Below are 113,411 nucleotides of genomic sequence, written 5' to 3' on the forward strand. Positions count from 1 at the left end.
CCCGAGAGCCGCCTCGCCGGACTCCATCTCCGCGCCTCCATGATCTGGATCAGGGACCTCGCCCGGACCATTCATTGATCACAACTCGATACAGGCCCTAGCGCGCATCCGCACGTAACGAGCCTCGCCACCCGTTCAGTTCGGGTCGGCGGGGCTTCTTCCTGCCCGGCAATGGCCGTACGAGCACCCATGACACCACCACGTCCCCAACAACTCGACCGCAAGGGATTGACGGTCCTGTTGACGAGTAGTCTCATAAGGGGTGACCACCGGTAACCCACAGGTGCAAGAGGTGCGCTCCGCCATGACGACAGGGTCCGACCGCGATCTGCGGCTGCTTCGCGACGCCCTTGGGCCGCTCCGGGACCGCGAGCAGGTCGCCGAGCGGCTGCTCGAGTCTTCCGCCAGGCATTCCTTCGACCCCGACAGGGAACTCGACTGGGACGCGCCCGCCGACGAGGACAAGTGGTACTGGCCGCCCGAGTTGGTGTCGCTGTACGACACCCCACTCTGGCGGAGGATGTCCGAGGAGCAGCGCATGGACCTCGCCCGGCACGAGGCCGCGTCCCTCGCGTCGCTCGGTATCTGGTTCGAGATCATCCTCATGCAGTTGCTGGTGCGGCACATCTACGACAAGCCCGTGACCAGCAGCCACGTCCGCTACGCGCTCACCGAGATAGCCGACGAGTGCCGGCACTCGATGATGTTCGCGCGGATGATCAAGAAGAGTGGCACGCCCGCTTACCCGGTGCCGCGCTACTACCACAACCTGGCGCGCATCCTGAAGACCGTTTCCACGACGCCCGGTTCATTCGCCGCCACGCTCCTCGGCGAGGAGATCCTTGACTGGATGCAGCGGCTGACGTTCCCCGATGAGCGGGTCCAGACGCTGGTCCGGGGTGTGACCCGGATCCATGTCATCGAGGAGGCGCGCCATGTCCGTTACGCGCGCGAGGAGTTGCGGCGGCAGATGGTGACAGCGCCGCGCTGGGAGCAGGAGTTCACCCGGCTCAGCGCCGGGCACGCGGCCCGGGTCTTCTCCGTCTGTTTCGTCAACCCGCAGGTGTACACGAACGTCGGGCTCGACCGCGCCGAGGCCGTCGCCCAGGTGCGGGCCAGTGGTCACCGGCGTGAGGTGATGCAGTCGGGCGCCGGACGGCTCACGGACTTCCTCGACGACATCGGGGTGTTGCGCGGCCCCGGGCGCAAACTCTGGAAGAACTCCGGGCTGTTGGCCTGAGCCGCCGCGTCCTGAGCCTTCTGTGCCGATCCGTCCTCTCCCCGCCCCGCACGCGGGTCGTACGGTTACGCTGCGAGCATGACCGCGTCCGCCACACCCTCGTACCGACGCCTCGGCGTCGAGGAGCGCCGTACCCAACTCCTCGGCGCGGCCCTCGTCCTGTTCGCCCACCGAGCGCCCGAAGACGTCTCGCTGGACGATGTCGCGGCGGCGGCCGGGGTATCGCGGCCGCTCGTCTACCGGTATTTCCCGGGCGGCAAGCAGCAGTTGTACGAGGCCGCCCTCCGCTCCGCTGCCGACGAGCTGGAGTTGTGCTTCACGGAACCGCACAGCGGTCCGACCACCGAGCGGTTGCAGCGGGTACTCGACCGCTACCTCACCTTCGTGGATCAGCACGACGCCGGATTCAGCGCGCTGTTGCAGGGCGGCAGTGTCTGCGAGACGTCCCGTACGAGCGCGATCGTCGACGAGGTACGGCGTGCGGCGGCCGAGCAGATCCTGCTCCATCTCGGCGCCGGCCGTCCCGGGCTGCGGCTGCGCATGCTGGTGCGTACGTGGATCGCGGCCGTCGAGTCCGCCTCGCTGATATGGCTGGACGAGGGCAAGCAGCCGGCCGCCGCCGAGCTGCGTGACTGGCTGGTGGAGCAGCTCATCGCGCAGCTGGCGGCCGCGGCCGCCACGGACGACGAGACCTCGGCGGCCGTCAGCGCGCTCGTGACGCACGAGGAGCCGGACGGCCCTGTGGGCACGCTCGTCCGCCGGATCGCGCCCGTCCTGAACGAGGCCGCCCTCGCTCTCCCGGCGTCCGCCACCGCTCTCCCGGCGCCTCAGCCCGCACGTGAGCCCGCCGCTGACCGGGACTGAGTCCCGTCTGAGCGAGACTGGGTGTCGTGAAGAGCGAAAACACACCCTTTGTCGGCGGACCGCTGGACGGCCGCGTCCTGCCCGTACTGACCGGACCCACCGGCCATCCGCCCAAGTGGTACGAGGTGCCGGTACCGGACGCCGACGGCGGGCCCGCGACCGTCTACGCGTACCGGCGCGCACCTGCCGGTTACACCAAGCGGCTCGGCCTGCAGCGCGGCTGGAAGTACGAGTACGTCGCCGAAGGCCGCGAGCCGCGCTCCCTGAAATGGCCCTGGTCGAAGCCCGGCCCGAAACCCGGCCCAAAGACCGGCCCGCAGGATGGCAGCGGCGGTGACCCCGGCACGGCATAGCGGCGGTGCATCCCTGATCGCCGCGCCGGAGGGTCTCGCATTCGCCCGTACAGGGTGATTCCGTTCCGCCGAACCGGTTACTCGTGAGCTAGTAAGACCATTTATCGTCGCATCATCACCTTGAGTTGAGCTGTCCACCAGTTGACTTGGAGGTGATGGTGTGTCAGGCAGCTTGCTGCGATCTCGTGTGACGGCCGCACTGGCAGCCGCGACCGTTCTCGCGGTGATGCCGTGCGCGTCGCCCGCCGCTGCCGCCCCCGGCGGTGATCCGGCGCCCGGTGTGTCCCGCACCGCCACAACAGACGCCGCGACCAGCGCCACCGCCGCGCCCGGGCCCCCCGTGGGCGGCCGCGCCGCTTCCACCCCCCGGTCCGTGGCCGATCTGCTCACCGATCTCCACCGGCTCTACCAGCAGGCCGAGGAAGCCACCAAGGCGTTCGACGCCACCGCAGAGCGGCTGGCCGAGCAGACCGCCGCGACGAAGAGGCTCGGTGTCGGTCTCACGGATGCGCGTAACGCGCTGATCCGCAGCCGGGAAGACGCGGGCCGGCTGGCGCGTGCGCAGTACCAGGGACAGTCCGGACTCTCCGGCTATCTCACGCTGTTGCTCGCGCGCGATCCGCAACAGGCCCTGGATCAAGGGCATCTGCTTCAGCGCGCGGCGCGCGGCCGGGCCGCCACCATCGCCCGGCTGACCAGCAGCGAGAAACGCACGGGCGCGCTGGCCAGGAAGTCGCGCCAGGCTCTCGACAAGCGACAGGTACTCGTGGCCAAGCAGAAGAAACAGCGCGACACGGTCAAGAAGCGGCTGGCCGAGGTCGAGAGAGCGCTCGCCTCCCTCAGCAGCGGGCAGATCGCCCGACTGGCCCGGCTGGAGAAGGCCGATACGGACAAGGCCCACCCGAGGCCGCTCACCTCGGGCGCGCTCGGCGGGGCCGCCGGGCCCGCGCCCTCGCCTTCGGCGCGTGGTGCGCGGGCGCTGCGGTAAGCCGTACGAGCGGGGCGCGCGGGGCCCCGCTCGTACGGCTGCTCCGGGCTGACCGCCCGGGCCTGGACGCGTGCCGGGCCGGCTGTGCCGCGCACCGGCCAGGAGCAGTGGAGCGCGCTGCCCCAGGTCCCGTTGCGTGAGCTGCGCCCCGGCGACCTGGTGGTCCACTTTCCGAAGGCGACGCATGTCGCCGTCCACCTGGGCTGTGGCAGGGTCGTCCGGGCTCCGAGGCCGGGCGCGCGTACAGGTCTCACCGATCGTGGCGGACCCGCCGCTCGGCGCCGTACGTCCGGACCCGGAGGCCGCGCCCCTCGCGTGGTACGAGCCGCCCACGCTGCCCCGGGAAGCCACGGACGGCTCGGACCTCTCGGGCGGACCGCGCTTCCAGGCTCAGGCGGGCCGAGCCTCCGGGCCCGGACGGGGCGTAACGCCGAGCAGCCGCTCAGCGTTCGACCGGGCCGTCGCGCGACCCGCTACGCCGCGCCCGACGCCTCCGCGAGGTACGCGTTCGTCTTCTCGGGGTCGTAGAAGAAGTTCTCGAAGTCGGCCGGGTTGTCGAAGCCGTTCGCGAACCGGTCCGCCACCTGCGGCAGTTGGCCCGCCGCGCCGATCAGGTTGAGAACGTGCTCGGGCGGGACGCCCAGCATGGCGTTGGTCCACTTGGTGACATGGCGCGCGGTGTGCCAGTAGCGGTCGAACGTGGACTGCATCCACGCCTCGTCGAAGGGCTTGTCACCATTCGACACGATCGAGTCGAGGTACGAAGCGGCGCACTTGGCGGCCGAGTTGGAGCCCTGTCCGGTGATCGGGTCGTTGGCGACGACGACATCCGCGACGCCCAGCACAAGGCCGCCGCCGGGCAGCCGGCCGAGGGGGTTGCGTACGGTCGGGGCGTACCGTCCGGCCAGGGTGCCGTGCGCGTCCGTCAGTTCGACCTTGGTGGCGCGCGCGTATTCCCAGGGCGTGAACTTCTCCATCAGCTCCAGGGTGAGCGAGAGATGTTCGGCGGGGTCCTTGACGCCCTTGAAGACATCGAGAGGACCGCCGGGTATCCCCTCCCAGAACAGGATGTCCGCGCGGCCGGACGTCGTGAGCGTGGGCATCACGAACAGTTCGCCGACGCCGGACACCAGGTTGCAGCGGACCGCTTCGTGGTCCGGGTGCTCGGGTCGCGGGCCGAGGCCGTGTACGTACGAGACGGCAAGGGCGCGCTGCGGGGCGTCGTACGGGGAGCGGGAGGCGTCCCGCGCGAACATCGAGACGAGTTCGCCCTTGCCCGCGGAGACCATGACCAGGTCGTACGTCCGGGAGAAGTAGTCCAGGTCAGAGACCGCCGCGCCGTGGATCACCAACTGGCCGCCGCGCTGGGCGAACGTCTCCATCCAGCCGGCCATCTTGACCCGCTGGTCGACGGACTGGGCGTAACCGTCGAGCTTGCCGAGCCAGTCGATGGGACGGCTGGAGTCGGGCGCGGCGACCGAGACGCCGAGTCCCTCGATCTTCGGCGCCTGCGACTCCCAGAAGTTGAGCTGGAGGTCGCGCTCGTGCTGGAGCGCGGTGGGGAACATGCACTGGGTGGACATGACACGGCCGGTCCTGACCTCGTCCGCCGTGCGGTTGGACATCAGGGTGACCTCGTAGCCCTGGGACTGGAGTCCGAGGGCGAGCTGGAGACCGGACTGGCCGGCTCCGACGATGAGTATCTTCCGCATGACGGGCTCTCCGTTGGCTGTTCTGGTCCGCGGGGGTGGTCGGGTGCGCCGGCTGATGGGGACTGCCTGCGGTTCTGGTGTGCCGGCTGATCGGGTGCGCCGGTCGAACCGGTGCACCCGTTGCGCGAGTTCACCGATCGCGCGACCGGTGGCGCGAGTTCACCGCGACGGCCGGGGCCGCCGGATGTCCGGGACCCCGGCTGTCGCGGTTCGCCGGCTATTCGGGGGTGGCGTCGAGTGCGTGGCGCACCAGTGCGAGCAGCGACTCGACAGCGGTGATCCGCTTGCGCGCGTCCATGAGCATAAGAGGGATGTGTGCCGGGATCGACAGCGCCTCCCGTACATCCACCGCGTCGAACGCCTCAGCGCCCTCGAACTGGTTGACGGCGACGACGTACGGCAGCCCGCAGCTCTCGAAGTAGTCGAGTGCGGGGAAGCAGTCGGAGAGCCGCCGGGTGTCGGCCAGGACGACCGCGCCGATCGCCCCGCGCACGATGTCGTCCCACATGAACCAGAAGCGCTTCTGGCCCGGCGTGCCGAAGAGGTACAGGACGAGGTCGTTGTCGAGTGTGATGCGGCCGTAGTCCATGGCCACGGTCGTGGTGACCTTGTCGGGGGTCGCGCTGAGGTCGTCGGTCTGCTCGCTGGCCCGCGTCATCAGCGCTTCGGTCTGGAGCGGCGGGATCTCGGAGACCGATCCGACGAAGGTCGTCTTGCCGACACCGAAGCCGCCCGCGATCACGATCTTGGTCGAGATCGGCGCCCGCGTACGGTCCAACTGCCAGGGCTGAAGCTCCTCTTCCTGTTCGGCCCGAGCCGACCACGCGGAGACCTCAGAGACGGCGGAGTCCACTCAACACCCTTTCCAGCAGCGCGCGGTCGGGCTGGCCGGTGCCGTGCCCGGTCCCGTACACGCGGATCTTTCCCTGGTCGGCCAGGTCGCTGAGCAGCACCCTGACCACGCCCAGCGGCATCTTGAGCAACGCCGCGACTTCCGCCACTGTACGCATCCGCCGGCACAGCTCGACAATGGCCCGTATCTCCGGCATGACGCCCACCGGAACATCGCCGTCCGTCAACTCCAGGCGTTCCTCGGGCGCTTCGATCGCCGCGACGAACGTCTCGACGAGCAGGACGTGTCCGAAGCGGGTGCGGCCACCGGTGAGGGAGTACGGGCGCACGCGCGCGGGTCTGCGGTCGCCACCGCGCATGGGCAGTCTGCCGGCGGGTCCGGCGGCGGGGGTCACTGAGCGTCCTCGACGGACTGCCGCAGTTCGGCGCGGAGTTCAGGGGTGAGTACGTGTCCGGCACGACCCACGAAGAGCGCCATGTGGTACGCGACGACGCCCATGTCGCAGTCCGGTGTGGCGTGCACACCGAGCAGCGAACCGTCACTGATCACCATGATGAAGACGCTGCCTTCCTCCATGGCGATCATGGTCTGCTTGACCTCGCCGCCGTCCATGAGTTTCGTCGCCCCGTGCGTGAGGCTGCCGATGCCCGAGACGATCGTCGCCAGGTCGGCGCTGGAGCCCTTGGGGCCCTTCTGCCGCTCGGCTGTCGCCGCCCCGGCGATCTGCTCGGGGTCGGAGGAGAGCAGCATCAGCCCGTCGGACGAGACGACGGTCACTGAGCGCACTCCTGGCACCTCCTCGACGAGGTTGCTCAGCAGCCACTGCAGGTTACGGGCTTCGCTGCTCAGTCCGAATGTGCCGGTCTCGGTCAACTGCGTGCCTCCTCGACTGTCTCCCCCGTCTGATCGGTCCGTTCCGTCTGTGCTGTGTGGTCGCCCTGTTCTGTGCGATCGCCCTGTGCCGCCGGGTCGGTGAGTTCGGCCTCGACGTCGCGGCGGCCGTCCTTCGCTCCCTGGTGGAAACCGCCGAGCCTGCGGCGCAGTTCCTCCGCGTCGACGCTGCCGGTGCGCTCGGACGGCGCGGCGGCGGGCTTGACGACCTTCGGGGTGCGCTTGGGGAGGCCCTTGTCGGTGAGGGGCTCGTTCTCGGGCGCGGCTTCATGCTCGGCCGCGCTGTCCTGCTCCGGAGCCGGGGCCGGGGCCGGGGCCGATTCAGCGAGATTTTCCGGGCGTTCGGGCCGTGCCGAGCGTTCGGGCAGCTCGGGCAACCGGAGCGTGAAGGTGTCCTGATCGGTGCCGGTGACCGGAGGCTCGGCGTCGGGGGTCCGCTCGTGTGCGTCGGGGCCGATGGCGTACGGGCCGGGCTGGGCGGCGTGCGGCGCGAAGGCGCGCTGTGCGCCGTCCGCTGCCTCGGCTGCCTGCGCGGCCTCGGCTGCCTCCGTCTCGCGGATCGTACGTTCCGCCGCCGCCACCAGCGGGTCCGGGTCGACGTCCCGGTCCTGGGCCTGCCTCGGGGCCGGGACCTCAGCCTGCGTCCGGCTCTGGTTCCGGTCGCGTCCGTGTTCCGTTTCCCCGGCCTCGTCCTGACCGTGACCGTGTTCCGTTTCCCGGGACGGGACTTGGCCCCGGACCCGCTCCGGGCTCCCGGCCCGGATCTGGCCCTTGACCGGGTCCTGGTCAGCCGAATCGCCGCGCCCCGGCAGGGTGTTGGAGTTCGCCTCGGCCACCGAGCCGGGCAGGGTGAGCGCCGGCGCGGCTCCCGCCCTGCGCGCCTGGTACGGCGCTCCGGCCGACGGGGACGTCGGCAGCAGGGTCTCCGGCAGTACGACGACCGCGGCCAGGCCGCCCTCCTCCTGCTCACGCAGTTCGACCCGTACGCCGTGGCGTGCGGCGAGCAGCGCGGTCACCCGCAGACCAAGGCCCTCGGCCTCGATCCCGTACGCGGTCTTCAACTGGCTCTGCGGCATCTGCCCGGTGTTCTCGCCGCTGTCGTCCGTGCCCGCGAGCCGCGCGTTGAGTTCCGTGAGCCGGTCCGGCGACAGGCCGATGCCCTGGTCCTGGACGGAGAGCACGATCTCGCCGGACTCCAGCAGCCATCCGGAGAGCTGGACTTGGGCGTCCGGCGGCGAGAACGACGTCGCGTTCTCCAGGAGTTCGGCGACGAGGTGGCTGAGGTCGTCGGCGGCGAAACCGGCCACCTGCGCGTGCGCGGGCAGGGACTGGATCGTGATCCGCTCGTACCGCTCGATCTCGCTGACGGCGGCGCGCAGCACGTCGACGAGCGGGACGGGGCCCGTGGGGCTGTGTCCGTGCTCGTGGTCCGCGAGCACCAGCAGGTTCTCGCTGTACCTGCGCATGACGGTCGCCAGGTGGTCGAGCTTGAACAGCGTGGCGAGCCGTTCCGGGTCCTGCTCGCGCTCCTCCATCGACTCGATGACACCGAGCTGGCGCTCGACCAGGCCGAGGGTGCGCAGCGAGAGGTTGACGAAGGTGTGGTGGACGGTGTGCCGCAGCTGCTGGAGCTGGAGGGTGATGTCGGCGGTGCGCTGCTGGAGTTCGGCGCGGTGGTCGACCATCTGCACGCGCGCGACGGCCGGTTCGACCGTGTCTGTACCGAGCGCCTTCGTGCGGCCGGAGAGGTCGAGGAGCTTGGCGTGCAGTCCGTTGAGGGACCGTACGACCTGGGCGAACTCGTCGTTGCGGCCGGTGAAGCGCACCGGTTCCTCGCCCGCAGGATCGGCGGCGATCCGGGCGGCGCCGATCCGGACGACGGCGAGCGGCCTGGTGAGCGTACGGGCGACGGCCGTGGACACACCCACGGCGATCAGCAGACAGCCGCCGAGCAGCGCGATCCGCAGCTCCAGATCGGTGACCGCGTCGTCGCGCAGCGCCTCAAGACGTCTGACCTGGGCGGACCCCAGGCCGGATTCGACGCCGCGCATCTGGTCGATACGGGCGGACAGCGCCGCCCCGACCTTGTCCGGATCGGCCTCCCGGTCGGAGTCGGAGAGTTCAGGCCGGTCGGTGAAGCGGCCGAGGAAACCCTCCGCCGTCTTGACGTCGGGACCTGTGACGGTCGCCTCGAACGAGTCGTGCGCCGCGGTGTCCGCCGTCTGGTCGAAGTCGGCGAGTGCGGCGAGTTCACGCACGCGCGACTGCTGGGCGGCGGCGCTGAGGGCGTCGCGGGTCTCGTCGTTCTTCGAGGGGTCGCCCTGGCCGACCGGGTCGACGGGGAGGCCCGTGATCGGGTCGAACTGCGGCGGGAGGTTCGTACCGCCGGGTACCGCGAGCGCGGCGAGCAGCAGGCCGCGGGTGGCGGAGGCCTGCTCGACGGCGCGGTCGAGGGCGGCGGGCCCGCGGGTGCCGTCGGCGGCCTCCGGGGGCGTCTTCTCGGCGAGTTCGTCGGCGAGGGCCGTCAGCTTGTCGATGACCTCGGAGTACGCGCGGTACGCCTCCATCGCGGAGCCCTTGCCCGTGAGGGCGGTGCGGCGGATGGTGGGGACGGCGGAGAGGTCGTGCAGCAGGTCGGGAGAGGCCGAGTCCAGGGCGCGGATCTCGTCGATCTGCCGGTCGACGCGCGCGCTGTGGTCGCCGGCGACCCCCTGGCCCGCGCCCTTGCCCTTCTTGCCACCGTCGGGGGACGTGCCTGTCGCACCGCCCGAAGTGACGTCGTCGGCGGCCTTGTCGCGGCCTGCGGCGACGAATACGACCACGTCGTCGCGCTCGTCTGCGAGGGATTGAGCGAGCGTCACGGCCTGCCGGTTGAGTTCGGCGAGGGTGACGAGGCCTTGCGCGTCGTTGAGCGCGGCGGAGGCGTCCAGTGCGCCGGGTACGCCGGCCCCGACGACGGTGATGCCGACCACGGCCACCCCCGCCACCAGGCGGTTGCGTACCCGCGACCGGCGACCGGCCGGCGCTTCCGTGGCGCCCGGCCCGGTCCCGGTTGCCGGGAACGGGGGTCCGGCTGCCATGGCTCCGGCAGCCTTGGCTCCGGAAGCCGTGGCTCCGGGGACTCCATTGGCTCCGTCGGCTCCCGGATTCCGGGAGGTGGCCGGAGATTCGCTACGACTGCCGCCGTTGCCCCGAGGCCGCTTCTTCTGCACCGGTGCTCGCATTCTCGATCTTGACTCGTCCGCCCATGAAGCAGGGGTGACGACCGGTCACAATGCGCGAACCCCCACCCCTGGTATGGCTTCCGACCATTCCAGCGCTAATTGGAGCGGAGCGCGTATAGGTTGCGCCGCCGCCTGAACGAGTGAACATCACGGAGGAGTTGACGAACAACTTTCCCCGACGCGGGCCAGTGGAATATGCACTCGTCCGGGTGGACCTTCCGCGCGCGCTTTGGCAGGATGCACGCCCGCAGCTTTCCGGGCCCGGCGACGGCCCCCTTGCGTCTTGGCTGACCTGGCAATATTGGCCAATCGGCGGCCTCACCGCCCGATCATGAAGCCACCCGGGCAGCGTTTACCGGCCACTCGGGACCGGCCACGCCATCAGGCAGACTGAGGCTCATGCGCATCGAACTCGCCACCGCACCCGGCGCCGCCGAACGACCCAATGAGGACTGGACAACCGTGGTGCTTCCCGCCGCAGGTGAGGGCGGGGCGCTGATCACCCTGGACGGAGTGACACCACCGGCCGGCGACGACGGCTGCGTGCACGACGTGCCCTGGTTCACCGCCCGGCTGGGCGGCGCGCTGGCCGAACTGTCCGGTTCTCGCCGCGATATGACGCTGGCCGAGATTCTCTGTGCCTCAATCCTCCGCACGGCAAACACTCACCGTGACACCTGTGACCTTTCTCACGTGCGCACTCCGCAGGCGACGGTCGTCATGGCGCGGTGGGGCTCGGAGTGGTTCGAGCATCTGGTGCTCTCCGACTCCACCCTGCTGCTGGAGTCGCCGGACGGCGGCGTACGGGCTGTGCTGGACGACCGCCTCGACCGCATTCCACAGGAGGTCCGCCGCGCGGTCGCCTCGACGGACGCGCTCCGCAACGCGGAGGGCGGCTTCTTCACGGCGGCGGCGGACCCCGAGGTCGCGTCGAAGGCGGTGACGGGCCGCACGCCGGCCGCGGAGGTACGGGCCGCCCTGGCGCTCACGGACGGCGCCGCGCGGTGGGTGGAGGTGTTCCGGGAGGGCGGCTGGGCTGACTGCCTCGCGCTCGTACGGAAGAACGGCCCGCAGGAGCTGATCGACCGCGTACGGGCGGCCGAGTCGGCGGATCCGGAGCGGCTGGCGTTCCGCCGGGGCAAGGTACGGGACGACGCGACGGCTACGTACGTGGAGCTGTGACGTCAGCTCTTCGCGCTCGAACCGGGGCGGCGGCCCCGCGGCTCCGCGCCCGAGCCGGGCGGTGACCGCACAGTTCCGCGCCTGAGCGGGGGACCTCACAAGATCGGCGCCCGAGTCCGGGCCGACCGTGCGGTCACCTCTCGACGCGGGCGTTCAGGTGGTGCAGCAGCCGGGCCAGCTCGGCGACCTCGTCGCGGTCCCAGTCGGCCAGTTTCTGTACGTACCGCTCGCGGCGCGCGTCCCGAACCCGCTGGAAGCGCTCATGGCCCTCACGGGTGAGGCGGACGAGCGAGGCGCGGCCGTCGGCCGGGTCCGGCTCGCGGGTGACGAGGCCCAGTTCCTCCAGCGCGCGCAGCTGACGGCTCATGGTGGCCTTGCCGACGCCGAAGTAGAAGGACAATTCGGTGGCCCGCTGGGGGCTGGTCTCCTCCAGCCGCACGAGGAGTCCGTACGCGGCGGGCTCCAGCTCGGGGTGGACCTCGCGCGCCATCTCGCCCGAATTGGCCCTGGCCCTGCGCAGAAAGACCGCCAGTTCTCGCTCCAGGGCGAGGAATTCGTGGTCGCCACCGGTCTCACGAGTGGTCCCACGACCACTCTCACCGCCAGGTACCGGTTCCTTCCCGGCACCGCTCCCGTGCACGTCAGCACCCATCGCGCGCTTTCCCGATCTGAAAGTTTCCCTCACCGCCGGCCATTACCGCAGCCGGCCCAGTATTTCGCAGGTTTGATCCAAGGGCGGCAGCGTGGCTTCCTTCCATGATGCGGGTCTACGTGCGTAGCGTCAGTTCCGTCTTGTCCATTGCACGACAAGTTGACATGTCATGAGAACCCCCCACCGAGGTCTTCGGAGGCACCCAATGCCTGTGCACAGATCCGGCACGACCCGCCGCTCCCCCCTCGCGGCGGTCGCCGCTCTCCTCGCGACTCTCGCGCTGCTCCTCGCCCTCCCGGGTGCGGCGAGCGCGGCCGACACCCCACCGGACCCGGCCACCGACACCACGACGGGCGCGGCGACCGGTACCGCGCCCGGCCAGTCCGCCGACAGGCCGGCCGACACGCCCGTCGATACGCCGGTGGATACCCCGGCGGGCACCACCCCGGTCGTCACGGCGCCCGGTGGTCTGCCCCCCGACACCTCTGCCGACACGCCCGGCGTCACTCCGCCGGCCGGCACCTCTGCCGACACCCCCGTCGGCACCCCACCGGCCGGCACCTCCGCCGACACCCCCGCGGGCACACCCATCGTGCCGCCCGCCGACACTCCCGTCGTCACCCCCGGCGTTCCCCCCGCAGGACTGCCCGCCGAACTGCCCGCGCGCGGCTCGGCCTACATGGGCATGGGCGTCGTGGCACATGACGGCCAGGGCGCCCGGCCCGCCGGCGAACGCGTCACCCAGACCGAGGGCGTGGACGTCTCCGGCCACCAGGGGAACGTGAACTGGGCCACTCTGTGGAGCAGCGGCGTGAAGTGGGCCTACACCAAGGCCACCGAGGGCAACTACTACAAGAACCCGTCCTTCGAGCAGCAGTACAACGGCTCGTACAACGTTGGCATGATCCGCGGGGCGTACCACTTCGGCACCCCCAACGACACGTCCGGCGCCGTCCAGGCGAACTACTTCGTGGACGGCGGCGGTGGCTGGTCGCGCGACGGCAAGACGCTGCCGGGTGTCCTGGACATCGAGTGGAATCCGTACGGCGCGGCCTGCTACGGCAAGACCCAGGGCCAGATGGTCGACTGGATCCGCGACTTCCTGAACACGTACAAGTCCCGCACGGGCCGCGACGCCGTGATCTACACGGCGACGAGCTGGTGGAACGAGTGCACGGGCAACTACGCGGGCTTCGGCAGGACGAACCCGCTCTGGATCGCCCGCTACGACACGACGGTCGGCCCTCTGCCGGCCGGCTGGGACACCCAGACGATCTGGCAGTACACGTCGACGGGCCCGACGGTCGGAGACCATGACCGGTTCAACGGCGCGCACGACAGGGTCGTGGCCCTGGCGAACGGCTGACGGCCGGGCCGGGCGCCGGGGCTCGTACGGGATCTCGGACCGGACCTGCCCCGACGCCTTGCGCGACGGCTGACGCATGCGAGGGCCGCGCCCGGAACATTCGTTCCGGGCGCGGCCTTCGTTCGGGCCGGCGCGGCGAGCCTTACGCGGCTGCCGCCGTGACCAGCGTCTGGGCCGGGGACAGGGCGATCTCCAGGACCTGGCGGACATCCGTCACCGGGTGGACCTCCAGCTTGTCCAGGATCTCCGCCGGGACGTCGTCGAGGTCCGCCTCGTTGCGCTTCGGGATCACGACCGTCGTGATGCCCGCGCGGTGTGCGGCCAGCAGCTTCTGCTTCAGGCCGCCGATGGGCAGGACCCGGCCCGTCAGCGAGACCTCGCCGGTCATGGCGACGTCCGTACGGACCTGGCGGCCGCTCAGCAGGGAGGCGAGAGCCGTGGTCATCGTGATGCCCGCACTCGGGCCGTCCTTCGGCACCGCGCCCGCCGGGAAGTGGATGTGCACGCCCCGGTCCTTCAGATCCGCCACCGGCAGTTCCACCTCGGCGCCGCGCGAGCGCAGGTAGGAGAGCGCGATCTGCGCCGACTCCTTCATGACGTCACCGAGCTGTCCGGTCAGCGTCAGTCCGGACCCGCCCGTCTCCGGGTCGGCGAGCGACGCCTCCACGAACAGGACGTCACCGCCCGCGCCCGTGACCGCGAGCCCGGTCGCCACGCCCGGCACCGCGGTACGGCGCTCCGCCGGGTCCTGGGCGGACTCGGGGACGTGGTGCGGCCGGCCGATCAGGTCGCGCAGGTGCTCGGCGCCCAGCGCGAACGGCAGTTCCCGCTCGCCCAGTTCGTGTTCGGCGGCGACCTTCCTGAGCAGCCGCGCGATCGCGCGCTCCAGGTTTCGCACACCCGCCTCACGGGTGTACTCGCCGGCCAGCTTGCGCAGCGCGTCGTCCTCCAGCGTGACCTCGCCGGGCTCCAGGCCCGCCCGCTCCAGCTGCCTGGTCAGCAGGTGGTCGCGTGCGATGACGACCTTCTCGTCCTCGGTGTAGCCGTCCAGACGCACCAGCTCCATACGGTCGAGCAGCGCCTCGGGGATGGCTTCCAGGACGTTCGCCGTGGCGAGGAACACCACGTCGGACAGGTCGAGTTCGACCTCCAGGTAGTGGTCGCGGAAGGTGTGGTTCTGCGCCGGGTCGAGGACTTCGAGCAGCGCCGCCGCCGGGTCGCCCCGGAAGTCGGAGCCGACCTTGTCGATCTCGTCCAGCAGGACGACCGGATTCATCGAACCGGCCTCCTTGATCGCCCGGACGATACGGCCGGGGAGCGCGCCGACGTACGTACGCCGGTGACCACGGATCTCCGCCTCGTCCCGCACACCGCCGAGCGCGACCCGGACGAACTTGCGTCCCATGGCGTGCGCGACAGATTCACCCAAGGAGGTTTTGCCGACCCCTGGCGGGCCGACCAGGGCTAGGACGGCGCCGCCGCGACGGCCGCCGACCACACCGAGGCCGCGGTCCGCGCGGCGCTTGCGTACGGCGAGGTATTCGGTGATGCGTTCCTTCACGTCCTCCAGGCCCGCGTGCTCGGCGTCGAGGACGGCCTGCGCGCCCCTGATGTCGTACGCGTCCTCCGTGCGCTCGTTCCACGGGAGTTCGAGAACGGTGTCCAGCCAGGTGCGGATCCAGGAGCCCTCGGGGCTCTGGTCGGAGGAGCGTTCCAGCTTCTCGACCTCCTTGAGGGCGGCTTCGCGCACCTTCTCCGGGAGGTCGGCGGCCTCGACGCGCGTCCGGTAGTCGTCGGACTCGTCCTCGCCGCCCTCGCCGTTGATGTCGCGCAGCTCCTTGCGCACGGCGTCGAGCTGGCGCCGCAGCAGGAACTCGCGCTGCTGCTTGTCGACGCCCTCCTGGACGTCCTTCGCGATGGACTCGGCGACATCCTGCTCGGCCAGATGTTCACGCAGCTGGCCGGTGGCGATCTTCAGCCGGGCCACCGGGTCGGTGGTCTCCAGCAGCTCCACCTTCTGAGCGGTGGTGAGGAACGGCGAGTAACCGGAATTGTCGGCGAGCTGCGACACGTCGTCGATCTGCTGGACGCGGTCGACGACCTGCCACGCGCCGCGCTTCTTCAGCCAGTCGGTGGCGAGTGCCTTGTACTCCTTGACCAGGTCGGTCACGGAGGCCGGCAGCGGGTCGGGGGTGATTTCGTCGACGCTCAGACCCTCCACCCAGAGGGCCGCGCCGGGTCCGCTCGTACCCGCGCCGATCTGGACGCGGCCACGGCCGCGGATGAGCGCGCCGGGATCTCCGTCGGAGAGCCGGCCGACCTGCTCGACCGTCCCCAGAACTCCGGTCCCGGCGTAGGTCCCGTCGATGCGCGGCACGAGCAGCACCTCGGGCTTCCCGGCGCCGTCACCCGCGGCACGCACCGCGGCCTGAGCGGCCTCCACGGCGGCGCGGACTTCGGTGTCGGACAGATCCAGAGGCACCACCATGCCGGGCAGCACGACCTCGTCGTCGAGCGGCAGCACGGGAAGCGTGAGCGATGTGGACATGGAGGCCATGATCTCCCCTTCGGCAGTCAAGTTGAGCTATACGGACTCAATGCTTGTGAGCCCTTGAATGTTCCCCTGGGCCTGTTCGCTCTGGGCGATCTTCGGGAGCGCCATCGGCGGTGGCCGGTGGCTCGCGGGGGACGGGCGCAATGGGGGCGATGGGGGCGTGCGGGGCGCTTCCGAGGTGCAGCGTCACCTTGCGGCGGATAATTCCGACAGATCGGCGCGGCCGCCGTTTAAAACGGCTCGGCAGCAGACGGCGGCAGCGGGCACAGTGACCACATGAGCGAACGGGGACTGGACCGCGACGGAACGATCGCGCGCGAAGGCGCGCTGGACCGCGTGCCGGCGGCCTTCGCGCCGGTCGTGGACGCGGCGCGCGCTCGCATCACCGAGACGTTCGACGGGACGCGGCTGCACAGCGCGTACATCTACGGCAGCATCCCGCGCGGCACCGCCGTCCCGGGGATCTCCGACCTCGACCTCCAGCTCGTCCTGCACCAGGAGCCGTCCGAGGCCGACCGCGCCGACGCGGACGTGATCGAGGCCGCGCTGGACCGGGCGTTTCCGCAGATCGACGGCGTCGGCGTGCTGCTGACCGGCGTTGGGACTCTGCTCAGCGACCTCGAACGCCACGATGCCGGGTTCTTCGTCGCCTGCCTGTGCACCCCACTGCTCGGCCCCGACCTGGCCGGACGACTCCCCCGCTACCGCCCCACGTCCCTGCTCGCCCGCGAAACCAACGGCGACCTCGCCCTCGCGCTGTCGCGCTGGCGCGCCCGCGCCGCCGAGGCCACCACGGACACCGGCCGCCGGGTCCTCAGCAGGGGCGCCGCCCGTCGCATCGTGCGGACGGGGTTCACGCTGGTCATGCCCCGCTGGGGCGGCTGGACCAGCGACCTCGACGAGTCCGCCGAACTCTTCGGCCGCTACTACCCCGAACGCGCCGCCCAGATGCGCACCGCCGCGGCCACCGGCCGCACGCCGTCGGCCGATCCGGCGGTGCTCAGCATGCTGACAGACGACCTGGGCCCCTGGCTCGCCGCCGAATACACGGCCGTACACGGGGAGAGGGCACCGCGCCCCTGAACGCGCCCGATGCCGACCGGCCGCGCTTCCCCTCTTTCGGGTGATGGCGGAGCCAGGAGTTTCGAAGTAAACCCGGAACTGCTGGCCGCGCTGCCCAGGGACCACGGCGAGGACTACGGTCCGGCGCCGGACCCGCGGGACCGTAGTTCGCGCGGTCCGGCGCCGGACCCGCGGGACGTCGCGTGAGCGCGGGGCGCGGCGATCGCGTCGCACCGCCGGCGCCGGAAGGCCACTGGGAGGTCCGCTTCGCGGATGCGGCCTCGGCCAAAGGCTGGGACAGCCTCACTCAGCAGGCGCCGCGAGAACACCTACCGCGCCTGGGGCATCATGCGAACGGACCCCAGACCCGCCACCGAGACCTCCGCCGTCACCTGCTGAAGGGCAGTCCCGCCCACGGCACCCACCGCGGCCAGACCTGCGAACAGTGGCAGATCGAGGTGACCGGCGGCGGCCGCGTCTGGTATCTCCTGGACACCGCCTGCGACACCTGTTGGATCACCTTCGCGGGAACGGCGCGTCCTCGCGTCACGACCGCCGCTGAGGCCCATACAGCCGTCCGCCACCACGTGGTTCGGTCATCAGCAACGAGGCGGGAGCCACCCCGATCCCGTGGTCTGGTCGAGGTCTGGACGCGTCGGCGGCAGGCTCAGTGCACGGAGAACCCTCCGTCGACGAAGATCGACTGGCCGGTGACGCAGGGCCCGGCTAGCTAGAGGGCGCTCCGGCAAGCCCTGAGGCGAAAGGCGCCCCTTCGACGACTCCGGCGGCTCGAATCCGGTTGTCCCTCCGGCCACGGCCGCCCGATACTCCGCCGATGGAGACCCGCGACGCACTGCGCACCGCCCTGACCCCCGCCCTGACCCCCGCCCAGCACGCGGCGCTGCGTCATCTGCGCATCAGAGGAACGGCCGGGCGCGAGAACGCGCTTGTGCGCATCCAGGCGATGGAGCGGGCCGGAGGAACCGATCCCGACGCGCTCGTCTCGCTGATCCGCGTTCACTCGCGCATCACGCTCAACTTCCACCCCGACCGGCTCCTCGCGAACAGCCTGACGGTCGCCGAGTCCCTGTCCCAGGACGGGCGTTACCGCAGCCAGTACGAAACCGGCATCTCCAACGGCAGCCGCACCGCCGTTCCGGGCGGGGCCCGGGACGGCTGGGAGGAGCAACTGTTCCGCGGGGCGTACCACGTGCCGGGCGTACGGCCCTCGGAGCGGCCCAAGTACGGCGCCGTCAACCTGTACGACCATCCCCACGGCGCCGCCCCGCGCTTCGGGTCCTGCCATGTCCGGCTGCTGCCCGAGGTCAGTGGCCGGACCACGTACTGCCACGGCGGCAGCCAGGACGGCCCCGCCGACGTGGGCACGATCGACGCGTTCGCTTGCGTACTGGCCGGGCTGCTGGAGGACGACCCGGCGGCGGCCGGGGCGATCGGGAAGCTTCCTTACGGGCCGGCCGGCGGTCTCGTCCCCGGGCTGGAACCCGGCCGGAAGCTGGACGAGTTCGTGGAGGCGCAGGTCCACGGCGACCTCGACCTCGCGACGGACGCCGAGGCACTGGTCCTGGACCCGTCGTTCCGTGGCACCGAGACGGACCGGCTGCTGACGGCGCTCGCCCGGCGCTGCGGGATCGCGGTGGAGTGGCACACCGGTTTCGTGCTGAAGCCCGACGAGGTCGACGCGGAGTTCCGCGGCCCGGCCATGGTGCCGCTCGCCGCCCGGATCGTGGCCACGTACGCGCCCGCCGGCATCCTCGACGCCGAGGTCCTCGGACGGGCGGCGGCCTCGGTCGTACGGAAGCCGGAGACCTGGGCCTGGTGGGGCACGCGGGACGAAGTGCTCCAGTACGTGAAGCAGTTGTGGCACGTGCTGGTGCGCTACGGGCGGCAGGAGAGAACAGCGCCGTGAACCGAACGGTCCGTGTGAGCGGCAAAGAGACGTGAGGCTGCTCCGCCTGCCCCATCGATTTGGCCAAATCCCGCCGCTTGTCACGTCTCCGGCCGGCACACCTGATGAAGTGGTCAGAGTTGCCACCAGAGTGTGAACGCGACCGTCCCATCCGGGCCCCCAGCCCGCCGCCTGGATCGCCGCCGCTCTCGCGTACCTGCTCGGCGGCGCGCTCTACGTGTGGCGGGGTGCCCGCGCGGAGCGGGTCCCGGGCGGGTGAGCGCTCGTGCGCGGGAAACGACCGTTCCCGGCGAGTGAGCACTTGTTCGCGGGAAACGACCGTCCCCGGCGGGTAGCACCCGTTCGGGGAAAGCGGTTGGCCGCAGCCGGACTTCCGCAGCAGGATGGGGCCCGCACCTGCCGCCCGAGGGGAGATTCCGTGCCGCCCTACTCCGATCCCGATGCCGACAGCGCCGTCGTCCTCGACCGCCGCGACGGACCGTACGGTGAGATCGTTTTGCGCCAACGCGTCGATGTGAGCGGTACGCGGGCTCCGGCCGGGAGCACCGTGCACGAGATCATCGCCAACGGCTGCTTCCTGATGGACACCGCGGACGGCCGCTCGGAGCGTCTGCTGATCGACGCCGCCCTCGACGCGCTGCCGGCCGAGCGCCGGGAGCGGCGGCCCGACGTGCTCATCGGGGGGCTCGGGGTCGGGTTCTCGCTCGCGCACGCCGCCGCCGAGCCCCGCTGGGGCCGGATCGTCGTCGTGGAGCGTGAGCAGGCCGTCATCGACTGGCACCGGGCCGGGCCGCTCGCGCGGATCTCGGGTGCGGCGCTCGTCGATCCGCGCACTGTGATCCTTCACACCGACCTCGTGGAGTACGTCGGTTCCGGCACCGAGACCTATGACGCGCTCTGCCTGGACATCGACAACGGACCCGGCTGGACCGTCACGGAAAGCAACGAAACCCTGTATACACAAGGCGGTCTGGCCGCCTGCGCGGCCCGTCTGAACCCCGGTGGTGTCCTCGCCGTGTGGTCGGCCCAACCGTCCCCCACCTTTGGTGATGCGTTGCGGAATGCCGGATTCAGCAATGTAAGGACCGAAGAGATCCAGGTTGCCCGGGGAGTGCCCGACGTGGTCCACCTCGCTGCTCGCACTGCGTAGCCGGGAGGCCTTCCGTGCCTCTACGCTGCTCCCGGTACCGCGATCTCGATCTGCATGGAGCGCCATGGAGTCACATGGGGATCGCGGATCCGGGAACACGGACCGCGGAACGCTTAACAGGGGCGGGGCGATGGAGCAGACGAACACCAGCCACAACGGAGTCGCGGCCACGCCAGGCGCCCAGCGCCGGGTCCTCGTCGTCGAGGACGACGCCACGATCGTCGACGCCATCGCGGCCCGGCTACGGGCCGAGGGCTTTGTCGTCCAGACGGCGGTGGACGGACCGGCCGCGGTCGACGCGGCCGAGGCGTGGCAGCCGGATCTGATGGTTCTCGACGTGATGCTGCCGGGCTTCGACGGACTTGAGGTGTGCCGCCGTGTGCAGGCGGCGCGGCCCGTTCCGGTGCTGATGCTCACGGCGCGCGACGACGAGACGGACATGCTGGTCGGCCTCGGGGTCGGCGCCGACGACTACATGACGAAGCCGTTCTCCATGCGGGAGCTGGCGGCGCGCGTGCATGTCCTGCTGCGCAGGGTCGAACGGGCCGCGCTGGCCGCGGTGACTCCGCGCAGCGGCATCCTGCGCCTCGGCGAGCTGGAGGTCGACCACGCGCAGCGCCGGGTGCGGGTGCGGAGCGAGGACGTGCATCTCACGCCGACCGAGTTCGATCTGCTGGTCTGCCTCGCGAACACCCCGCGCGCGGTGCTCTCCCGCGAGCAGCTGCTCGCGGAGGTGTGGGACTGGGCCGACGCGTCGGGCACCCGTACCGTCGACAGCCACATCAAGGCGCTGCGCCGCAAGATCGGCGCCGAGCGGATCCGTACCGTGCACGGTGTGGGGTACGCGCTGGAGACCCCCGCGCCATGACCTGGCCCACCCGGCCGGGCGGCGGGAGCGGGAGAGACGGCGCGAGACAGGAACCGGGGCGGGCCACGCGTCCGGGTGACGGATCCGGCGGCCGCGGCTCCGGGAACGGCCTGCGGCCGTTCTCCGTCAAGGCCAAGCTGGGCACGCTCGTCGTCGTCTCCGTCTTCATCACGACCGGTCTGCTGATGGTGGCGCTGCGCACCGAGACCGAGCTGCGTTTCATCACCGTCTTCTCGGTGATAGCGACCCTGCTGATCACCCAGTTCGTGGCGCACGGCCTGACCGCGCCGCTCGACGAGATGAACACCGTCGCCAAGGGCATCTCGCACGGCGACTACACCCGCCGGGTGAGCGGCGCGGACCGCAGGGACGAGCTGGGCGACCTGGCCTCCACGATCAACCGTATGGCCGATGATCTGGAGGCCGTGGACCGGCACCGCAAGGAGCTGGTGGCCAACGTCTCGCACGAGCTGCGCACACCGATCGCCGCGCTGCGTGCCGTGCTGGAGAACGTCGTGGACGGGGTGTCCGCCGCCGATCCGGAGACGATGCGTACGGCCCTGCGGCAGACGGAGCGGCTGGGCAGGCTGACGGAGACGCTGCTCGACCTGTCGCGGCTGGACAACGGCGTCGTACCGCTCAAGGCGCGGCGCTTCGAGGTGTGGCCGTATCTGTCCGGTGTGCTGAAGGAGGCCAATCTGGCGTCCTCGCAGCGGGGGCTCTCCTCGGGTTCCGGCAATCACAGCCGTACGGACGTCCATCTGCACCTGGACGTCTCGCCGCCCGAGCTGACCGCGCACGCGGACGCGGAGCGGCTGCACCAGGTCGTCGCCAACCTCATCGACAACGCGGTCAAGCACAGTCCCCCGCACGGCCGGGTGACCGTGCGCGCCCGGCGCGGCCGGGAGCCCGAGTCGCTGGATCTGGAGGTCGTGGACGAGGGTCCCGGCATCCCCGAGCAGGAGCGGCACCGTGTCTTCGAACGGTTCAACCGGGGTACGGCGCCGTCGCCGCACGGTCCCGGCAGCGACGGCGGTACGGGCCTCGGTCTGGCGATCGCGCGCTGGGCGGTCGATCTGCACGGCGGACGCATCGGAGTGGCCGAATCCGCACGTGGCTGCCGGATCCAGGTCACCCTCCCGGGAATTCCCCGGCCGCGCGCTTGACGTCGCTTGACGTAGGGTCTGATGCGTAAGCGCACGATCTCCAGGAACGGAGTCGGGGAACAGGCGGGCTACGTGGCGCGGACCTGCCGAAGCAGGGGCGCTGTGCAGCCCCTGCTGAGGTGAGTCTCGTTCGTTTCCCGCCAATTCATACGCTGAAACCCGCTGTCGGATGTGACTTGCACGACGATGGCACGGCCCGGCTCCACCTGCGGGTCCGTTAGGCGTAGCCTTGATTCCCGCTGTCCATCACCTTGTGAAGCGGAAGAGGGCGGTTCACGCCGTGTCGTCTCAGTCCCCCAGTAACGCGAGCATCTCGACCGACGAAGACGGTCAGGGTAAGAACCCTGCGGCCGCCTTCGGAGCCAATGAGTGGCTTGTCGACGAGATCTACCAGCAGTACCTCCAGGATCCGAATTCGGTCGACCGTGCCTGGTGGGACTTCTTCGCCGACTACAAGCCGGGCACGTCCGCCGGCAGTACGGCGGACAAGCCGGCGGCGACCGCGGCCGCGGGGGCCGCGGCCCCCGCCAAGGCCCCGGCCCAGGCTCCGGCCGCCGCGAAGGCGCCCGCCGCTCCGGCCGCGCAGGCCCCGGCCGCGCCCGCCGCTCCGGCGAAGCCCGCCGCCGCTGCCCCGGCAGCCGCCCCTGCGGCTCCGGCGAAGCCCGCCGCCTCCGCGCCGGCTCCCGCGCCCGCCGCGGCCAAGGCCGCCGCCGACGGCAAGGCCGCGGAAGCGCCCGCGGGTCCGGAGTACGTGACGCTGCGCGGTCCTTCCGCCGCCGTCGCGAAGAACATGAACGCCTCGCTGGAGCTGCCGACGGCCACGTCCGTGCGCGCCGTCCCGGTGAAGCTGCTGTTCGACAACCGCATCGTCATCAACAACCACCTCAAGCGCGCCCGCGGCGGGAAGATCTCCTTCACGCACGTCATCGGGTACGCGATGGTGCAGGCCCTCAAGGCCATGCCGTCGATGAACCACTCCTTCACGGTGAAGGATGGCAAGCCGACCCTGGTCAAGCCGGAGCACGTGAACCTCGGTCTCGCCATCGACCTGGTGAAGCCGAACGGTGACCGCCAGCTCGTCGTCGCCGGCATCAAGAAGGCCGAGACGCTCAACTTCTTCGAGTTCTGGCAGGCGTACGAGGACATCGTCCGCCGCGCCCGCAACAACAAGCTGACGATGGAGGACTTCTCCGGAGTCACCGCGTCGCTGACCAACCCCGGCGGCATCGGCACCGTCCACTCCGTACCGCGTCTGATGCCCGGTCAGGGCCTCATCCTCGGTGTCGGCGCGATGGATTACCCCGCCGAGTTCCAGGGCACGTCGCAGGACACCCTGAACAAGCTGGGCATCTCGAAGGTCATGACGCTGACCTCGACGTACGACCACCGGGTCATCCAGGGTGCGGCGTCGGGCGAGTTCCTGCGGATCGTCAGTCAGCTGCTGCTCGGCGAGAACGACTTCTTCGACGAGATCTTCGAGTCGCTGCGCATTCCGTACGAGCCGGTCCGCTGGCTCAAGGACATCGACGCCTCGCACGACGACGACGTCACGAAGGCCGCCCGCGTCTTCGAGCTGATCCACTCCTACCGGGTCCGCGGCCATGTCATGGCGGACACCGACCCGCTGGAGTACCGCCAGCGCAAGCACCCCGACCTGGACGTCACGGAGCACGGCCTCACGCTCTGGGACCTGGAGCGGGAGTTCGCGGTCGGCGGCTTCGCCGGCAAGACGATGATGAAGCTGCGCGACGTGCTGGGCGTGCTGCGTGAGTCGTACTGCCGCACCACCGGCATCGAGTTCATGCACATCCAGGACCCGAAGCAGCGCAAGTGGCTGCAGGACCGGGTCGAGCGTCCGCGTGCCAAGCCCGAGCGCGAGGAGCAGCTGCGGATCCTGCGCAGGCTCAACGCGGCCGAGGCGTTCGAGACGTTCCTCCAGACGAAGTACGTCGGACAGAAGCGCTTCTCGCTGGAGGGTGGCGAGTCCACCATCCCGCTGCTCGACGCGGTCATCGACGCGGCGGCCGAGGCGCGGCTCGACGAGGTCGTCATCGGCATGGCCCACCGCGGCCGGCTGAACGTCCTCGCGAACATCGTCGGCAAGTCGTACGCGCAGATCTTCCGGGAGTTCGAGGGCAACCTCGACCCGAAGTCGATGCACGGCTCCGGCGACGTGAAGTACCACCTGGGCGCCGACGGCGTGTTCACCGGTCTGGACGGCGAGCAGATCAAGGTCTCGCTCGCCGCGAACCCCTCGCACCTGGAGGCGGTCGACCCGATCCTGGAGGGCATCGCCCGCGCCAAGCAGGACATCATCAACAAGGCGGGTACGGACTTCACGGTCCTGCCCATCGCGCTCCACGGTGACGCGGCCTTCGCCGGCCAGGGCGTCGTGGCCGAGACGCTGAACATGTCGCAGCTGCGCGGCTACCGCACCGGCGGCACGGTCCACGTCGTGATCAACAACCAGGTCGGCTTCACCGCCGCCCCGGAGTCGGCGCGTTCGTCGATGTACGCGACCGACGTGGCCCGCATGATCGAGGCGCCGATCATCCACGTGAACGGCGACGACCCGGAGGCCGTGGTCCGCGTCGCGCGGCTCGCCTTCGAGTTCCGTCAGACGTTCAACAAGGACGTCGTGATCGACCTCATCTGCTACCGCCGCCGCGGTCACAACGAGGGCGACAACCCGAAGTTCACCAACCCGAAGATGTACAACCTGATCGACAAGAAGCGCTCGGTGCGCAAGCTCTACACCGAGTCGCTGATCGGCCGGGGCGACATCACGCTGGAAGAGGCGGAGCAGGCGCTCCAGGACTTCCAGGGTCAGCTGGAGAAGGTCTTCGCGGAAGTCCGTGAGGCCACCTCGCAGCCGGCGTCGGCGCACGTCCCCGACGCGCAGGCCGAGTTCCCGGTCGCGGTGACGACGGCGATCTCCCAGGAGGTCGTCAAGCGCATCGCCGAGTCGCAGGTCAACATCCCGGACAACATCACGGTCCACCCGCGACTGATGCCGCAGATGCAGCGCCGTGCCGCGTCCGTGGACGACGGCACGATCGACTGGGGCATGGGCGAGACCCTCGCCATCGGCTCGCTGCTGATGGAGGGCACCCCGGTCAGGCTCTCCGGCCAGGACACCCGGCGCGGTACGTTCGGCCAGCGCCACGCGGTCCTCGTCGACCAGGAGTCCGGCGAGGACTACACCCCGCTGCTGTACCTGTCGGGCGAGCAGGCCCGGTACAACGTCTACGACTCGCTGCTCAGCGAGTACGCGGCGATGGGCTTCGAGTACGGCTACTCGCTGGCCAGGCCCGAGTCGCTGGTCATGTGGGAAGCGCAGTTCGGTGACTTCGTCAACGGCGCGCAGACCGTCGTGGACGAGTTCATCTCCTCGGCCGAGCAGAAGTGGGGCCAGACGTCCGGCGTCACGCTGCTGCTGCCGCACGGCTACGAGGGCCAGGGCCCGGACCACTCGTCCGCGCGTCCCGAGCGCTTCCTCCAGATGTGCGCGCAGAACAACATGACGGTCGCCATGCCGACGCTGCCGTCGAACTACTTCCACCTGCTGCGCTGGCAGGTCCACAACCCGCACCACAAGCCGCTGATCGTCTTCACGCCGAAGTCGATGCTGCGTCTGAAGGCCGCGTCCTCGAAGGCGGAGGAGTTCACCACCGGCGGGTTCCGCCCGGTGATCGGTGACGATTCCGTGGACCCGGCCGCCGTGCGCAAGGTCGTCTTCTGCTCCGGCAAGGTCTACTACGACCTGGACGCCGAGCGGCAGAACCGCGGCATCACGGACACCGCGATCCTGCGTCTTGAGCGGCTGTACCCGCTTCCCGGCAAGGAACTGCAGGCGGAGATCGCCAAGTTCCCGAACACCGAGAAGTACCTGTGGACGCAGGAGGAGCCGGCGAACCAGGGCGCGTGGCCGTTCATCGCGCTCAACCTGATCGACCACCTGGACCTCGCGGTCGGCGCGGACATTCCGCACGGCGAGCGCCTGCGCCGCATCTCGCGGCCGCACAGCTCGTCCCCGGCGGTCGGCTCGGCCAAGCGCCACCAGGCGGAGCAGCAGCAGCTGGTCAACGAGGTGTTCGACGCCTGACCGGCGACCGTACGCACGGCCGGAGGCCCGGTCCCCCGATCTTGAGTTCCCCTGGGTTCCCCTGGGTTCTGGAGATCGCGGGGCCGGGCCTCCGGCCGTTTCCTTGTGCGCGGGACCTCTGTCCCTTCTTGGGGCGTGCCACCAGGCATTAGGCTGAATCCCATGTACTTCACGGACCGTGGGATCGAGGAACTGGAGAAGCGGCGCGGCGAGGAGGAGGTCACGTTCGAGTGGCTGGCCGAACAGCTGCGGATGTTCGTCGACCTCAATCCCGACTTCGAGGTGCCGGTCGAACGGCTCGCGACCTACCTCGCCCGGCTGGACGACGACGAGGACGAGGACGAGTAGCCGGCTGACGTCACATCTCGCGGCCGAGGCGGTTCCCCCAGCGGGAACCGCCTCGGCCGTTTTCGTATGCCTCTTGACTTCACACATCCGCGATATATCGTGTTCTGAAAGACGCGATATGTTGCGTCATGAGGGGGAGGTCAGCGATGAAAGAGACGTGGGAAGTCGCCGAGCCGGAGAAGCTCACCTTCGACGGCCCGGTGACGGCGCTCCAGGTACGGATCGTCAACGGGACGGTCAACGTCGTCGGTACGGACGGACAGAGTGGCGCGCGCCTGGAGGTCTCACAGGTGACGGGAGCGCCGCTGCGGGTGACCCGTAAGGGCTCGACGCTCACGGTCGCGTACGAGGACCTGCCCTGGAAGGGCTTCCTCAAGTGGCTGGAACGCAAGGGCCGCGGCCGCAGCGCCGTCGTCTCGCTGGCGGTTCCGGCGGGAGCGAGCGTCGAGGTCGGCGTGGTCGGCGCCTCGGCCACGGTCTCCGGGATCCGCGGCGGCGCCGAGGTACGCGGCGTCAACGGCGACACCACGCTCGTCGGCCTCTCCGGCCCGATCATCGCCGAGACCGTGTCCGGCAGCCTGGAGGCCCAGGCCGTCACCGGTGACCTCCGCTTCCACTCGGTCTCCGGTGACCTGACGGTCGTCGAAGGCGCGGGCTCCCGCGTGCGGGCCGAGTCCGTCAGCGGCGACATGGTCATCGACCTCGACCCAGCGGCGGAACCCACCGACATCAGGCTCACCTCCGTCTCGGGCGAGGTCGCCATCCGGCTGCCGCATCCCGCCGACGCGCGCGTCGAGGCCAACACCGTCAGCGGCCGCGTCTCCAACGCCTTCGAGGACCTGCGGGTCAGCGGGCAGTGGGGCGCGAAGAAGATCACCGGCACGCTGGGAGGCGGCACCGGCAGCCTCAGGGCGACGACGGTCTCCGGCTCCATCGCGCTGCTGCGGCGGCCTCCCGCGGACGACGAGCCGCGCGAAGCGGTACCGGCCCCCGCGAAGGAGCTGTGACATGTCTCCGGTATTCGCCCACGGCCGCCTGCGCCTCTACCTCCTCAAGCTCCTCGACGAAGCCCCGCGCCACGGCTACGAGGTGATCCGCCTCCTGGAGGAGCGCTTCCACGGCCTGTACGCGCCGTCCGCCGGCACGGTTTATCCGCGGCTGGCCAAGCTGGAGGCCGAAGGCCTGGTCACCCACGCCACCGAGGGCGGGCGCAAGGTCTACTCGATCACCGACGCCGGACGGGCCGAGCTGGCGGGACGCGGCGGCGAACTGGCCGACCTGGAAGAGGAGATACGGGAGTCCGTGTCCGAACTGGCCGCGGAGATCCGCGACGACGTGCGCGGCGCGGCGGGGCGGCTGCGCAGCGAGATGCGGGCGGCGGCGTCCGAGACCGACGCGGGTACGGGTACGGGTGCGGGTGCGGCCGGTGATCTGGAGTCGTGGCGGTTGGCGAAGGAGGAGCTGCGCCGCGCCAAGCGCGAGTGGCAGGACCAGGCCCGCCGCGCGAAGGAGGAGTCCCGCCGCGCCCGCGAGGACGCGCAGCAGGCGCGGAGCCAGGCGAAGGAGGCGCAGGAGAGGGCCCGCGAGGAGATGCAGCGTCTCGCGAAACAGGTCAAGGAGAACTTCGGGCGCGGCGATTGGCCCACCGGGGTCCGGGAGGGGTTGTCGGACCTGGTGGGCGGGCTGAGCGGGGCCGGCGTAGCCAGCGGGGTCGGCGGGGCCGGCGGGGCCGGCGGGGGTACGGCGTGGGGGCGGGACGCTCCGGAAACGGGTGACCCGGCGCGGGACCTGGACCGGCTGCTGGACCGCTTCCGCGACGATGTCCGGGATGCGGCGCGGGACCACGGGGTGACGGAGGCGCAACTCGCGGAGGTACGTCGGCACATGGCTACGGCGGCGGGGCGGATCTCGGCGACGCTGTCGCCGGAGAGGGAGGGGTAACGGGGGTCGGCGTGCGGTGGCGCCGTCCGGCGGGGTGTCGCCGTCCGGCGGGGTGTCGCCGTCCGGCGGGGGCTGCGTGGTTCGTTGTGCGCTGCGGTGTCGCCGTCCGGCGCGGGCTGCGTGGTTCGTCGCGCGTTGCGGTTGCGTTGTCGCGTGCGGGCCGCCGTCCGGCAGGGGCTGCGTGGTTCGTCGCGCGTTGCGGTTGCGTTGTCGCGTGCGGGCCGCCGTCCGGCAGGGGCTGCGTGGTTCGTCGCGCGTTGCGGTTGCGTTGTCGCGTGCGGGCCGCCGTCCGCTGGGGTGTTGTGCTTGCTGTTGGTGCCGGGTTCCGCGCAGGGGAAGTGTCCGCCACTGCATGATTTACGGCGTGTACAGGCGTAGCGGGCACCGGGCCCGTGGTGTCCACGCCGCAAAGTCACGCTTTACGTTCTGGACACCACCCCTCCACGGCCCCCTTCCACCTGCGGACGACCAGTCGCTCCGCTGATCGCCGGGATGTTGGCGCGGGCCGCGTGTGGTGCATCGCGGGTTCGTTCTGGACACCGCCCCTCCACGGCCCCCTTCCACCTGCGGACGACCAGTCGCTCCGCTGATCGCCGGGATGTTGGCGCGGGCCGCGTGTGGTGCATCGCGGGTTCGTTCTGGACACCGCCCCTCCACGGCCCCCTCTCGCCTGCGAGCCGTCAGTCGCTCAGGGGGTCAGGACCACCTTGCCGAACAGGTTGCCCGCTGCCATTTTTTCGAAGCCGTCGCGTGCCCTGTCCAGGGGCAGTACCTCGTCGATCACCGGGCGCACGCCCATCGTCGCGCAGAACGCGAGGAGGTCTTCCAGTTCGTCCTTGGAGCCCATCGTGGAGCCCACGACCTTCAGTTCCAGGAAGAAGATCCTCGTCAGTTCCGCGTGCGACGGACGGTCGCCGCTCGTCGCGCCGGAGATGACCAGCGTGCCGCCGGGTCTGAGGGATTTGATGGAGTGGGACCAAGTCGCCGCGCCGACCGTTTCGATCACCGCGTCCACCCGGTGCGGGAGCCGCGCGCCCGGTTCGAAGGTGGCGAGGGCGCCCAGTTCTTCGGCCCTTCGGCGCTTTTCCTCGTCGCGGCTCGTGGCGTAGACGCGGAGGCCGGCCGCGCTGCCGAGGGCGATCGCGGCGGTCGCGACGCCTCCGCCCGCGCCCTGGACGAGGACCGAGTCGCCGGGGCGTACGCCCGCGTTGGTGAAGAGCATGCGGTACGCGGTGAGCCAGGCGGTCGGCAGGCAGGCGGCCTGCTCGAAGCTGAGTTCGGGGGGTTTGGGCAGTACGTTCCACGTCGGCACGGTGACCTGTTCGGCGAACGTGCCCTGGTAGCGCTCGGTGAGAATGGAGCGGGGCTCGTGGGGGCCGACGCCGTGGCCGGTCGCGCCGATGACGGAGTGGACGACGACGTCGTTGCCGTCCTCGTCGGTTCCTGCGGCGTCGCAGCCGAGGATCATCGGCAGTTTGTCCTCGCTCAGGCCCACCCCGCGCAGCGACCACAGGTCGTGGTGGTTGAGGGAGGCGGCCCTGACGGTGACGGTGGTCCAGCCGGGGCGTGGCGCGGGGGCCGGGCGCTCGCCCAGTTCCAGGCCGTTGAGGGGGTGGTCGGGGTCGATGCGGGCGGCGTAGGCGGCGAACATGGCCCTGACGATAGGACGCGCGCGGTGCGCGGGGGAACCGTACGGGCCTGACGGGCCGTGCCGTACCCCCGCACGAGGGGTACGGCACGGACCGGTCAGCGGCGGGCGACTCCCTCGGCGCGAGCGGCCGCGGCGACCGCGGCGGTGACCGCCGGGGCGACCCGCTCGTCGAACGGCGAGGGGATCACGTACTCCGCGGACAGTTCGTCACCGACGACGTCGGCCAGCGCGTTCGCCGCGGCGATCTTCATGCCTTCGGTGATCCGCGACGCCCGTACCTGAAGGGCGCCCGCGAAGATGCCGGGGAACGCCAGCACGTTGTTGATCTGGTTCGGGAAGTCGCTGCGTCCGGTCGCCACGACGGCCGCGTAGCGGTGCGCGATGTCGGGGTGGACCTCGGGGTTCGGGTTGGCCATCGCGAAGACGAACGAGTCGGGTGCCATCGCGGCGATCGCCGGCTCGGGGACCGTTCCGCCGGAGACGCCGATGAACACGTCCGCGCCGTGGAGCGCGTTCTCCAGCGAGCCGGAGAGGCCCGCCCGGTTGGTGATCTCGGCGAGTTCACGCTTGACGTCGGTCAGGTCCTCACGGTCGGCGCTGACGATGCCCTTGCGGTCGGCCACCGCGACATCCCCGATCCCCGCGGCGAGCAGGAACTTGGCGATGGCGACGCCGGCCGCACCCGCGCCGGAGATGACCGCGCGCAGCTCGCCGAGTTCGCGCTTCGTCAGCTTCGCCGCGTTGCGCAGGGCCGCGAGGGTGACCACGGCCGTGCCGTGCTGGTCGTCGTGGAAGACGGGGATGTCCAGGGCGTCCTGGAGCCTGCGCTCGATCTCGAAGCAGCGCGGGGCCGCGATGTCCTCCAGGTTCACGCCGCCGAAGGACGGGGCGAGCCGTACGACCGTGTCGACGATCTCGTCGGTGTCGGTGGTGGCGAGCGCCAGCGGCACCGCGTCGACGCCGCCGAACTGCTTGAACAGGATCGCCTTGCCCTCCATCACGGGGAGCGAGGCTTCCGGGCCGATGTCGCCCAGGCCGAGCACGGCGGTTCCGTCCGTCACGACGGCGACGACCTGCGACTTCCAGGTGTAGTCATGGACCAGCTCGGGGTTCTCGGCGATCGCGCTGCACACTTTCGCGACGCCGGGGGTGTAGGCGAGGGACAGGTCGTCTCTGTCGCGCACCGGCACGGTGGCCTGAATGGCCATCTTGCCGCCGCGGTGGAGCGCGAACGCCGCGTCGAAGGGCTCGTCTCGAGCGCTCTCGGTACCGCTGTCACTGCGAGGATTGACGATCTCCGCTGACATCTAGGGGACCCCTTAAAGTCTTCATCAGTTGAGGGTGGCCACTCCCGGTTCAGGAGGGGTGGGCGAGCACCGCATGCGTTCTCCGCGGGGGCGGTCGGCCCGCTGGGCGGAGAGTGCCACGTACGCGCGGGCGCGCCGCACACGCGCCCTGAGCCCCGGATGAGGGGTGTAATCGTCCTTCATACCGGAGAGGTGCCACCGCAGACGAGTCCACACCTCTGCGGTGACTCGGCTCAAAGCAGACCAAATACGACGCGTTCACACGGGAGGCATTCGGGGGCAAAGCGGCCGCTGTGACCGGTGGCCCGGTACTGGCAAGGGGACCTGCCGAGGGTCCCGGGCGTGTCTCGTTACCCGATATTGACATGCCCGGGCCCCTGAAGAGGTGCGTCCAAATGGCAGGATGCGGTATTCACACACTGTCGCGACATCCGATGGCGTGTACCGAACCGATTGGCTGTCTCCCTACCCCGCCGGAGGACCCTGACCATGACCGCAAGCACCTCTCGTACGAACACCGCGAAGTCCCGGATTGCCGCGGTCGGTGCGATCGCGGTCGCGGGCACTCTGCTGCTGACCGCCTGTGGCGACCAGACCGACGGTGCGACCAAGGACTCCGGCACGAAGTCGAACAGCGCCCCGCTCTTCGACAAGCTGCCCGCGGACATCCAGAAGTCGGGTGTCATCAAGGTCGGCACCAATGCGGAGTACGCGCCGATGGAGTCGGTGGCCGGCGGCAAGATCGTCGGCGTCGACCCCGACATCGCCGCCGCCCTGGGCAAGCAGCTCGGCGTGCGTTTCGATTTCACCTCCGGCTCGTTCGACGGCCTGATCACCGCCCTCAACTCCGGCCGGTACCAGGTCGCGATGTCATCGATCACCGACAACAAGCAGCGCCAGGAAGGCCTGGACGACAAGGGCAAGAAGCTCGGTGAGGGTGTCGACTTCGTCGACTACTTCACCGCCGGCACCGCCGTGTACGTCCAGAAGGGCAACCCGAAGGGCATCACGTCCATAGAGGACCTGTGCGGCAGAATCGCCGCCGTACAGAAGGGCACCACGTACGAGGCCGCACTCAAGACGCAGTCGGCGAAGTGTGCGGACGGCGGCAAGAAGCCCATCACGATCGAGTCCTTCGAGAACGACACCGAGGCGCAGACCCGGGTGAAGGCCGGCGGCGCGGTGGCCGGGGTCAACGACTACCCGGTGGCCGTCGACCTGGCCGCCAAGGCCGACGGCGGCAAGAGCTTCGAGGTCCTGGACAAGCAGTACGACGCGGGTCCGTTCGGTATCGCCGTCAGCAAGAAGAACACGCAGCTCCGGGATGCCCTGAAGGCCGCGGTCGACGCGATCATCAAGGACGGTTCGTACCAGAAGGTGCTGGAGACGTGGGGCGCCGAGACCGGCGCCATCGACGCGGCCGCCATCAACGGCGGCAAGTGAGCCGGGGCCGACGCTGAAGGGCAGTCGTTGTGACAAGTAGTTTCGAAAAGGTGCCGGCCGCTGCCGCACCGGGCGGCGGCGCCGCCTCCGAAGGAGATCCGTCGAAGGGCGCGATCGCCCCCGAGGCCATCCGGGCCATTCCCGTACGGCATTACGGGCGCTGGCTCAGCGGTGTGATCGTGATCGCGCTGCTCGCGGTCCTGGTGTTCGCGTTCGCCCAGGGCAATGTGCAGTGGCACGCGATCCCGGACACGCTCTTCGACGACGCGGTCGTCAAGGGCGCGGGGTACACCCTGGTGATCACGGTGCTCGCCATGCTGCTCGGCGTGGTCCTCGGCGTCGTGCTGGCCATCATGCGCATGTCGAAGAACCCGGTGACCAGCGGCGTCGCCTGGCTGTACATCTGGTTCTTCCGCGGCACGCCGGTCTACGTGCAGCTGCTGCTGTGGTTCAACCTGGCGCTGATCTTCCCGATCCTGAACATCCCGTTCATCTACAAGGACGAGATGACGGACGTCATGACCCCGTTCATGTGCGCCCTGCTGGGGCTCGGCCTCAACGAGGCCGCGTACATGGCGGAGATCTGCCGGGCCGGTATCCAGTCCGTCGACGAGGGCCAGGCGGAAGCCTCGCACGCGCTCGGTATGACCCAGGGCAAGACGATGCGCCGGGTGGTGCTGCCGCAGGCGCTGCGGGTGATCATTCCGCCGACCGGCAACGAGTTCATCAATATGCTGAAGACGTCGTCGCTGACGGTCGCGGTGACGTATCCGGAATTGCTGCGCGCCACGTCGAGCATCGGCTCCACGTCGTACGCGGTGATGGAGATGCTCTTCGTCGCGTCGATCTGGTACATCGCGATGACCAGTGTGTTCAGCGTCGGTCAGTTCTACCTGGAGCGTCGTTACGCCCGCGGCACGAGCCGCAGCCTGGCTGCCACCCCGTGGCAGAGGGTCAAGGCGAACGTGCTCTCCCTGCGCGGCACGAGGGGTGTTGTCCGATGACTGCGATGGTGAAGGCCGAGGGCGTCCACAAGTCCTTCGGCGCGGCCCACATCCTCAAGGGCATAGACCTGGAGGTGGCCCCGCGAGAGGTGTTCTGCCTGGTCGGTCCTTCCGGTTCCGGCAAGTCGACGTTCCTGCGGTGCATCAACCACCTGGAACAGATCAACGCCGGACGGCTTTACGTCGACGGCGAGTTGGTCGGCTACCGGCAGAAGGGCGAGAAGCTGTACGAGCTGAAGGACAGCGAAGTCGCCCTGAAGCGCCGGGACATCGGCATGGTCTTCCAGCGCTTCAACCTGTTCCCGCACATGACGGCGGTCGAGAACGTCATGGAGGCGCCGGTCCAGGTGCGCGGCGAGTCGAAGGCCACGGCACGCGCCCGCGCCCTCCAACTGCTCGACCGCGTAGGCCTGTCCGAGAAGTCGGGCAACTACCCGTCCCAGCTCTCCGGCGGTCAGCAGCAGCGGGTGGCCATAGCGCGCGCGCTCGCGATGGAGCCGAAGCTGATGCTCTTCGACGAGCCGACATCGGCGCTCGACCCCGAGCTGGTGGGTGACGTCCTGGACGTCATGCGCGACCTCGCGGAGGACGGCATGACGATGGTCGTGGTCACCCACGAGATGGGTTTCGCCCGCGAGGTGGGCGACGCGCTGGTCTTCATGGACGACGGTGTGGTGGTCGAATCGGGCCACCCGCGCGACGTACTGGCGAACCCCCAGCACGACCGGACGAAGTCATTCCTGTCGAAGGTGCTGTAGGGATCCTGGAAGGCGCCGCGAAGGCCGGGGAAGGGCGGTACGCAGTCATCGGTACCGCCCTTCCGCGTCCGCGCGCGTCGCGGACCCCGCTGCCGCCTGAGTCGCGCCCGTTACTTCAGCGCGAGCACGAGGGAGTCCGAGGGCGAGGTCCAGACGGCCCGCGCCTCGCCGAAACCGGCCTCGCGCAACGTCCGGGCGTGCCACTCCACGGACGGCATGTCCCCGTCGGCGTGCTCTCCGTAGATCCGGAAGCGCTCGGCGGTCGGACCGGCCAGTACCGGGTCCTTCGCGGCGAGGTCCCACCACTCGGCCCAGTCGACGGCGCCGCCGGCCTTGGCCCGGTCCATGCCCGCGTGCCGGTGGGCGCGCTCGGCCGCGTTGATCCGGGGCGTGCTCGTGTCGATCATGCGGTCGGCGTTCATGAACACGCCGCTGTCCCGGACGAGCCCGGCGATCTGCCCGTACAGCGTGGTCAGCGGCCCACTGTGCAGCCAGTGCAGCGCGGTGGCGGTCAGCACGGCGTCGTACGACTCGTACGGCAGCAGCGCCGCCCAGCCCGGGTCCTTCAGGTCCGCCGTCACGAAGCTGACGCGCTCGTCCCCGGCGAAAGAGCCGCGGGCGATGGCGAGCAGCGCCGGATCGAGGTCCACGCCGGTGCTCGTGGCGCCGGGGAACCGGCGCAGCAGCCTGTCCGTGATACTTCCCGTACCGCACGCGAGATCCAGCACCCTCGGCTCGGGGCCCACCAGGGCCTCGACCATGTCCAGCATGACCCTGAACCGCTCCTCGCGGTCGGGCATGTACCACTCCTGCTGGCGGTCCCAGCTCTCCTGCCAGGTTCCCCAGTCGGTGTCGGGCCGCTGCTGTGTCATGAAAAAATCCCCACCCGGTAATACCCTAGTACCATCAATGGCCATTACGTGGCCCCGTCAGAACCGACCTTAGACCGCTGCCGTAAGGACTACAAGTGGAATTGGCCTCTTACTCGGACTACGCCGTGCGCCTGGTCAACAGCGAGGAACCGGGCCGCGGCACGGACAGCCTGACCTCGGTCGAGGCCGTACGCGCTCTCTTCGGCACGAACTCCCAGGCGGCGCGGCGTACCGCGGAGGCGGACATCACCCGCTTCCGCTCCGTACGGGCCAGGATGCGCGCGATCTTCACCGCGGCCGACGCGGGCGAGGCGACCCGGGCGGTGGACCTGCTCAACTCACTGCTGCTGGAATTCCCCGTCAGCCCGCAGATCTCCGGCCACGACTTCCTCGACAACGAGGGCCACCCGCGCTGGCACATGCACCTCGCCGAGCACCCCTCCAACGCGACCGCCGGATACGCCGCGACCGCCGCGATGGGGCTCGCGTTCCACCTGACGGAGTACGGCGTCGACCGATTCGGTCTGTGCCAGGCTCCGCCGTGCCGCAACGCCTACCTCGACACCTCCACCAACCGTTCGCGCCGCTACTGCTCGGACCGCTGCGCCACCCGTGCGAATGTCGCCGCCTACCGGGCCCGCAAGCGCCTGGAGACCGAGCGGTCGGCCAGTACCGGGCGCAGCGCGGACACCAGCCAGGAGACCGTCCCGCGCAGCGACCGCTGATCGGCGGCGCGCGGCCGGTAGCGCGCCCGGATCCGCCCGATGACCAGCTCCTCGGGCACGGCGCCGTAGAGCCTGCTGTCGCCCTCCGCGAACTCGTTGTCCGCCAGCACCCACCAGCCGCCCTCGCGCCGTTCCGCCAGCCGTTTCACGATCAGCAGATCCTGCTGCAGCGGATGTTTCAGCATCACCACGTCACCGGCCTTCACGCCGGCGTGGTGATGCACCAGCACCTGATCCCCCTGTTTGAGCGTCGGGTACATGGAAGGACCCGTCACCTCCGCGATCCCCAACGGCAACAGCTCTCTCGGCTCCCGCCCGGACTCGCTCATCCGCCACCTCCCGGCCACACGGTACGTTCCACCAGCAGTCCCATACTGACCCCGGACTTTTGCCCTAAGCCCATGGGGGCACTCGCGAAATCAGGCTTCTCACGGAGTAATGTCCCACCTGAGAAGACGATCACGAGGAAGGACGGCTCAAATGCTCTCCCGCCTGTTTGCCCCCAAGGTGAAGGTCAGCGCCCACTGCGACCTCCCCTGCGGCGTGTACGACCCCGCCCAGGCCCGCATCGAAGCCGAGTCGGTCAAGGCCGTCCAGGAGAAGATGGCCGGGAACGACGACGCTCACTTCCAGGCGCGCGCCACCGTCATCAAGGAGCAGCGCGCCGAGCTGGCCAAGCACCACGTCTCGGTGCTGTGGAGCGACTACTTCAAGCCGCCGCACTTCGAGAAGTACCCGGAGCTGCACCAGCTGGTCAACGACACCCTGAAGGCCCTCTCGGCCGCGAAGGGCTCGAAGGACCCGGCGACCGGCCAGAAGGCGCTGGACCTCATCGCCCGGATCGACACCATTTTCTGGGAGACGAAGAAGGCCTGATCCCGCGTCAGCGGAATCACCGCGTTCGACTGTCCGCACCCGGTCCCTCGTGGGCCGGGTGCGGTCGTCGTTCCGAGGTGTGCCCCTGCTCCCGCCCGCCCGCGTCTACGGCACCTCGGCCACGGCTGTGATCTCGACGAGCTGCCCGGGATAACCCAGGCACGAGACGCCGAGCAGTGTGGAGGTGTGCGGGCCCAGCGCGAGACCGCCGGCCTGGACCACCTCCCACACCCGGCCGAGATCCGCGGGATCCGTCGGCACCACGTACACCGTCGTGGCGACGACATCGCCGGGACCGCATCCGACGGCTTCCAGCGCCGTGTCCAAGTTGGCGAGGACCTGCCCGGTCTGGGCCTCCAGGTCTCCGGGACCGACCAGGACACCGTCCCGGTCGAGCGGCACGGCCCCTGCCAGGAAGGCCAGCCGCCGGCCGGTCTCCACCACGGCGGTGTGCGCGTAACCCGGCGGCGGGAAAAGGCCGGGTACGACCGTACGGTGCGCCACTGTCGTTTCTCCTCGTCGTCAACGGCGATTGTGCTCACGCCGACCCGGGTCCGCACAAAGGGTTTTCGTGCGCCGCGAGGAGGCCGTCGGCGCTCGGCGACAGCGACGCTACGCGTGTAGCAACGGGCTCCGGTGGCGCGTGAGCCATTCGCGGTAGCCCACCGCGCGCAGCGCCGCCTCCCGGTACGCCGCCTCCAGGTCCGCGTAGACGTCCTCGCCCGCCACGCCGGCCTCGTACGCGTCGGGACGGGTGAAGAGCAGCAGCCGTACCGCCAAGGGGTCGTCACGCAGCGGCCGGATCGCCACGTCGTCCCGTGCGCCCGACGTCGGCTGGCACGGTGCGACCGCTTCGCCGACCGCGACGAGTGACGCCGCGGTCGAGTAATCCCCGTGCACCACAGGCGGGTTCAGGCCCGCCTTGGCAAAGACCCGTCGTACACCGTCCCATTCGCCGTCCACCGTCGGATCGATGATCCAGCGGTCACCGGCCAGGTCGGCGAGTTCCACCACGGGGTTGGCCGCCGCCGGGTGGTCGCGGGCCATCGAGATGAACTGCGGCTCCCGCTCGACCAGTACGCGCCGCTCAAGGCCGTCGGGCACCGGCAGCGGACAGCCTTCCACCTCGTGGACGAAGGCCACGTCCAGCTGCCCCGCCGCCACCATCCGCAGCAGACCGCCGGAAGACGCGTCCACGTGCAGGGAGATGTCCGTACCCGGCAGCCGGCGCCTGAGCCGTTGCAGCCAGCCCGCCAGCGCGCGGCTCGCGGTGGCGCCGATCCGCAGCCGCGGGCCGTCGGCCAGCCCGGCCGCCGACCGCGCGTCCGCGACCAGCGCGGCCATCTCCGCGACCAGCGGCCGCGCCCTGCTCAGCACGGAACGCCCCACGGGCGTGGGCCGGCAGCCCGTGCGGTCACGGGAGAACAGCTCCGCGCCCAACGAGTGCTCGATCCGGCGGAGTTGAGTCGTCAGGGAGGGCTGGCTCATGCCCAGCTGCCGGGCGGCCTTGTGCAGGCTCCCCGTGTCAGCGATGGCGCACACGGCACGCAAGTGCCTTACCTCCAGCTCCATCCTCCGAGCCTAGAGCGTGATTCTCCTGTGGCACCAGGGACACAAAACGCAGTATTCGGCGTGCATTTGAAAGAATTCCCCCAGGGGGATGCGCTGGGGTTATCACCGGCTGACATCATCCGCTGGGGCGCGCGCTCCTCAATACTCCTCGGTAACCGCACTCGTCCACCGGACGGGTACCGGACCGAAGAGGAGTCCCCCCACATGAGACACCCCAAGACGGTCATCTCCGCGATCGCCGGAATCGGCCTCGGCCTCGCGACCGCCCTCAGCGCGCCCGCCATCGCCGCCGACACCAACAGCGCTGCCCCCACCAGCGCTGTCGCCCTCTCCTCGCCCATCGCCTCTTCGCAGGCCGCGTACGCGGGTTCGAAGGAAGAGGCCGCCAACAACAAGGCCTTCTTCGAGGCCGTCCTCAAGTCGGCCGCCGAGAAGCGCGCCGCCAACCCGGGTGCCGCGTCGGTCACTGTCGTCTACGACGCTTCCCAGGCTCCCAGCTTCGCGAGCCAGATAGCCAGCAGCACCTCGATCTGGAACAACGCGGTCTCCAACGTGAAGTTGCAGGCCGGCAGCAACGCCGACTTCCAGTACTACGAGGGCAACGACCCGGCCGGCTCGTACGCGAGCACCGACGGCCACGGTCAGGGCTACGTCTTCCTGGACTACGCGCAGAACGAGGAGTACGACTCGGTCCGCGTCACTGCGCACGAGACCGGGCACGTGCTCGGCCTCCCCGACGACTACTCCGGCCCGTGCAGCGAGCTGATGTCCGGCGGCGGCCCCGGCACGTCCTGCACGAACACCCAGCCGAACGCGGCGGAGATCGCCCAGGTCAACTCCCTGTGGGCGAACGGCATCGCGGCCGCGCTCGCGAAGGTTTCCTGACCAGGACACCTTCGCGCACGGCAGCACGTACGGTCCGCGCACGGACCCACCCACGGCCCACGCAAGGACCTCCGCACGGCCCGCGCACGCGTGATCCGCGTACGCATCCGCACGACACGCACGAACAGGGGCGCCCCGCGTTCGCACCACGGGGCGCCCCTGCCCCTTGGTAACGTCTCCCGGTGGACTTCCGTACGAACACCGGCGCCTCCCCGGCAGGCGGCGCGAGCGGACCGAATGGCCCCGGTCTGAGTGTCGAAGGCGAATTCGAGACGCGACTGACGGTTCGGGCCGATCGCCCCGGCGCGCTCGTGGCCCTCGGCCACTGGGCCGCCGCGCACGGCCTCGAACTCACCCACATCATTCTCGACCGCGGCCGCACGCCGTCCCGGCCGATACTGACCCTGCGCGGCACGGGCACCCTCGCCGAGCACCGTCTCGCCGCCGCGGAATGCGCCACGCGCCTCGCGTGCGCCGGGTTCGGTGTCGTACGGACGAAGACGGCGGCGGCTCCCTGGAACGACGGCGTCCCGGAGACCGACGCGGACGCCTCGGTGCTGCCCGCGCACTGCCACTTCGAGCATCACATCACGCTGCGGCTGCCGATCCCCTACGACACACACCGGCTGATCGCCGTCGCCGAACAGCACACCGCCCATGTCTCGCGCGCCGCACGCCGCGTGCTGCCCGGCGGTGTTCAGGAACGCTTCGTCACGCAGCGCGTCCACGGCGTGGGCCGGCCGGCCGCGCGCGCCGGGCTGGACGCACTTCTCGATGCCCTGCTCGCGTCCGGATACCAACCGGTGGACATCGAGGAGGAGTTCGTTCTCCTCGACGACAACCCCGCTGTGGACAGCGGCTGGATCGAAGAGTGCGAGAGGAACGAGCCTTCGCCCGGGACCGGTTCGCCGGGTCCGCTCTGACCGAACCATCCGTCCCTGACCAGCCGGCCCGGACCATCCGCCACGAAAAATCCGGCCCGAACCAGTTGTTCCGAACCATCCGCCACGTGCCGGGCAGCCCGGCTCCCGCGCCTCAGGCTCCCACCAGCGGCCTGCCTCCGAGTTCCGTGTCGGCGGGCAGCTGGCGCCGGATGCGGCCGAGGGCCTCCTCGAAACCGCCACCGGCGATGCCCGACGCGTAAGCCGCCCCGTCGCAGTGCAGGGTCAGGCTCAACTCGGCGCGTCCGAGCGGCTCTCCGGCCTCGCGTTCGCCCAGCGTCAGCAGGCAGTTGAGCAGCGCCTGCCGGGCCTCGCCGCTCTCGTTGACGGGCAGCGGGACGTCCCACTCCATGACGCAGGACGACAGCACGTCGCCGGGGCCCACCGGTTCCAGGGCTTCGAAATCCACCCCTTTGTACTCAACCCCCCTTATGCGGGTGCTCACTTGCCGCCCGCTGGTGGTGATGGTGATCGCTTCCGCGCCCTGGCGGTCCCGGTACCAGCCCGCCCATGAATCCGTCGACTCCGCTGTCATGGCGCGGACTGTAGCGGTACCGGATCTTCCGCCGCCGCGTGGGTCACCGCTTCCGGCCGTGCCGTCCGGCGGCGGTCCGCCCGTTCTTCCCCTCAACCCCCTTGCGGTTCACGCCACATGGGCCACATCTGCGGACCGTCGGGCAGCTCGATCGGCTTCTGCGTGAACGCGAACCCGAGCCGCTCGTAGAGACGCGAGCTGCGCTCGCTGCTCGCTTCGAGATAGGCCGGTATGCCTTCTCGGTCACACCGTTCCAGTACGGGCGCGACGAGCGCGCGGCCGAGGCCCTTGCCCTGGTGCTCCGGAGAGACCGCGATCAGCAGCAGGTACTCGTGGGCCCGGTCGTGCGGATGGACCGCGTCCGTGAGCCTGGGGATGATCTCGGTGCGCTCGTTGTCCGGGTCGGTGGCCGCGCGCATCCGGGCGCCGGTGTCGTCGTCCCCGTCCGGCTCCCCCGCCGGGATCTGGAGCCAGAGCGCGGCGGCCGACCCGTCCTCCAGGATGTCGATACGGCCCTCGGAGAACGCCGTATCGATGAACACACCGAAGAACGGCGCGTTCATCGCACGGCGCTGCTCCGTGTCGGGAAAGACCCAGGTGCTCACCGGGTCGTCCATGAACGCCTCGGTCACCAGCCGCTCCAGGGCCTCCCGGTCGCTCTCACCGGCCTGCCTGATCTTCTGCCCGATTCCCATGTCCATGTGCCGGCCCTCCTGTTGACTCGCTGCTTCGTCATCACAACGCAGCGATCATAGAGTTGGGCCGGACAGCGCCTCGGTCAGCGGGTGCGGCGGGTGACGAACTCCGCGAGGGCCAGCAGGTCTCCGGCGGCGGCGAGGTCGGGGACCGCCGTGGACAGTTGCTGAATGGCCCGGGACATCCGGTCGGCGGCCTGGTCCTGTGCCCAGTCCCGGCCGCCGGCCCGCTCGACGGCGTCGGCGGCCCGCCGGATCGCGGTGGCGTCCATCGGACGCAGGTACAGCTCGGCCAGCTCCTCGGCGGCCGGGGTGCCGGACGCCAGGGCCGCGACCACCGGCAGGGACTTCTTGTGGGCCGCCAGATCGGCGCCGGCCGGTTTGCCCGTACGGTCGGGATCGCCCCAGATCCCGATCAGGTCGTCGATGAGCTGGAAGGCGAGGCCCGCCTCCCGGCCGAAGGCGTCGAGCGCGGCGACCTCTTCGTGCCCCGCGCCCGCGAACAGTCCGCCGAGCGCGCACGACGCACCCAGCAGGGCGCCCGTCTTGGCGGTCGCCATGGCAAGGCATTCGTCCAGCGAGACGTCGTGCGGGCCGCGCCCTTCGAAGGCGCAGTCCGCCTGCTGTCCCGCGCACAGCTCGATGACACAGGCCGCGAGCCGGGCCGAGGCCGCGCCGGCCGCCGGATGAGGATCCTCGGCGAGCAGCCGCAGCGCCAGGGCCAGCACGGCGTCGCCGGTGATGATCGCGTCCGGGGTGCCGAAGACGGTCCACGCGGTGGCGCGGTGCCTGCGGGTGGGGTCCTCGTCGATGACATCGTCGTGGAGCAGGGTGAAGTTGTGGACCAACTCCACGGCGACGGCGGCCCGGAGGGCGAGAAGCTGGTCGCCGCCGAGCGCACGGCACGCGGCGAGCACGAGCGCGGGCCTGATCGACTTGCCGGCCCGCCCCGAGGCCGGGGAGCCGTCGGCCTGCTCCCAGCCGAAGTGGTACATCGCGACCCGGCGCATGGAACCGGGCAGCGACTCGACGGTGGAACGCAGTTCCGGATGAACTGCTGTGCGAGTGCGCTCCAGGAGGGCCACTGCCTCATGGCCCTCGGTGTCGGCACCCGTGCTGGTCACGCTCACGGTCACTTCCTTGATTGCGGCAGGGGTGGGTTCGACGCACCGGGACCCGGGGGCCGGGCCGTCACGGCGTACGTGACGGTCCGGCAGCCCCGGGCCGTGTCCGGTCACCTCACCGCCAGCGGCTCACTTCGACGTTCTCCAGGACACCGAGGGCGTCCGGCACCAGGACGGCCGCCGAGTAGTAGGCCGTGACCAGGTACGAGATGATCGCCTGGTCGTCGATCCCCATGAAACGGACCGACATGCTCGGCTCGATCTCGTCCGGGATCCCGCTCTGCTGGAGGCCGATGACTCCCTGGTCGGCCTCGCCCGTACGCATGCAGATGATCGAGGTCGTCCTGGCGTCCGAGATCGGGATCTTGTTGCTCGGGAAGATCGGCACCCCGCGCCAGGCGGGCACATGGTGGCCCGCGACCTCGACCGTGGACGGGTTGAGCCCCCGCTTGTTGCACTCGCGCCCGAAGGCGGCGATGGCCTTCGGATGCGCCAGGAAGAGCTTCGAACCACGCCTGCGGGACAGCAGCTCGTCCATGTCGTCCGGGGTCGGAGCGCCGTCGTGCGGCTGAAGCCGCTGGCCGTAGTCGCAGTTGTTCAGCAGGCCGAACTCACGGTTGTTGATCAGCTCGTGTTCCTGGCGCTCGCGCAGCGCCTCGACCGTGAGCCGCAACTGCTGCTCGGTCTGGTTCATCGGCTGGTTGTAGAGGTCCGCGACCCTGCTGTGCACCTTGAGCACGGTCTGCGCCACGCTCAGTTCGTACTCACGGGGCGCGCCCTCGTAGTCCACGTACGTGTGAGGCACCTGCGCCTCGCCGACATGGCCGGCGGACAGCTCGATCGCCGCCTCGCCGTACTTGTTGGTCCGCTGCTCCGGAATGGAGGCCAGCGAATCCAGGTGGCCGCGCAGCGAATCCGCGCGCTCCGCGAGGTTCAGCACGTCCTGGCGGGACAGCTCGAGCACCGTGCAGGCCGTCGCCGCGCGCGCCGTGTACTCCCAGGTGGCCTCCCCGTCCACCAGGGCCTGTTCGCCGAGGTAGGCGCCGTCCGCCAGGACTTCAAGAACCGTTTCGTCACCGTAGGGGCCGGCACCCACCTTCTCGACCTTGCCGTGCGCGAGCAGGAAGACCCGGTCCGTGACATCACCGCTGGCGGCCAGCGTCTCCCCGGCCGCGAACTCCCGCTGCTGGCATCGGTTGGCCAGCTCGTTCAGCGCGTCCTGGTCCTCGTAGTCACGCAGCGCGGGCAGTTCGCCCAGCTCGGCGGGGATGACCGATACCCGGTCGCCTGTCTGGACGAACGTCACGCGTCCGTCACCGACCGAATAGGTGAGCCGGCGGTTCACCCGGTAGGTCCCGCCCTGCACCTGGACCCACGGCAGCATGCGCAGCAGCCACCGCGAGGTGATCTCCTGCATCTGCGGTGCCGACTTGGTGGTGGTTGCCAGGTTCCGGGCGGCGGCCGTACCCAGGCTCTGCTGGGCCGGCGGCTGTACCGCTCGGGCCTCTTCACCAACCGACATGGAATCTCCCCTTCGATCATGTACCGACGTGCAGGGTGAGACTTCCAGCACCAGGCGTAGGCGCGCCATTACACAAATGAGTGGGAGTGAACGCCCGGGAACGGGGCACGGCGCGCCGAAGTCCACCCAGATGGCCCCTCGGCGGCCCTTATGTCCGGATCGACTCGCACATCGCTCGAACGGTCCGTGAGCAGGCTCGTCCCCGGGTAAAAGTCCGTCACGAGAATCCGCGACAGGAGTCGTCACGATTTCGAGAGATTCCGCTCATCTCCGGAAGGAGCCGATCATGGCGACACCCATGTCCGCGGACAGCTTCCTCGACCTGCTCACGGGGGAAGGGCTCACCGTCGTGGAGGTCGGCGGCTGGCGTACGCACAACCGCGACAGCAAGGGCCGGTGGGGCCCGGTCGACGGCGTGATGATCCATCACACCGCCACCGAGGGCACGGCGGCCACCGTCGCCCTCTGCCGGGACGGCTCGGCGGACCTGCCGGGGCCGCGGTGCCACGGCGTCATCGCCAAGGACGGCAGGGTCCATCTGGTCGGCTACGGCCGGGCCAATCACGCGGGCGCCGGTGACGGAGATGTCCTGCGCGCCGTGATCGCGGAAAAGCGCCTGCCGCCGGACAACGAGACGGACACCGACGGGAACGCGCACTTCTACGGTTTCGAGTGCGAGAACCTCGGCGACGGCAGGGATCCCTGGCCCGAAGTCCAGTTGGAGGCGATCGAGAAGGCGGCGGCCGCGCTCTGCCGCCACCACGGCTGGAGCGCCAGGTCCGTGATCGGCCACCTGGAATGGCAACCGGGCAAGACCGACCCCCGCGGTTTCACCATGAGGGAGATGCGCGAGAGCGTCGCGGACCGCCTGAAGTAGGACCGCCGCGCGGACCCGCCGCACGGACCCGCCGCGCGGACCCGCCGCGCGAGCAGGCGCGCGAACCCGCCGGACCTGCCGCACGGACCCGCCGCGCGAGCCCGGCCGACGGGCGTCGGCACCCGGCACCCGGCACCCGGCACCCGGCACCCGGCACCCGGCACGACAATGGTCCTGTGACCTCCACTCCGCCACCCGGGCTCGCCGCCCTGCGACCGCGGCTCCCCTCGCCGCTGCGGGCGGCCGAGGACGAGCGCTTCACCCGGCACGGCATACGGCTGTTCCTCAAGCGGGACGATCTGATCCATCCGGAGCTGCCGGGCAACAAATGGCGCAAGCTGGCGCCCAATCTCCGCGCCGCCGCCGCTGCGGGCAACCACACCCTGCTCACGTTCGGCGGTGCGTACTCCAACCACCTGCGCGCGACAGCGGCCGCCGGGCGGCTGCTCGGCTTCGCGACCGTCGGGGTCGTACGGGGACAGGAGCTGGCGGACCGGCCGCTCAACCCGTCACTCGCCCGGTGCGCGGCCGACGGGATGCGGCTGCGGTTCGTGGACCGCGCGACGTACCGGCGTAAGGCAGACCCCGCCGTGCTCGCCGCCGTCCTGTCGGACGCCGGTCTGGAGCGGGATTCCGTTTACGTCGTTCCGGAAGGCGGCAGCAACGCGCTCGGCGCCCAGGGGTGCGCGGATCTCGGCCGTGAGCTGCGCGGCGCCGCCGATGTCATAGCCGTCGCGTGCGGGACCGGTGGAACGCTGGCGGGACTGGCCGCCGGGCTCGGTCCGGGGCAGCGGGCCCTCGGGTTTCCCGTACTCAAGGGCGGGTTCCACGGCCCGGAGATACGCGCGCTCCAGCGCGCCGCCTTCGCCGGCCCCGCCGGTGAGTGGAGTCTCGACGACCGGTTCCACTTCGGCGGTTTCGGGCGGGTACCCGAAACGCTCGACGCCTTCGCCGAGGAGTTCGAAGAGCGTCACGGACTGCCCGTCGAACGTCTCTATGTCGCCAAAATGCTGTACGGGCTGACAGTCCTGGCGGACGAAGGAGTCTTCCCGCCCGGCACGCGCCTCGCCGCCGTGGTCACCGGCAGCCCCGACCCGGCCCCGCCGGAGCCCTCCACCCCACCGGAACAGGCCCGGGAACAGGACCCGGAACAGACCCGGGCCCCAGCCGCAGAACCGGCCCGGGAACAGGCCCCACCGCAGCACACCCCGCCCGAGCCGCCTCAGTCCTCGGCCTCCCGATAGGCCGCCGCCTCCTCCAGGTCCAGCCTGCGCAGCAGCGTCCGCAGCATCTCGTCGTCGATGCGCCGCCGGTCCCGCAACTGCACGAACACCGAACGCTCCGCCTCGATCATCTCCCCGGAAAGCCTCCGGTACGTCTCGTCCGCCGACTCCCCCGTCGTCTCGTTGACGGTTCCCAGCCGCTCCCAGACGGCGTTGCGCCGACGCGCCAGGGCCGCCCTCAGCCGCTCTTCGAGCGGCGGCGGCAGCGCGTTGTGCTCCACGGCCAGCAGTTCGTCCAGCCGGCGCTCCGCCCCGTCCGACGCCGCGTTCTGCGCCTGCGCCTCGGCCAGCGTCTCCCGGCGCCGGTCCCGCCCCGGAACATTCAGCAGCCGGATCAGCGGCGGCAGCGTGAGCCCCTGCACGACCAGCGTGCCGATCACGGTCGTGAAGGTCAGGAAGAGAATCAGGTTGCGCGCCGGGAACGGCGTGCCGTCATGCAACTCGGCCGGGATCGAGAAGGCGATCGCCAGCGACACGACCCCGCGCATCCCGGCCCAGCCGACGATCACCGGCGCCTTCCAGCTGGTCTCGCGCTCGCGCTCCCTGATCTTCGGGAACAGCGCGCGCGGCACGAAGGTCGCGGGATAGACCCAGACGTACCGGACGAGCACCACGGCGACGAAGGTCCCCAGGGCGTACAGCAGGGACTCGCCGACCCCGTACTGCCCGAGTCCTCTGAGAACGAAAGGCACTTGGAGCCCGATGAGGGCGAAGACCGCCGACTCCAGGATGAACGCGACCATCTTCCAGACCGCGTACTCCTGGAGCCGGGTCGCGAAGTCGACCTGTGAGGCGCGGTGGCCCAGGTAGAGCGCGACCACGACCACGGCGAGCACCCCGGAGGCCCCCACCTCGTCGGCCACGCCGTAGGCCACGAAGGGGATGAGCAGCGAGAGGGTGTTCTGCAGCAGCGCCTCTTTGAGGTACTTGCGCAGCCAGTACAACGGCACCATCAGCACGAGCCCGATACCGACGCCGCCGAGCGAGGCGAGGGCGAATTCCCCGACGCCGCCGAGCCAGCCGACCGACTCGCCGACCGCCGCGGCCAGCGCCACCCTGAACGCGGTGATCGCCGTCGCGTCGTTCACCAGTGACTCGCCCTGGAGGATGGTGGTCATCCGGCTCGGCAGACCGAGCTTCCTGGCGATCGCGGTGGCGGCGACCGCGTCGGGTGGTGCGACGACCGCGCCGAGCACCAGGGCCTCGGCGGGCGGCAGACCGGGCACCAGGAGATGGGCGAGGTAGCCGACCGCGAGGGTCGCGAAGAGGACGTATCCCACGGAGAGCAGCGCGATGGGCCGGATATTGGCCCGCAGCGCCAGGTACGAGCTGTCCACGGCGGCCGTGTACAGGAGGGGCGGCAGGATCAGCGGCAGCACGATGTGCGGGTTGAGCGTGTAGGCGGGCACGCCGGGCACGTACGCGACACCCAGGGCGACGCCGACCAGCAGCAGCGGCGCGGGCACGGGCGTCCTGCGGGCGAACCCGGCGACCGCCGCGCTTGCGGCCACCAGTGCGACCAGCTGCAAAACGTCCATCACACCGTCCTCACATGCGTCGTAACCTGGCCATCATGAGTGAGTGCTTCCACGTGGCAGATCTGCCGCGCCCCGAGCCCGCCCCGCTGAGTGAGACCTGCCTGGAGTGCCGGGCGGCGGAAAGTGACCCCGTCCAGCTGCGCCTCTGTCTGACATGCGGACACGTGGCGTGCTGTGATTCGTCGCCGTACCAGCACGCGACCCAGCACTTCAAGGACTCCGGCCACCCGGTGATGCGGAGCTTCAAGGCGGGCGCCGGCTGGCGTTGGTGCTATCCGGACGGTTCGATCGTCTGACGTGTGGGTACGTCAACCCTTCGCCGGTTCTTCGCAATTGAGCGCCGGAAACCGTTAACCACTTTGCGTGCTCATACGTTTACCATGAGTGACAGCTGTCGGACGGGGGCCCTGCGACAGGGCACCATGGATCGCGATAGCGTCGCCAGTCCAGACCGGCTACGTACCGACTACGTACCGCAAAGCTTCGGGTCGTTTCCCGTCCGAGGCCCTAGATCAGCTTGTGCCACCTTGGAGGTGAGGGTGTCCCAGATCGCAGGCGAGCCCGGGACTCAGGACTTCGTGGAAGTCCGGTTGCCCGCTGCGGGTGCCTACCTGTCCGTGCTGCGTACGGCCACGGCCGGCCTCGCGGCGCGTTTGGACTTCACCCTCGACGAGATCGAGGACCTGCGCATCGCGGTGGACGAAGCCTGCGCGATCCTGCTTCAGCAGGCCGTACCCGGCTCCGTCCTCAGCTGTGTGTTCCGGCTGGTGGAGGACTCACTCGAAGTGACGGTCTCCGCCCCCACCACCGACGGGCGCGCGCCGGAGCGCGACACCTTCGCCTGGACAGTGCTCTCCGCGCTGGCGGGCAAGGTCGATTCGACGGTGGCCGAGGACCGTACGGTCGCCATCAGCCTCTACAAACAGCGCGGCGCGGGACCCGGGCCGGCGTGACGAACGGGGAAGGGCCGGTGCGTGACGAGGGGCGCATCCCACAGGAACCGGAACCCCGGGACCTGGGAGCGCGGCATCCGGAATCGCGGGACCCGGGGTCGGAGGATCCTGGGTCACGGGGTCCCGCGGGAGGGCACGCGGCTCCGCAGGAGCCGCCGCTCGCCCCCTCGGACATCCCCGGGCAGCAGGCCCGTCCCCACCCGGAGGACGGACCTGACGGCCGGACGGCCGTAGCGGAACAGGCGCAGGCAGAGCGGGCGGCCACCATGAGCGAACAACACCACGATCCCCACGACCGCAGCGGTGCGCGGGCGATGTTCATCGAGCTGCGCGAACTGCCCGAGGGCTCGGCCGAGAAGGCCGATCTGCGCAACCGCCTGGTGCGGATGCACCTGCCGCTCGTCGAGCATCTCGCCAGGCGGTTCCGCAACCGCGGCGAGCCGCTGGACGACCTGACGCAGGTCGCGACCATCGGCCTGATCAAGTCGGTCGACCGCTTCGACCCGGAGCGGGGCGTCGAGTTCTCGACGTACGCCACTCCCACGGTCGTCGGCGAGATCAAGCGGCATTTCCGGGACAAGGGCTGGGCGGTACGGGTGCCGCGCCGCCTCCAGGAGCTGCGGCTCTCCCTGACGACCGCCACCGCCGAACTGTCGCAGCAGCACGGCCGTTCACCCACCGTGCACGAGCTGGCGGAGCGCCTGGGCATCTCCGAGGAAGAGGTCCTGGAGGGCCTGGAGTCCGCCAACGCGTACTCCACGCTGTCCCTGGACGTCCCGGACACGGACGACGAGTCCCCTGCCGTGGCGGACACCCTGGGCTCGGAGGACGAGGCGCTGGAAGGCGTCGAGTACCGCGAGTCGCTGAAGCCGCTGCTGGAGGACCTGCCGCCGCGTGAGAAGCGGATCCTGCTGCTGCGCTTCTTCGGGAACATGACCCAGTCGCAGATCGCACAGGAGGTCGGCATCTCCCAGATGCACGTCTCACGGCTGCTGGCGCGCACGCTGGCGCAGCTGCGCGAGCGGCTGCTCGTGGAGGAGTAGAGCGGTACGAGAGGGGCGAGCCGGCGGTACGGCGGCGCGCCCCGCCTCGACGGCCCGCATCCGCACCCCGGCCCTTCCGCGCGGCGGACTTCGCGGTCGGGCTTCGCGGCCGGACTCCGTGGCCGGATTTCGTGGCCGGCGGCTACGCGTCGCGGGCCGGGCCGCGGATGCCGAGTGCTTCCGTGGTCACCGGGTTGACCAGCAGGACCAGCCCCGTCACGGCGACCGCCGCGAGTGCGATCCCGGCCGGGATCAGCGCCCCGGAGGACTGCGCCAGCGCCGCCGCGACCGGCACCGCGATGATCTGTGTGATGAGCGCGGGGCCCCTGCTCCAGCGGCGGCGCAGCAGCAGCCCGCGGGCCGCCAGCAGCGGGATGAGACCGAGCACGATGAGCGTGACGCCGGTCGTCTCGGCCTGTTCCGGGCTGTCGGGCCTGCCCATCAGCCCCAGCACCAGCAGGGACACGCCACCGGCGAGGAGCGCCAGGGCCTCGGCACCGGCGACGGCGGCCGCCGCCGTCAGGCGCCCGGGACGTGGGGTCGTGTCCTGGGCGGGGTTCCGGGCCTGGACTGCGGGGGTCTTCTCACTGCTGCTCACCCCTGCAGCGTAACGGCCGCCGCGCGGGCCACGCAGCTGACGCGTACCGGCGGGTAGCCGCCATCGCCCAGACGAGTCCGCTCGTTCCCAGGCCGGTAATCTGGCCGTATGCGCGCACTCCTTGTGGTCAATCCGGCAGCAACCACCACCAGTGCCCGGACCCGAGACGTACTGATCCACGCACTGGCCAGCGAGATGAAGCTGGAAGCGGTGACGACGCGCTACCGAGGACACGCGCGTGACCTCGGCAGACAGGCCGCGGAGGCCAAGGACATCGACCTGGTGGTCGCGCTCGGCGGCGACGGCACCGTGAACGAGGTCGTGAACGGTCTGCTGCATCACGGACCCGACCCCGAAGGGCTGCCGCGCCTCGCGGTCGTACCGGGCGGTTCCACCAATGTCTTCGCCCGTGCTCTCGGAGTGCCGAATGACGCCGTCGAGGCGACCGGAGCGATTTTGGATGCGCTGCGTGAGCGAAGCGGACGCACGGTAGGTCTCGGACTGGCCGCAGGCACTCCGGGTACCGAAGACGAGTCCGCTCCCGACCGCTGGTTCACTTTCTGCGCGGGATTCGGATTCGCCGCGGGAGTGGTGGGCCGAGTCGAACAACAACGGGAGCGCGGGAAGAAATCAACGCACGCCCTCTATGTGCGCCAGGTGGTACGGCAGTTCCTCGAAGAGCCGCACCGCAGGCAGGGAATGATCACGCTTGAACGGCCGGGACAGAACCCGGTCAGGGACCTCGTGCTGTCCATAGTCTGCAACACCGCACCCTGGACCTACCTGGGCAATCACCCGGTCTACGGCTCTCCCGGGGCCTCCTTCGACACGGCTCTGGACGTCCTGGGACTGAGCCGATTGTCGACTTCGGCGGTGGCCCGTTATGCCACACAACTGCTGACTTCAACGCCCGATAAGGGCCTTCATGGAAGGCACGCACTCGCCCTTCATGATCTGACGGAGTTCACCTTGCATTCAAAGGTGCCTCTCCCCTTTCAGATGGACGGCGACCACTTGGGACTGCGTACGAGCGTGACGTTCACAGGCGTACGCCGTGCACTGCGTGTGATTGTGTGAGTGGAAGGGACCAAACTCCTTTCACTCGAACGTTTAGGCTGGGATCCACCCCATGGAAGTACGGCTGTGACCTAGTCGACACCGAGGAATCAAAAAAAACTTTCCAGAAGGGGTTGTATCCGCCGCCGAGGTTTGCGAATCTCTACATGGCGATCGGGACGGCCCGCAGCACCGGCCTCCCTGAGAACCAGAACCCCTCCTCACACCAAGGACCACAGCTGTCCATCAGACAGTTCGGCCCTTCCGTTGGTGAGGGATTCGTGAAAGCGTTCACATTCACAAGCAACCCGCACGTAATACCAAGAGAGGTAGCAGCCATGGACTGGCGTCACAACGCCGTTTGCCGCGAGGAAGACCCCGAGCTCTTCTTCCCCATCGGCAACACCGGTCCTGCGCTGCTGCAGATCGAGGAAGCCAAGGCCGTCTGCCGTCGCTGCCCCGTCATGGAGCAGTGCCTGCAGTGGGCGCTCGAGTCCGGCCAGGACTCGGGTGTCTGGGGTGGCCTCAGCGAGGACGAGCGCCGCGCCATGAAGCGTCGTGCCGCTCGCAACCGGGCGCGCAACGCGACCGCCTGACCCACCCCGCAGCAGCCTCAGCCCGGCGGAGCGTACAGCGAGTACGCATACCCCGCCCCCGAACCGCAGCGCGCAGTACACCCCCCGATGCGCATAGAAACGTGAGCTTCGAGCCGAGCCCCGAACCGTCACCACGGTTCGGGGCTCGCCGCTGTTCAGGGTGCCCGGCCCGGCATGTCCGACAGCGGTCCGCATACACGGCGGCGACAGTAAAACCCGTATATCGCCTACCGCTCAATGTTTCTGACGTACCGTTACTTCTGCCGTTGCTTCCGCCGTTACCTCTGCTGCTCCACCGGAATGTCGAGAATGACGTGCGTGCCGCCCGCGGGCCCCGGCACCATGTCGAACCCGCCGCCCAACTCGCCCTCCACCAGCGTCCGTACGATCTGCAGCCCCAGATTTCCCGCGCGCTGCGGGTCGAATCCCTCGGGCAGTCCGCGCCCGTCGTCCTGGACGGTGATCAGCAGCCGGCCGTCGGAGCGCCCGCCCTCTCCCCGTTTCGGGGACGGCTTTCCGCTCCGGACGGCGGAGACCTCGACCCGGCCCTGTTCCCCTGGGGCGAAGGCGTGTTCAAGGGCGTTCTGCAGAATTTCGGTGAGCACCATCGAGAGCGGTGTCGCCACTTCGGCGTCGAGAATGCCGAACCGTCCCGTCCGTCGGCAGCTGACCGTGCCGGGCGAGATCTCGGCGACCATCGCGAGCACCCGGTCGGCGATCTCGTCGAACTCCACCCGCTCGTCCAGGTTCTGAGACAGCGTCTCATGGACGATGGCGATCGAACCGACCCGCCGTACCGCCTCGTTGAGGGCGTCCCTGCCCTGCGGGGACTCCATCCGCCTGGACTGGAGCCTGAGCAGTGCGGCCACCGTCTGGAGGTTGTTCTTCACCCGGTGGTGGATCTCCCGGATGGTGGCGTCCTTCGTTATCAACTCACGTTCGCGGCGGCGCAGTTCCGTGACGTCCCTGAGCAGCACCAGCGAACCGATCCGGACACCCTTCGGTTTGAGCGGGATGGCCCGCAGCTGGATGACACCGAAGTCGCTCTCCACTTCGGTCTCCCGGGGCGCGTAACCGCTCGCCAGTTTGACCAGCGCCTCGTCCACCGGGCCGCGCGCGGGCGCCAGTTCGTCGGTCGTACGTCCGAGATGGTGGCCGACCAGATCGGATGCGAGGCCGAGCCGGTGGTACGCGGAGAGCGCGTTGGGGCTCGCGTACTGGACGAGACCGTCGGCGTCGAGCCTGATCAGTCCGTCGCCGACCCGCGGTGAGGCGTCCATGTCGACCTGCTGGCCGGGGAACGGGAAGGACCCGGCGGCGATCATCTGGGCCAGGTCGGAGGCGGACTGGAGATAGGTCAGCTCCAGCCGGCTCGGGGTGCGGACCGTGAGCAGGTTGGTGTTGCGGGCGATCACCCCGAGGACCCGGCCCTCGCGCCGTACGGGGATGGACTCGACCCGCACCGGCACCTCCTCGCGCCACTCCGGATCACCCTCCCTGACGATCCGCCCCTCGTCGAGCGCGGCGTCCAGCAGCGGCCTGCGGCCGCGCGGGACGAGGTGGCCGACCATGTCGTCCTGGTAGGAGGTGGGCCCGGTGTTCGGGCGCATCTGAGCCACGGACACGTAGCGCGCGCCGTCGCGGGTGGGGATCCACAGCACGAGGTCGGCGAAGGAGAGGTCGGAGAGCAGCTGCCACTCGGAGACCAGCAGATGCAGCCACTCCAGGTCGGACTCGCTCAGGGCGGTGTGCTGGCGTACGAGTTCGTTCATAGAGGGCACACGGCCGAGCGTACCCGTGGCATGAACCAGGACGAACCGTGGCCCGTGCCGGTCGGCGGACCCGCCGTCGGATCGGACAGCTGTCCGGAAATCTCCTGCCCGTACGCATGGACAGGACAGATTGGTCTAGTCCACAATGAATCGGTAAAGGTCGGCCACAGGCCGCCCCCGGCTTCCGTTCTCCCCGCACAGGAGAGCGGAACGAGGCACCCGGCGCTCTCTGCCCTGACCGCGCCGGTGCCTCTTCCACGGCCACGCGGGACCGCACACCCGCAGGCCGTAGCGACCGGGCTGCGGTGCCGGACGGGCTGAGGGTCCCGTCCCGGCGCCGCGGCCCGCGGGTGCCTCTTCCCCGCGCTCCTCACGGCAGCCTCATACGCCCATCCGAGTGAAACCCCGCGGGCCCGTACGGCGGCGGAAACCACCATCTCGGCGACCCGCCGGTAACGTCTTCCGCTCTGCTAGATTGGTCTATACCACATAGCGGATTCGGCTACACCTCCAAGATCGGCAGGCCCCAGCGTGGAAGTTGTCATCGTCCAGGACGCCACCGCAGGCGGCGAGCTCATCGCGGAGAGCATCGCCACGCTGCTGCGCCGCAAGCGCGACGCCCTGATCGGCGTGGCCACGGGCTCGTCGCCGCTGCCCATCTACCAGGCGCTGACCGCCAAGGTCGCCTCCGGCGCCGTCGACGCGTCCGGCGCCCGCATAGCGCAGCTGGACGAGTACGTCGGGCTGCCCGCGGGCCACCCCGAGTCGTACCGGTCCGTCGTGCTGCGCGAGGTCGTGCGGCCCCTCGGGCTGGACGAGAGCGCGTTCATGGGTCCTGACGGCAGCGCCGACGACATCCTCGCGGCCTGCGAGGCGTACGATCGCGCGCTCGCCGCGGCCGGCGGCGTAGACCTCCAGCTGCTCGGCATCGGCACCGACGGGCACATCGGCTTCAACGAGCCGGTCTCCTCGCTCGCCTCGCGCACCCGGATCAAGACGCTGACGGAGCAGACCCGCGTCGACAACGCGCGCTTCTTCGAGGGCGACATCGAGCAGGTGCCGCACCACGTCATCACCCAGGGCATCGGGACCATCCTGGAGGCGCGGCATCTGGTGCTGCTCGCCACCGGGGAGGGCAAGGCCGAGGCCGTGGCGCAGACCGTGGAGGGGCCGCTCGCCGCGCTGGTGCCCGCCTCGGCGCTCCAGCTGCACCCGCACGCCACCGTCGTGGTCGACGAAGCGGCCGCGTCGAAGCTGAAGCTCGCCGACTACTACCGCGCGACGTTCGCGGCCAAGCCGGAGTGGCAGGGGCTGTAGGTCCCGCTTTCCACGGGTCCCGCGTACGACCGTGCCGGGCCGCGCCCCTGAGGGCGGCCCGGCACCGTCGTGTCCCGCGCGCGGCGGTCAGTCGCGGCGGCCGGTGATCGCCTCGGCGGCGGCCTGGCCGCAGACGCGGGCCGCGCCATGGGTCGCGATGTGCAGCGCTCCCCTGGGCTCCGCCTCGTTCACGCCCATCTCCACGACGACCGTGCCGGGCCGGGCGGCGAGCAGCGCGTCGAGAGCGTCCGACATCCAGGCGTGCCGGTGGCTGTCCCGTACGACGGCCACGACGGTGCGCCCGCCCGCCGCCTCCAGCACGCGCCCGGCCAGCTCCGCGGCCGCACCGTGCGTGCCGTTCACACCGTCAGGGCCGTCCGAGCCGCCGTACGCGCCCGTCTCCGTACCCGGCAGCAGCCGCGCCAGCGCCGCCCCGACGCCCCACGGCGTCTCGTCGCCGACCGCGATGTTCGCCTCGGGGCTGAAGGTGGCGACGTACGGCGCTTCCGTGAGGGGCCGGCCGCGGCCCGTCACGCGCACAGCGCGCCGGGCCGCGAGGAGGCCGATCGCGGAGCCGGGCGCGGTCCCCTCCTGTGAAGCCGCGCCCGGCTCCGCCGCCCCCCGCCCGTGGCGCGTCCAGTCGGCGAGGGCGCGCACCCGCGCGGCCGCGTCGGCCAGTCGCTCCTCGGGCAGTTCACCGGTCCGTACCGCTGTCACGAGCGCGTCGCGCAGCCGCAGGACGATCTCCTCGTCCGCCAGGCCGCCGCCGACACAGATCGCGTCGGCGCCCGCGGCCAGCGCGAGGACGGAGCCGCGCTCGATCCCGTACGTCGAGGCGATGGCCCGCATCTCCATGCCGTCGGTGACGATCAGGCCGTCGAAGCCCAGCTCTCCGCGCAGCAGACCGGTGAGGATCCGCGGGCTCAGGGTCGCCGGGTGGTCCGGGTCGAGCGCGGGAAGCAGGATGTGCGCGCTCATCACGGATTTGGAACCCGCCGCGATGGCCGCGCGGAACGGCAGCAGCTCACGGGCGTGCACGGTGTCCAGGTCCACATCGATGCGCGGCATCAGGAGGTGCGAGTCCACGCTCGTGTCGCCGTGGCCGGGGAAGTGCTTCGTGCAGGCCGCGACTCCGGCGCTCTGGAGCCCTTCGACGTACGCGGCGGTGTGCCGCGCCACCAGATCGGGCCCGGCACCGAAGGACCGTACGCCGATGACGGGGTTGGCCGGGTCGGAGTTCACATCGGCGGACGGTGCCCAGTTGAGGGTGACCCCGCACGCGGCGAGCCTGCGGCCCAGCTCGTGTGCGACCTCCCGGGTCAGGTCCGTGTCGTCGATCGCGCCGAGGGCGTAGTTGCCGGGGAAGGAGGAACCGTCCTTGACCTCCAGGCGGGTGACGTCGCCGCTCTCCTCGTCGATCGCGACGAGGATGTCGTCCCGCTCGGCCCGCAGGCGCGCGGTGAGCGCGGCCAGTTGCTCCGGCGAGTCGACATTGCGGCCGAAGAGGCCGACCGAGGCGAGGCCTTCGCCGATCCGGCGCAGCAGCCAGTCGGGGGGCGTGGTGCCGGTGAAGCCCGGCTGGAGGACGGCGAGGGCGTCGCGCGTCAGCGTGTCGGTCGTGTTCGCGAGAGTCGACATGATCCGCGTTATCCCTTCACCGCGCCGGCCGTGAGACCCGCGGCCATCTTGCGCTGGACGATGAGGAAGAGCACCACGATCGGGACCGCCATCATCGTGGAGCCGGCCATCATCGGGGCGAACTCGGTTCCGTGCTTGGTCGTGAAGTTGGAGAGCCACACGGTCGCGGTCTGGTGCTGCTGGCTCATCAGCATCAGGGCGAACAGGTACTCGTTCCAGGCCTGGATGAAGCCGTACACGGAGGTGGCGACCAGGCCGGGGGCGAGCAGCGGGAAGACGACCCGGACGAAAGCGCCGGTACGGGAGCAGCCGTCGACCATCGCCGCCTCTTCCAGCTCCTTCGGGATGTTGACGATGAAGCCGCGCAGCGTCCACACCGTGAAGGGCAGGATGAGGGTCAGATACATGATGATCAGGCCGGTGAGCTTGTCGTACTGGCCCAGATCGTTCAGCAGCAGGAAAGCCGGGATGATCATGGCGACCAGCGGGATCATCTGGACCGCGAGGATGCCGACGATCACCGCCTTACGGCCCCGGAAGGCGAACCGCGAGATGGCGAGGGCGGCGAGCAGTCCGACCGCGATCGCGACGGCGACCACGGAGACGGAGACGATCAGCGAGCGGGTGACCGGGCCCCAGAAGTCCGCGATGTCCAGTGCGCGGCGGAAGTTGGCGAGGGTGAACGTACGCGGGAAGAAGTGCGGGTCCGCGTCGACGGCCTCGCCGGCCGGTTTGAGCGCCGTGTTCAGCATCCAGTAGACGGGGAAGCCGATGACGGCGAAGACCAGCACACCGAGCACGTTCCAGCCGAGCTTGCTCTTGCGGCGCCGGGCGCCGGGAGCGGGACGGGCGGCGGCGGTGGGAGCCGCTGTGGTCGTGGTCACTCCACGTCTCCGATCTTGAGCATCTGGCGCATGTAGACCGCGATGACGCCCAGCAGCAGGATCACCGTGAGCAGGGCGATCGCCGCTCCCTGCGAGTAGTCGTTGACGGCGAACGCGCGGTCGAACGAGTACGTGGTGAGCAGTTGGAACTCGGCCTCGGGGTGACCGCCGCGCATCACGTACACCTGCGGGAAGACCCCCATGTCCCAGATCACGGAGAGGGTCGCCAGCATCACGATGATGGGCTTGAGCAGCGGCAGCGTGACATGGCGGAAGACGCCCCAGGCGCCGGCGCCGTCGAGCCTGGCGGCCTCTTCGAGTTCCAGCGGCACCTGGGAGAGCCCCGCGGTGAGGGTGATCGCGACGAACGGCACGGCGCCCCAGATCACCAGCAGCATGATCACGGCGAGGCCCTGCGGGCCGCTCGCGAACCAGTTGTGGCCGATGAGATCCACGCCGGGGATCTTGCTCAGCACCCAGTTGAGGACGCCGTAGTCGGAGTCGAACATCCACTTGAAGATGGTGATGGCGACCACGACGGGCATGCCCCAGCTGGCGATCAGGGCGATGTTGACGAGCGTCTTCACCCAGCCGGAGACCTTCTGGAGGAGCAGGGCGACCAGCATGCCGAGGACCATCGTGAGGATCACGCAGCCGGCGGCGAAGACCAGCGTACGGAGCACGACCGCCCAGAACTCGCCGTCACCGAGGATCGTGGTGAAGTTGCCGAAGCCGGCGAACTCCGCGGGCTGGAAGCCCCAGAGCTGGGACTGTCCGAACGTCTGGAAGGACAGCGTCACCAGCCGCACCAGCGGATAGCCGAAGACCAGCGCTATCAGGGCCAGACAGGGGGCCAACAGGAGCCAGGGGAGCGTGCGTTCGCCTCTGCCGCGCTTTCTGCCCGGTCGCTGTGACGGAACGCCGGCTCCCGGGGCGGGTGGTGGATCGCGCCGCGCCGGCGGCACGTGGACAGTGGTGGTCTCTGCGGCAGTCATCGCGCGCTCCTCAGGGTCCCTCTCCTGGTACCGCCGACCAGGCGTGCCGGCCGGGTGGCAGGGCCCCGTCTCCCCGAAGGGGCCCTGCCATCAGGTCACTTGGTGTTGATGACCTTGTCGATCGCGGTGTCCGCGGTCTTCGCCGCGGCCTCGACCGACTGCTTTCCGGTGGCGATGGACTGCAGCATCGTCTGCAGTACCTGGGCCTTCTCGACCTGTCCCCAGCCCGGGGCCATCGGCACGAACCAGCTCGACTCGGCGGCGGTGGCCGGGACCGCGAGCGCCGGGTCGTTCTTCAGCGTGGCGAGGGCCGTCTTGTTGTTGGGCAGGTTGCCCTTGGCGATCAGGCCCTTCTGGCCCTGCGTGCCGGTGAAGGCGTTGATCCACTCGGCCGCGGTGTCCTGCGCCCGGGACTTCACCGGGATGGCCAGGTCGGAACCGCCGAGGAAGACGGGCATGTTCTTGCCGGACGGGCCGGGCATCACGAAATTCTCGAGGTTGCCCTTGAGCTTGCCGGTGGTGTCGGTCTTCGGGTCCTCGGCGCTCCCGCCCTCCCAGGCGGCGCCGAAGATCATCCCGGCGTTGCCCTGGCCGTACACGAGGGGACGGTCGGACTCGTCCTTGGTCTTGTCGCCCTTCATGTAGGAGTCGAGGACGCTCTTGTACTCGTTCAGGCCCTTGAGCGACTCGGGCGAGGAGAGGTTCGCCTTGAAGGTGCCGCCGCTGTCCGTGGCGATGGAGCCGCCGGCGTCGTAGACGAAGGACATGGCCGCGTACCAGTCACGCGAAGGCTGGTACCAGGCGCTGAACTTGCCGCCCTCCTTCTTCTGGATCCTGTCCAGGTCGGAGGTCAGCTCGGTGTAGGTCGTGGGGACGGCGGTGACGCCCGCGCTCTTCGCCACGTCCTTGCGCCAGTTGGCCACGCGGCCACCGGCGTAGTACGGCACGCCGTAGGCCTTGCCGTCGTACGTGACCGACGACTTGAGGCCGTCGAGCCAGCCGGCCGAGTTGTCGAACTTCGACGGGTCGACCGCGGCGAACGCGCCCTTCACCGTGTAGCCCAGCATCTCGGTGTTGCCCATCTCGACGACGTCGGGGGCCTTGTCCGTGGCGAGGACGGCGTCGAGCTTGGTGTTCTTGTCCGGCCACCCGTAGTACTCGTGGTGGATGACGAGACCGGGGTGCTTCTTCTGCACCGCCGCGTCGGCGGCCTTCACGAGATCGGGCCAGTTGTTCTGTGCGTCCACCGTCAGCCACACGGTCAGCGCCTTGGCGTCGCCGGTCTTCGACGGGCCGTCCGACGAGTCGGAACCACACGCCGCGATGCCGACCAACATGCCCGCGACGCCGACCGCCGCGATGAGCTTGCGCTTCACGCAACCCTCCTCAGGGACTCCTGCAACTCCCCGCCCAGCGCGAAGACTTCCGCCGATTACTGCCGGGGCTGGGACGTGGTCTTTAATGGTTTAGACCAGTAGGGGGAGCTTGGCCTAGACCTTTAGGGGTGTCAAGGGTGTATAAGAAGGGCAGTCGCGTCCGTTATCGGACCGACACCTGGGGTCTTTCGTTTGGATCAGGCCGGATCAGGGAGCGGGATCTGGTGTTGTGCATCGCAAGGCGGAGGAGGGAGGCGACGCGGTGCGTCGTCGACCGACGACAACGCCGCGAGGTGCGGCGCCAGATCCCGCGAACCCAGCATGATCCAAACGAGAGACCCTGAGCCGCGCCCGGGAAACGGGAGAGGGCGACGCGTCGTGACCGGACCGTGCCACGATGTGAGCCGCGACAGACGGAGGAGCCGGTGACGGCAGCAGCGCAGGAACCGGTGACGGCAGTAGTACAGGAGTCGGGAAGGCAGGCCATGGCGACCGAGGGAACCGGTACGGAGACCGAGGGCGGGGCGGTGACCCGTACCGCGCGCGTGCCCAAGTACTACCGGCTGAAGCGGCACTTGCTCGACATGACGGAGACGATGCCGCCCGGCACCCCGGTCCCTCCCGAACGCACGCTCGCCGCCGAGTTCGACACCTCGCGCACCACCGTGCGCCAGGCGCTCCAGGAGCTGGTGGTCGAGGGACGGCTCGAACGCATCCAGGGCAAGGGCACGTTCGTCGCCAAGCCCAAGGTCTCCCAGGCCCTCCAACTCACCTCCTACACCGAGGACATGCGCGCCCAGGGCCTGGAACCGACGTCCCAGCTGCTGGACATCGGCTATGTCACCGCGGACGACAGCCTGGCGGAGCTGCTCGACATCACCGCGGGCGGCCGGGTGCTGCGCATCGAGCGGCTGCGGCTCGCCAGCGGCGAACCGATGGCCATCGAGACCACGCACCTGTCCGCCAAGCGCTTCCCCGCGCTGCGCCGCTCGCTCGTCAAGTACACCTCTCTCTATACGGCCTTGGCCGAGGTGTACGGAGTCCACCTGGCCGAGGCCGGGGAAACCATCGAAACCTCCCTGGCCACACCGCGCGAGGCGAGCCTGCTCGGTACGGATGTCGGCCTGCCGATGCTGTTGCTCTCGCGTCACTCCCTCGACGCGGATGGCGAACCGGTGGAGTGGGTACGTTCGGTGTACCGCGGCGACCGCTACAAGTTCGTCGCCAGACTGCGCCGTCCGACCGACTGACCTGCGGCCCCGCCGTGTCCGTCCGGGTGGCGCCGTACTAGATTTCCTGTGCATGACAACAGGGATCAGCGAGGGGACGGAGCCGCCGCATGCCAGAAGTTCAAGATAGTCCCGCACAGAGACCAGCCACCGTCACACCGGCCCGGGTGGTCATCGGCCTCTGCCTCCTCGCGCCCTTCGTGGCCCTGCTCTGGGTGGGCTCGTACGCGAAGGTCGACCCGGCCTTCATCGGCATCCCCTTCTTCTACTGGTACCAGATGGCGTGGGTGCCGGTCTCGGCCGCGCTGACGATGATCGCGTACAAGCTGTGGCAGCGTGACCAGCGCGTCCGCCAGGGGGGTGCGTCGCGATGAAGGACGGCGTGAACGGCGTCGCGCTCGGCGTCTTCATCTTCTTCTTCCTGGCCGTCACGGCCATGGGCTTCCTCGCGGCGCGCTGGCGCCGCGCCGAGAACCAGCACAGCCTGGACGAATGGGGCCTGGGCGGACGGTCGTTCGGCACCTGGGTCACCTGGTTCCTGCTCGGCGGCGACCTCTACACCGCGTACACCTTCGTGGCCGTACCCGCCGCCATCTACGCGGCGGGTGCCTCCGGCTTCTTCGCGGTGCCGTACACGATTCTGGTGTACCCGCTGATCTTCACCTTCCTGCCGCGCCTGTGGTCGGTGTCGCACAAGCACGGCTACGTCACCACCTCGGACTTCGTCCGGGGCCGCTTCGGCTCGAAGGGCCTGTCGCTGGCGGTCGCGATCACCGGCATCCTCGCGACGATGCCCTACATCGCGCTTCAACTGGTCGGCATCCAGGCGGTGCTGGACGTGATGGGCGTCGGCGGGAGCGACGGCACCAACGAGTTCGTCAAGGACCTGCCGCTGCTGATCGCGTTCGCCGTGCTCGCGGCGTACACGTACTCGTCGGGGCTGCGCGCGCCCGCGCTGATCGCCTTCGTCAAGGACGGCCTGATCTATCTGGTCATCATCGTGGCGATCATCTACATCCCGATCAAGCTGGGCGGCTTCGACGACATCTTCGCCAAGGCGGGTGACGCGCTCTCCCAGAAGAATCCGGCGACCGGCCAGCCGAAGGGCGCGCTCGCGCCCGGCGAGGCCGGGCAGTGGGGTTACGCGACGCTCGCGCTCGGCTCCGCGCTCGCGCTGTTCATGTATCCGCACTCCATCACGGCGACGCTCTCCAGCCGCAGCCGCAACGTGATCCGGCGCAACACCACGATCCTGCCGCTGTATTCACTGATGCTGGGCCTGCTCGCGCTGCTCGGCTTCATGGCGATCGCCGCCGGAATCAAGGTGGACAACGGGCAGTTGGCGATTCCGCAGCTGTTCGAGAACATGTTCCCCGACTGGTTCACCGGCGTGGCCTTCGCCGCCATCGGCATCGGCGCGCTGGTGCCCGCCGCGATCATGTCGATCGCCGCGGCGAACCTCTTCACCCGCAACATCTACAAGGACTTCATCAAGCCGGACGCCACTCCGGCGCAGGAGACGAAGGTCTCCAAGATCGTCTCGCTGCTGGTGAAGGTGGGCGCGCTGATCTTCGTCCTCGGCATGGACAAGACGGTCGCGATCAACTTCCAGCTGCTCGGCGGCATCTGGATCCTCCAGACGATGCCGGCGCTGGTCGGCGGCCTGTTCACCCGCTGGTTCCACCGCTGGGCGCTGCTCGCGGGCTGGGCGGTCGGCATGGTGTACGGCACCGCGGCGGCGTACGGCGTCGCGAGCCCGACGCAGGCGCACTTCGGCGGTTCCTCGAAGGAGATCCCCGGCATCGGGGAGATCGGCTACATCGGTCTCACCGCGTTCGTGATGAACGTGGTGGTGACGGTCGTACTCACCTTCGTCCTGCGGGCGTTCAAGGCGCCGGAGGGCATCGACGAGACGACCGGCTCCGACTACACGGCGGACGCCGGTGACCCGGAGGTCGTGGTGGAACTGCCTCCGGCGACGGTGGGCGGCCCGGCGGGCCACTGACCCGTCGGGGTTCTCACGCGGAAGGCGGGCCGTCCGGACACCGGGCGGCCCGCCTTCGCCGTTCGGCGCACGGCGCCCGCTTTCGGCGTCGGCGCACCCGGCCCCTCCGTCAGCGCACCCACTCCTTGAGCCGTTCGGTGTCCAGCGTGATGCCCACGGGGTCGGGCAGTCGGATCTCCTTGCCGAACGGCACCGTGTGAGCCATCTCGTAGCGGACCCCGTCCGGCTCGCTGTAGACCGTCACCTCACAGCTGTCCCGGTCGACCAGCAGATATACAGGGATGCCCGTCTGCGCATAGGCGCGCGGTTTCTCCACCCGGTCGCGCTCATCGGTGTCCGCATCGTACGAGGTGACCTCGACGGCCATCAGGACCGGAGCGGGGTCGGCCCACTCACCCTGGCCCGCGAAGACGCCACTGGGCGCGAGCGAGCCGTCCGGCCGGGCCCTGCCCTTGCGGTACTCCTGGACCCTCAGTCCTCTGTCCGGGTAGAGCCACAGCTCCGGACGTGACTGGATGCAGATACGCGTCAGCCACTCGACGATGCTGTCGTGGTCCCCGTCCGGCACGACCCTGCTCCTGATCTTCCCGTCGATGAGTTCCAGCCGGATGCCTTCTATGGTCCTGGCGAGTATCCGAGCGGCCTCGTCGAACTCCTCGGGCAGGATCTGGGTCTCGTAGTCGACGGCTGCCATGGGGCCTCCTCGGCCAGGGGATCTCTCTGCCTCCGACCCTAGCGGAGGGGTCCGGCACCCGGCGGGCGGAAGCGGCCGTTCCACCGTATCCGTGCGTGAACTCTTGACATGCGCGGTCGCGGAACAGACCCTACGACAACGTTGTCAGGGTGGGGCCGTCCGCTCCTCTCGGGCGCCTCTGGATTGGACCTCTCTCGCATGTCTCATCAGTCGTCTCACCCGTCACGCCGGTCGGTCGTCGCCACCGGATCAACCCTGCTGGCGGGCTTCGGTCTCGGGATCGCGCTGCCCGCGAGCAGTCAGGCGGCGGGGCCCGCCGCACCGGCCGGGTCCGGTCCCGCGGGCGAGCTGGCCGCCTACCGGCCCGTCTCCGTGTCGTCCACCGACTACGCCCCCACGCCGGGCGAGTTCGTCGTGGACCGGCTCAGCTCCTCCGGTGTGAAGGGCAGCGGCTGGCGCGCCGCCGACGGCGACCCGCAGTGGATATCCGTCGACCTCCAGGCGGACTGCTCCGTCGAGTCCGTCCGGCTGACCTTCGAGGCCACCGCGGACGATCCGGTCTTCGTCCCGTCCACCGACGGCAACCCGCGCGACAGCACCACCGGCCAGGAGATCCTGTCCAGTTGCGCCGTGGACTACGTCATCGAGACCTCGCGCGACAACCGCACCTGGACCAGCGTCCACCGGACCACGTCCGGCACCGGCGGCGTCGTGGAGATCAAGCCGGCCCGGCCGGTCACCGCGCGCTGGGTGCGCATGACCGTGCACAAGCGATCCAACCCCAACCCGCTGGGTCTCAACGGCTTCGAGGTGTACGGCACCACCCGGGGCCACCGCCCGGCCGCGACCGGATGGACCGACTGGGGGACGCGTCACCACGACGCTCCCGCGCTGAAGGTCGCGGGCGACGGCACCGTACCGCTGGAGTCGGGCTGGACGCTGACCATGGACGACTGGGCCGGCGGCGAGGGCGCCGAGCTGTCCAGGGCTGCGGTGGACACGAGCAGTTGGCTGCCCGCGACCGTCCCGGGAACGGTCCTCGCCTCACTCGTGGAGCAGGGACATCTGCCGGACCCGGTGGCCGGTCTGAACAACCTGCACATCCCGGAGGCGCTGTCCCGTCACTCGTGGTGGTACCGGCGCGGCTTCCGCCTCCCCAAGGGCCTGCGCACCGGCTCGGGCCGTCACATCTGGCTGGAGTTCGACGGCATCAACCACCAGGCGGACCTCTGGCTCAACGGCCGCCAAGTGGGCGGCCTCACCTTCCCGTTCGCCCGGTCCGCCCACGACGTGACGAACCTGCTGACCGGCGGCGAGCAGGCGCTCGCCGTGAAGATCACGCCGATGCCCCTGCCGGGCAGCCCCGGCGACAAGGGCCCGGAAGGACTTGCCTTCGTGGACGCGGGCGCCACCATGATGAACCGCAACTCGCCTACGTACCTTGCCTCTTCGGGCTGGGACTGGATGCCGGCCGTACGCGACCGGGTGGCCGGCATCTGGAACCACGTACGGCTCCGCTCGACCGGCCACGCGGTCATCGGCGACCCCCGCGTGGACACCGTGCTCCCCGGCCTGCCCGACACCGGCAGCGCCGAAGTGACGATCGTCGTGCCGGTGCGCAACGCCGATTCCACCGCCCGGCGCGTGACCGTCACCGCCTCCTTCGACGGCGTGCGCGTCTCGAAGACCGTCACCGTGGCGGCGGGCGCGACGTCCGACGTCACCTTCGCCCCGGCCGACTACGGCCAACTGCGACTGCGGAAGCCCAAGTTGTGGTGGCCCAACGGCTACGGCGAGCCTCACCTCCACGACCTGACGCTGACCGCCTCCGTCGGCGGCGACGAGAGCGACCGGCGCACCACCCGCTTCGGCGTCCGGCAGTTCGGCTACGAGTACGAGATCAAGCTGCCGTTCGACGGCGGCACCGACGCGTACACGCAGTCGGTCGCTGTGGGCACCCAGCAGGCCCGGTACGTACGGATCCGCTGCCTGACCCGGGCCACGGACTGGGGCTCCTCGCTGTGGACCCTGTCGGTCTTCGACAGCGCGAACCCCGCCACCGACCTGGCCCTGCACCGGGAAGCCACCGCGCAGTCCGTGGACGGGGACGGCAATCCGGCGTCCCACGTGACCGACGGCGACCCCGGCACCCGCTGGTCCTCGGCGTTCGAGGACGACCAGTGGATCCAGGTGGACCTGGGCTCGCCGGTCTCCTTCGACCGCGTCGACCTGGTCTGGGAGCAGGCGTACGCCAAGACGTACGCGGTGCAGGTCTCCACGGACGGCTCCACCTGGACCGACGTGAAGACGGTCGACAACTCGGCGGTCCCGCTGCCGTTCCAGCAGGCCGACGCGAGCCTCCAGAACGTCGACTTCCCTGCCAGGAGCGCCCGTTACGTACGGATCAGCGGCGGGGCACGGGCGACCAGCTGGGGCACCTCGCTGTGGAGCCTGTCGGTCGTCGACAGCGCGGAGCCCGCCACCGACCTGGCCCTGCACCGGAAGGCCACCGCACTCTCCGACGACGGGTCGAACCTGCCCGCCAATGCCACCGACGGCGACCCCGGCACCCGCTGGTCCTCGGCGTACGAGGACAACCAGTGGATCCAGGTGGACCTGGGCTCGCCGGTCTCCTTCGACCGGGTGGTCATCGTCTGGGAGCAGGCGTACCCGAAGACGTACGTGATCCAGGTGTCCGACGACGGCTCCGCCTGGACGGATGTGAAGACGGTCGACAACGCGCCGGATCCGCTGAAGATCAGTGTGAACGGCGTACGGGTCTTCTGCCGGGGCGGCAACTGGGGCTGGGACGAGCTGCTGCGCCGTATGCCGGCCGAGCGGATGGACGCGGCGGTGCGGATGCACCGCGACATGAACTTCACCATGATCCGCAACTGGGTCGGCTCGGTGAACCGCGAGGAGTTCTACGCCAGTTGTGACGAGCACGGCATCCTCGTGTGGAACGACTTCCCCAACGCCTGGGCCATGGACCCGCCGGACCACCAGGCCTTCAACGACCTCGCGCGGGACACCGTACGGCGCTACCGCGTCCACCCCAGTGTCGTCGTGTGGTGCGGCGCCAACGAGGGCAACCCACCGGAGGCGATCGACAGCGGGATGCGGGACGCGGTCCGGGCCGAGGCGCCCGACCTCTTCTACCAGAACAACTCCGCCGGGGGCATCGTCACCGGCGGTGGCCCGTACGGCTGGGTGGAGCCGGACAGTTACTTCTCCCCGGCCACGTACGGCAGCGGCAGCTTCGGCTTCCACACCGAGATCGGGATGCCCGTGGTCTCGACGGCCGAGAGCGTGCGGAACCTGGTCGGCGACGAGCCGGAATGGCCGATCGGCGGCGCCTGGTACTACCACGACTGGAGCACCCGGGGAAACCAGGCCCCGCAGAACTACCGGGCGGCCATCGAGACCCGTCTCGACACGGTGAAGGACTTGGACGACTTCGCGCGCAAGGCGCAGTTCGTGAACTACGAGAACACCCGCGCCATGTTCGAGGCGTGGAACGCGAACCTGTGGAACGACGCAAGCGCCCTGCTGCTCTGGATGTCCCACCCTGCGTGGCACAGCACGGTGTGGCAGACGTATGACTACGACTTCGACGTCAACGGTACCTATTACGGGGCCCGGAAGGCGTGCGAGGCCGTGCACGTCCAGGCGGAACCGGGGAGTTGGCAGGTCATCGCCGTCAACCACACGGCCGCGGCGATGAAGGGAGCGACGGTCACCGCGCGCTGCTACGACCTGGACGGACGGCAGCGCGGCACCGACCGGCGTACGAAGGTGGACGTCGCCTCCTCCACGACGACGAAGGCGTTCGCCGCCGACTGGACGAAGGACCTGCCCGACTTCCATCTGCTGCGGCTGACACTGGAGGACAGCCGGGGGAAGGTCCTGTCGGAGAACACGTACTGGCGCTACCGCTCGGCGGCCGACATGAAGGCGCTCAACAAGGCCAAGCAGGTGAAGGTGTCCGCCGCGCTCGGCAGGACGGCGAAGTCGGGCGCGCGGCGGACCCTGACCGCGACGGTCCACAACCGGGGCGCGGCGGTCGCGGCGATGGTCCGGCTGTCGCTCCTGGACGCCACCAGTGGCGAGCGGGTCCTGCCTACGCTGTACGGCGACAACTACCTGTGGCTGCTGCCCGGCGAGTCGCGGACGGTCACGCTGTCCTGGCCGGCCGACGCCCTGCCGTCGGGGCGGCCGGCGCTGCTGACGGAGGGGTACAACGCGGCGCGGACGGTGACCCGCGCGTAGGCCCTGTGTGAGATGTGGCTCCTTCTTCGGGCGGCCCGGCTCGACGCGCCCGGCGCGGTCATCGCCGCGCCGGGCGAGGCCGGCCGGACGGCCCGGCGGCCCCGATACGGGCGGCACAAGGGCCGTGTGCGGCCTTCCCGGCCGGGGAGGCCCGCTGCGGCACGGCAGTGACGGAGGGGTCCGACAGACCGCTGACAGAAAGGCCCACGCCACTACATCTGGGGGGTGACATATCCGTCGCCCCCCAGATGTATGCTCGTGCTCGCTGTCGACGCAGGGGAATCCGGTGCGAATCCGGAACTGTCCCGCAACGGTGTGATGCGGTGCGCTTTGTCGCGCTCTCCAGTCCGAAAACCTGCCGGCGGTGCGTCCGTTTCGACCGATCCGGGCGCCGAGACGTCCGGGCCCCGAGGCTGGGCCGGTGGACGACGCACGCTGTGCTGCCCATGTCCGGGTGGTACGGCCGCGCCGCGTCCCCGTTCCCCTCCCGACGGCCCAGAGCCGAGCGAGGGAGAGCCCCACATGACCATCGCGCCAGTCGATCCGGCTTCAGTCAGCGCCGAGACCGAGGAGCCCGGAACCGTACTGCTGCGGCTCCTGACGGATCTCACCGCCGACCTGCCCGACACCGACCCGGGAAAGGTCGCCGCCGCCGTGCTGCGCGGCCGTAACGCCCGGTCGGACGAGGCCGAATTGCGCGGGCTCGCCGTCGAGGCCGCCGCGGGGCTCATCTCCGAGGACCCGGCGTACTCCCGGCTCGCCGCCAGGCTGCTGACCCGGACCATCGCCGAGGAAGCCGCCGGGCAGGGCGCGGTGTCGTTCTCCGCATCCGTCGCCACCGGCCACCGCGAGGGCCTGATCGCCGACCGTACGGCCGGCTTCGTCACCCTGCACGCCGCCCGGCTCGACCAGCTGATCGACGAGGCCGCGAACGACCGCTTCGGCTACTTCGGTCTGCGGACGCTCTACAGCCGCTACCTCCTCAGGCACCCGATCACCCGGCTGGTGATCGAGACTCCGCAGCACTTCATGCTGCGCGTCGCCTCCGGGCTCGCCGAGGACGACAGCGTCCGCGCGCTGGACGAAGTCGCCGCGCTGTACGGGCTGATGAGCCGCCTGGACTACCTCCCCTCCTCCCCCACGCTCTTCAACTCCGGTACGCGTCACCCGCAGATGTCGTCCTGCTACCTGCTGGACTCTCCGCTGGACGAGCTGGACTCCATCTACGGCCGCTACCACGAGGTGGCCCGGCTCTCGAAGCACGCGGGCGGCATCGGGCTGTCGTACTCCCGCATCCGCTCCCGCGGTTCGCTGATCCGCGGCACGAACGGACACTCCAACGGCATCGTCCCGTTCCTGCGCACCCTCGACTCGTCGGTCGCGGCGGTCAACCAGGGCGGCCGGCGCAAGGGCGCCGCCTGTGTCTACCTGGAGACCTGGCACGCGGACCTGGAAGAGTTCCTCGAACTGCGGGACAACACCGGCGAGGAGGCCAGGCGTACGCACAACCTGAACCTCGCGCACTGGATCCCGGACGAGTTCATGCGCCGGGTCGAGTCGGACGGCGTCTGGTCGCTGTTCTCGCCCGCCGACGTGCCGGAGCTGGTGGACCTGTGGGGCGACGAGTTCGACGCCGCGTACCGCAAGGCCGAGCAGGACGGTCTGGCCCGGAAGACCATCCAGGCACGGGAGTTGTACGGGCGCATGATGCGTACGCTCGCCCAGACCGGCAACGGCTGGATGACCTTCAAGGACGCCTCGAACCGCACCGCCAACCAGACGGCCGAGCCGGGCCGTACCGTCCACTCGTCGAACCTCTGCACGGAGATCCTTGAGGTGACGGACGACGGCGAGACCGCCGTCTGCAACCTGGGTTCCGTCAACCTCGCTTCGTTCGTGCTGGATTCGGGCGAGATCGACTGGGAGCGGCTGGACGAGACCGTGGGGACGGCCGTCACCTTCCTCGACCGCGTCGTGGACATCAACTTCTACCCGACCGAGCAGGCCGGCCGCTCCAACGCGAAGTGGCGACCGGTGGGCCTGGGCGTGATGGGCCTCCAGGACGTCCTGTTCAAGAAGCGGCTGCCCTTCGACTCGCCGGAGGCCGCCGCGCTCTCCACCAGGATCTCCGAGCGGATCATGCTCGCCGCGTACGAGGCCTCCTGCGGCCTCGCCGAGCGCCACGGCCCGCTTCCGGCCTGGTCGCAGACGCGCGCTGCGCGCGGTGTGCTGCACCCCGACCACTACGACGTGCAGCTCAACTGGCCCGAGCGCTGGGACGCGTTGCGTACCCGCGTCGCCAAGAGCGGCATGCGCAACTCGCTGCTCCTCGCCATCGCGCCGACCGCGACGATCGCCTCCATCGCGGGCGTGTACGAGTGCATCGAACCGCAGGTCTCCAACCTCTTCAAGCGCGAGACGCTGTCCGGCGAGTTCCTTCAGGTGAACTCCTACCTGGTGGCGGAGCTGAAGCGGCTCGGTGTCTGGGACGCCCAGTCGCGTGAGGCGCTGCGCGAGTCCAACGGCTCGGTGGCAGGCTTCAGTTGGATCCCGGCGGAGGTACGCGAGCTGTACCGCACCGCGTGGGAGATCCCGCAGCGCGGCCTGATCGACATGGCAGCGGCCCGTACGCCGTTCCTCGACCAGAGCCAGTCGCTGAACCTGTTCCTGGAGACGCCGACCATCGGGAAGCTCAGCTCGATGTACGCGTACGCCTGGAAGAAGGGCCTCAAGACCACGTACTACCTGCGCTCGCGCCCGGCGACCCGTATCGCCCGCGCGGCCGGCGGCAGGGCCGCCGAGACCGCACCGGCCCCCGTGAGCGCCCCCGTACCCACGCAGGCCGCGTCCGCCGACGCGATCGCCTGCTCCCTGGAAAACCCCGAGTCCTGCGAGGCCTGCCAGTAATGACCGCGACACCCGAGACGACGCCCGACACGACCGGCACGGCCGTCGAGAAGAACCTGCTGGACCCGGGGTTCGAGCTGACCCTGCGCCCCATGCGCTACCCGGACTTCTACGAGCGTTTCCGCGACGCCATCAAGAACACCTGGACGGTCGAGGAGGTCGACCTCCACTCGGACGTGGCCGACCTCGCCAAGCTCAGCCCGGGCGAACAGCACATGATCGGCCGGCTGGTCGCGTTCTTCGCGACGGGCGACTCAATCGTGTCGAACAACCTGGTGCTGACGCTCTACAAGCACATCAACTCCCCCGAGGCGCGGCTGTATCTCTCCCGCCAGCTCTTCGAGGAGGCCGTGCACGTCCAGTTCTATCTGACGCTGCTCGACACGTACCTGCCCGACCCGGCGGACCGCGCGGCGGCCTTCGACGCGGTGGAGAACATCCCGTCCATCCGCGAGAAGGCGCAGTTCTGCTTCCGCTGGATCGACTCCGTCGAGAGCATCGACAGGCTGGAGTCGAAGGCGGACCGCCGCCGCTTCCTGCTGAACCTGATCTGCTTCGCGGCCTGTATCGAGGGGCTGTTCTTCTACGGCGCGTTCGCGTACGTCTACTGGTTCCGCTCGCGCGGCCTGCTGCACGGCCTCGCGACCGGGACCAACTGGGTGTTCCGTGACGAGACGATGCACATGAACTTCGCGTTCGAGGTCGTGGACACCGTACGCAAGGAGGAGCCCGACCTCTTCGACGACGAACTCCAGCAGCAGGTCACGGACATGCTGAAGGAAGCCGTCGAGGCGGAGCTCCAGTTCGGCCGCGACCTGTGCGGCGACGGACTGCCGGGGATGAACACGGAGTCGATGCGTCAGTACCTGGAGTGCGTGGCCGACCAGCGGCTCCAGCGCCTCGGCCTGGAGCCGGTGTACGGCTCGGAGAACCCGTTCTCCTTCATGGAGTTGCAGGGCGTCCAGGAGCTGACGAACTTCTTCGAGCGCCGCCCGTCGGCGTACCAGGTCGCGGTCGAGGGCACGGTCGGCTTCGACGACGACTTCTAGGAAGCGGGAGCGGCTTCGCCCGTTGGTGACGTGACGAGGGCCGCGCGGGCCCGCTTCTTCGAGTGTGATCGAGAAGTGGGCCCGCGCGGCCCTCTCTCGTCCAGCGCGGCCTTCTCTCGTCCTGCCCGCACCGGAGAGAGCACGTTACGCTGGAACGAGAGGACGAAAAGGGCAAACCGGCGAGTGCGCTTCGGTTTCATGGATCCTCCCGCTCCCGCTGGACTGCGGTACGTGTGCGACAGGTACGCGTGCGAGAGGAGATCTTTGCCATGGCCAAAGTACTTTTCATCGTCAGCGGAGCGACCTACTGGGTATTGAAGGACGGTACGAGGTACGCGACCGGCTACTGGGCCGAGGAGTTCGCGAACCCGTACAAGATCCTGACGGACGCCGGCCATGAGGTCGTCGTCGCGACGCCGAAGGGTGTGACGCCGAACGTCGACATGATGAGCCTGCGCCCGGAGATGGTCGGCGGAAACGATCAGGCCCTTGAGCTGGAAGCCATCATCCGTTCCGCGGAGGTGATGCGCCGGCCGCTGGAGTTGTCGGACGTGCGTCTTGAGGACTACGACGCGGTGTACGTGCCGGGCGGCCACGGCCCGATGTCGGACCTGGCGCTCGACGCCGACGTGGGGCGTCTGCTGACACAGCAGCTCACCTCCGGCGAACCGCTGTTCATCGTCTGCCACGGTCCTGCCGCGATGCTGGCCACCAGGATCCACGGCGAGTCGCCGTTCAAGGGCTTCGACATCACCTGCTTCACCAACGAGGAGGAAGAGGGCGTCGGGCTGGCCCCGAGGGCGCCGTGGCTGCTGGAGACCGAGGTGAAGGAGAAGGTCGGGGTCAATTTCAGCCGCGGTCCGACCTGGGGTCCGTACATGGTCGAGGACCGCAACCTGGTCACCGGGCAGAACCCGGCCTCGGCCTCGGTCCTGGGCGACCGGATGCTGCAGACCCTCAAGTGACACCGTTGTCGAGCGATCCGGCCCGGAGCGCTCAGAAGGTCGCGATCATCACGGGCGCGGACGGCGGCATCGGCTCCGCCGTCGTCACCGCCTACCGCGACCTCGGGTACGCGGTCGTCGCGACCAGCCGTTCCATGCCGGATTCCGCGGACCCGCAGGTACTCACCGTCAGCGACGATCTGGTGGACCCCGGCGTGGGCGAGCGCATCGTAGGGGCGGCGATGGAGCGGTTCGGCCGGGTCGACACGCTGGTCAACAGCGCGGGCGTGTACATCGGCAAGCCGTTCACCGAGTGTACGGACCAGGATTTCGACCTGATCGCAGGAGTGAATCTGCGCGGCTTCTTCAACGTCTCGCGCAGCGCCGTCGGTGCGATGCTTTCCCGCGACGGCGGAGGCGGGCACGTGGTGAACATTTCCACCTCCCTGGTCGACCAGCCGAACGCGCGCGTGCCGTGCGCGCTCGCCTCGCTGACCAAAGGCGGTCTGAACGCGGCCACCAGAGAACTGGCCACCGAATACGCGTCGGACGGGATCCGGGTCAACACCGTGTCACTGGGCGTGGTGCGCACGCCGATGAACCCAGAGGTGACGCCCGAACTCGCCGCCCGCCACCCGCTCGGGCGGATGGAAGAGGTCGACGACGTCGTCCAGGCCATTACGTATCTTGAGCAGGCGTCGTTCGTCACCGGTGAGATCCTGCACGTGGACGGCGGCCAGAGCGCCGGCCACTGATCACCCTCCGGCCGCACCAACGGGGTTACGGTCGACCTCCGCCCAGACCGCCTTGGTGTACGCGTCGCGAACGGTCCAGCCCCAGCGGTCGGCGTAGGCGGAGACAAGGAGCAATCCACGCCCGCCGGTTGAGTCCGGTGGAGGCATCGTGACGCAAGCGGGGGCCACCGGAAGCAGGTCAGGCTGGGTATCGATGACCTCGATACGAACGGCGGCGGAGGTGAGCATCAACCGCGTCTCGAAGTCCCGCCCGGGAGTACGGCCATGGATGGCGGCGTTCCCGGCCAGCTCGGCGACGACGGCCACGGCAGCGACAGCGGTGGACGCGGTACGCGGAATGCCCCAGTCGTCCAGCTGCTGAGGGGCGAGGAGCCGAGCGAGGCGAGCGCCGCGACGGCTGGAACTGAGCCTGATCCTGGACGGTGGAAACAGCGGCGCGAGGGTGGTGGCCTGGGCAGCGGTGGGGGAAGTTTCCGACTTCATAGGGTGACTGTCCCGTCACGGAGCTAGCCTGACCAGGACAGACATCCGTACCTTTGTGCGCGGTACGGGTCGGCCACGCGTTTGTACGGGTCACTCCGCGTGACTCCGTCACAGGGACACCTGTTGGCTCGTCAACCGCGTCCGCACGTTGGAGTGTGAGGCATATGACGACCAGCCGCCAGAAGAAACAACGAGCCCAGGACGCCGACCGCCCACCGATCTGGGTCGGTTACGGCAAGCTGACCAAGCTCCATCGTGAGCGCGCCGGACTCACCCAGCAGGAACTGGCGTCGGCTGTGGGGTACTCGTACGAACAGGTCGCCTCGATCGAACAGGGCCGCCGGCCCGCGAAGAGCGCGTTCACGGACGCGGCGGAGGAAGTCCTGAACGCGGGCGGAACACTCGCGGTATTGCAGGACGACGTCGACCTGGCCAAGCTTCCGGCCTTCTTCCAGGACTTCGCACTGATCGAGACGGAAGCGATCAGCAGGTACGACTTCGAACCACTGCTGATCCCGGGCCTGCTCCAGACCGAGGACTACGCGCGGGCGCTGTTCTCGTCCAATTCCCCCTTGATGAGCGAGGAAACGATCGAACAGCACGTCGAGGCCAGGCTCGGCCGACAGAAACTACTGACGAAAACGCCCCTGGTAGAGACAAGCTTCATCATCGGAGAGCACGCCCTGCTGGGCATGGCGGGCAGCGCCGACGTGAGGAGGGCTCAGCTACAACACATTCTTCGACAGGGATCGACGCGCAGTATCGAAATCCAGATCATGCCTTCGGAGCCCGGCTTCCACCTCGGACTCAACGGCGCCATGGTCATCATGGAGACCCTGGAACACCGCCAGGTCGGCTACATCGAGTCACAGGGAGCCGGGTTCGTGATCACCGATCCCAAGCAGGTCAGCGGCTTCGCCGTGCGTTATGGCAAGCTGCGCTCGCAAGCACTTAATGTCAAGGAGTCGGCTCGTCTGATCGAGCGCATGGCAGGAGAAGCATGAGCACCGAGCAGGTTCTGAACGACCTTGCAGAACGCGCCTGGTTCAAGAGCAGCTACAGCGGCTCGGACGGTGGCAATTGCGTGGAGGCGGCGGCCACGCCCACCACCATGCACGTCCGCGACTCAAAGGCCCTACAGGGGCCGGCTCTTCGCATTCCTGCCACACAGTGGACCACCTTTATCGCGTTCGTGAGTAGCTGACCAAGCGCGCGGCGGAAGAAGCATGAGCACAAAGAGGTTCCGAACGCCCCAGCCCAGCCTGCCTGGTTCAAGAGCAGCTACAGCGGCTCGGACGGCGGGGACTGCGTGGAGGCGGCAACCACGCCCACCACCATGCACATCCGCGACTCAAAGAACACACAAGGCCCCACACTCCGCATCCCCGCCAAGCAATGGACCACCTTCATCACGTTCGTAGGCAACTGACCGAGCGCGCAGCGGAAGCACGAGTACCAGCTTGCCGAACAGGCAGGTCACGCCTGTCCCGGCGACCTCTTCGGCGATTCGGCCTGCACCGTATGCCGCTGTGATGTGCTCCCCCGGACACGGCGACTGCCACGTGTGGCCAGGGCGGTCAGCAAGCCGGCGAGCAAGCCCCAGAAGGCGGAGCCGATACCCAGCAGTGTCACGCCGGAGCTGGTCGCCAGGAACGTAACCACAGCGGACTCACGCCACTTGTCGTCCGAGAGCGCCGAGGTCAGGGAGCCCGCGATGGTTCCCAGCAGACCCAGTCCGGCGATCCCCAGCACGAGGGCAGCGGGCAGAGCGGTGAGCAGGGAGGCCACCGCACCGCCGAAGATGCCTACGCAGAGGTAGAACACACCGGCCCAGACGGCCGCCAGATAGCGTTTGTCCCGATCCTCGTGGGCCTCACGGCCGGTGCAGATGGCGGCGGTGATGGCGGCAAGGTTGAGTCCGAAGCAGCCGAAAGGCGCCAGCAGCAGATTCACCCCGCCGGTCCAGCCGATCAGCGGTGAGACGGGAACGCTGTATCCGTCGTTGCGCAGCACCGCCACGCCCGGCATGTTCTGCGAGGCCATGGTCACGACGAAGAGCGGCAGTCCGACACTGACGATCACTTGCCACGAGAACTCGGGAGCGGTGAAGACGGGTGCGGCTACGGCGAATTTCACGTTTCCCAGCCCTAGCGATCCTCCTGCGGCGGCAGCCGCGACCCCCACAGCCAGAGCCGTGATGACGGCGTACCGGGGCAGCCAGCGCCGACACAGCAGGTATGCCGCGAACATGGGAAACACCACAGTGAAGCTGCCGTGCATGGTGCTGAACAGCTGCGTGCCGAACTGGACGAGCACCCCGGCGAGCAGTCCTGCGGCCAGGGCCCCCGGGATCCGGTCCATGATCCGTTCGAACCACCCCATCACTCCGCAGAGTGTGATCAGGGCTGCTGAGACAACGAAGGCGCCGACAGCCTGGGCCATGGTCGCTCCCTCAAGGCTGCTGACCATCAGCGCGGCGCCGGGGGTTGACCATGCCGTGACTATGGGGACGCGGTAGCGAAGCGACAGCCCGATGCAGGTGACCCCCATGCCGATGCCCAGGGCCAACATCCAGGAAGCGAGTTCGCCGGACGTCGCCCCCGCACTCCTGGCTGCCGTGAAAACGATCGCCGCCGAGCTGGTGGTGCCGATCAGCACTGCGATCAGGCCGGCGACGACCGCCGAGGCCGGCGCCGCCTGCCGAAGTAGTCGGACACAGGCCTTCATCAACCGACCGCCCCCCTTTCGCTGCGGTTCTGGCTGCCGGTGGTTATGGAGCAGCCGACGGTACGTCCGAGGTGGGCCACGGGATCCAGATCCTCACTCGAGAAGGCGAAAGGTAACAGGGCGTCAGGCACGTTGTCTGTTCATTTCGGAGTGGGTTCCGGAGCCTTCCAACACCGCCGCTCTCAGGAAGCGTTCGACCACGAGGTGCTGGTGGCTGTACCCGAAGGCGGCGTCAACCTCACCCCACCGCTTTCAAGCACGACACGGACCTGACTCAATCATCGTCACGCACCGAGCATGGATCGTATCCCTGAGAGTTTTCCAACTACGTCCGCCACGTCGAATGCAGGCCGCTGCGGAGTGCACCAACAGAGGCGGAGAGCCATGTCGGCTGTCGAATACGAAGCGAAGCATCTGAACATCGATCCAGCCGCGATGGCCGCGCGCATCGCGGACGCGGGCGGCAAGCATGTGGCAGAGCGGCTGATGCGCCGCTACGTCTACGACACCGTTCCCCCAGCGGCCGGACGATGGATTCGGCTACGGGACACCGGCAGTGAAGTGACGCTGTGTGTCAAGGAGATCACCTCCGACACCATCGACGGAACGTGTGAAACCGAGACGACCGTGGGTGACTTCGAGACCGCGCACGCCCTCCTGTCGCGCATGGGAATTTCGCCCAGGTCGTACCAGGAGAACCGCCGGGACTCCTGGCTTCTGGACGGTGTGCGGCTGGAGCTCGACTCCTGGCCGCTCATCCCGTCGTACCTGGAGATCGAGGGCGACGACGCGGAGCAGGTGTGGGCCACCGCGAAACGTCTGTTCATCCCGTGGGATGAGCTGACGAGCGAGAACACCACCAAGGTGTTCACTCGTTACGGAATCGACCTCGACTCGATCACTGATCTGCGGTTCCCGTAGAAGAATCCCTCCCAAGGCGTAAGGGAATTGGGCCTTGCCCCCTGCGCCGTGTGTCATCGTGGCCGGCGAGGTCGATGGGGCTTCTGCCGCACCGCTACGTCGGGAGATGCAATGGATACCGTCATACATAAGGCGGTTCACGCCGCTGACGGCGAACAACTCAGCCTCTATACCGTGATGCCGCGGAACGAGAGCGTCGGGGCCTGCGGTGTTGTGATCATGCATGGCGCCGGCACCGGTGACAAAGAGCGGCATCTGCCGTTCGCCGTGGACTTTGCCGCGCACGGGCATCCTGCCGTCGCGCTGGACTTCTCGGGTCACGCGGAGAGCACCGGCGAACTACTCGACCTCAGTCTCAGGCGGCGTCGCGACCAGGCCGCGGCCGTCATCGCCGAGGTCTTCGGCGCCGAACGCCCGCTGGTGCTGGTCGGGTTCAGCATGAGCGGTCAGACCGTCGCCGATCTGGTGGACCTGTACGGCAACCGTGTGGCGGCCATCGTTCTCTGCGCGCCGGGGATCTACGGCAAGGACGCCTGGGACGTTCCCTTCGGCTCCGGATTCACCGAGTTGATCCGGCGCCCGGAGAGCTGGCGTGACAGTCGGGCCCTGGACACCTTCGCGCGATTCGACCGTCGCGCGCTCCTCGTCGTACCTGAACAGGACGCGGTCATTCCCGACGGTGTGACCGAGCTTATTCGCACCGCGCTGGCCACCCACGCGGACTTCTCCGCCCTCCGGCTCGCGGGAGCCGGCCACCAGCTCGGAGCCTGGCTGGCCGGCCAATCGCAGGCCCGTCGCGACATCATCAGCACGCTGCTGCGGCCGAGTCCCTCTGTTCGGGCCTCAGGAACAGGTCCCCGATCTGCCGGATTTCCCGCGGATCTCCCGTCGTCCTGACGCTTCAGGCAGTGGTCTTGGCGGCGACTCTGGCGCGCAGCCTGTCGCGGACGGTGGGCCACTCGTCTGCGAGCAGGCTGTAGTACAGCGAGTCGCGGCGCGTGCCGTCCTGGCGTCGCATATGGCTGCGCAGGGTTCCTTCGTAGACCAGGCCGAGGCGGTCCAGAGCGCGCTGGGACCGCGCGTTGAGATTGTCCGTGCGCAGGGCGAGCCTGGCGAGTCGCAGGTCCTCGAAGGCATGGCTGAACAGCAGCAGCTTGGACTCGGCGTTGTAAGGGCCTCCCCAGCAAGAACGGTCGAACCAGGTCGCCCCGATCTCGGCGCGGCTCTCGGCCTGATCGAGGTCGTACAGACTGGTCGAACCGATCACGGCGTCGTTGTCGCAGCGCCGCACCGCGAAGGACCGCCGTGCGGGATCCGCGATCATCTGGCCGAGCAACACCCTCATCTGCGTTGCGTTTTCAGGTCGTGGCCGGGGCATCCACCGCCATACCTCCGGGTCGGAGGCGGAAGGTAAGAGGGCTTCGGCATGGTCGGTGGACAACGGCACGAGGCGGACCGCGCCGCCGAGCAGGTATGTGTCGTTCATCGCGACACGGTAAGGCCGGCGGCCACAAGCCCGCAGCCCCGAATGAAGCCCGCCCCGTAGAGTCCTCCCCGTGGAAGCTCTCGCGCGTACGCGCCTGGCGGCATGCGGCGCGGCGGTGTTGACCGTGGGCGCGGGGCTCGGGGTCAGGGCCGTGGGGTCGGGATCCGGCGACGTCGCCAAGTACGGCGGGGACGCGCTCTACACCGTGCTGGTCTACGCGCTGATCGTCACCCTCGCTCCCCAAGCGCGGCCTTTCGTAACTGCGTTGGGCGCGCTGGGGTTCAGTTGCGCGGTCGAGCTGCTGCAACTGACTGCCTTACCGGCTGAGTTGGCCGAGCGCAGCAGGCTCGCCCGGCTCATCCTCGGTTCGACCTTCAACGCACCTGACCTCACGTGGTACGCCGTCGGCGCACTGTGCGCGGGGCTCACGCACGCGACGGCGGCGAGCCGGAGGCGTCGCGCGCCGGCCAGGGCCGGAGGCCCGTTCGCGGGCACGTGAAGTGAAGGTTCCGCGAACAGCACAACGCCCGCCGCGCGCCCCGCATCTTGATCGCCGAGTTCCGCACCGCGCTCGCGGTGGCTCGCGGTCGAGGAGGTTCCACGGTGAGGCGCGTCGACTTCCCCCGGAGCGGGCACACGGGCCGGCGGCGGTGGGTGCCATCCTGGAGACTGGTCTCAGGGCTGGCCCTGCTGGGCTTCGCCGCCCTGGCCGGGCTGTTCGTGTTCATCTACGCGAGCGTCGGCATACCCGACGCCAACGCCACCGCCCGCGAGCAGGCCACCGTGTACTACTGGGCCGACGGCACCCCGATGGTGAGCGTGGGCGCGGTCAACCGGCAGGACGTCGCGCTCGCGCAGGTGCCCCGTTCCCTCCAGAACGCCGTCGTCGCGGCGGAGAACGCGGACTTCTACACCGACTCCGGCATCTCCGTCGGCGGCATGGTCCGCGCCGCCGTCAATATCGTCAAGGGCGAGGAGACACAGGGTGGTTCGACCATCACCCAGCAGTATGTGAAGAACACCTACCTCAGCCAGGACCAGACCGTCGGCCGCAAGGTCAGGGAGTTGTTCCTCTCGCTGAAGCTCAGCAACCAGGAGCCCAAGCAGGAGATCCTCCAGGGGTATCTGAACACCAGTTGGTTCGGCCGCGACGCGTACGGCGTGCAGGCCGCGTCGTACGCGTACTACGGCGTCCCCGCCAAGGAGTTGAACGCCGGCCAGGGCGCCGTGCTCGCCGGTCTCCTCAAGGGCGCGGAGCAGTTCGATCCGTCGCTCAGTACGGCCAACCACGCGCGGGCGGTGGACCGTTGGGAATGGATCCTCGACCGCGAGGTGGCCACCGGCACGATGACCGCCGCCGAGCGCGCGACGTACCGGACGTTCCCCGAGCCGAAGAAGGCCGTCAAGCCGAGCAGTCAGGCGGGGCAGATCGGCTATCTCCTCGACATCGCGAACAAGTACATCAAGTCGCGGGCCGGGCTTACCGATCAGGACCTCGCCCGGGGCGGCTACCGCGTCCACACCACCTTCGAGAAGGGCAAGGTGCGGGCGCTCTCGGACGCGGTCGAGAAGGTACGGCGCGAAAGCCTCGACCCCAAGAAGCGCGCCACCGACCGCTATGTGGAGGTGGGCGCGGCGTCCGTACGGCCCGGGGACGGCGCGATCGTGGCGGTGTACGGCGGGGCCAACGCGGTCGAGCACTTCAGCAACAACGCCGACACGGCGGGCGTGCCGGCGGGATCCGCGTTCAAGCCGTTCGTGTACGCGGCGGCGCTGGAGTCCAGCCGGGCGAGCGACCTGGCCAGGGCGCTGATCACCTCGGAGAACGCCCCGTTCGTGGAGGCCGGCAAGCACCTCGGCCTGGAGAAAGTAAAGGACGTGGCGGTCTCGGCCGGTCTGCGCGAGGAGAGCATGGCGAAGCTGGAGCCGACGTTCTCCATCGGCACGTCCACCCCCAGCGCCGTCCGGCTGGCGAGCGCCTATACGGCCTTCGTCCGCCAGGGCAGCCGCACGGAGCCCTATTCGGTGACGCGGGTGCTGCGCGACGGTGATCCGCTCGACGGTTTCGCGCGGCCGGAGGCGCGGCAGGCCATGCCTGCCGGCGTGGCCGACCAGGTCGGTGAATCTCTGCGGCTGGTGGGGCAGTTGACCTTCTCGCCAGTGATCGCACCCGCGGTCATGCCCGACCGGATGCCGATGGCGATAGGACGCGCCGACGACGCCGTCCGGGCGGGGAAGACCAGCGACAACGACCGGATGAGGTCGGCGTGGTTCATCGGCTCCTCGAAGGAGCTGTCGACCGCGGTGACGCTGTTCCGTACGAAACCGGGAACCCCGCAGCTGCTTCCCCTCCAGGGGGTGGGCGGCGCCGGATCCGAGCGGGGCAGCGTGTTCCCGCCGCGGATCTGGGCCGCCTACCACCACACCGTCGCGCCTCAGTCGTTCGGAACGACCTCGTAGCGCGGGGAGTTCTCGGCCATCTGCTTCAGGGCGTCCTTGCGGTCGCGCTTCGAGAGGCGGTCGATGTACAGGTAGCCGTACAGGTGGTCCGTCTCGTGCTGGAGGCAGCGGGAGAAGTAGCCGGTGCCCCGGACCCTGATCGGGTTGCCCTGGGCATCCTGGCCGCGCACCACCGCGTAGTCGGGGCGCGGGAGCGCGGCGTACGCGGTCGGCACGGACAGGCAGCCCTCGTTGGAGTCGTCGAGGTGGCGCTCGCCGGGCGGCAGTTCTTCGAGCACGGGATTGCAGACGACACCGACGTGCCGTACACCGTCGTCGTCCTGGCAGTCGTAGACGAAGACCTTGAGGTCCACGCCGATCTGGTTGGCGGCCAGGCCCACGCCCTCGGCGGTGTGCTGGCTGGCGAACATGTCGTCGATCAGGGCGGCGAGCTTGTCGTCGAACTCCGTGACCTCCCGGCACTCCTTGTGGAGGACCGGGTTGCCGACCACGGTGATCGGGCGGGACGTGCCGCGCTCGCGGTGCGCCAGCTCGCGCGCCTCGGCGTCCTCCGTGTCGTTGACGAACCCGTCCCCCGGCTCCGTGACGGAGGCTCCGCTGTCGTTCCGCTGGTCCGTCTGCTGCTGCGCCATGTCCGCAGTACGCCTTCCTCAATACCGAAGTATCGAAATTCCCGAATACCCGAAATACCGAAAACCAAAATGCCGGAATACCGACATACCGATGTGCTGCCCGCGCCATCCGGGCGAGGGGCCCGTACAGCCTACGGGCACCGGCCCGGGCTCCCGTCTGCCGTCAGCAGACTTCTTCGAGATCGCGCCACTCGCGGGTGTCCGGGCTGTCCGCGACCCAGCCGTCCAGCAGCCCCTTGACGAGCCCGGGCGGCGCGGCGACTCCGCATTCGCGCTCCGGCACCCACAGCTCGCCCGCCATACGGTGGCCGAGTGGTCCCGGATGGCCCGGCTCGCTGTGGTCGTGGGGGTCGTGGTGCTCGCCGTCGCCCTCGGCGCTGGGCATCCGGCTCTCCGAGCAGGCGCGGCACAGCAGCCGTACGGAGGACGACCAGTCCTCGGCGGCGAAGCCCGCGTCGGCGGCCAGCCGCTCCAGGGCGTCCCTGTCGTCCTCGGTGGCCGCTTCGAGCAGCACCACCCAGGTGGGGACCGGGGAGGGCGCCCACAGCTCGATCTCGTCGAAGACGGGATACGCGCGCGCGACACCGTCCGGGCTCGCGGAAGTCGTACGTTCGCCGTTGGGCACGCCATCGTGCAGGACGACCTCGCCCCAGCGGCGCCCCGAGGACGGCAGCGGGATGGACAGGACCTCGATCCTGGCCGGGTCGAGCCTGCGGCCCCACACGACCTCCGCCTCACCCTCCGGCGAGAGCCGTACCGCGGCGCTGCCGAGGTCCATGCCGTCCGGCTCGCCGTTCGCCTCGGCGCTCGGCGGATTGCCGGGCACCCTCAGGCCGTACGCCTGCCAGGCGCGGCGGGCCAGCGGCCAGTCCTGGAGCGCGGTGGCGGCGATCCCGACGTTCCACCAGTCGGGAGCGCCCGACTCCTTGTCGAGCAGCGCGACGGCCCGCAGGCCGGCCGCTCTGGCCTGCTCCCAGTCGTGCCTGAACTTGTGCAGCAGCGCCAGATTGAACCAGGACTCGGAGAGCCAGGGCTCCAGATCGGCCGCGCGCGTCAGCAGCGCCCCCGCGTCCTCGTACCTGCCGTCACCGATCAGCGTGAACGCGCGGTCGGTGGCCTGCCGCCACGAAGCGGAGGGCCGATGCCGTACCTTCCCGAAGATCCTCACGATTCCCGCCTGCCGGTCTGCTCGGGTCATTGCCCCCGGACACCCTCTTCTGGCATCCAACCATGCCCGGTCGGACGACCGCTCATTACCCGTGGGTCACCCGGTCCCACCGGGGGCCGGACCACCGCGGGACAGGACGCGCGCAAGGGATTCCACCACCTCGGGCTGGTAGTCGTGCCCCGTCCCGAGCCGCAGTCGCTCCAGCGCGCTGAGCGGACCACTCGCTCGGGAACTTTCCCCGGCCAGGTCGTCGTACGCATTGACCGCGCGGACGATCCGGGCGGACATCGGCTGTTCCCGGTACGGATCGGCCTGCCGTTCCACCACGACGGCGACGGCCGGGGACACCCCGGTCTGCCGGACGACGGCTCCGCCGAGCAGCGCGATACGGCGCTGCTCGGTGACCGGCAGCAGGGCGGTGGCGCCGTCGGGGACCGGGTCGACCAGGGAGAGCTGTCCGATGTCGTGCATGAGGGCCGCGTACTCCAGGACGGTCAGCTCCGGCCCTGACAGGCCCAGCTCGCGGCCGACCGCCTGGCTCAGCTCGGCGACTCTGCGGGCGTGGCCGTGCCGGGTGTAACCGGCGATCTCGGTGGCTCTGGCCAGCGAGGCGATGGTCTGCCGGTAGGTCGTGCGGACGGCCGCGTACCGCCGGAACGACAGCTGGGTCAGCAGCAGCGGTACGCAGAAGACGGGCAGCGCCCACAGGCCGGCGACCGCGACGCCGAGCGCGATGACCGCTCCCGTGGCGCAGACGGCGGAGCCGATGCCGAGCAGGGCGCGCAGCTCCTCGCGGAGCAGGGGGCCGAAGGGGTGGCCGCTGCGCGCGCGCAGGATCAGGGCGGCGAGGACGGCGTCGCACAGCGCTGTCAGCGCGAGCAGCAGCAGGAGCAGGACCGCGTAGTACGGGCCCTGTCCGAGGTGGTGGGCGAGTCCGCGCGAGTGGTAGAGCGGCTGGAAGCAGACGGCGGCGAACCCGACGGTGAGGATCCGCCGCACCATGTGGTCGAGACCGGGCCCGCGCCCCCTGATGACATGCGGTACGGCGCCGGCGAGCGCGGCGGCGACCACCACGGCGACGGTCTGCGGCACGCCGTGGCTGGCGGGCTGCCCGGCGCACCGGCCGAGCAGGGCGTACGCGAGCGCGCCGGCGGCGGCGAGCGGCGCGGGCTCGCGCTCGCCGGGCAGGGCGCCCCAGCGGGCGAGTTCACCGACGGCGATGAGCACGCCGAAGGCGAGTGCGTTGTGGGGTTCCGTGACGCCGTGCCACACGGTCCAGGTGAGCGCGGTCACGGTCAGCAGCGCGCCGGCGCCGTACACACCGGTCACGGTGAGGGACACGCGGCGCTTCACCCGGAGTACGGACCCGGCCGCGACGGCGCTCACGCGGGGCCGCCGCGGGTCACGCGGGTGGCGGTGGTGCGCGGGGGCAGCACCGCGGGCGGAACTGCGGGCGGCACCGCGGGCGGAACTGCGGGCGGAACGTTTACGCGCGGGTCGGTGGCCGGGGCCCGTAGGGCGGGTGGGGGCGGCGGCGCACCCTTCTGCTCGTCGGCGGTGACCACGGTCCGCCAGTCGTGCCGGCCGAGGGCCCGTACCAGCGCCGCCACCATGGCGGGGTCGAACTGGCTGCCCGCGCACCGCTCCAGCTCCGCCACCGCGGTCTCGACGGGCTTGGCACGCCGGTAGGAGCGCGTCGAGGTCATCGCGTCGAACGCGTCGGCCACGGCCACCACCCGGGCGAACTCGGGGATCTCGGCCCCGGTGAGACCGTACGGATAGCCGCTGCCGTCGAGACGTTCGTGGTGGTGCAGGATCGCCGCGCGCGCCTCCCCGAGGAAGCCGATGCCGCGCACCATCTCGTGCCCGTACTCGGGGTGCAGCTCGATCACCCGGCGTTCTTCGGGGGTGAGCGGCCCGTCCTTGCGGAGCACCCGGGTGGGGACGCCGAGCTTGCCGACGTCGTGCAGGATCCCGGCGAAGCGCAGGACCTCCAGGCGCCCGCGCTCCATCCCCAGCTCGTGGGCGATCAGCACGGAGGCGTGACCGACCCGCTCACTGTGCCCGCGCGTGTACTTGTCCTTGATGTCGACGGCCTGCACCAGCGCCCTGATGGTGGCCTGGTGAGCGGCGCGCTCGCGGTGGTACTGGGCGAAGACCCAGCTGGAGATGTACATGGGCAGCAGTACGAAGAGCGCGGAGAGCGGCCCGTACGGACTGCGCCACAGGACGGCCATCATCAGCCCGGCCAGCCCGTGCGCACCGTGCGAGGCGAGCGAGCGCGCCAGCAGTCCTCGCCAGGCGGTGCGTACGGGCAGCCGCTCGGCGGTGGCGAGGATGCCGCCGTCGAGGGCGGTGAGGACGAGGCAGAAGGCAAGGGCCGCGGCGCCGACGGGGAGCAGGACGTACGGGAAGTCGGGGGTCGTGAGCCCGTATCCCCCGCCGCCGAGCGCCACGGGGCCGCCGAAGAGCAGATGGGTGCGCGCGGCGGCCCAGGTGGCGACGGTGAGCTGAGCGGCGCGCCAGAGCCGGCGCGCGCCCTTCGGGCGCTGTTCCACCCGGCCGAGCAGGGAGCCGGGTACGGCGACCAGCGCGGCGGCGGCGGGCGGCAGCAGGAAGGCGGCGGTCAGCAGTACGGGAAAGAAGGACCCGGCGGCGACCGGTACGGAGCCGGCGAGGGCCCGGCCCGGCAGGTGGCAGCGGTAGCGGGCGGGCATCTCACAGAAGGCGTACAGCGCCGCGAGGAGCGCGACGGACCACCACGGGGTGCCGGGCCGCAGCACGGGGGCGACGCAGGCGGCGGCGCCGAGCGCGGTGCACAGGATGTACACGCGTGCCGTACCGGATATGCCCGTCACCATGCTCACCCCCTCCTCGGCCCGTCCCCGCGCACAGGGCTCAAACAGAGCGTCAGGCTAGCGAGCCCGCAGGCCGGCGGAGGTGTTATGGCACCGGTTAGCACGTTTGGGTGATAACGCGCGGTAACACCTTCCGCATACGTTTGCGGTGGAGGTTCCCCGCATACGAGATCCCCGCATACGAGATCCGCGCATGCGGGACCCGCCTGTACGACACCCGAGTACAAGACCCGCGCATACGAAAGGGGCGCACCGCGCTCGCCGCGCACTGCGCCCCGGTCAAGGGCATACGTCTCGGGGTTTGCCCGGCGGGGCGCCGCCGGTGTCAGTCCCGGGAGATACCTGGCAGGTCAGCGCCCGTCGAGGACACTTCCTGGTCGGGAACCGCCTGGCCCGATCTGATGAGGTCGATCCGCCCCATGACCTTGGCCCGCAGGTCACTGGGTACGTCGTCCTGCCCGCAGCACCGCTTGACCAGCTTCTTCACGGCCTTTTCGAGGCCGTACTTCTCCAGGCACGGCGAGCATTCCTCGAAGTGGACCTCGAACTTGTCGCAGTCGCTGTCCGGCATTTCGTCATCGAGGAACTCATACAGATGATCGAGAACCTCGGAGCAGTCCGTCTCGTGCGGCTCTCCGCAGCTCATGACCCCTCGCCTTTCCGATCGTCCGACGACTCACCGACACCCGCGGGGACCAGCCCGCGGTCACGGGCATAGTCCTCCAGCATGCCGCGCAGCTGGCGGCGCCCCCGGTGCAGTCGTGACATGACCGTACCGATGGGGGTTCCCATGATGTCCGCGATCTCCTTGTAGGCAAACCCCTCGACATCGGCGAGATACACGGCGATGCGGAATTCCTCGGGGATCGCCTGGAGCGCCGACTTCACGTCGGAGTCCGGGAGGTGGTCGAGCGCCTGCGACTCGGCCGAGCGCAGCCCTGTGGACATGTGCGACTCGGCACGCGCGAGCTGCCAGTCCTCGATCTCCTCGGCGGCACTGCGCTGAGGCTCGCGCTGCTTCTTGCGGTACGAGTTGATGAACGTATTGGTGAGGATCCGGTACATCCACGCCTTGAGGTTGGTGCCCTCACGGAACTGGTGGAACGAGCCGTACGCCTTGGCGTACGTCTCCTGTACGAGATCTTCGGCATCGGCCGGATTGCGCGTCATGCGCAGCGCGGCCGAGTACATCTGGTCGAGGTAGCCCAGGGCGTCCCGCTCGAAGCGCGCGTTGCGCTCAGCAGTCGTTTCTTCGACGCGGCCGTCTGAATCGGTCCCAGTGACCGGACCCACCTCCTCCAACGCTATGGCGGGGCCGAAACCGGACCCACTCGAATCGGAGAATAGTCGACCTGGTGACACGGGGGCCTGCCGATCCACTCCCCGGGCGGCCGCGGTCGGAGTGTTCTTCGACGCACCGAGCACCGACCACTCCAGATCAGCGGCGTCAGCGCGGCGCGGGCAGATGGTCGAACCCATACGACGGACTCCCTCTCGTGCTCTCTCAGCCATTCACAGCCCATAACAGGAGGGGCGCGCTCAGCATTCCCCGTGCGCCTCCAGCCAGGTCCGCACACCGCTCGTGATGATTTCCACACCATCGACCTGCGAGATCGCGGCTTTCTTCGGTACGGCGAACCCGTGGTCGGCGTACGGCACCTCGACGAGTCCGAAGGCGCCGGCGGGGAATTCGGCGGGTTTCCCGAAAGGATCGTTGCCGCCCTGGACGACGAGCGTGGGCAGCCCGGCGGCGGTCAGCTCGTCCGCCCTGGACTTCTCCGGCCTGCCCGGCGGATGCAGGGGGAAGCTCAGGGCCAGGACGGCGGCGGCGCCCAGCTCACGCGCCGTACGGCAGGCCACACGCGCGCCGGCGCTGCGCCCGCCCGCGACGACCGGCCGACCGGGCCGCTCCAGGGCCGGCCACAGCGCACGCCACGCCGTGTCGAGGGTCTTGGGCGCGGGGGCGAGCTTCTTGCCGGCCACCCGCCAGGGCTGCTCGACGAGAGCCACCGTGACGCCGTGCGGCGGCAGGGCCTCGGCGAGCGCCCGGAGGTCGCGCGCCTCGATCCCGCCGCCGGCCCCGTGGCCGAGGGCGAGCACCAGGCGTGGCCGGGCGGCGGTGTGCCAGGTGATCCGGGCGTTCCCCGGCGGGGTCGCGACGGATTCAACGGTCCTGCCGGGCACGGAAGGATCTTCCGGGGCCCGAGGAGCCCCGGAAGTCCCAGGTGTCTGATTTGTCACACGCTTGCTGGTCACGGGGACCATCCTGCCGCCCACACGCTCCCTGACCCGCCGTAGGCACGGCGCGCCCCGCTCAGCGGGAAGCCCCGCTCAGAACAGCGTGCTCTCCTCAGGCGCGGGCAGCTCCGCGAGCAGCTCCGGTCCGTTGTTGCGCACATTGCTGACGGCCGTCGTGACCGGGTACGCCCGCATCAGCCCGGCGGGCGGCGGTGCGAGCAGTCCGCGCAGCTCGTCGGCGTCCGTGCGGGCCGGGTCCAGCCAGGCGTCCCAGCGGTCCGGGGTCAGCATCAGCGGCATCCGTGGGTGGATGTCGGCCAGCGAGCCGGGGCCCTCGGCCGGGGCGATGCCGAGCGGCGCGGTCTCGGCTTCCGTGGTGATCACCGAGCAGGTCACCCACCAGGCGTCGGGGTGATCGTCGGGCAGGCTCCTGTCGCGCCAGAACTCGAACAGTCCGGCCAGCGCCATCACCGAGCCGTCGGCCGGGGTGACGAAGTAGGGCTGCTTGCGTGAGCGCTTCTTCCTGCCCTGCTCCTCGAGCTGCCGCTCGTCGGAGCCGGTCACCCACTCGTAATAGCCGTCGGCGGGCAGGATGCAGCGCCGCGCGAGGAACGGCTTGCGGAACGACGGCTTCTCGTGGACGGTCTCGGCGCGCGCGTTGATCATCCGCGCCCCGCCCTCGGGCGACTTCGCCCAGGAGGGTACGAGCCCCCACTTGAGCCTGCGCAGCTGCCGGACGGGAGCGGGGGTCGGCGCGTCCTTCACCGGGCGCTCCAGGACCGCGTAGACCTCCTTCGTCGGAGCAACGTTCCAGTCGGGCTCAAGGGTCTCCGCGGGCTCCCACTTCTCGACGCCGAAAACCTCGCTCAGGTCCTCGGGCCCCCGGCTCGCCGCATACCGTCCGCACATCCGCGCCATCACCTCTCCCCCGGAAATTCTGCCTGAGCGCGGCGGCGAAGTCAGCACGTCAGCTGCTCGGGGTACGTCCCGGCGCAGAGGCCAGGGCGGCGGAAACCGCGACTTCCCGGGCCCCTGCTTGCTGCTCCGCGACCTCCTGAACCGCGACCTCCTGAGCAGCTGCTTCCTGGGCCACTGCTTCCGCGGCCGGACGACCGCGGCCGCCGTTCCTGCCGGTGCGGGCCCGGCTGATCGCCAGCGCCGCCGCGGCCAGGCAGGAGACCCCGAGGATCGCGAAGACCACGTGATAGCCGGAGAGGGACGGCTGCCCGGTGCCCGAAACCAGGTGCGTCGACAGGACGAGCGAGGTGACAGCGCCGGAGAGCGAGCCGCCGACCGTGCGCATCAGGCCGTTGATGCCGCTGACGACGCTGGTGTGCTCCTTGGGTACGTCCTGGATGGCCAGGGTGCCCAGGGCCGAGTAACCGATGCCGAGTCCGAGGCCGAACAGCACGGAGGCGATCCACAGCGTGGGTGCGGTGCCGGGCTGGAGCAGCAGCCAGCCGAACGCCCCGCCGACGACGGCCGACCCGAGCGCGACCGTGGCCGCGGCTCCGATCCTGAGCGTCAGGCGGGCCGCGAGGGGCGTCAGGACGATCATGGCCAGACCGCAGGGGAGCAGGAGCATTCCGACCCGCAGGGTGGAGGCGCCGATCCCGTATCCGCCGCTTGCGGGCGCGGCGGCGTAGGTGGCGACGACGGTGAAGAAGGCGAACATGCCGAAGCCGAGCAGCACGGCGATCAGGTTGGCGGCGAGCGCGCTGCCCCGACCGATCAGCGCGAGGTCGACCAGCGGGACGGCGGCACGCCGTTCCCAACGGAACCAGGCGGTCGCGGCGACAGCGCTCAGCGCGAACAGGCCGACGACCGCGCCCGACCCCCATCCCCAGCGCGGCGCCTGGCTCATCGCCACCAGGAGCGGCACCAGCGCCGCCACGAGCAGTCCGGCGCCCGGGTAGTCCAGCCGCTGACGCGAGGTGCTGGACGGCTCGTCGCGCGGGACGCGGAGGGCGATGAGCCCGAGAGCGGCCACCACCACGACCGTGCCCGCGCCGAACACGGCGGCCCGTCCTCCGGCGAAGGCCTCGACCACGCCCGGTACGAGCATTCCGACAGCGGCGCCCGCGCCCGTCATCGCGCTGAGCAGCCCGATACCGGCGGGCACTTTGCGCGCCGCGACGTGCTGGCGCACCAGCCCGATACCGAGCGGGAAGACAGCGACGCCGATTCCGCCGAGCACACGGCCGGCCAGGAAGAGGCCGAGCGAGGGCGCGAAAGCGGTGAGCAGTCCGCCCAGCGCCTGAACCGCGAGAGCGGCCAGCGCGACCCGCTTGCGTCCCCAGGTGTCGCCGAGCTTCGCGAGCAGCGGCGCGGCCACGGACGCGGCCAGCAGGAACGCGGTCACGCCCCAGGTGGCACCGGCCAGGTCCGTTCCGAAGTCCTGCCGCAGGGCGGGCAGGACGGGCACGACGAGGGTCTGCTGTACCGCCATGGCGAGCACGGCCAGGCTCAGCGCCGCGAGCAGGCCGCCCGTGCGGCGCTCGCCATCGTTTCGTCCGGGGTGGAGCGACAACACGGGAAACCTCCCTTGTCCAGTGGATAACAATGTCAGGCTAAGTTATCCACTGGACAAGAGCAAACGGCCCGCCTGCCGCACGAACGAGAAGACGTGCGAACGAGAAGGCGGCGAACGGAAAGACGCGCGCAGGAAGGGCCCGGCGAACAGGCAGGAGCGGCAGCAGGGGGCCGCTAAGGTTGTCCGCCGGACAATGCCTTCGGCCCCCTACAGACCCCACGCACGCACAGGAGGCAACCGATGCGCACGACGCGCGGCGATGTCGTCTCGGCCGCCCTTCAGGTCCTCGACGAGAAAGGCCTGCCGGGCCTCACCATGCGCGCCGTGGCCGAACGGCTCGGCGTGCAGCACAACACCGTGCGCTGGCACGCCGCGAGCAAGAGCAGGCTGCTCGAACTGGCCTCGGACGAACTCCTCGCCCACTGCGCCGACGAACCACTGCCCGACGAGTGGCGGGAGCGGCTGCGCGTCCTCAGCCACCGTTGCCGCTCCGCTCTCCTGTCGCACCGCGACGGAGCCCGGATGGTCGCCGGCGTCTTCACCGCCGAACCGCACACCATGCGCTACACCGACACCGTCCTCGCCACCCTGCTGCGGGCCGGATTCTCCAAACGCACCGCGGCACGGGCGCACTGGACGGTCTTCTATCTGACGCTGGGCCTCGCCCAGGAGCAGCAGGCCATCCAGGACGACCCGCGCGCGCTCGACCCCGGAGAGATCTCGGCCACGGACTATCCGGCCGTGACCGCGGTCCTGCCGTACATCGGCTCCGACGACTTCGACGAACGCTTCGACTTCGCCCTCGACCTGCTTCTGGAAGCGCTCGGGAACCGGCGGACCGCGCCGTAGCCTCTCCCCCTCCGGCACAACCCCGCCGCCCCTCCCACTCACCGCCCGAACCGCCCGAACCCGCTTGAGGAGCCCGCCCGCGCGATGGCCAGCACCGACACCGCCTCCATAGGCAGCGCACCGATCGACATCACCTCCATAGGCAACCTGTGGGACCGCGTCTTCGGCACCCAGCCCGCCCCCGCCGCCTGGCTGGTCGTCGTGACAGCGGTCGTCGCGCTCGCCCTCGTCGTACCGCACCGCGCCTGGCGCGTCTCGCGCAACGCGATCACCATCGCCCACGAGGGCGGCCACGGACTCGTCGCGCTGGTCAGCGGGCGCCGGCTGGACGGCATCCGGCTCCACTCCGACACCTCAGGACTGACGGTGAGCCGCGGCAAACCGGCCGGCCCCGGCATGATCCTGACCGCGGCCGCGGGCTACACGGCCCCGCCGCTGCTCGGACTCGGCGGCGCGTGGCTGCTCTCCGCCCACCACATCACGCTGCTGCTCTGGCTGGCGACCTTCCTGCTGCTGGCGCTGCTGGTGATGATCCGCAACGCGTACGGCGTGCTCACCGTGGTCCTCGCGGGCGCCGCGTTCCTGCTCGTCTCCTGGCTGACGGAGCCCGCCGTCCAGTCGGCGTTCGCTTACACGGCCGTCTGGTTCCTGCTGTTCGGGGGCGTGCGGCCGGCGTTCGAGCTCCAGTCCAAGCGCCGGCACGGCGGGGCGGGGAACTCCGACGCCGACCAGCTGGCGCGGCTCACCCGCGTGCCGGCGCTGATGTGGTTCGTGCTGTTCCACGCGGTCGCGCTCTGCTCACTCATCGGCGGCGGCCGCTGGCTGCTCGGCCTGTAGGACGCGCCCTCCAGGGAGCCGCCCGGGTCCGCCACTGTCAAGCTCCCGTTACGTCCTGGTTTCACAGCATTTACTCCGGATCCGGGCCGAGCCCGAGCAACTAAAGTGAGCACCATGACCGAAAGCTCCGTGCAGCCCGCCCTCTGGCCCGCCCCCTACGCGAGCGGGGCCGTCGAAGCGACAGTCTCCGTGCCGGGATCGAAATCGGTCACCAACCGTGGCCTGGTCCTCGCCGCGCTCGCCGCCGAGCCCGGCTGGCTGCGCAGGCCGCTGCGGTCCCGCGACACCCTGCTGATGGCGGACGCGCTGCGCGCGATGGGCGTGGGTATCGACGAGACGGTGTCGTCCAGCTCCGGCGCGACGGGTCCCGACGGCGCGGGCGGCGCGGGCGAGGCCTGGCGGATCATCCCGACGGGCCTGCACGGCCCCGCGACGATCGATGTCGGCAACGCCGGCACGGTGATGCGCTTCCTGCCGCCCGTCGCCGCGCTCGCCGACGGACCCGTCCACTTCGACGGCGACCCCCGTTCGTACGAGCGTCCCCTGCACGGCGTCATCGACGCGCTGCGCGTCCTCGGCGCCCGGATCGACGACGAGAACCGCGGCGCGCTCCCGCTGACCGTGCACGGCGGCGGTGCGCTGGACGGCGGCCCGGTGGAGATCGACGCGTCCGCGTCCTCCCAGTTCGTCTCCGCGCTGCTGCTCTCGGGCCCGCGCTTCAATCAGGGCGTGGAAGTACGGCACGTGGGCTCGGCCCTTCCCTCCCTGCCGCACATCCGGATGACCGTCGACATGCTGCGCGCGGTCGGCGCGCAGGTGGACGAGCCGGAGACCGGCGGCGAGCCGAATGTCTGGCGGGTCTCCCCCAGCGCGGTACTCGGCCGTGACCTGACCGTCGAGCCCGATCTCTCCAACGCCCAGCCGTTCCTCGCCGCCGCGCTGGTCACCGGCGGCCGGGTGACGATCCCCGACTGGCCGGAGCGGACCACACAGCCGGGGGACGCGCTGCGCCAGATCTTCACCGAGATGGGTGGTTCCTGCGCGTTCACGACGACCGGCGAGACCACCGGCCTCACCTTCACCGGTTCCGGGCGCGTCCACGGCATCGACATCGATCTGAGCGAGGTCGGGGAGCTGACCCCCGGCATCGCGGCGGTCGCCGCCCTCGCCGACTCGCCGTCCACCCTGCGCGGCGTCGCCCACCTGCGCCTGCACGAGACGGACCGGCTGGCCGCGCTCACCAAGGAGATCAACGAACTCGGCGGCGATGTCACCGAGACCCCGGACGGGCTGCACATCCGACCGCGTCCGCTGCACGGCGGCGTGTTCCACACGTACGACGACCACCGCATGGCCACCGCCGGAGCGATCATCGGCCTGGTGGTCGACGGGGTGGAGATCGAGAACGTGGGGACGACCGCGAAAACCCTGCCCGACTTCCCGCTGATGTGGGCCGGAATGCTCGCGGGTGCGGGAGTCTGACGCGATGCGCCGCTACGGCAAGAACCCCGACGAGGACGACATCCGCTCGCGCCCGAACCCCAAGGGCAACCGGCCTCGCACGAACATCCGCCCGAAGCACGAGGACGCCTCGGAGGGCATGGTCCTGACCGTCGACCGCGGCCGGCTCACCTGCCTCGTCGACGACCGGGTGGTCCTCGCGATGAAGGCCCGCGAGCTGGGACGCAAGGCGGCCGTGGTGGGCGACCGGGTCAGCCTGGTGGGTGATCTGTCGGGCAAGAAGGACACGCTGGCGCGCATCATCCGGATCGAGAAGCGCAGCTCCGTACTGCGGCGCACGGCGGACGACGACGACCCGTTCGAGCGGGTCGTCGTCGCCAACGCCGACCAGCTCGCCGTGGTCACCGCGCTCGCCGACCCCGAGCCGCGCTCCCGGCTGATCGACCGCTGCCTGGTCGCCGCGTTCGACGCGGGGCTCGAACCGCTGCTCGTCCTGACCAAGTCCGACCTGGCCTCGCCCGACGAGCTGCTGGAGGTCTACCGCACGCTCGGCATCCGCTACGTCGTCACCCGGCGCGACGAGCTGGCCACCGGCGAGGCGGCCGACCGCGTACGCGAATACCTCGACGGCCGGGTCACCGCGTTCGTCGGCCACTCGGGCGTCGGCAAGACGACCCTGGTCAACGCCCTCGTACCGGACGACAGGCAGCGCGTCACCGGCCTCGTCAACGCGGTGACCGGCCGCGGCAGGCACACCACCACTTCCGCGCTCGCGCTGCCGCTGGCCAAGGCAGAGGGCTGGGTCATCGACACCCCGGGCATCCGGTCCTTCGGGCTGCACCACGTCGACCCGTCGCGGGTCATCCTCGCCTTCCCCGACCTGGTGCCGGGCACGGAGGGCTGCCCGCGCGCGTGCAGCCACGACGAACCGGACTGCGCTCTCGACGCCTGGGTGGCGGACGGACACGCGGATCCGGCGCGGCTCTACTCGCTGCGGCGGCTGCTCGCCACCCGCGAGAGACGCGAGGGCGACTGACGCTCCTCCGTTTGGCCTGCGACGACTGCGGTAAGTGCATAATCACACCGAGCGGGAGCGAGACAGCGCAGTCACCGACGCGGGAGGCTTGACCATGGCGTGGCTGCTGGTGGTGGTGGCGGGAATCCTGGAGACGGGCTTCGCCGTCTGCCTCAAGCTCTCCCACGGCTTCACCCGGATCTGGCCGACGATCGCCTTCGCCAGCTTCGCGCTCGGCAGCTTCGGCCTGCTGACACTCTCCCTGAGGAAGCTCGACGTCGGTCCCGCGTACGCGGTGTGGACGGGCATCGGGGCGGCGGGCACCGCGATCTACGGCATGGTCTTTCTGGGCGACGTGGTCTCCGTGCTCAAGCTCGTCTCGATCACGCTCGTGATCGCCGGGGTCATCGGCCTCCAGCTCTCGGGCTCCGCGCACTGAGGCGCCTCACGCACCGCGCCGCGGTACGGACCGGCCCGCGGACCACGTAGCCCGCGCCTCGGAGCTGTGGATACTGTGACGCCCATGTCCGACTTCCACGATGACCTCCGTCTCGCCCATGTCCTCGCGGACGCAGCCGACGCCGCGACGATGGACCGGTTCAAGGCCCTCGACCTCAAGGTCGAGACCAAACCGGACATGACCCCGGTGAGTGAGGCCGACAAAGCGGCCGAGGAACTGATCCGTGGCAGCCTCCAGCGGGCCCGGCCGCGCGACGCGATCCTCGGCGAGGAGTACGGCATCGAGGGCACGGGCCCGCGCCGCTGGGTCATCGACCCCATCGACGGCACCAAGAACTACGTACGCGGCGTGCCGGTCTGGGCGACGCTGATCTCCCTCATGGTCGCGGGCGAGGGCGGTTACGAGCCGGTCGTGGGCGTGGTCTCCGCGCCCGCGCTGAACCGGCGCTGGTGGGCCGCGAAGGGCGGGGGCGCCTACACCGGCCGCAGCCTCTCCTCGGCGACCCGGCTGCACGTCTCGAAGGTCTCGCGCATCCAGGACGCGTCGTTCGCGTACTCCTCACTGACCGGCTGGGAGGAGCAGGGGCGGCTCGACGGCTTCCTCGACCTGTCCAGGGCGGTCTGGCGCACGCGCGCCTACGGCGACTTCTGGCCGTACATGATGGTCGCCGAGGGATCCGTGGACATGTGCGCGGAGCCCGAGCTGTCGCTGTGGGACATGGCGGCCACCGCGATCGTCGTCCAGGAGGCGGGCGGCAGCTTCACCGGCCTCGACGGCCGCACAGGCCCGCACAGCGGTAACGCGGCCGCGTCCAATGGGGTGCTGCACGAGGAACTGCTCGGCTATCTGAACCAGCGCTACTGACCGGCGCCACTGACACCCGGGAAGCGACCTGCGGCCGCGTGGGCCGCAGAGCTGCCGGCCGGGGCGGCGCGACGGCCGTGCTGCGTACGGAGCCGGCCGGATTCGAACCGGCGTCCTCGTGGTTTTGGAGACCACGCGCGACGACCTCTGCGCTACAGCTCCGCCCGCCGGTCAGCATAGACCAGGTCATTGCTCAGCGTTCATGCCCATGTCAGATCGAGCGGGTCGACAAGTCAGCACAGAGATGCGACATGTCCCTCAAAATGACCTCTTGTTAACCCCGCGCCACCCTGCCACCCTGAGAGTCCCCCCACTTGTGAACTTGTGAATCGTTTTCCTGTTCACTCAGTCACTCGTTCACACACCCGGTGGGGGCAGCTCCCCAGGAGGTGGCTCCAACCATGCTTGTACGTGACGCGATGAGCTCCGTGGTACTCACCATCGGGCCCGCGCATACCCTCCGCCAGGCGGCCGGGCTGATGTCGGCCCGCCGCATCGGCGCGGCCGTCGTCCTCGACCCCGACGGCTGCGGCATCGGCATCCTCACCGAGCGCGACATCCTGAACTCCGTCGGGGTGGGCCAGAACCCGGACGCCGAGACCGCCGCCGCCCACACCACGACCGACGTCGTCTTCGCCGCACCGTCCTGGACGCTTCAGGAGGCCGCGGAGGCCATGTCCGGCGGCGGCTTCCGGCATCTGATCGTGCTCGACGAACACGGTCCCGTCGGCATCGTCTCGGTACGCGACATCATCCGGTGCTGGGCCCCGGCCAGGCGCGAGGCCGGAGTCCTGACCGGCTGACCCGGGTCCGGGGACGGCGAAAGGGGCCGGATCACGAAGGACCCGGCCCCTGCCGTCCCGGCGGGAGAAAACGTCAGCCGCGAAGGGCCTGGACCGCGGCCTCGAGACGCTTGCCGAAGTCACCGTCGGCCTGGCGGAAGTTGTTCACCGCGCGCTCGGCGATGTCGTCACGCGACACCTTCGAGATGAACTGCGCGAGGTTGTCGACGAGGCGGCTCTTCTCGTCGTCCGACATCTGCCGGTAGAGGTTGCCGGCCTGCACGAAGTCGTTGTCCTCGGCGTGCTGCGGCGCCTCGTGGTTGCCGGTGGCACCGGAGACCGGAACCGACTGCCACAGCGGCTTGTCCGTCTGGAACGGGCCGCCGAAGCTGTTCGGCTCGTAGTTCTTGGTGCCCTTGTGGCGGCCGTCGTACAGGAAGCCGTCACGGCTGTTCGTCCGCGCCTCGGTGGCGTGCGGACGGTTCACCGGCAGGTGGTCGGCGTTGATGCCGACGCGGTAGCGGTGGGCGTCGCCGTACGCGAACAGACGGCCCTGGAGCATCTTGTCCGGCGAGGGACCGATGCCCGGCACGAAGTGGGCCGGCGAGAAGATGGACTGCTCGACCTCGGCGAAGATGTTCTCCGGGTTGCGGTTCAGTTCGAGCTTGCCGATCTCGATCGGCGGGTAGTCCGCGTGCGGCCAGACCTTGGTCAGATCGAACGGGTTGAAGCGGTACGTGGCCGCGTCGGCCGCCGGCATCACCTGGATCTGAACGGTCCAGGACGGGAAGTCGCCCCGCTCGATGGCCTCGCGCAGGTCGCGCTGGTGGCTGTCCGGGTCCATACCGGAGAGCTTGTTGGCCTCGTCGGTGGTGAGGTTCTTGATGCCCTGGTCGGTCTTGAAGTGGTACTTGACCCAGAAGACCTCGCCGGCCTCGTTGTTCCACTGGTACGTGTGCGAGCCGTACCCGTTCATGTGGCGCAGCGTCGCCGGGATGCCGCGGTCACCGAACAGCCAGGTCACCTGGTGGGTGGACTCGGGCGACAGACCCCAGAAGTCCCAGACGTTGTCCGCCTCCTGCGAGCCCGTGTACGGGTCGCGCTTCTGGGTGTGGATGAAGTCCGGGAACTTGATGGCGTCCTTGATGAAGAACACCGGGGTGTTGTTCCCGACGAGGTCGTAGTTGCCTTCCTCGGTGTAGAACTTCAGCGCGAAGCCGCGGGGATCACGCACCGCGTCGGCCGAACCGAGGTTGCCCGCGACGGTCGAGAAGCGCAGGAACGTCTCGGTCTGCTTGCCGACCTCGGAGAGGAACTTGGCGCGCGTCCACTCGGAGACGTCACGGGTCAGCGTGAAGGTGCCGTACGCACCGGCGCCGCGCGCGTGCACGATGCGCTCCGGGATGCGCTCGCGGTTGAAGTGCGCGAGCTTCTCCAGCAGCGCCTGGTCCTGGACCAGCACAGGACCGCCGACACCCGCGGTCTCACTGTTCTGGTTGTCGGCTACCGGCGCCCCGGCCTCCGTAGTGAGCGGTCCCTGCGTCACGTGCGCCTCCTGCGTCATTCCTGCGACTTCTGTCCCTTGGCGTATGCCATGGTCGATCCTACGATGGACTTAGTCCAAGTCAAGCAAACATCCAAAGTCACACACGTTCGGGACTTAAGTCCCCTCCACTGTTAGGCTGACCCGCATGAGTGACCTGTTGGAACGACTTCGCGAACGCGGCTGGCGCATGACTGCCCAGCGGCGCGTTGTGGCCGAGGTCCTCGACGGGGATCACGTGCATCTCACAGCCGACGAGGTGCATGCGAGAGCGGTGACCAGACTGCCGGAGATCTCCCGGGCCACGGTGTACAACACCCTGGGCGAGATGGTCACGCTCGGCGAGATCCTTGAGGTGTCGACGGACCGGCGCGCCAAGCGCTACGACCCGAACGCGCACCGCCCGCACCACCACTTGGTCTGCGCGCAGTGCGGCACGATCAGGGACGTGCACCCGACGGGCGACCCGCTGGCCGAGCTTCCGGACACGGAGCGCTTCGGCTTCGCGATCTCGAACGTCGAGGTGACGTATCGCGGTACGTGCCCGAACTGCGCGGCGGCGTAGCTCCCGTACGTGAACGCGGCTCCCTTACGCGAATGACGGAGAGGCCCCGGCGCGTGCCGGGGCCTTTGTCATGTGCGGGCGGGGACCTTCGTCCTTCGCGACGGTCCTCGACGGCCTTCACCGCCACCTTCACGACGAAAACACCGGAGGCCCGGATCTCTTCCGAGATCCGGGCCTCCGGTTCAAGTAGCGGGGACAGGATTTGAACCTGCGACCTCTGGGTTATGAGCCCAGCGAGCTACCGAGCTGCTCCACCCCGCGCCGCTGAACGCAACATTACGTCGCGCCGTCGACCAGCGCAAATCACTGTGCGCGACTTCCCTTCCCCCATCAGGCGGTCAGTTCCTGGTGCAGCGCCTCGCGCAGCCGCGCGGCACGCTCCGACACCTCGGAGGGTCCCAGCTCCACGGCGCGCGCGCACCAGCGCTGACCCTCGCTCAGCTCACCCCTGCGGGCCGCGAGCAGCGCGAGGCGCAGTGCGGCGCGACCGTGTCCCGCCTGGGCCGCTCTGGTCCACCACAGGGCCGCCTCGCGCTCGCCGCCCTCGCGGGCCAGCAGCAGCCCGAGGTTGAAGGCGCCGTTGCGGCTGCCCGCCTCCGCCGCCTCGCGGTACCAGTGCGCGGCTTCGGCGATGTCACCGCGGCCCGCCGCGAGCATGCCGACGCGCACCTGCGCCCGGCGGTGCCCCTGCTCGGCGGCGCGCTCGTACCACTGCTCGCACTCGGTCTTCTCTGTGTACGTCTCCCCGAGCACGGGCAGTCCTGGCGGCGGTTCGCGTGAGTCGAGCACCGTGGCCAGACGGAAGGCGCCCTCGGCGCTGCCGCCGCCCGCCGCGCACCGCAGATGGCGCTCGGCGGACTGCTCGTCACCGTCCCTGAGGTAGGCGATGCCCACCTGGAGGGCCGCTTCCGTATGTCCGGCGGCGGCGGCCCGCTCGTACCAGCGCAGGGCCGCGCGGTCGCTGCCGCGGCCCGCGTACAGGATGCCGAGGTTGAACGCGGCGTCCACGCTGCCCGCTTCCGCCGCCTTGGAGAACCAGGGCTCGGCTCCCGTCGCGTCGTCGGCCTGGAGGAGCAGCACGGCGAGCGCGTTGGCCGCCTCGCGGTGACCCGCGTAGGCGGCGCGGCGGTACCACTGCTCGGCCTGGACCGTTCGGTCCTGGGCGGCGCAGAGCAGCCCGAGGTTGTACGCGCCGTTGACGTCGCCCGCGTCCATGGCCGCGCGGTACCACCGCTCCGCGGTCTGCTGCTCGCCGTGCGCGGCGTGCAGCGCGCCGAGGGCGTTGGCCGCGTTGCCGTCGCCGTCCTGCGCGGCGCGCAGCCACCAGATGGCGGCGCTCTCCTCGTCGCCCGCGTCACGCAGCAGGAAGCCGAGGGCGCACGCGGCCCGGGTCTCGCCTTCTTTGGCGGACGTCAGATACCAGCGGCCCGCCTCTTTCAGCTCGCCGCGCTTCTCCAGGATCGCGCCGAGGTTCAGCGCGGCCCGGCGGTGACCGCGCGCGGCGGCCTGCCGGTACCACTGCGTGGCCTCGGTCATCAGCTCGGGCCCCTTCGGGTCCGCGCCCGAGGGGTCCGTTTCGAGGGCTCTGCGCTCCAGTGCGCGCGCGAGGCGGTACGACGCCTCACGGTGGCCCTGCTCGGCGGCGGCGCGCAGCCAGCGCTCCGCGCCGACGTCACTGCGGTGTTCGAGCAGATCGGCGAGCGCGTAGGCGCCGAGGGCATGCCCCTGCTCGGCGGACTGGCGCAGCCAGTACTCCGCGGCCGGCTCGTCGCCCAGCTCACGGTGGTGGCGGCCCAGCGCGTGTGCGGCGGCGGCGGAGCCCGCGACGGCGGCGACACGCCACCAGCCCGCCGCCTCGTCGGGATATCCGCGCTGATGGAGCAGGACGCCCAGATTGTTGGCGGCCGCGCGGTCGCCCTCCGAGGTCGCGGCGCGCAGGTAGTTCTCCGCGCCGTCGAGGTCTCCGCGGCGGAGCAGCAGGGCGCCGAGCACGCTCATGGACGCGGTGTCGCCGGCATCGGCGGCGCGCCGGTGGCGCGCCTCTTCCTCGGCGTCCGCGGTGCTCTCGGCGTTCGCTGCGTAGCGCTGCACAAACCGCCCTGTCTCCAACAGAGTTGCCCTATCCCCCATAAACACCCATCGTCGCATCACCTGCTACCCACGTACACCGGGTATACAGCAGTCAGTAAGGTCACTTCAGCGTTTTGTCGACATGCCCACAGCGTGACAAGTCAAACACGCTCCGGACCAACTCGGCCCACCGGAAACGCACTTCGCTCCAGACACACACCAAGGGCCCGGATCCTGTGAGGATCCGGGCCCTTGAATGAGAGTAGCGGGGACAGGATTTGAACCTGCGACCTCTGGGTTATGAGCCCAGCGAGCTACCGAGCTGCTCCACCCCGCGCCGTTGTGTGCCAACCGTACCACGGCGCGGGATCAAGCTTCTCAGCTGTTCTTCCCCCCGCTGCTGCCGCCCGCCGGCTTCGACGACTGGGCGTCAGCCGCGCGCTCCAGGGCCTCCTGGAGCGCGTCCTGCGCCTTGCCGTACGCCGTCCAGTCCTGCTTCTCCAGCGCCGCCTGACCGTCGTCGTACGCCTTCTGGGCGTCGGCGATGGCCTCCTTCAGCGCCGTGCCACCGGTGGCCGGGGGATTCGTGGTGTCGCCGGGCGGCTGTGTCGTGGCCGGCGGCTGAGCGCCTTCCTCGCCGAACACCGCGTTGAGCGCCTCGGTCAGGCTCGCCTCGAAGACGGTCTTGCCTCCGTAGGAAGCGGCAACCATCTTGAGCAACGGGTAGTTGGCGCTGCCGCCGCGCGCGTAGACCGGCTCGATGTAGAGGAAACCTCCGTCGACCGGGATCGTCAGCAGGTTGCCGTACTCGATGTCCGAGTCGGTACCGCGCAGGTTCCTGACGAACTCGGCGACCTTGTCGACACCGTTCAGCTCACTCTGCACCTGCTGGGGGCCCTGCACCGTGGACGTCACTCTGAGGACTCTGATCTTGCCGAAGTCCGGACTGGTCGCATCGGCGTCGACCGCCATGAACGCCCCTAGGCTGGGGCGCCCGTTGGGCGTGAACGTCGTCGTGAGCGAGAACTTCTGCCCGGTCTGCCCCGGCATCTTGAGGCTCAGGTAGTACGGCGGAACCGCGTTCGAGTTCCGGTTGGTCGGATCGTCCGGCACCTGCCAGGCGTCACTGCCGCTGTAGAACTGCGCGGCGTCGGTGACGTGGTAGCGGGTGAGCAGTTCGCGCTGCACCTTGAACATGTCCTGCGGGTACCGCAGATGGGCCAGCAGCTCCGGCTTGATGTCGGTCTTCGCCTTCACCGTGCCGGGGAACGCCTTCATCCAGGTCTTGAGCACCGGGTCCTTGGTGTCCCACTGGTACAGGCTGACCGTGCCGTCGTAGGCGTCGACCGTGGCCTTCACCGAGTTGCGTATGTAGTTGACCTGGTTCTGCTGGGCGACGACGGCCCGCTGCTGGCTGGTCAGCGAGTCGGTCGTGGTGTCGCCGAGCGTCGTACGGGACGCGTACGGGTAGCCGTTGCTCGTCGTGTAGGCGTCGACGATCCACTGGATGCGGCCGTCGACCACGGCGGGATAGGCGTCGCCGTCGATGGTCAGCCAGGGAGCGACAGCCTCGACGCGCTCCTTGGGCGTGCGGTTGTAGAGAATCCGCGACCCGTCCCCGACAGCGCCGGAGTAGAGCATCTGGGGCTCGTTGAACGTCACGGCGTAGGCCGCGCGGTTCAGCGGACTGGAGAGATCGACTCCGCCCTTGCCCTGGTAGCTGGTGGTCCTGGTCTTCTCGCCGTTCTTCTCGTAGTCCAGCTCCTTCTGGGGGCCGCCCACGATCGAGTACTGCTCGGTCTTCTCGCCGTAGTAGACGCGCTGCTCGTACGTGCCGAACCCGCCGGAGGTGGGCAGTCCCGACTCGGTGAAGTCCGGGGCGCCGACCGTGCCGTCGTTCTCGTCGGTGACGGTGCCCGTGCCCTTGGAGGCGATGACACCGAACCCGTGGGTGTACGTGAAGTGGTCGTTGATCCAGTTGCGCTTCGGGATACCCGTGATGTTCAGCTCGCGCAGCCCGACGACCGTGTCCTGGAGCTTGCCGTCCGGGGTCTTGTACCGGTCGACGTCCAGCGTGGCGGGGAACTGGTAGTACTTGCGCTCCTGCTGGAGCTGCTGGAAGGCGGGCGAGACGACGTTCGGGTCGACCAGCCGGTAGCTGGCGGCGGAGTCGGCCGCCTTGCGCTGCTCGGCCCTCTTGTCCGGGGCGCCCTTGCCGGAATAGTTCGTCACGTCCGCGTCATCGATGCCGTACGCCGTGCGCGTGGCGTCGATGTTCTTCTTGATGTACGGCGCTTCCTTGGCCTGCTCGTTCGGCTGGACCTGGAACTTCTGCACGATCGCCGGGTAGAGCCCGCCGATCAGGATCGCCGAGAGCACCATCAGACCGAAGCCGATCACCGGCAGCTGCCACGTACGCCGCCAGAGCGTCGCGAAGAAGAGCACGGCGCAGATGATCGCGATACAGAACAGGATCGTCTTCGCCGGCAGGTACGCGTTGGCGTCGACGTACCGCAGGCCGGTCCAGTTGCCCGCCGCCTTGAAGTCACTGGACTTCACGGCGAGGCCGTACCGGTCCAGCCAGTACGCCACGGCCTTGAGTGCCACGAAGAAGCCGAGCAGCACCGAGAGATGGCCGGTGGCCGCGCCCGTTGCCCGCGCGCCCGGGCTGGTGACCCGCAGTCCGCCGTACAGGTAGTGGGTGAGCGCCGCGGCGATCAGACACAGCACGGCGGCCGCGAAGCCGAAGCCCAGCAGGAAGCGGTACCACGGCAGATCGAACGCGTAGAACGACACGTCCTTGTGGAACTGGGGGTCCTTCTGCCCGAAGGGCACCCCGTTCACCCACATCAGCCACGTACGCCACTGACTCGCGGCGGAGGCACCCGCGATCAGCCCGACCAGCGCGGTGATCGAGAGCAGCACCCACTTCTTGAACGGGGCGATGCCCATCCGGTAACGATCGAGGTTCTGCTGCTCCATCGACATCGCGCTGAGCGGCGGCCTGAGCCGGTGTGCCAGCCAGATATTCAGTCCGACCAGGAGGGCCATCAGCAGTCCGAAGACCCCGAACAGACCGATCTTGGTCAGGAGCGTGGTGGTGAACACCGATGAGTAATCAACGGAGCGGTACCAGAGCCAGTCGGTCCAGAACCCCGAGAACATGACGAACGCCATGGCCAGCACGGCCAACACGCCCAACGTCATGAGCAGAGTCCGAGCACGTCTGGAAGGCCGGCCCACTCTCATCCGTGGCCCGGTCGGGCCTGAGCCGCGGTCCGGCATCTGGAAAGCCAACGTGCGCACCTCTAATAAGTTCGCGGTCGTGTGATTTCAGCGTGTCAAAGGGGGCCCCGCGATCGTAGGGCCCATCCATGTCAACTTACTGAGGCTTTACCTAGTTCCCGTCCCGGGGTCCGAAGGAGGCAGGATATTGACCATGTCCAACGTTTCTCCCTCAGGTACACCCATGGCCGCGAGCCCGCTCACCCGCGCGGTGCTCGAAATCGACGAGTACGTGTCGGGGCTCGGCTGGGATCAGCCGGCCCGCCTCTTCGCCCTCGTCGACACGGCGCGGCTGCGCACCGACGAACCGGAACTCGCGGCCCAACTGGGCCTCGACGACGGTGAGGCGACCGCACCGCTGACCCCCATCGAACAGGACGAGATCCCCAACGGGACCCCGCTGGACGAATTCCTCGCCACCATCGCCTGGCCGGCGGCGGTGGCCGGCTGCGCGCTGGCGGTGGAGCGGCTTATGCTGCCGCCCTCCGCGGAGGCGTCCGTACCGGAAGGTCTCGACGAGGCCGGACTCGCCGAGTGGGTCGCCGCCCACCCGGACCGGCAGGAGGTGCGGATGACGGTGGCCGTACTGCGGGACGGCGCGCGGGAGTCGGCGCTGCGGCTGCGCGAGAAGGACACGGCGACCGACGTACTCACAGGCGCCGACCTGGTCCCGGGGCTCGCGGAGGCTCTTTCCGCGACGTTCGAGGGCTGATCGGGCGCTGACCGCCTCACCGCGTCAGCGTGGGACGGCGCAACCGCCCTGATCTTTCCGCGCGTTGGGGAACGCGGCCGGTCAGCCTGCCGAACAGCTCGGCAGACCGGCCGTGTGCCCCGTCCGGATCTCGTCCAGCGACTTCTTCGCGTCGGCGATGGTCTTCACCTTGACCAGCGTGAGGCCGGCCGGGGTGTCCGCGGCCGCCGCCGCGCAGTTCTCGTCGGGGGTGAGGAAGTAACGGGCGCCCGCGTTGCGCGCGCCGATCAGCTTCAGGTCGATGCCACCGATGGGACCGACCGCGCCCTTGTCGTCGATCGTCCCCGTCCCGGCGACGAACTTTCCGCCCGTGAGCGATCCGGGCGTGAGCTTGTCGACAATGCCGAGCGAGAACATCAGCCCGGCGCTCGGTCCGCCGACATCGGCGAGCTTGATGTCGACCGTGAACGGGAAGGTGTGGTCCGTCCCCGCCTGGATACCGACGACCGCCCGGGGCCTGCCGTTGTCCGCGGAGTTCTGCGTGGTGACGGTGACCTGCTCGGTGCCCTGCGGCTCCTTGTGGGCCTTCTCCGCCGCGGCCGCCGCCTTGGCCGGGACGATGGTGAAGACGACCTTCTCGCCGGGCTTGTGCCTGGTCACGAGCTTCGCGACGTCCGCCGGCGCCTTGACCGGCGTCCCGTCCACGTCCTTGATGACGTCTCCGGCATGCAGCTTGCCCTCGGACGGACTCTTCTTCAGTACGGAGGAGACGATGATCCGCGAGGTGACCGGAATGTTCAGCTCCTTCAGGGCCGCGACCTTGGCGCTCTCCTGGGACTGGCTGAACTCCTCGGCGTTCTCCTGGGTCGACTGCTCTTCCGTCGTGCCGTCCGGATACAGGGTGTCGTGCGGCACCACGACGTAGTCGTGGGCCAGCCAGCCGTAGACCGCCTCGACGACGTTCATCCGGTAGTTCGCACCGGTGACCCGGACCGTCGTCATGTTGAGATGCCCCGAGGTCGGGTACGTCTTGTGCCCCGAGACCCGCAGTACCGGTTCGCCGCCCGCGTCACCGAGGGTGTTCACCGTCGGCCCGGGGCTCATCTCCGCGTACGGCACCTTGATGAGCACTCCCGCACAGAGCAGCGCGATGAGGGCGAGGGTGGCAGCGAGCATCGTCGCGGTGCGGCGTGGCATGGAACGACAGTACGGGAAGGGTCCCTGAGTGCACCGCTGGGGCCGGTCCGTACGGGGACTGCGGCGGGGGGGGAGCGGCACCGGGGGGCGGCGCGGAGGCGGGGACTCTACGACGCGTCACACAGCGTCGGAATCGGACCCGCCGGCTTTGTCCATCGCGTCACGGAAGCGCGCGTAGCCGTTCAGCTCGGCTATGTCCCCGGTGGTTCGGGTTCTGGACGCCCAGCTTCCCCATATCGTCGCGCAGACAGCCGCGAAGAGCGGGATCAGCAACCAGGCAAGTGCGGCCATCTCGGACCTCCGGAAACCCCCATGAACGTCTGTAACAGACCGATCCGCGGACGAAACATCCACTGAGACATCCGCTGAGACAACGCTGCTCGCAGCGATCCGGTTACGCAAATCGGGCCGTACGGACGCTTCGCGGGTTTCAGCCCGCCCCAACCCATTCTTCCGTTCCGTCCGAGAATGTCTGATGCTTCCAGATCGGGACCTCGCTCTTGAGATCGTCGATCAGCCGCCTGCACGCCTCGAACGCCTCGCCCCGGTGCGGGCAGGAGACCGCGACGACCACGGCCAGATCACCGACCGCCAGATCGCCCACCCGGTGGACGGCGGCCAGGGCCCGCACCGGGTAGTCGGCGACGACCTTCTCCGCGACGCGCCGCAGCTCGTCCACGGCCGACGGATGGGCGGAATAACCGAGCAGATCGACGGCCGCGCCTCCGTCGTGGTCGCGCACCGTGCCGACGAACAGCACGGTGCCGCCTGCGGCATCGTCACCGACCGCGCCGAAGACCTCGTCCACGGAGAGCGGGGTGTCTCGGATCGCGAGCAGCCGGATCGGGTCCCGATCCGGCTGCTCACCCGGGTGGTCGTTCACACGCGCCATACCCTCCATCGTGCCGTACGGGGCGGGCCGCGCGGAGCCGGTGCCCGCGCCGCCGTCCCGCCATGTCCCCGTCATCGCCCGCGCCGGGCCTTGCGGGCGCGGCGCACCAGAGCGGCCGTACCGAGCAGCGCGACCGTCGCGCCCGCCGCTCCGGCCGCGGTCGCGTCCTTGCGGCCGAGCCGGCGGCCGGCCACGGTGTGGCGGCCCTCGACCTCTTCGAGCAGCGCGGCCAGGACTTCCTCGTTGGTCCACCGGGGCCGCCAGCCCGCGTCGTGCAGGCGGCTGACGCTGACCACCCAGGGATGCATCGTGTACGCGAGATCCCCCGCCGGCGAGGGGGTGAGGCCGATCCTGTGCAGCCGCGCCGCCGCACCCAGAGCGACGGCAGAGGGCAGCTCCATCCGGCGGATGCCGCTCAGTTCCTCGACCTCCTCCTGTTCCAGCCAGCCGTCACAGCCGACCGCGAACTCGCCCTCGGCCTTTTCCAGCGCGGCGTACTCCAGCGCGCTGACGAGGTCGTCGACGTGGCAGAACTGCCAGGTGGGACGGGATCCCGCGACGACGAGCAGCCGCGGCGACTCGAAGTAGCGGGTGAGCGCGGTGTCCGTACCCCCGACCAGCACGGCGGGCCGTACGACCGTGACGTTGAGCCCGGGGTGCGCGCGGGGCGCGCGGCGGCCCAGCCGCTCGATCTCCAGCAGGTCGCCGACACCGGTGGCCTCGGCGGTCGCGCGGAGTTCGGCGTCCTCGGAGAGCGGGATGTCGTTGTCGGGCAGCGCCCCGTAGACCATGGCGGAGGTGCAGAGCACGACCCGGTGGACCCCGGCGGCCGCGGCGGCGGTGAGCACGGTCTGGGTCCCGCGCACGTTGTAGGCCGTACGAGCGGCGGCGTCGGTCTCCAGATCGAGGTCGAGCGCCAGATGCACCACCACGTCCGCGCCGCGCAGCTTCTCCGCGATGGCCGGGTCGCGGACATCGAGGGTGTGCCACCGCGCCGCCGGTACGTCACCTCTGCGCTCGTCGATGGCGATGACCTGCTTGATCGCCTCGGAGGCTGCCAGGCGTCTGGTGAGGAGGTAACCGACGCCGGTGGCGGCGCCGGTGACCGCGACGACGGGGCCGCGGGACGGGGTCGGGGTCGGGCGGTTTCGCGCTGCGCGAACCTGCGGATCTGGGGAACTCACCGGGCGTCTCCAGCGGTTGTCTTCAGTACGTGAGCGAATGACGCGTACGTACCAGGTGACGCCCATCCTGCCGCAGGCCCGCGGCCGCCGAAGCACCGAGCCCGGTAGCCACCCGGGTGTCGGAGCGGTGCGCCGGGACGGGCGGCGCGCGACACCGCCCGTCCCGGCGCGGTGACGTTGAGGTCCTGTCCGACGGATATTCGTGGATCGGCCCGGGGCGCCCGGTGCGGTGCATCGCAAGGCGGAGGATCATTCTTGTACTGGACGTACTCGGATGAGTCCGACAACGCGGCGAGGTGCCGTGCCAGGCGTTCCGGGCCCGCGAAGGTCCGCCGGACAGGGCCTAGGCTGGGTGGTGTAGTCGGGCAGTCGCCGTCGGCGCTAAGCCGGCGGCCCAACGAGCCGAGGAAACCCGTGAGTGACACCCCATTCGGATTCGGCCTTCCGCCGGAGGAGCCGGAGGACGGCGACGGCAAGAAGAAGGACCCTGCCGGAGGTGGTCAGGGTGCGGGCGGCGGCTCGGGCCCCGGCAATCCCTTCGGTAACTTCGGTTTCGGACTGCCGGGCGGCTCGGGCGGTGGGGACAACCCCTTCGCAGCGATGTTCGGTTCGATGAATCCGAATGATCTGGGGGCCGCCTTCCAGCAGCTCGGCCAGATGCTCAGCTTCGAGGGCGGTCCCGTGAACTGGGACATGGCCAAGCAGATCGCCCGGCAGGTGGTCGCGCAGGGTACGTCCGACGGCACGAAGGACGCGAGCGTGGGTCCGGCCGAGCGCGCGGCGGTCGACGAGGCGGTCCGGCTGGCCGATCTGTGGCTGGACGGCGCGACCTCGCTGCCCTCCGGCGCCCATACGGCGGTGGCGTGGAGCCGCGCCGAATGGGTCGAGGCGACGCTGCCCGCGTGGCAGCAGCTCGTCGACCCGGTGGCGGAGCGCGTGGGCGCGGCCATGGGTGACGTACTGCCGGAGGAGATGCAGAACGTCGCCGGTCCGCTGATCGGCATGATGCGCTCCATGGGCGGCGCGATGTTCGGCCAGCAGATCGGTCAGGCGGTCGGTGTGCTGGCCGGAGAGGTCGTCGGCTCGACCGATGTCGGGCTGCCGCTGGGCCCCGCGGGCAAGGCCGCGCTGCTTCCGCTGAACATCGAGGCGTTCGGCAAGGACCTCGGTGTCCCCAAGGACGAGGTCCGGCTCTACCTGGCGCTGCGCGAGGCCGCTCATCAGCGGCTCTTCGCGCATGTGCCGTGGCTGCGTTCGCACATGTTCGGCGCGGTCGAGGGCTACGCGCGCGGGATCAAGGTCGACACCTCGAAGCTGGAGGACGTGGTCGGGCAGTTCGACCCGAGCCATCCCGAGGAGCTTCAGGAAGCGCTCCAGCAGGGCATGTTCCAGCCGGAGGACACCCCCGAGCAGAAAGCCGCGCTGGCCCGGCTCGAAACGGCGCTCGCGCTGGTCGAGGGCTGGGTGGACGCGGTGGTGCACGAGGCCGCGAAAAGCAGGCTGTCGGGCGCGGACGCGCTGCGGGAGACGCTGCGCAGGCGCCGGGCTTCCGGCGGTCCCGCGGAGCAGACGTTCGCCACGCTCATCGGGCTCCAGCTGCGGCCGCGCCGGCTGCGGGACGCGGCCCGGCTGTGGGCCTCGCTCACGGACGCGCGCGGGGTCGACGGGCGGGACGCGCTGTGGGAGCACCCGGACATGCTGCCGACGGCTTCCGATCTGGACGACCCGGACGGCTTCGTCCACCACGAGCAGCTGGACTTCTCGGAGCTGGACAAGATGCTGGGCGAGGCGGCCGACGGCAAGCCGGACCTGAAGAAGCGCGCTGCCGAAGACACCGGCGAGACCGGCAAGCACACCGATGGTGACGCGAACGGCGACACGGACAGCGACACGAACGGCGACAGCGACAAGTGAGCCTGCATGACGACGCGGTCCTCGTGCTGAAGAGCTACGAGGACCAGGAGGCGCTGCGCCTGTCCTACCTGGAGCACTTGGCGGCCCGCCCGGACGCCATGTGGAAGGCGTGCGGCGCCGGGCATCTCACGGCGAGCGCCCTGGTGGTCGATCAGGACCGGGGCCGCGCGCTGCTCACGCTGCACAAGAAGCTGGGCATGTGGCTCCAGATGGGCGGCCACTGCGAGCCCGGCGACCGCACACTGGAGGAGGCCGCGCTGCGTGAGGCGACGGAGGAGTCCGGAATCGCGGGGCTGACGCTGCTGCCCGGCGGGCCCGTACAGCTCGACAGGCACCCCATCCCGGCCCCCTGCCACCAGCATCTCGATGTGCAGTACGTGGCGCTGGCCCCGGCCGGCTCGGTCGAGCAGATCAGCGAGGAATCACTCGACCTGCGCTGGTTCGGCTACGACGAGGCGGCGGAGATCGCCGACGGGTCCGTCGCACGCCTGGTGGCCCGTACGCGCGCGGCGCTGGCGGAACGGGCCTGACCACCGGGCGGGCGGACATCGGGCGGACCTGGGACGGGCCGTTGGGCGGACCTCGGGCGGGTGGTTCTCACCGGAGACCGCCCCGCCCGAGGTCTGTTCCCGGTCGGCTCCAGGCGTAGTCCGGGTAGTTCCGGTACTGACCGCGCGCGCCCTGGACGGCCCGCGCCGAACTCCGCCGCAAGGCCCTGTCGCAGGTGACGGGCGGTCATTCTCCCGGTGCGGCGGGCTGGTGGGGCATGCGCTCGGCCGCGACCACGCCTTCGAGGAATCCGCGGGCACGCTCGGTGCGCGGGTATGCCTCGAGCAGCCGCCAGAAGCGCGGGCCGTGTCCCGGTACGAGCAGATGGGCCAGCTCGTGGAGCAGCACGTAGTCGACCACGTACTCCGGCATTCCCTGGAGCCGGTGCGAGAGCCGGATGCTGCCCTCGGCGGGGGTGCAGGAGCCCCAGCGGGTGTTCTGGTTGGTCACCCAGCGCACCGAAGCGGGTCGCGCCCGGCCGTCGAAATACTGGCCGGACAGCCGCTCGGCGCGCTCGGTCAGCTCGGCGTCGCCCAGCGTGCGCTTGCTCTCCTGCGCGGCGAGCTTGTCGAGCATCACCCGCACCCAGCGCCGCTCCTCCGCCTCCGACATGCGGGCGGGGATCAGAACGATGGTCCTGTCGCCCTCGCGGTAGGCCGAGACGGTCCTGCTGCGGCGGGCGCTCCTGCGGACCTCGACAGCGCTCGTCCCGAGGCGAGGGGAAGGATCGACGGACACGCCACGACGTTACCCGCTGTATGGGCGAGAAGTCCCGTCTCCTGGGCTGTTCCGCGTTGATCCATTTCGCACCATGCACCATTTGAACGACTAATGACCTGACCTGTGGATAACTTTCCGCACCGATCAGCGGCTCCCTGCATTCTGATCACGGAGATCGAAGCGACCGGCAACGACCGATGACAGATCGACGGGGAGACCGACATGCATCCGACCGATATGCATCCGATGGTGAAACCGGCGCTGCGGCGCGCGTGGCGGGAACGGCAGACGGTGCAGTTCGGGATCACGCCCGCGCACGCGGTCCTGGTGGGGCCGGTCGATACGGCCACAGGAAGTTTTCTGGAACTGCTCGACGGGACGCGGGGACTGCCGAGACTGCGGGAGGAGGCCCGCGCGATGGGGCTGCCGGAGCACCAGGCGGATTCTCTGGTGCAGCGGCTGACGGCGGCGGGGCTGATCGACGACGCGACGGCGGGCGGCGGCGCGGTCGAGGAATTACGGAAAAATGGGGTCGGGCTGGAGCGGATGCGTCCCGATCTGGCGTCACTCTCCGTCGTGCACCGCGAACCGGGTGCGGGAATACGGCGCCTGGCGGCGCGGCGGTCGATGCGGGTCCAGATCCGCGGGGCCGGCCGGGTCGGTGCAGGCGTCGCCGCGCTGCTCTCGGCCTCCGGAGTGGGGCGGGTCGATGTCCTGGACAGTGGATGTGTGGAGGCCTCGGATGTGGCGCCGGGCGGGCTGCCGGACGGGTCGGTGGGTGAGCGCAGGGACACGGCGGCCGGACAGCTCGTGCGGCGGTCGGCGCCGGGTGGGCGGGTGCCGAGGGCGGCGGAGCGGGTGCGTTCCTCGCCCGGGGGCGAGCCCGCGCTCTC

Annotated in this window: 101 protein-coding genes, 3 tRNA genes, 1 pseudogene and 1 riboswitch (1 of these 106 running past the window's edge); of the genes and pseudogenes, 58 read left to right on the forward strand and 47 right to left on the reverse strand. The window is 69.9% G+C overall.

Going from position 1 to position 113,411, the window contains the following annotated elements:
- Positions 1–304 precede the first annotated feature (304 nt).
- From ACIP6N_RS27430 to ACIP6N_RS27450, 5 genes are all read left to right on the forward strand, one after another.
- Positions 305–1,240: a diiron oxygenase gene (locus ACIP6N_RS27430; RefSeq protein ID WP_401819923.1), complete on the forward strand. Its 936-nt coding sequence runs from the start codon at positions 305–307 to the stop codon at positions 1,238–1,240.
- Positions 1,241–1,318: 78 nt separating this feature from the next.
- On the forward strand, positions 1,319–2,104 hold the full coding sequence (locus ACIP6N_RS27435; protein WP_401819925.1) for a TetR/AcrR family transcriptional regulator: 786 nt from the start codon (positions 1,319–1,321) through the stop codon (positions 2,102–2,104).
- A 26-nt stretch (positions 2,105–2,130) separates the two neighbouring features.
- Positions 2,131–2,457 (forward strand): hypothetical protein, encoded by a 327-nt coding sequence (locus tag ACIP6N_RS27440; RefSeq protein WP_401819928.1) that lies wholly within the window; start codon positions 2,131–2,133, stop codon positions 2,455–2,457.
- A gap of 172 nt (positions 2,458–2,629) precedes the next feature.
- Positions 2,630–3,445 carry a coiled-coil domain-containing protein gene (locus tag ACIP6N_RS27445; RefSeq protein WP_401819929.1) on the forward strand — a complete coding sequence of 272 codons (816 nt, stop codon included), beginning with the start codon at positions 2,630–2,632 and terminating at the stop codon, positions 3,443–3,445.
- A gap of 48 nt (positions 3,446–3,493) precedes the next feature.
- On the forward strand, positions 3,494–3,973 hold the full coding sequence (locus ACIP6N_RS27450) for a hypothetical protein (protein WP_401820126.1): 480 nt from the start codon (positions 3,494–3,496) through the stop codon (positions 3,971–3,973).
- On the opposite strand, the gene ACIP6N_RS27455 is transcribed toward ACIP6N_RS27450, so the two are convergent.
- The 5 genes from ACIP6N_RS27455 to ACIP6N_RS27475 form a co-directional block, all read right to left on the reverse strand.
- Positions 3,919–5,157 (reverse strand): styrene monooxygenase/indole monooxygenase family protein, encoded by a 1,239-nt coding sequence (locus tag ACIP6N_RS27455; protein WP_401819932.1) that lies wholly within the window; start codon positions 5,155–5,157, stop codon positions 3,919–3,921. The genes ACIP6N_RS27450 and ACIP6N_RS27455 overlap by 55 nt on opposite strands.
- 217 nt (positions 5,158–5,374) lie before the next feature.
- Positions 5,375–6,010, reverse strand: coding sequence for a GTP-binding protein (locus ACIP6N_RS27460; protein ID WP_401819933.1), 636 nt, complete (start codon positions 6,008–6,010; stop codon positions 5,375–5,377).
- Complete coding sequence (locus tag ACIP6N_RS27465) at positions 5,991–6,368, reverse strand: DUF742 domain-containing protein (protein WP_401820127.1); 378 nt, start codon at positions 6,366–6,368, stop codon at positions 5,991–5,993. The genes ACIP6N_RS27460 and ACIP6N_RS27465 overlap by 20 nt, the downstream gene beginning before the upstream one ends.
- 32 nt (positions 6,369–6,400) lie before the next feature.
- Positions 6,401–6,883, reverse strand: a complete 483-nt coding sequence (locus ACIP6N_RS27470) for a roadblock/LC7 domain-containing protein (RefSeq protein WP_401819935.1) — start codon at positions 6,881–6,883, stop codon at positions 6,401–6,403.
- Positions 6,880–9,981, reverse strand: a complete 3,102-nt coding sequence (locus ACIP6N_RS27475) for a nitrate- and nitrite sensing domain-containing protein (RefSeq protein WP_401819938.1) — start codon at positions 9,979–9,981, stop codon at positions 6,880–6,882. The genes ACIP6N_RS27470 and ACIP6N_RS27475 overlap by 4 nt, the downstream gene beginning before the upstream one ends.
- 543 nt (positions 9,982–10,524) lie before the next feature.
- Here ACIP6N_RS27475 and ACIP6N_RS27480 point away from each other — a divergent pair.
- The gene (locus ACIP6N_RS27480) at positions 10,525–11,307 is read left to right on the forward strand and encodes a hypothetical protein (RefSeq protein ID WP_401819940.1); all 783 of its coding nucleotides are present in this window, start codon (positions 10,525–10,527) and stop codon (positions 11,305–11,307) included.
- 133 nt (positions 11,308–11,440) lie between these two features.
- Here the strand turns inward: ACIP6N_RS27480 and ACIP6N_RS27485 are convergent, their stop codons facing one another.
- Positions 11,441–11,959 (reverse strand): MarR family winged helix-turn-helix transcriptional regulator, encoded by a 519-nt coding sequence (locus ACIP6N_RS27485; RefSeq protein WP_401819943.1) that lies wholly within the window; start codon positions 11,957–11,959, stop codon positions 11,441–11,443.
- Positions 11,960–12,548: 589 nt separating this feature from the next.
- Here ACIP6N_RS27485 and ACIP6N_RS27490 point away from each other — a divergent pair.
- Positions 12,549–13,325, forward strand: coding sequence for a lysozyme (locus ACIP6N_RS27490; RefSeq protein WP_401820130.1), 777 nt, complete (start codon positions 12,549–12,551; stop codon positions 13,323–13,325).
- Positions 13,326–13,467: 142 nt separating this feature from the next.
- Here ACIP6N_RS27490 and lon read toward each other — a convergent pair whose 3' ends face one another.
- Positions 13,468–15,882 carry an endopeptidase La gene (lon, locus tag ACIP6N_RS27495; RefSeq protein WP_401819945.1) on the reverse strand — a complete coding sequence of 805 codons (2,415 nt, stop codon included), beginning with the start codon at positions 15,880–15,882 and terminating at the stop codon, positions 13,468–13,470.
- Positions 15,883–16,155: 273 nt separating this feature from the next.
- On the opposite strand from lon, the gene ACIP6N_RS27500 reads away from it, so the two are divergent.
- From ACIP6N_RS27500 to ACIP6N_RS27540, 9 genes are all read left to right on the forward strand, one after another.
- Positions 16,156–16,962 (forward strand): nucleotidyltransferase, encoded by an 807-nt coding sequence (locus tag ACIP6N_RS27500; protein WP_401819947.1) that lies wholly within the window; start codon positions 16,156–16,158, stop codon positions 16,960–16,962.
- Between the two features lie 814 nt (positions 16,963–17,776).
- On the forward strand, positions 17,777–18,868 hold the full coding sequence (locus ACIP6N_RS27505) for a DUF3626 domain-containing protein (protein WP_401819949.1): 1,092 nt from the start codon (positions 17,777–17,779) through the stop codon (positions 18,866–18,868).
- A 418-nt stretch (positions 18,869–19,286) separates the two neighbouring features.
- Complete coding sequence (locus ACIP6N_RS27510) at positions 19,287–20,018, forward strand: spermidine synthase (RefSeq protein ID WP_401819950.1); 732 nt, start codon at positions 19,287–19,289, stop codon at positions 20,016–20,018.
- A gap of 130 nt (positions 20,019–20,148) precedes the next feature.
- Positions 20,149–20,886, forward strand: coding sequence for a response regulator transcription factor (locus ACIP6N_RS27515; RefSeq protein ID WP_401819952.1), 738 nt, complete (start codon positions 20,149–20,151; stop codon positions 20,884–20,886).
- A 110-nt stretch (positions 20,887–20,996) separates the two neighbouring features.
- A complete protein-coding gene (locus ACIP6N_RS27520; protein WP_401820132.1) occupies positions 20,997–22,052 on the forward strand; it encodes an ATP-binding protein in 1,056 nt (351 codons plus the stop codon).
- Between the two features lie 280 nt (positions 22,053–22,332).
- On the forward strand, positions 22,333–26,157 hold the full coding sequence (locus ACIP6N_RS27525; RefSeq protein ID WP_401819954.1) for a multifunctional oxoglutarate decarboxylase/oxoglutarate dehydrogenase thiamine pyrophosphate-binding subunit/dihydrolipoyllysine-residue succinyltransferase subunit: 3,825 nt from the start codon (positions 22,333–22,335) through the stop codon (positions 26,155–26,157).
- A 162-nt stretch (positions 26,158–26,319) separates the two neighbouring features.
- Positions 26,320–26,505, forward strand: a complete 186-nt coding sequence (locus tag ACIP6N_RS27530) for a DUF6104 family protein (protein WP_401819955.1) — start codon at positions 26,320–26,322, stop codon at positions 26,503–26,505.
- A gap of 146 nt (positions 26,506–26,651) precedes the next feature.
- On the forward strand, positions 26,652–27,512 hold the full coding sequence (locus ACIP6N_RS27535; RefSeq protein WP_401819958.1) for a DUF4097 family beta strand repeat-containing protein: 861 nt from the start codon (positions 26,652–26,654) through the stop codon (positions 27,510–27,512).
- 1 nt (position 27,513) lies between these two features.
- Entirely contained in the window at positions 27,514–28,446 is a 933-nt protein-coding gene (locus tag ACIP6N_RS27540) for a helix-turn-helix transcriptional regulator (RefSeq protein ID WP_401819960.1), read from the forward strand.
- 688 nt (positions 28,447–29,134) lie between these two features.
- Here the strand turns inward: ACIP6N_RS27540 and ACIP6N_RS27545 are convergent.
- Together ACIP6N_RS27545 and ACIP6N_RS27550 are read right to left on the reverse strand one after the other, a co-directional pair.
- Positions 29,135–30,097 (reverse strand): zinc-binding dehydrogenase, encoded by a 963-nt coding sequence (locus tag ACIP6N_RS27545; protein WP_401819962.1) that lies wholly within the window; start codon positions 30,095–30,097, stop codon positions 29,135–29,137.
- Positions 30,098–30,192: 95 nt separating this feature from the next.
- Complete coding sequence (locus tag ACIP6N_RS27550; protein WP_401819965.1) at positions 30,193–31,404, reverse strand: NADP-dependent malic enzyme; 1,212 nt, start codon at positions 31,402–31,404, stop codon at positions 30,193–30,195.
- Positions 31,405–31,893: 489 nt separating this feature from the next.
- On the opposite strand from ACIP6N_RS27550, the gene ACIP6N_RS27555 reads away from it, so the two are divergent.
- The 3 genes from ACIP6N_RS27555 to ACIP6N_RS27565 are packed head-to-tail and all read left to right on the forward strand — an operon-like array spanning position 31,894 to position 34,609.
- Positions 31,894–32,847, forward strand: coding sequence for an ABC transporter substrate-binding protein (locus ACIP6N_RS27555; RefSeq protein ID WP_401819967.1), 954 nt, complete (start codon positions 31,894–31,896; stop codon positions 32,845–32,847).
- 29 nt (positions 32,848–32,876) lie between these two features.
- Positions 32,877–33,851 (forward strand): amino acid ABC transporter permease, encoded by a 975-nt coding sequence (locus tag ACIP6N_RS27560; protein WP_401819970.1) that lies wholly within the window; start codon positions 32,877–32,879, stop codon positions 33,849–33,851.
- On the forward strand, positions 33,848–34,609 hold the full coding sequence (locus ACIP6N_RS27565) for an amino acid ABC transporter ATP-binding protein (protein ID WP_401819972.1): 762 nt from the start codon (positions 33,848–33,850) through the stop codon (positions 34,607–34,609). Before ACIP6N_RS27560 ends, ACIP6N_RS27565 begins: the two co-directional genes overlap by 4 nt.
- A 110-nt stretch (positions 34,610–34,719) precedes the next feature.
- Here the strand turns inward: ACIP6N_RS27565 and ACIP6N_RS27570 are convergent, their stop codons facing one another.
- Complete coding sequence (locus ACIP6N_RS27570; protein WP_401819974.1) at positions 34,720–35,481, reverse strand: class I SAM-dependent methyltransferase; 762 nt, start codon at positions 35,479–35,481, stop codon at positions 34,720–34,722.
- Between the two features lie 95 nt (positions 35,482–35,576).
- Here ACIP6N_RS27570 and ACIP6N_RS27575 point away from each other — a divergent pair, with 95 nt between their 5' ends.
- The gene (locus ACIP6N_RS27575; RefSeq protein ID WP_401819975.1) at positions 35,577–36,206 is read left to right on the forward strand and encodes a CGNR zinc finger domain-containing protein; all 630 of its coding nucleotides are present in this window, start codon (positions 35,577–35,579) and stop codon (positions 36,204–36,206) included.
- Here ACIP6N_RS27575 and sodX read toward each other — a convergent pair.
- Positions 36,110–36,535: a nickel-type superoxide dismutase maturation protease gene (gene sodX / locus ACIP6N_RS27580; RefSeq protein WP_401819976.1), complete on the reverse strand. Its 426-nt coding sequence runs from the start codon at positions 36,533–36,535 to the stop codon at positions 36,110–36,112. The genes ACIP6N_RS27575 and sodX overlap by 97 nt on opposite strands.
- Positions 36,536–36,686: 151 nt before the next feature.
- Between sodX and sodN the strand changes: the two genes are divergently transcribed.
- A complete protein-coding gene (gene sodN, locus ACIP6N_RS27585) occupies positions 36,687–37,082 on the forward strand; it encodes a superoxide dismutase, Ni (protein WP_401819977.1) in 396 nt (131 codons plus the stop codon).
- A 105-nt stretch (positions 37,083–37,187) separates the two neighbouring features.
- Here the strand turns inward: sodN and ACIP6N_RS27590 are convergent, their stop codons facing one another.
- Together ACIP6N_RS27590 and ACIP6N_RS27595 are read right to left on the reverse strand one after the other, a co-directional pair.
- Complete coding sequence (locus ACIP6N_RS27590; RefSeq protein ID WP_401819980.1) at positions 37,188–37,586, reverse strand: RidA family protein; 399 nt, start codon at positions 37,584–37,586, stop codon at positions 37,188–37,190.
- Positions 37,587–37,694: 108 nt separating this feature from the next.
- The gene (locus ACIP6N_RS27595; RefSeq protein WP_401819983.1) at positions 37,695–38,654 is read right to left on the reverse strand and encodes a LysR family transcriptional regulator; all 960 of its coding nucleotides are present in this window, start codon (positions 38,652–38,654) and stop codon (positions 37,695–37,697) included.
- A 204-nt stretch (positions 38,655–38,858) separates the two neighbouring features.
- Between ACIP6N_RS27595 and snpA the strand changes: the two genes are divergently transcribed.
- Together snpA and ACIP6N_RS27605 are read left to right on the forward strand one after the other, a co-directional pair.
- Positions 38,859–39,539, forward strand: coding sequence for a snapalysin (gene snpA / locus ACIP6N_RS27600; RefSeq protein WP_401819984.1), 681 nt, complete (start codon positions 38,859–38,861; stop codon positions 39,537–39,539).
- 182 nt (positions 39,540–39,721) lie between these two features.
- Complete coding sequence (locus tag ACIP6N_RS27605; RefSeq protein WP_401819987.1) at positions 39,722–40,462, forward strand: hypothetical protein; 741 nt, start codon at positions 39,722–39,724, stop codon at positions 40,460–40,462.
- Positions 40,463–40,574: 112 nt separating this feature from the next.
- Here the strand turns inward: ACIP6N_RS27605 and ACIP6N_RS27610 are convergent, their stop codons facing one another.
- The 4 genes from ACIP6N_RS27610 to ACIP6N_RS27625 all read right to left on the reverse strand — a co-directional run bounded on the left by ACIP6N_RS27610 (position 40,575) and on the right by ACIP6N_RS27625 (position 44,356).
- Entirely contained in the window at positions 40,575–41,015 is a 441-nt protein-coding gene (locus tag ACIP6N_RS27610) for a DUF6304 family protein (protein ID WP_401819988.1), read from the reverse strand.
- Between the two features lie 92 nt (positions 41,016–41,107).
- Complete coding sequence (locus tag ACIP6N_RS27615) at positions 41,108–41,716, reverse strand: GNAT family N-acetyltransferase (RefSeq protein WP_401819990.1); 609 nt, start codon at positions 41,714–41,716, stop codon at positions 41,108–41,110.
- A 77-nt stretch (positions 41,717–41,793) separates the two neighbouring features.
- On the reverse strand, positions 41,794–42,834 hold the full coding sequence (locus tag ACIP6N_RS27620) for a family 2 encapsulin nanocompartment cargo protein polyprenyl transferase (RefSeq protein ID WP_401820134.1): 1,041 nt from the start codon (positions 42,832–42,834) through the stop codon (positions 41,794–41,796).
- A 115-nt stretch (positions 42,835–42,949) separates the two neighbouring features.
- Positions 42,950–44,356, reverse strand: a complete 1,407-nt coding sequence (locus tag ACIP6N_RS27625; RefSeq protein WP_401819993.1) for a family 2B encapsulin nanocompartment shell protein — start codon at positions 44,354–44,356, stop codon at positions 42,950–42,952.
- A 286-nt stretch (positions 44,357–44,642) separates the two neighbouring features.
- Between ACIP6N_RS27625 and ACIP6N_RS27630 the strand changes: the two genes are divergently transcribed.
- Entirely contained in the window at positions 44,643–45,233 is a 591-nt protein-coding gene (locus ACIP6N_RS27630) for an N-acetylmuramoyl-L-alanine amidase (protein WP_401819995.1), read from the forward strand.
- Between the two features lie 176 nt (positions 45,234–45,409).
- Positions 45,410–46,477 carry a 1-aminocyclopropane-1-carboxylate deaminase/D-cysteine desulfhydrase gene (locus ACIP6N_RS27635; RefSeq protein WP_401819996.1) on the forward strand — a complete coding sequence of 356 codons (1,068 nt, stop codon included), beginning with the start codon at positions 45,410–45,412 and terminating at the stop codon, positions 46,475–46,477.
- On the opposite strand, the gene ACIP6N_RS27640 is transcribed toward ACIP6N_RS27635, so the two are convergent.
- On the reverse strand, positions 46,456–48,054 hold the full coding sequence (locus ACIP6N_RS27640) for a Na+/H+ antiporter (protein WP_401819998.1): 1,599 nt from the start codon (positions 48,052–48,054) through the stop codon (positions 46,456–46,458). The two genes, ACIP6N_RS27635 and ACIP6N_RS27640, sit on opposite strands and share 22 nt — an antisense overlap.
- A gap of 35 nt (positions 48,055–48,089) precedes the next feature.
- On the opposite strand from ACIP6N_RS27640, the gene ACIP6N_RS27645 reads away from it, so the two are divergent.
- The 3 genes from ACIP6N_RS27645 (at position 48,090) to ACIP6N_RS27655 (ending at position 50,050) form a co-directional block, all read left to right on the forward strand.
- Complete coding sequence (locus ACIP6N_RS27645) at positions 48,090–48,350, forward strand: UBP-type zinc finger domain-containing protein (RefSeq protein ID WP_401819999.1); 261 nt, start codon at positions 48,090–48,092, stop codon at positions 48,348–48,350.
- A gap of 243 nt (positions 48,351–48,593) precedes the next feature.
- Entirely contained in the window at positions 48,594–49,007 is a 414-nt protein-coding gene (locus ACIP6N_RS27650) for an anti-sigma regulatory factor (protein ID WP_401820000.1), read from the forward strand.
- A complete protein-coding gene (locus ACIP6N_RS27655; RefSeq protein WP_401820002.1) occupies positions 49,004–50,050 on the forward strand; it encodes an RNA polymerase sigma factor SigF in 1,047 nt (348 codons plus the stop codon). Before ACIP6N_RS27650 ends, ACIP6N_RS27655 begins: the two co-directional genes overlap by 4 nt.
- A 142-nt stretch (positions 50,051–50,192) precedes the next feature.
- Here the strand turns inward: ACIP6N_RS27655 and ACIP6N_RS27660 are convergent, their stop codons facing one another.
- On the reverse strand, positions 50,193–50,648 hold the full coding sequence (locus ACIP6N_RS27660; RefSeq protein ID WP_401820004.1) for a hypothetical protein: 456 nt from the start codon (positions 50,646–50,648) through the stop codon (positions 50,193–50,195).
- A 108-nt stretch (positions 50,649–50,756) separates the two neighbouring features.
- Between ACIP6N_RS27660 and ACIP6N_RS27665 the strand changes: the two genes are divergently transcribed.
- Positions 50,757–51,725 carry a diacylglycerol/lipid kinase family protein gene (locus ACIP6N_RS27665; RefSeq protein ID WP_401820007.1) on the forward strand — a complete coding sequence of 323 codons (969 nt, stop codon included), beginning with the start codon at positions 50,757–50,759 and terminating at the stop codon, positions 51,723–51,725.
- A gap of 317 nt (positions 51,726–52,042) precedes the next feature.
- Complete coding sequence (locus ACIP6N_RS27670; RefSeq protein ID WP_004937597.1) at positions 52,043–52,300, forward strand: WhiB family transcriptional regulator; 258 nt, start codon at positions 52,043–52,045, stop codon at positions 52,298–52,300.
- Between the two features lie 278 nt (positions 52,301–52,578).
- Here the strand turns inward: ACIP6N_RS27670 and ACIP6N_RS27675 are convergent, their stop codons facing one another.
- A complete protein-coding gene (locus ACIP6N_RS27675; protein WP_401820137.1) occupies positions 52,579–54,072 on the reverse strand; it encodes a sensor histidine kinase in 1,494 nt (497 codons plus the stop codon).
- A 531-nt stretch (positions 54,073–54,603) separates the two neighbouring features.
- On the opposite strand from ACIP6N_RS27675, the gene nagB reads away from it, so the two are divergent.
- The gene (gene nagB / locus ACIP6N_RS27680; protein ID WP_401820009.1) at positions 54,604–55,389 is read left to right on the forward strand and encodes a glucosamine-6-phosphate deaminase; all 786 of its coding nucleotides are present in this window, start codon (positions 54,604–54,606) and stop codon (positions 55,387–55,389) included.
- Between the two features lie 87 nt (positions 55,390–55,476).
- On the opposite strand, the gene ACIP6N_RS27685 is transcribed toward nagB, so the two are convergent.
- From ACIP6N_RS27685 to ACIP6N_RS27700, 4 genes are all read right to left on the reverse strand, one after another.
- Positions 55,477–57,027: a glycoside hydrolase family 3 protein gene (locus ACIP6N_RS27685; RefSeq protein WP_401820012.1), complete on the reverse strand. Its 1,551-nt coding sequence runs from the start codon at positions 57,025–57,027 to the stop codon at positions 55,477–55,479.
- 8 nt (positions 57,028–57,035) lie between these two features.
- Positions 57,036–57,911, reverse strand: a complete 876-nt coding sequence (locus ACIP6N_RS27690; RefSeq protein WP_401820015.1) for a carbohydrate ABC transporter permease — start codon at positions 57,909–57,911, stop codon at positions 57,036–57,038.
- Positions 57,908–58,906 (reverse strand): carbohydrate ABC transporter permease, encoded by a 999-nt coding sequence (locus tag ACIP6N_RS27695; RefSeq protein ID WP_401820016.1) that lies wholly within the window; start codon positions 58,904–58,906, stop codon positions 57,908–57,910. Before ACIP6N_RS27695 ends, ACIP6N_RS27690 begins: the two co-directional genes overlap by 4 nt.
- Positions 58,907–59,001: 95 nt before the next feature.
- Entirely contained in the window at positions 59,002–60,282 is a 1,281-nt protein-coding gene (locus ACIP6N_RS27700; RefSeq protein WP_401820018.1) for a sugar ABC transporter substrate-binding protein, read from the reverse strand.
- Positions 60,283–60,767: 485 nt separating this feature from the next.
- Here ACIP6N_RS27700 and ACIP6N_RS27705 point away from each other — a divergent pair, with 485 nt between their 5' ends.
- The 3 genes from ACIP6N_RS27705 (at position 60,768) to mctP (ending at position 63,516) form a co-directional block, all read left to right on the forward strand.
- Complete coding sequence (locus ACIP6N_RS27705; RefSeq protein WP_401820139.1) at positions 60,768–61,532, forward strand: GntR family transcriptional regulator; 765 nt, start codon at positions 60,768–60,770, stop codon at positions 61,530–61,532.
- Between the two features lie 89 nt (positions 61,533–61,621).
- On the forward strand, positions 61,622–61,885 hold the full coding sequence (locus tag ACIP6N_RS27710) for a DUF3311 domain-containing protein (protein WP_401820019.1): 264 nt from the start codon (positions 61,622–61,624) through the stop codon (positions 61,883–61,885).
- Positions 61,882–63,516, forward strand: coding sequence for a monocarboxylate uptake permease MctP (gene mctP / locus ACIP6N_RS27715; protein WP_401820021.1), 1,635 nt, complete (start codon positions 61,882–61,884; stop codon positions 63,514–63,516). Before ACIP6N_RS27710 ends, mctP begins: the two co-directional genes overlap by 4 nt.
- A 109-nt stretch (positions 63,517–63,625) precedes the next feature.
- Here the strand turns inward: mctP and ACIP6N_RS27720 are convergent, their stop codons facing one another.
- A complete protein-coding gene (locus tag ACIP6N_RS27720; RefSeq protein ID WP_401820024.1) occupies positions 63,626–64,210 on the reverse strand; it encodes a Uma2 family endonuclease in 585 nt (194 codons plus the stop codon).
- 198 nt (positions 64,211–64,408) lie between these two features.
- On the opposite strand from ACIP6N_RS27720, the gene ACIP6N_RS27725 reads away from it, so the two are divergent.
- The 5 genes from ACIP6N_RS27725 (at position 64,409) to ACIP6N_RS27745 (ending at position 74,134) form a co-directional block, all read left to right on the forward strand.
- Positions 64,409–68,479: a discoidin domain-containing protein gene (locus ACIP6N_RS27725; protein ID WP_401820025.1), complete on the forward strand. Its 4,071-nt coding sequence runs from the start codon at positions 64,409–64,411 to the stop codon at positions 68,477–68,479.
- Between the two features lie 239 nt (positions 68,480–68,718).
- A riboswitch (cobalamin riboswitch) is annotated at positions 68,719–68,857 on the forward strand.
- 144 nt (positions 68,858–69,001) lie between these two features.
- A complete protein-coding gene (locus ACIP6N_RS27730; protein WP_401820028.1) occupies positions 69,002–71,386 on the forward strand; it encodes a ribonucleoside-diphosphate reductase subunit alpha in 2,385 nt (794 codons plus the stop codon).
- A complete protein-coding gene (locus ACIP6N_RS27735) occupies positions 71,386–72,435 on the forward strand; it encodes a ribonucleotide-diphosphate reductase subunit beta (protein ID WP_401820030.1) in 1,050 nt (349 codons plus the stop codon). Before ACIP6N_RS27730 ends, ACIP6N_RS27735 begins: the two co-directional genes overlap by 1 nt.
- Before the next feature lie 269 nt (positions 72,436–72,704).
- Positions 72,705–73,400 carry a type 1 glutamine amidotransferase domain-containing protein gene (locus ACIP6N_RS27740; protein ID WP_401820033.1) on the forward strand — a complete coding sequence of 232 codons (696 nt, stop codon included), beginning with the start codon at positions 72,705–72,707 and terminating at the stop codon, positions 73,398–73,400.
- Positions 73,397–74,134: an SDR family NAD(P)-dependent oxidoreductase gene (locus ACIP6N_RS27745; RefSeq protein WP_401820036.1), complete on the forward strand. Its 738-nt coding sequence runs from the start codon at positions 73,397–73,399 to the stop codon at positions 74,132–74,134. The genes ACIP6N_RS27740 and ACIP6N_RS27745 overlap by 4 nt, the downstream gene beginning before the upstream one ends.
- Here ACIP6N_RS27745 and ACIP6N_RS27750 read toward each other — a convergent pair whose 3' ends face one another.
- Positions 74,135–74,617, reverse strand: a complete 483-nt coding sequence (locus tag ACIP6N_RS27750) for an ATP-binding protein (protein WP_401820038.1) — start codon at positions 74,615–74,617, stop codon at positions 74,135–74,137. It abuts the gene before it with no gap.
- A gap of 164 nt (positions 74,618–74,781) precedes the next feature.
- Between ACIP6N_RS27750 and ACIP6N_RS27755 the strand changes: the two genes are divergently transcribed.
- The 3 genes and pseudogenes from ACIP6N_RS27755 to ACIP6N_RS27765 form a co-directional block, all read left to right on the forward strand.
- A complete protein-coding gene (locus ACIP6N_RS27755) occupies positions 74,782–75,621 on the forward strand; it encodes a helix-turn-helix transcriptional regulator (protein ID WP_401820041.1) in 840 nt (279 codons plus the stop codon).
- Positions 75,618–75,821, forward strand: coding sequence for a DUF397 domain-containing protein (locus tag ACIP6N_RS27760; RefSeq protein ID WP_401820043.1), 204 nt, complete (start codon positions 75,618–75,620; stop codon positions 75,819–75,821). Before ACIP6N_RS27755 ends, ACIP6N_RS27760 begins: the two co-directional genes overlap by 4 nt.
- A gap of 72 nt (positions 75,822–75,893) precedes the next feature.
- Positions 75,894–76,046 (forward strand): annotated as a pseudogene (locus ACIP6N_RS27765) (DUF397 domain-containing protein); the annotation flags it as partial.
- 47 nt (positions 76,047–76,093) lie between these two features.
- Here ACIP6N_RS27765 and ACIP6N_RS27770 read toward each other — a convergent pair.
- Positions 76,094–77,344: a benzoate/H(+) symporter BenE family transporter gene (locus ACIP6N_RS27770; protein WP_401820046.1), complete on the reverse strand. Its 1,251-nt coding sequence runs from the start codon at positions 77,342–77,344 to the stop codon at positions 76,094–76,096.
- A 384-nt stretch (positions 77,345–77,728) separates the two neighbouring features.
- Here ACIP6N_RS27770 and ACIP6N_RS27775 point away from each other — a divergent pair, with 384 nt between their 5' ends.
- Complete coding sequence (locus tag ACIP6N_RS27775; protein ID WP_401820047.1) at positions 77,729–78,265, forward strand: CYTH domain-containing protein; 537 nt, start codon at positions 77,729–77,731, stop codon at positions 78,263–78,265.
- A gap of 219 nt (positions 78,266–78,484) precedes the next feature.
- Positions 78,485–79,162, forward strand: a complete 678-nt coding sequence (locus tag ACIP6N_RS27780) for an alpha/beta hydrolase (protein WP_401820049.1) — start codon at positions 78,485–78,487, stop codon at positions 79,160–79,162.
- Between the two features lie 4 nt (positions 79,163–79,166).
- On the opposite strand, the gene ACIP6N_RS27785 is transcribed toward ACIP6N_RS27780, so the two are convergent.
- Positions 79,167–79,751, reverse strand: a complete 585-nt coding sequence (locus ACIP6N_RS27785; RefSeq protein ID WP_401820052.1) for a GNAT family N-acetyltransferase — start codon at positions 79,749–79,751, stop codon at positions 79,167–79,169.
- Positions 79,752–79,821: 70 nt separating this feature from the next.
- Here ACIP6N_RS27785 and ACIP6N_RS27790 point away from each other — a divergent pair, with 70 nt between their 5' ends.
- Both ACIP6N_RS27790 and ACIP6N_RS27795 read left to right on the forward strand, forming a co-directional pair.
- On the forward strand, positions 79,822–80,250 hold the full coding sequence (locus tag ACIP6N_RS27790; protein WP_401820053.1) for a DUF2809 domain-containing protein: 429 nt from the start codon (positions 79,822–79,824) through the stop codon (positions 80,248–80,250).
- A gap of 155 nt (positions 80,251–80,405) precedes the next feature.
- Positions 80,406–82,211, forward strand: coding sequence for a transglycosylase domain-containing protein (locus tag ACIP6N_RS27795; RefSeq protein ID WP_401820055.1), 1,806 nt, complete (start codon positions 80,406–80,408; stop codon positions 82,209–82,211).
- Here the strand turns inward: ACIP6N_RS27795 and def are convergent.
- The 9 genes from def to ACIP6N_RS27840 all read right to left on the reverse strand — a co-directional run bounded on the left by def (position 82,187) and on the right by ACIP6N_RS27840 (position 91,640).
- Positions 82,187–82,843 carry a peptide deformylase gene (gene def, locus ACIP6N_RS27800; protein ID WP_401820057.1) on the reverse strand — a complete coding sequence of 219 codons (657 nt, stop codon included), beginning with the start codon at positions 82,841–82,843 and terminating at the stop codon, positions 82,187–82,189. The genes ACIP6N_RS27795 and def overlap by 25 nt on opposite strands.
- A 163-nt stretch (positions 82,844–83,006) precedes the next feature.
- Positions 83,007–84,011: a tetratricopeptide repeat protein gene (locus ACIP6N_RS27805; protein WP_401820141.1), complete on the reverse strand. Its 1,005-nt coding sequence runs from the start codon at positions 84,009–84,011 to the stop codon at positions 83,007–83,009.
- A gap of 96 nt (positions 84,012–84,107) precedes the next feature.
- The gene (locus ACIP6N_RS27810) at positions 84,108–85,340 is read right to left on the reverse strand and encodes an HD-GYP domain-containing protein (protein ID WP_401820143.1); all 1,233 of its coding nucleotides are present in this window, start codon (positions 85,338–85,340) and stop codon (positions 84,108–84,110) included.
- Positions 85,341–85,393: 53 nt separating this feature from the next.
- Complete coding sequence (locus tag ACIP6N_RS27815; RefSeq protein WP_401820145.1) at positions 85,394–86,869, reverse strand: HD-GYP domain-containing protein; 1,476 nt, start codon at positions 86,867–86,869, stop codon at positions 85,394–85,396.
- A gap of 325 nt (positions 86,870–87,194) precedes the next feature.
- Positions 87,195–87,515: a mycothiol system anti-sigma-R factor gene (gene rsrA, locus ACIP6N_RS27820; protein WP_401820058.1), complete on the reverse strand. Its 321-nt coding sequence runs from the start codon at positions 87,513–87,515 to the stop codon at positions 87,195–87,197.
- Positions 87,512–88,162: a sigma-70 family RNA polymerase sigma factor gene (locus ACIP6N_RS27825; protein WP_401820060.1), complete on the reverse strand. Its 651-nt coding sequence runs from the start codon at positions 88,160–88,162 to the stop codon at positions 87,512–87,514. Before ACIP6N_RS27825 ends, rsrA begins: the two co-directional genes overlap by 4 nt.
- Before the next feature lie 246 nt (positions 88,163–88,408).
- Positions 88,409–89,134: an alpha/beta family hydrolase gene (locus tag ACIP6N_RS27830; RefSeq protein ID WP_401820148.1), complete on the reverse strand. Its 726-nt coding sequence runs from the start codon at positions 89,132–89,134 to the stop codon at positions 88,409–88,411.
- Between the two features lie 66 nt (positions 89,135–89,200).
- Complete coding sequence (locus ACIP6N_RS27835) at positions 89,201–90,016, reverse strand: SOS response-associated peptidase (RefSeq protein WP_401820061.1); 816 nt, start codon at positions 90,014–90,016, stop codon at positions 89,201–89,203.
- A gap of 58 nt (positions 90,017–90,074) precedes the next feature.
- The gene (locus ACIP6N_RS27840; RefSeq protein ID WP_401820063.1) at positions 90,075–91,640 is read right to left on the reverse strand and encodes an MFS transporter; all 1,566 of its coding nucleotides are present in this window, start codon (positions 91,638–91,640) and stop codon (positions 90,075–90,077) included.
- 240 nt (positions 91,641–91,880) lie between these two features.
- Here ACIP6N_RS27840 and ACIP6N_RS27845 point away from each other — a divergent pair, with 240 nt between their 5' ends.
- The 6 genes from ACIP6N_RS27845 (at position 91,881) to hisN (ending at position 97,126) form a co-directional block, all read left to right on the forward strand.
- Positions 91,881–92,489 (forward strand): TetR/AcrR family transcriptional regulator C-terminal domain-containing protein, encoded by a 609-nt coding sequence (locus tag ACIP6N_RS27845; RefSeq protein WP_401820064.1) that lies wholly within the window; start codon positions 91,881–91,883, stop codon positions 92,487–92,489.
- Between the two features lie 84 nt (positions 92,490–92,573).
- The gene (locus ACIP6N_RS27850; RefSeq protein WP_401820065.1) at positions 92,574–93,326 is read left to right on the forward strand and encodes a M50 family metallopeptidase; all 753 of its coding nucleotides are present in this window, start codon (positions 92,574–92,576) and stop codon (positions 93,324–93,326) included.
- Between the two features lie 114 nt (positions 93,327–93,440).
- Positions 93,441–94,808 carry a 3-phosphoshikimate 1-carboxyvinyltransferase gene (gene aroA / locus ACIP6N_RS27855; RefSeq protein WP_401820067.1) on the forward strand — a complete coding sequence of 456 codons (1,368 nt, stop codon included), beginning with the start codon at positions 93,441–93,443 and terminating at the stop codon, positions 94,806–94,808.
- A gap of 4 nt (positions 94,809–94,812) precedes the next feature.
- A complete protein-coding gene (gene rsgA, locus ACIP6N_RS27860; RefSeq protein WP_401820149.1) occupies positions 94,813–95,823 on the forward strand; it encodes a ribosome small subunit-dependent GTPase A in 1,011 nt (336 codons plus the stop codon).
- Positions 95,824–95,917: 94 nt separating this feature from the next.
- On the forward strand, positions 95,918–96,241 hold the full coding sequence (locus ACIP6N_RS27865; protein ID WP_401820069.1) for a DMT family transporter: 324 nt from the start codon (positions 95,918–95,920) through the stop codon (positions 96,239–96,241).
- Positions 96,242–96,325: 84 nt separating this feature from the next.
- The gene (gene hisN / locus ACIP6N_RS27870; RefSeq protein ID WP_401820070.1) at positions 96,326–97,126 is read left to right on the forward strand and encodes a histidinol-phosphatase; all 801 of its coding nucleotides are present in this window, start codon (positions 96,326–96,328) and stop codon (positions 97,124–97,126) included.
- 87 nt (positions 97,127–97,213) lie between these two features.
- Here the strand turns inward: hisN and ACIP6N_RS27875 are convergent.
- Positions 97,214–97,288: transfer RNA gene (locus ACIP6N_RS27875), tRNA-Trp, on the reverse strand.
- 239 nt (positions 97,289–97,527) lie between these two features.
- Between ACIP6N_RS27875 and ACIP6N_RS27880 the strand changes: the two genes are divergently transcribed.
- Positions 97,528–97,929 (forward strand): cyclic nucleotide-binding/CBS domain-containing protein, encoded by a 402-nt coding sequence (locus ACIP6N_RS27880; RefSeq protein ID WP_401820071.1) that lies wholly within the window; start codon positions 97,528–97,530, stop codon positions 97,927–97,929.
- 73 nt (positions 97,930–98,002) lie between these two features.
- Here ACIP6N_RS27880 and ACIP6N_RS27885 read toward each other — a convergent pair whose 3' ends face one another.
- A complete protein-coding gene (locus tag ACIP6N_RS27885; RefSeq protein ID WP_401820072.1) occupies positions 98,003–99,472 on the reverse strand; it encodes a catalase in 1,470 nt (489 codons plus the stop codon).
- 127 nt (positions 99,473–99,599) lie between these two features.
- On the opposite strand from ACIP6N_RS27885, the gene ACIP6N_RS27890 reads away from it, so the two are divergent.
- Positions 99,600–100,016, forward strand: coding sequence for a Fur family transcriptional regulator (locus ACIP6N_RS27890; protein WP_401820073.1), 417 nt, complete (start codon positions 99,600–99,602; stop codon positions 100,014–100,016).
- A gap of 187 nt (positions 100,017–100,203) precedes the next feature.
- On the opposite strand, the gene ACIP6N_RS27895 is transcribed toward ACIP6N_RS27890, so the two are convergent.
- From ACIP6N_RS27895 to ACIP6N_RS27910, 4 genes are all read right to left on the reverse strand, one after another.
- Positions 100,204–100,277, reverse strand: a tRNA-Met gene (locus tag ACIP6N_RS27895).
- 69 nt (positions 100,278–100,346) lie between these two features.
- Positions 100,347–102,146 (reverse strand): tetratricopeptide repeat protein, encoded by a 1,800-nt coding sequence (locus ACIP6N_RS27900; RefSeq protein WP_401820075.1) that lies wholly within the window; start codon positions 102,144–102,146, stop codon positions 100,347–100,349.
- A gap of 203 nt (positions 102,147–102,349) precedes the next feature.
- Positions 102,350–102,423: transfer RNA gene (locus ACIP6N_RS27905), tRNA-Met, on the reverse strand.
- Positions 102,424–102,464: 41 nt separating this feature from the next.
- The gene (locus ACIP6N_RS27910) at positions 102,465–105,371 is read right to left on the reverse strand and encodes a UPF0182 family protein (protein ID WP_401820152.1); all 2,907 of its coding nucleotides are present in this window, start codon (positions 105,369–105,371) and stop codon (positions 102,465–102,467) included.
- A gap of 154 nt (positions 105,372–105,525) precedes the next feature.
- Here ACIP6N_RS27910 and ACIP6N_RS27915 point away from each other — a divergent pair, with 154 nt between their 5' ends.
- Positions 105,526–106,083, forward strand: coding sequence for a PPA1309 family protein (locus tag ACIP6N_RS27915; RefSeq protein ID WP_401820076.1), 558 nt, complete (start codon positions 105,526–105,528; stop codon positions 106,081–106,083).
- A gap of 81 nt (positions 106,084–106,164) precedes the next feature.
- On the opposite strand, the gene ACIP6N_RS27920 is transcribed toward ACIP6N_RS27915, so the two are convergent.
- The 3 genes from ACIP6N_RS27920 to ACIP6N_RS27930 form a co-directional block, all read right to left on the reverse strand.
- Positions 106,165–107,259, reverse strand: a complete 1,095-nt coding sequence (locus ACIP6N_RS27920) for a PDZ domain-containing protein (protein WP_401820077.1) — start codon at positions 107,257–107,259, stop codon at positions 106,165–106,167.
- 430 nt (positions 107,260–107,689) lie between these two features.
- On the reverse strand, positions 107,690–108,151 hold the full coding sequence (locus ACIP6N_RS27925) for a molybdenum cofactor biosynthesis protein MoaE (RefSeq protein ID WP_401820153.1): 462 nt from the start codon (positions 108,149–108,151) through the stop codon (positions 107,690–107,692).
- Positions 108,152–108,222: 71 nt separating this feature from the next.
- Positions 108,223–109,335 carry an SDR family oxidoreductase gene (locus ACIP6N_RS27930; RefSeq protein WP_401820078.1) on the reverse strand — a complete coding sequence of 371 codons (1,113 nt, stop codon included), beginning with the start codon at positions 109,333–109,335 and terminating at the stop codon, positions 108,223–108,225.
- Positions 109,336–109,749: 414 nt separating this feature from the next.
- On the opposite strand from ACIP6N_RS27930, the gene ACIP6N_RS27935 reads away from it, so the two are divergent.
- Both ACIP6N_RS27935 and ACIP6N_RS27940 read left to right on the forward strand, forming a co-directional pair.
- Positions 109,750–111,249 carry a zinc-dependent metalloprotease gene (locus tag ACIP6N_RS27935; protein WP_401820079.1) on the forward strand — a complete coding sequence of 500 codons (1,500 nt, stop codon included), beginning with the start codon at positions 109,750–109,752 and terminating at the stop codon, positions 111,247–111,249.
- Entirely contained in the window at positions 111,246–111,779 is a 534-nt protein-coding gene (locus ACIP6N_RS27940) for an NUDIX hydrolase (RefSeq protein WP_401820080.1), read from the forward strand. Before ACIP6N_RS27935 ends, ACIP6N_RS27940 begins: the two co-directional genes overlap by 4 nt.
- A 205-nt stretch (positions 111,780–111,984) precedes the next feature.
- Here the strand turns inward: ACIP6N_RS27940 and ACIP6N_RS27945 are convergent, their stop codons facing one another.
- On the reverse strand, positions 111,985–112,536 hold the full coding sequence (locus ACIP6N_RS27945) for a M48 family metallopeptidase (protein WP_401820082.1): 552 nt from the start codon (positions 112,534–112,536) through the stop codon (positions 111,985–111,987).
- 219 nt (positions 112,537–112,755) lie between these two features.
- On the opposite strand from ACIP6N_RS27945, the gene ACIP6N_RS27950 reads away from it, so the two are divergent.
- Positions 112,756–113,411, forward strand: partial view of a ThiF family adenylyltransferase gene (locus ACIP6N_RS27950; protein WP_401820155.1) — the 5' portion only. It continues 496 nt past the right edge of the window; the window shows 656 of its 1,152 coding nt (coding positions 1–656); its start codon is at positions 112,756–112,758; the stop codon falls past the right edge of the window.

It is taken from the genome of Streptomyces sp. NPDC088725, from assembly GCF_044751305.1.
Lineage (GTDB): Bacteria > Actinomycetota > Actinomycetes > Streptomycetales > Streptomycetaceae > Streptomyces.

What these genes read in the sequence shown, in the direction of transcription:
- ACIP6N_RS27850 (WP_401820065.1), top strand. Translation starts at nt 92,574, where the DNA reads ATGGCCAGCACCGACACCGCCTCCATAGGCAGCGCACCGATCGACATC.
- rsrA (WP_401820058.1), bottom strand. Translation starts at nt 87,515, where the DNA reads ATGAGCTGCGGAGAGCCGCACGAGACGGACTGCTCCGAGGTTCTCGAT.
- ACIP6N_RS27920 (WP_401820077.1), bottom strand. Translation starts at nt 107,259, where the DNA reads ATGCCACGCCGCACCGCGACGATGCTCGCTGCCACCCTCGCCCTCATC.
- ACIP6N_RS27530 (WP_401819955.1), top strand. Translation starts at nt 26,320, where the DNA reads ATGTACTTCACGGACCGTGGGATCGAGGAACTGGAGAAGCGGCGCGGC.
- ACIP6N_RS27725 (WP_401820025.1), top strand. Translation starts at nt 64,409, where the DNA reads ATGTCTCATCAGTCGTCTCACCCGTCACGCCGGTCGGTCGTCGCCACC.
- aroA (WP_401820067.1), top strand. Translation starts at nt 93,441, where the DNA reads ATGACCGAAAGCTCCGTGCAGCCCGCCCTCTGGCCCGCCCCCTACGCG.
- ACIP6N_RS27710 (WP_401820019.1), top strand. Translation starts at nt 61,622, where the DNA reads ATGCCAGAAGTTCAAGATAGTCCCGCACAGAGACCAGCCACCGTCACA.
- ACIP6N_RS27475 (WP_401819938.1), bottom strand. Translation starts at nt 9,981, where the DNA reads ATGGCAGCCGGACCCCCGTTCCCGGCAACCGGGACCGGGCCGGGCGCC.
- mctP (WP_401820021.1), top strand. Translation starts at nt 61,882, where the DNA reads ATGAAGGACGGCGTGAACGGCGTCGCGCTCGGCGTCTTCATCTTCTTC.
- ACIP6N_RS27665 (WP_401820007.1), top strand. Translation starts at nt 50,757, where the DNA reads ATGCGCGCACTCCTTGTGGTCAATCCGGCAGCAACCACCACCAGTGCC.
- ACIP6N_RS27730 (WP_401820028.1), top strand. Translation starts at nt 69,002, where the DNA reads ATGACCATCGCGCCAGTCGATCCGGCTTCAGTCAGCGCCGAGACCGAG.
- ACIP6N_RS27595 (WP_401819983.1), bottom strand. Translation starts at nt 38,654, where the DNA reads ATGGAGCTGGAGGTAAGGCACTTGCGTGCCGTGTGCGCCATCGCTGAC.
- ACIP6N_RS27890 (WP_401820073.1), top strand. Translation starts at nt 99,600, where the DNA reads ATGAGTGACCTGTTGGAACGACTTCGCGAACGCGGCTGGCGCATGACT.
- ACIP6N_RS27750 (WP_401820038.1), bottom strand. Translation starts at nt 74,617, where the DNA reads ATGAAGTCGGAAACTTCCCCCACCGCTGCCCAGGCCACCACCCTCGCG.
- rsgA (WP_401820149.1), top strand. Translation starts at nt 94,813, where the DNA reads ATGCGCCGCTACGGCAAGAACCCCGACGAGGACGACATCCGCTCGCGC.
- ACIP6N_RS27465 (WP_401820127.1), bottom strand. Translation starts at nt 6,368, where the DNA reads ATGCGCGGTGGCGACCGCAGACCCGCGCGCGTGCGCCCGTACTCCCTC.
- ACIP6N_RS27685 (WP_401820012.1), bottom strand. Translation starts at nt 57,027, where the DNA reads ATGTCGACTCTCGCGAACACGACCGACACGCTGACGCGCGACGCCCTC.
- ACIP6N_RS27625 (WP_401819993.1), bottom strand. Translation starts at nt 44,356, where the DNA reads ATGTCGGTTGGTGAAGAGGCCCGAGCGGTACAGCCGCCGGCCCAGCAG.
- ACIP6N_RS27485 (WP_401819943.1), bottom strand. Translation starts at nt 11,959, where the DNA reads ATGGGTGCTGACGTGCACGGGAGCGGTGCCGGGAAGGAACCGGTACCT.
- ACIP6N_RS27910 (WP_401820152.1), bottom strand. Translation starts at nt 105,371, where the DNA reads ATGCCGGACCGCGGCTCAGGCCCGACCGGGCCACGGATGAGAGTGGGC.
- ACIP6N_RS27545 (WP_401819962.1), bottom strand. Translation starts at nt 30,097, where the DNA reads ATGTTCGCCGCCTACGCCGCCCGCATCGACCCCGACCACCCCCTCAAC.
- ACIP6N_RS27570 (WP_401819974.1), bottom strand. Translation starts at nt 35,481, where the DNA reads ATGACACAGCAGCGGCCCGACACCGACTGGGGAACCTGGCAGGAGAGC.
- ACIP6N_RS27760 (WP_401820043.1), top strand. Translation starts at nt 75,618, where the DNA reads ATGAGCACCGAGCAGGTTCTGAACGACCTTGCAGAACGCGCCTGGTTC.
- ACIP6N_RS27500 (WP_401819947.1), top strand. Translation starts at nt 16,156, where the DNA reads ATGAGCGAACGGGGACTGGACCGCGACGGAACGATCGCGCGCGAAGGC.
- ACIP6N_RS27830 (WP_401820148.1), bottom strand. Translation starts at nt 89,134, where the DNA reads ATGGTCCCCGTGACCAGCAAGCGTGTGACAAATCAGACACCTGGGACT.
- ACIP6N_RS27865 (WP_401820069.1), top strand. Translation starts at nt 95,918, where the DNA reads ATGGCGTGGCTGCTGGTGGTGGTGGCGGGAATCCTGGAGACGGGCTTC.
- ACIP6N_RS27845 (WP_401820064.1), top strand. Translation starts at nt 91,881, where the DNA reads ATGCGCACGACGCGCGGCGATGTCGTCTCGGCCGCCCTTCAGGTCCTC.
- ACIP6N_RS27675 (WP_401820137.1), bottom strand. Translation starts at nt 54,072, where the DNA reads ATGAACGAACTCGTACGCCAGCACACCGCCCTGAGCGAGTCCGACCTG.
- ACIP6N_RS27630 (WP_401819995.1), top strand. Translation starts at nt 44,643, where the DNA reads ATGGCGACACCCATGTCCGCGGACAGCTTCCTCGACCTGCTCACGGGG.
- ACIP6N_RS27915 (WP_401820076.1), top strand. Translation starts at nt 105,526, where the DNA reads ATGTCCAACGTTTCTCCCTCAGGTACACCCATGGCCGCGAGCCCGCTC.
- sodN (WP_401819977.1), top strand. Translation starts at nt 36,687, where the DNA reads ATGCTCTCCCGCCTGTTTGCCCCCAAGGTGAAGGTCAGCGCCCACTGC.
- ACIP6N_RS27610 (WP_401819988.1), bottom strand. Translation starts at nt 41,015, where the DNA reads ATGACAGCGGAGTCGACGGATTCATGGGCGGGCTGGTACCGGGACCGC.
- ACIP6N_RS27515 (WP_401819952.1), top strand. Translation starts at nt 20,149, where the DNA reads ATGGAGCAGACGAACACCAGCCACAACGGAGTCGCGGCCACGCCAGGC.
- hisN (WP_401820070.1), top strand. Translation starts at nt 96,326, where the DNA reads ATGTCCGACTTCCACGATGACCTCCGTCTCGCCCATGTCCTCGCGGAC.
- ACIP6N_RS27695 (WP_401820016.1), bottom strand. Translation starts at nt 58,906, where the DNA reads ATGACTGCCGCAGAGACCACCACTGTCCACGTGCCGCCGGCGCGGCGC.
- ACIP6N_RS27555 (WP_401819967.1), top strand. Translation starts at nt 31,894, where the DNA reads ATGACCGCAAGCACCTCTCGTACGAACACCGCGAAGTCCCGGATTGCC.
- ACIP6N_RS27770 (WP_401820046.1), bottom strand. Translation starts at nt 77,344, where the DNA reads ATGAAGGCCTGTGTCCGACTACTTCGGCAGGCGGCGCCGGCCTCGGCG.
- ACIP6N_RS27775 (WP_401820047.1), top strand. Translation starts at nt 77,729, where the DNA reads ATGTCGGCTGTCGAATACGAAGCGAAGCATCTGAACATCGATCCAGCC.
- sodX (WP_401819976.1), bottom strand. Translation starts at nt 36,535, where the DNA reads ATGAGCGAGTCCGGGCGGGAGCCGAGAGAGCTGTTGCCGTTGGGGATC.
- ACIP6N_RS27645 (WP_401819999.1), top strand. Translation starts at nt 48,090, where the DNA reads ATGAGTGAGTGCTTCCACGTGGCAGATCTGCCGCGCCCCGAGCCCGCC.
- ACIP6N_RS27880 (WP_401820071.1), top strand. Translation starts at nt 97,528, where the DNA reads ATGCTTGTACGTGACGCGATGAGCTCCGTGGTACTCACCATCGGGCCC.
- lon (WP_401819945.1), bottom strand. Translation starts at nt 15,882, where the DNA reads ATGGCCTCCATGTCCACATCGCTCACGCTTCCCGTGCTGCCGCTCGAC.
- ACIP6N_RS27550 (WP_401819965.1), bottom strand. Translation starts at nt 31,404, where the DNA reads ATGTCAGCGGAGATCGTCAATCCTCGCAGTGACAGCGGTACCGAGAGC.
- ACIP6N_RS27780 (WP_401820049.1), top strand. Translation starts at nt 78,485, where the DNA reads ATGCATGGCGCCGGCACCGGTGACAAAGAGCGGCATCTGCCGTTCGCC.
- ACIP6N_RS27455 (WP_401819932.1), bottom strand. Translation starts at nt 5,157, where the DNA reads ATGCGGAAGATACTCATCGTCGGAGCCGGCCAGTCCGGTCTCCAGCTC.
- ACIP6N_RS27670 (WP_004937597.1), top strand. Translation starts at nt 52,043, where the DNA reads ATGGACTGGCGTCACAACGCCGTTTGCCGCGAGGAAGACCCCGAGCTC.
- ACIP6N_RS27480 (WP_401819940.1), top strand. Translation starts at nt 10,525, where the DNA reads ATGCGCATCGAACTCGCCACCGCACCCGGCGCCGCCGAACGACCCAAT.
- ACIP6N_RS27835 (WP_401820061.1), bottom strand. Translation starts at nt 90,016, where the DNA reads ATGTGCGGACGGTATGCGGCGAGCCGGGGGCCCGAGGACCTGAGCGAG.
- ACIP6N_RS27785 (WP_401820052.1), bottom strand. Translation starts at nt 79,751, where the DNA reads ATGAACGACACATACCTGCTCGGCGGCGCGGTCCGCCTCGTGCCGTTG.
- ACIP6N_RS27900 (WP_401820075.1), bottom strand. Translation starts at nt 102,146, where the DNA reads ATGGGGGATAGGGCAACTCTGTTGGAGACAGGGCGGTTTGTGCAGCGC.
- snpA (WP_401819984.1), top strand. Translation starts at nt 38,859, where the DNA reads ATGAGACACCCCAAGACGGTCATCTCCGCGATCGCCGGAATCGGCCTC.
- ACIP6N_RS27565 (WP_401819972.1), top strand. Translation starts at nt 33,848, where the DNA reads ATGACTGCGATGGTGAAGGCCGAGGGCGTCCACAAGTCCTTCGGCGCG.
- ACIP6N_RS27720 (WP_401820024.1), bottom strand. Translation starts at nt 64,210, where the DNA reads ATGGCAGCCGTCGACTACGAGACCCAGATCCTGCCCGAGGAGTTCGAC.
- ACIP6N_RS27540 (WP_401819960.1), top strand. Translation starts at nt 27,514, where the DNA reads ATGTCTCCGGTATTCGCCCACGGCCGCCTGCGCCTCTACCTCCTCAAG.
- ACIP6N_RS27925 (WP_401820153.1), bottom strand. Translation starts at nt 108,151, where the DNA reads ATGGCGCGTGTGAACGACCACCCGGGTGAGCAGCCGGATCGGGACCCG.
- ACIP6N_RS27430 (WP_401819923.1), top strand. Translation starts at nt 305, where the DNA reads ATGACGACAGGGTCCGACCGCGATCTGCGGCTGCTTCGCGACGCCCTT.
- ACIP6N_RS27885 (WP_401820072.1), bottom strand. Translation starts at nt 99,472, where the DNA reads ATGACGCAGGAGGCGCACGTGACGCAGGGACCGCTCACTACGGAGGCC.
- ACIP6N_RS27640 (WP_401819998.1), bottom strand. Translation starts at nt 48,054, where the DNA reads ATGGACGTTTTGCAGCTGGTCGCACTGGTGGCCGCAAGCGCGGCGGTC.
- ACIP6N_RS27615 (WP_401819990.1), bottom strand. Translation starts at nt 41,716, where the DNA reads ATGGACATGGGAATCGGGCAGAAGATCAGGCAGGCCGGTGAGAGCGAC.
- ACIP6N_RS27740 (WP_401820033.1), top strand. Translation starts at nt 72,705, where the DNA reads ATGGCCAAAGTACTTTTCATCGTCAGCGGAGCGACCTACTGGGTATTG.
- ACIP6N_RS27535 (WP_401819958.1), top strand. Translation starts at nt 26,652, where the DNA reads ATGAAAGAGACGTGGGAAGTCGCCGAGCCGGAGAAGCTCACCTTCGAC.
- ACIP6N_RS27735 (WP_401820030.1), top strand. Translation starts at nt 71,386, where the DNA reads ATGACCGCGACACCCGAGACGACGCCCGACACGACCGGCACGGCCGTC.
- ACIP6N_RS27435 (WP_401819925.1), top strand. Translation starts at nt 1,319, where the DNA reads ATGACCGCGTCCGCCACACCCTCGTACCGACGCCTCGGCGTCGAGGAG.
- def (WP_401820057.1), bottom strand. Translation starts at nt 82,843, where the DNA reads ATGGCGCAGCAGCAGACGGACCAGCGGAACGACAGCGGAGCCTCCGTC.
- ACIP6N_RS27705 (WP_401820139.1), top strand. Translation starts at nt 60,768, where the DNA reads ATGGCGACCGAGGGAACCGGTACGGAGACCGAGGGCGGGGCGGTGACC.
- ACIP6N_RS27505 (WP_401819949.1), top strand. Translation starts at nt 17,777, where the DNA reads ATGGAGACCCGCGACGCACTGCGCACCGCCCTGACCCCCGCCCTGACC.
- ACIP6N_RS27755 (WP_401820041.1), top strand. Translation starts at nt 74,782, where the DNA reads ATGACGACCAGCCGCCAGAAGAAACAACGAGCCCAGGACGCCGACCGC.